General features: G+C 62.9%; 104 protein-coding genes and 2 tRNA genes (1 of these 106 running past the window's edge). 44 read left to right on the top strand and 62 right to left on the bottom strand.

What is annotated here, in order from left to right; genetic code table 11:
* Positions 1-277: 277 nt before the first annotated feature.
* Positions 278-1,786 carry a malate dehydrogenase (quinone) gene (gene mqo, locus QQL85_RS00825; protein ID WP_284356257.1) on the top strand — a complete coding sequence of 503 codons (1,509 nt, stop codon included), beginning with the start codon at positions 278-280 and terminating at the stop codon, positions 1,784-1,786.
* A 56-nt stretch (positions 1,787-1,842) separates the two neighbouring features.
* Here mqo and QQL85_RS00820 read toward each other — a convergent pair whose 3' ends face one another.
* The 4 genes from QQL85_RS00820 to QQL85_RS00805 all read right to left on the bottom strand — a co-directional run bounded on the left by QQL85_RS00820 (position 1,843) and on the right by QQL85_RS00805 (position 3,848).
* A complete protein-coding gene (locus QQL85_RS00820; RefSeq protein ID WP_086978175.1) occupies positions 1,843-2,133 on the bottom strand; it encodes a PA4642 family protein in 291 nt (96 codons plus the stop codon).
* A gap of 68 nt (positions 2,134-2,201) precedes the next feature.
* Positions 2,202-2,672 (bottom strand): hypothetical protein, encoded by a 471-nt coding sequence (locus tag QQL85_RS00815; protein WP_284356258.1) that lies wholly within the window; start codon positions 2,670-2,672, stop codon positions 2,202-2,204.
* 142 nt (positions 2,673-2,814) lie between these two features.
* Positions 2,815-3,288, bottom strand: a complete 474-nt coding sequence (locus QQL85_RS00810) for a WbuC family cupin fold metalloprotein (RefSeq protein ID WP_284356259.1) — start codon at positions 3,286-3,288, stop codon at positions 2,815-2,817.
* Between the two features lie 2 nt (positions 3,289-3,290).
* A complete protein-coding gene (locus QQL85_RS00805) occupies positions 3,291-3,848 on the bottom strand; it encodes a hypoxanthine-guanine phosphoribosyltransferase (RefSeq protein WP_019099801.1) in 558 nt (185 codons plus the stop codon).
* A gap of 161 nt (positions 3,849-4,009) precedes the next feature.
* Here QQL85_RS00805 and upp point away from each other — a divergent pair, with 161 nt between their 5' ends.
* A complete protein-coding gene (gene upp / locus QQL85_RS00800) occupies positions 4,010-4,648 on the top strand; it encodes a uracil phosphoribosyltransferase (protein ID WP_110994785.1) in 639 nt (212 codons plus the stop codon).
* Between the two features lie 2 nt (positions 4,649-4,650).
* Entirely contained in the window at positions 4,651-5,925 is a 1,275-nt protein-coding gene (locus QQL85_RS00795; protein ID WP_284356260.1) for a uracil-xanthine permease family protein, read from the top strand.
* Positions 5,926-6,004: 79 nt separating this feature from the next.
* On the opposite strand, the gene hemH is transcribed toward QQL85_RS00795, so the two are convergent.
* Positions 6,005-7,018 (bottom strand): ferrochelatase, encoded by a 1,014-nt coding sequence (gene hemH / locus QQL85_RS00790; protein ID WP_284356261.1) that lies wholly within the window; start codon positions 7,016-7,018, stop codon positions 6,005-6,007.
* 13 nt (positions 7,019-7,031) lie between these two features.
* The gene (locus QQL85_RS00785; RefSeq protein WP_284356262.1) at positions 7,032-7,937 is read right to left on the bottom strand and encodes a TIGR01777 family oxidoreductase; all 906 of its coding nucleotides are present in this window, start codon (positions 7,935-7,937) and stop codon (positions 7,032-7,034) included.
* A gap of 187 nt (positions 7,938-8,124) precedes the next feature.
* Here QQL85_RS00785 and QQL85_RS00780 point away from each other — a divergent pair, with 187 nt between their 5' ends.
* The 5 genes from QQL85_RS00780 to QQL85_RS00760 all read left to right on the top strand — a co-directional run bounded on the left by QQL85_RS00780 (position 8,125) and on the right by QQL85_RS00760 (position 13,202).
* Positions 8,125-9,111 carry an NAD(P)/FAD-dependent oxidoreductase gene (locus tag QQL85_RS00780; RefSeq protein ID WP_284356263.1) on the top strand — a complete coding sequence of 329 codons (987 nt, stop codon included), beginning with the start codon at positions 8,125-8,127 and terminating at the stop codon, positions 9,109-9,111.
* 100 nt (positions 9,112-9,211) lie between these two features.
* Positions 9,212-10,180 (top strand): YbgA family protein, encoded by a 969-nt coding sequence (locus QQL85_RS00775; protein WP_284356264.1) that lies wholly within the window; start codon positions 9,212-9,214, stop codon positions 10,178-10,180.
* On the top strand, positions 10,170-11,069 hold the full coding sequence (locus QQL85_RS00770; RefSeq protein WP_284356265.1) for a MerR family transcriptional regulator: 900 nt from the start codon (positions 10,170-10,172) through the stop codon (positions 11,067-11,069). Before QQL85_RS00775 ends, QQL85_RS00770 begins: the two co-directional genes overlap by 11 nt.
* Positions 11,060-12,487, top strand: coding sequence for a deoxyribodipyrimidine photo-lyase (gene phrB / locus QQL85_RS00765; RefSeq protein ID WP_284356266.1), 1,428 nt, complete (start codon positions 11,060-11,062; stop codon positions 12,485-12,487). Before QQL85_RS00770 ends, phrB begins: the two co-directional genes overlap by 10 nt.
* Before the next feature lie 13 nt (positions 12,488-12,500).
* A complete protein-coding gene (locus QQL85_RS00760) occupies positions 12,501-13,202 on the top strand; it encodes an SDR family oxidoreductase (protein WP_284356267.1) in 702 nt (233 codons plus the stop codon).
* Positions 13,203-13,219: 17 nt separating this feature from the next.
* On the opposite strand, the gene QQL85_RS00755 is transcribed toward QQL85_RS00760, so the two are convergent.
* The 6 genes from QQL85_RS00755 to hemA all read right to left on the bottom strand — a co-directional run bounded on the left by QQL85_RS00755 (position 13,220) and on the right by hemA (position 18,565).
* A complete protein-coding gene (locus tag QQL85_RS00755; protein WP_284356268.1) occupies positions 13,220-13,738 on the bottom strand; it encodes an acyloxyacyl hydrolase in 519 nt (172 codons plus the stop codon).
* 101 nt (positions 13,739-13,839) lie between these two features.
* Positions 13,840-14,637, bottom strand: a complete 798-nt coding sequence (murI, locus tag QQL85_RS00750; protein WP_105945624.1) for a glutamate racemase — start codon at positions 14,635-14,637, stop codon at positions 13,840-13,842.
* The gene (locus QQL85_RS00745; RefSeq protein WP_284356269.1) at positions 14,630-15,385 is read right to left on the bottom strand and encodes a molybdopterin-synthase adenylyltransferase MoeB; all 756 of its coding nucleotides are present in this window, start codon (positions 15,383-15,385) and stop codon (positions 14,630-14,632) included. The genes murI and QQL85_RS00745 overlap by 8 nt, the downstream gene beginning before the upstream one ends.
* Positions 15,379-16,209 carry a peptide chain release factor N(5)-glutamine methyltransferase gene (gene prmC, locus QQL85_RS00740; RefSeq protein WP_284356270.1) on the bottom strand — a complete coding sequence of 277 codons (831 nt, stop codon included), beginning with the start codon at positions 16,207-16,209 and terminating at the stop codon, positions 15,379-15,381. The genes QQL85_RS00745 and prmC overlap by 7 nt, the downstream gene beginning before the upstream one ends.
* Entirely contained in the window at positions 16,209-17,291 is a 1,083-nt protein-coding gene (gene prfA, locus QQL85_RS00735; protein ID WP_284356271.1) for a peptide chain release factor 1, read from the bottom strand. Before prfA ends, prmC begins: the two co-directional genes overlap by 1 nt.
* Positions 17,288-18,565 (bottom strand): glutamyl-tRNA reductase, encoded by a 1,278-nt coding sequence (hemA, locus tag QQL85_RS00730; protein WP_284356272.1) that lies wholly within the window; start codon positions 18,563-18,565, stop codon positions 17,288-17,290. Before hemA ends, prfA begins: the two co-directional genes overlap by 4 nt.
* Positions 18,566-18,779: 214 nt before the next feature.
* Here hemA and QQL85_RS00725 point away from each other — a divergent pair, with 214 nt between their 5' ends.
* The 10 genes from QQL85_RS00725 to QQL85_RS00680 all read left to right on the top strand — a co-directional run bounded on the left by QQL85_RS00725 (position 18,780) and on the right by QQL85_RS00680 (position 27,316).
* Positions 18,780-20,501, top strand: a complete 1,722-nt coding sequence (locus QQL85_RS00725; RefSeq protein ID WP_284356273.1) for a tetratricopeptide repeat protein — start codon at positions 18,780-18,782, stop codon at positions 20,499-20,501.
* A gap of 4 nt (positions 20,502-20,505) precedes the next feature.
* Positions 20,506-21,123 carry a lipoprotein insertase outer membrane protein LolB gene (gene lolB, locus QQL85_RS00720; RefSeq protein WP_016713311.1) on the top strand — a complete coding sequence of 206 codons (618 nt, stop codon included), beginning with the start codon at positions 20,506-20,508 and terminating at the stop codon, positions 21,121-21,123.
* A 4-nt stretch (positions 21,124-21,127) separates the two neighbouring features.
* Positions 21,128-21,988, top strand: coding sequence for a 4-(cytidine 5'-diphospho)-2-C-methyl-D-erythritol kinase (gene ispE / locus QQL85_RS00715; protein WP_284356274.1), 861 nt, complete (start codon positions 21,128-21,130; stop codon positions 21,986-21,988).
* Between the two features lie 20 nt (positions 21,989-22,008).
* Positions 22,009-22,083, top strand: a tRNA-Gln gene (locus QQL85_RS00710).
* A gap of 48 nt (positions 22,084-22,131) precedes the next feature.
* Positions 22,132-23,073: a ribose-phosphate pyrophosphokinase gene (locus QQL85_RS00705; protein ID WP_003247410.1), complete on the top strand. Its 942-nt coding sequence runs from the start codon at positions 22,132-22,134 to the stop codon at positions 23,071-23,073.
* Between the two features lie 118 nt (positions 23,074-23,191).
* The gene (locus QQL85_RS00700) at positions 23,192-23,785 is read left to right on the top strand and encodes a 50S ribosomal protein L25/general stress protein Ctc (protein ID WP_284356275.1); all 594 of its coding nucleotides are present in this window, start codon (positions 23,192-23,194) and stop codon (positions 23,783-23,785) included.
* Between the two features lie 79 nt (positions 23,786-23,864).
* On the top strand, positions 23,865-24,449 hold the full coding sequence (pth, locus tag QQL85_RS00695) for an aminoacyl-tRNA hydrolase (RefSeq protein WP_028631692.1): 585 nt from the start codon (positions 23,865-23,867) through the stop codon (positions 24,447-24,449).
* Between the two features lie 24 nt (positions 24,450-24,473).
* Positions 24,474-25,574 (top strand): redox-regulated ATPase YchF, encoded by a 1,101-nt coding sequence (gene ychF, locus QQL85_RS00690; protein ID WP_145191716.1) that lies wholly within the window; start codon positions 24,474-24,476, stop codon positions 25,572-25,574.
* A 168-nt stretch (positions 25,575-25,742) separates the two neighbouring features.
* A complete protein-coding gene (locus QQL85_RS00685) occupies positions 25,743-26,849 on the top strand; it encodes a saccharopine dehydrogenase NADP-binding domain-containing protein (RefSeq protein ID WP_284356276.1) in 1,107 nt (368 codons plus the stop codon).
* Entirely contained in the window at positions 26,846-27,316 is a 471-nt protein-coding gene (locus QQL85_RS00680; protein WP_284356277.1) for a DUF2269 family protein, read from the top strand. The genes QQL85_RS00685 and QQL85_RS00680 overlap by 4 nt, the downstream gene beginning before the upstream one ends.
* Positions 27,317-27,386: 70 nt before the next feature.
* On the opposite strand, the gene QQL85_RS00675 is transcribed toward QQL85_RS00680, so the two are convergent.
* The 3 genes from QQL85_RS00675 to QQL85_RS00665 all read right to left on the bottom strand — a co-directional run bounded on the left by QQL85_RS00675 (position 27,387) and on the right by QQL85_RS00665 (position 31,359).
* Positions 27,387-29,789, bottom strand: coding sequence for a TonB-dependent siderophore receptor (locus QQL85_RS00675; protein ID WP_284356278.1), 2,403 nt, complete (start codon positions 29,787-29,789; stop codon positions 27,387-27,389).
* Positions 29,790-29,908: 119 nt separating this feature from the next.
* Entirely contained in the window at positions 29,909-30,856 is a 948-nt protein-coding gene (locus tag QQL85_RS00670) for a FecR domain-containing protein (protein WP_284356279.1), read from the bottom strand.
* Positions 30,853-31,359, bottom strand: a complete 507-nt coding sequence (locus QQL85_RS00665; RefSeq protein WP_284356280.1) for a sigma-70 family RNA polymerase sigma factor — start codon at positions 31,357-31,359, stop codon at positions 30,853-30,855. Before QQL85_RS00665 ends, QQL85_RS00670 begins: the two co-directional genes overlap by 4 nt.
* Positions 31,360-31,466: 107 nt before the next feature.
* Here QQL85_RS00665 and QQL85_RS00660 point away from each other — a divergent pair, with 107 nt between their 5' ends.
* Both QQL85_RS00660 and QQL85_RS00655 read left to right on the top strand, forming a co-directional pair.
* Positions 31,467-31,934: an OsmC family protein gene (locus tag QQL85_RS00660; protein WP_284356281.1), complete on the top strand. Its 468-nt coding sequence runs from the start codon at positions 31,467-31,469 to the stop codon at positions 31,932-31,934.
* Between the two features lie 168 nt (positions 31,935-32,102).
* A complete protein-coding gene (locus tag QQL85_RS00655; RefSeq protein ID WP_284356282.1) occupies positions 32,103-33,815 on the top strand; it encodes a SulP family inorganic anion transporter in 1,713 nt (570 codons plus the stop codon).
* Here QQL85_RS00655 and QQL85_RS00650 read toward each other — a convergent pair.
* The 8 genes from QQL85_RS00650 to QQL85_RS00615 all read right to left on the bottom strand — a co-directional run bounded on the left by QQL85_RS00650 (position 33,812) and on the right by QQL85_RS00615 (position 42,458).
* On the bottom strand, positions 33,812-34,822 hold the full coding sequence (locus tag QQL85_RS00650; protein WP_284356283.1) for a DUF2955 domain-containing protein: 1,011 nt from the start codon (positions 34,820-34,822) through the stop codon (positions 33,812-33,814). The two genes, QQL85_RS00655 and QQL85_RS00650, sit on opposite strands and share 4 nt — an antisense overlap.
* Positions 34,812-35,909: an HlyD family secretion protein gene (locus QQL85_RS00645; protein ID WP_284356284.1), complete on the bottom strand. Its 1,098-nt coding sequence runs from the start codon at positions 35,907-35,909 to the stop codon at positions 34,812-34,814. The genes QQL85_RS00650 and QQL85_RS00645 overlap by 11 nt, the downstream gene beginning before the upstream one ends.
* Positions 35,906-37,426, bottom strand: coding sequence for an efflux transporter outer membrane subunit (locus tag QQL85_RS00640; protein WP_284356285.1), 1,521 nt, complete (start codon positions 37,424-37,426; stop codon positions 35,906-35,908). Before QQL85_RS00640 ends, QQL85_RS00645 begins: the two co-directional genes overlap by 4 nt.
* 13 nt (positions 37,427-37,439) lie before the next feature.
* Complete coding sequence (locus QQL85_RS00635; RefSeq protein WP_284356286.1) at positions 37,440-38,537, bottom strand: AI-2E family transporter; 1,098 nt, start codon at positions 38,535-38,537, stop codon at positions 37,440-37,442.
* A gap of 39 nt (positions 38,538-38,576) precedes the next feature.
* Positions 38,577-39,773, bottom strand: coding sequence for a monovalent cation:proton antiporter-2 (CPA2) family protein (locus QQL85_RS00630; RefSeq protein ID WP_284356287.1), 1,197 nt, complete (start codon positions 39,771-39,773; stop codon positions 38,577-38,579).
* Between the two features lie 36 nt (positions 39,774-39,809).
* Positions 39,810-40,628, bottom strand: coding sequence for a polyphosphate kinase 2 (gene ppk2, locus QQL85_RS00625; protein WP_284356288.1), 819 nt, complete (start codon positions 40,626-40,628; stop codon positions 39,810-39,812).
* A 102-nt stretch (positions 40,629-40,730) separates the two neighbouring features.
* Positions 40,731-41,351 carry an isochorismate family cysteine hydrolase YcaC gene (ycaC, locus tag QQL85_RS00620; protein ID WP_010951959.1) on the bottom strand — a complete coding sequence of 207 codons (621 nt, stop codon included), beginning with the start codon at positions 41,349-41,351 and terminating at the stop codon, positions 40,731-40,733.
* Positions 41,352-41,438: 87 nt separating this feature from the next.
* Positions 41,439-42,458 (bottom strand): transporter, encoded by a 1,020-nt coding sequence (locus QQL85_RS00615; protein ID WP_284356289.1) that lies wholly within the window; start codon positions 42,456-42,458, stop codon positions 41,439-41,441.
* Positions 42,459-42,746: 288 nt separating this feature from the next.
* On the opposite strand from QQL85_RS00615, the gene QQL85_RS00610 reads away from it, so the two are divergent.
* From QQL85_RS00610 to QQL85_RS00595, 4 genes are all read left to right on the top strand, one after another.
* Positions 42,747-43,136: a YybH family protein gene (locus QQL85_RS00610; protein ID WP_284356290.1), complete on the top strand. Its 390-nt coding sequence runs from the start codon at positions 42,747-42,749 to the stop codon at positions 43,134-43,136.
* Between the two features lie 95 nt (positions 43,137-43,231).
* The gene (locus QQL85_RS00605) at positions 43,232-44,731 is read left to right on the top strand and encodes a purine-cytosine permease family protein (RefSeq protein ID WP_284356291.1); all 1,500 of its coding nucleotides are present in this window, start codon (positions 43,232-43,234) and stop codon (positions 44,729-44,731) included.
* 13 nt (positions 44,732-44,744) lie between these two features.
* The gene (locus tag QQL85_RS00600) at positions 44,745-46,175 is read left to right on the top strand and encodes an aldehyde dehydrogenase family protein (RefSeq protein WP_284356292.1); all 1,431 of its coding nucleotides are present in this window, start codon (positions 44,745-44,747) and stop codon (positions 46,173-46,175) included.
* Positions 46,176-46,328: 153 nt separating this feature from the next.
* Entirely contained in the window at positions 46,329-47,546 is a 1,218-nt protein-coding gene (locus tag QQL85_RS00595) for a DUF3422 domain-containing protein (RefSeq protein ID WP_284356293.1), read from the top strand.
* A gap of 30 nt (positions 47,547-47,576) precedes the next feature.
* Here QQL85_RS00595 and QQL85_RS00590 read toward each other — a convergent pair whose 3' ends face one another.
* The 3 genes from QQL85_RS00590 to QQL85_RS00580 form a co-directional block, all read right to left on the bottom strand.
* Positions 47,577-49,988, bottom strand: coding sequence for a DUF3772 domain-containing protein (locus QQL85_RS00590; protein WP_284356294.1), 2,412 nt, complete (start codon positions 49,986-49,988; stop codon positions 47,577-47,579).
* A gap of 56 nt (positions 49,989-50,044) precedes the next feature.
* Positions 50,045-51,097 carry a bifunctional DNA-binding transcriptional regulator/O6-methylguanine-DNA methyltransferase Ada gene (gene ada / locus QQL85_RS00585; RefSeq protein WP_284356295.1) on the bottom strand — a complete coding sequence of 351 codons (1,053 nt, stop codon included), beginning with the start codon at positions 51,095-51,097 and terminating at the stop codon, positions 50,045-50,047.
* Positions 51,098-51,243: 146 nt separating this feature from the next.
* Positions 51,244-51,870 (bottom strand): DNA-3-methyladenine glycosylase family protein, encoded by a 627-nt coding sequence (locus tag QQL85_RS00580; RefSeq protein ID WP_284356296.1) that lies wholly within the window; start codon positions 51,868-51,870, stop codon positions 51,244-51,246.
* A 171-nt stretch (positions 51,871-52,041) separates the two neighbouring features.
* Here QQL85_RS00580 and QQL85_RS00575 point away from each other — a divergent pair, with 171 nt between their 5' ends.
* Positions 52,042-52,557: a sigma-70 family RNA polymerase sigma factor gene (locus tag QQL85_RS00575; RefSeq protein ID WP_284356297.1), complete on the top strand. Its 516-nt coding sequence runs from the start codon at positions 52,042-52,044 to the stop codon at positions 52,555-52,557.
* Complete coding sequence (locus tag QQL85_RS00570) at positions 52,544-53,500, top strand: FecR domain-containing protein (protein ID WP_284356298.1); 957 nt, start codon at positions 52,544-52,546, stop codon at positions 53,498-53,500. Before QQL85_RS00575 ends, QQL85_RS00570 begins: the two co-directional genes overlap by 14 nt.
* A 7-nt stretch (positions 53,501-53,507) precedes the next feature.
* On the opposite strand, the gene QQL85_RS00565 is transcribed toward QQL85_RS00570, so the two are convergent.
* From QQL85_RS00565 to QQL85_RS00555, 3 genes are all read right to left on the bottom strand, one after another.
* A complete protein-coding gene (locus QQL85_RS00565) occupies positions 53,508-54,665 on the bottom strand; it encodes an MFS transporter (RefSeq protein ID WP_284356299.1) in 1,158 nt (385 codons plus the stop codon).
* Between the two features lie 83 nt (positions 54,666-54,748).
* Complete coding sequence (locus QQL85_RS00560; RefSeq protein WP_284356300.1) at positions 54,749-54,886, bottom strand: hypothetical protein; 138 nt, start codon at positions 54,884-54,886, stop codon at positions 54,749-54,751.
* Between the two features lie 100 nt (positions 54,887-54,986).
* Positions 54,987-56,201 carry an MFS transporter gene (locus QQL85_RS00555; RefSeq protein ID WP_284356301.1) on the bottom strand — a complete coding sequence of 405 codons (1,215 nt, stop codon included), beginning with the start codon at positions 56,199-56,201 and terminating at the stop codon, positions 54,987-54,989.
* 192 nt (positions 56,202-56,393) lie between these two features.
* Here QQL85_RS00555 and QQL85_RS00550 point away from each other — a divergent pair, with 192 nt between their 5' ends.
* On the top strand, positions 56,394-57,317 hold the full coding sequence (locus QQL85_RS00550; protein WP_284356379.1) for a FecR family protein: 924 nt from the start codon (positions 56,394-56,396) through the stop codon (positions 57,315-57,317).
* Between the two features lie 95 nt (positions 57,318-57,412).
* Positions 57,413-57,489, top strand: a tRNA-Met gene (locus tag QQL85_RS00545).
* Between the two features lie 218 nt (positions 57,490-57,707).
* On the opposite strand, the gene QQL85_RS00540 is transcribed toward QQL85_RS00545, so the two are convergent.
* The 4 genes from QQL85_RS00540 to QQL85_RS00525 form a co-directional block, all read right to left on the bottom strand.
* Positions 57,708-60,215 (bottom strand): TonB-dependent siderophore receptor, encoded by a 2,508-nt coding sequence (locus QQL85_RS00540; RefSeq protein WP_284356302.1) that lies wholly within the window; start codon positions 60,213-60,215, stop codon positions 57,708-57,710.
* A 77-nt stretch (positions 60,216-60,292) separates the two neighbouring features.
* On the bottom strand, positions 60,293-61,243 hold the full coding sequence (locus tag QQL85_RS00535; protein ID WP_284356303.1) for a FecR family protein: 951 nt from the start codon (positions 61,241-61,243) through the stop codon (positions 60,293-60,295).
* On the bottom strand, positions 61,240-61,761 hold the full coding sequence (locus QQL85_RS00530) for a sigma-70 family RNA polymerase sigma factor (protein WP_284356304.1): 522 nt from the start codon (positions 61,759-61,761) through the stop codon (positions 61,240-61,242). The genes QQL85_RS00535 and QQL85_RS00530 overlap by 4 nt, the downstream gene beginning before the upstream one ends.
* A gap of 67 nt (positions 61,762-61,828) precedes the next feature.
* Positions 61,829-62,443 carry a LysE family translocator gene (locus QQL85_RS00525; protein ID WP_284356305.1) on the bottom strand — a complete coding sequence of 205 codons (615 nt, stop codon included), beginning with the start codon at positions 62,441-62,443 and terminating at the stop codon, positions 61,829-61,831.
* Between the two features lie 246 nt (positions 62,444-62,689).
* Between QQL85_RS00525 and QQL85_RS00520 the strand changes: the two genes are divergently transcribed.
* Complete coding sequence (locus QQL85_RS00520; RefSeq protein WP_284356306.1) at positions 62,690-63,607, top strand: LysR substrate-binding domain-containing protein; 918 nt, start codon at positions 62,690-62,692, stop codon at positions 63,605-63,607.
* Here the strand turns inward: QQL85_RS00520 and QQL85_RS00515 are convergent.
* The 3 genes from QQL85_RS00515 to QQL85_RS00505 form a co-directional block, all read right to left on the bottom strand.
* Positions 63,547-64,122 carry a D-Ala-D-Ala carboxypeptidase family metallohydrolase gene (locus tag QQL85_RS00515; RefSeq protein WP_284356307.1) on the bottom strand — a complete coding sequence of 192 codons (576 nt, stop codon included), beginning with the start codon at positions 64,120-64,122 and terminating at the stop codon, positions 63,547-63,549. The two genes, QQL85_RS00520 and QQL85_RS00515, sit on opposite strands and share 61 nt — an antisense overlap.
* Positions 64,123-64,189: 67 nt before the next feature.
* The gene (gene rimI / locus QQL85_RS00510; protein ID WP_016484839.1) at positions 64,190-64,645 is read right to left on the bottom strand and encodes a ribosomal protein S18-alanine N-acetyltransferase; all 456 of its coding nucleotides are present in this window, start codon (positions 64,643-64,645) and stop codon (positions 64,190-64,192) included.
* Entirely contained in the window at positions 64,642-65,427 is a 786-nt protein-coding gene (locus QQL85_RS00505; protein WP_284356308.1) for an energy transducer TonB, read from the bottom strand. Before QQL85_RS00505 ends, rimI begins: the two co-directional genes overlap by 4 nt.
* Positions 65,428-65,670: 243 nt before the next feature.
* Between QQL85_RS00505 and mksB the strand changes: the two genes are divergently transcribed.
* From mksB to mksF, 3 genes are read left to right on the top strand one after another with little or no spacing between them, the layout of a single operon-like run.
* A complete protein-coding gene (gene mksB, locus QQL85_RS00500) occupies positions 65,671-66,960 on the top strand; it encodes an Mks condensin complex protein MksB (RefSeq protein ID WP_284356309.1) in 1,290 nt (429 codons plus the stop codon).
* The gene (gene mksE, locus QQL85_RS00495) at positions 66,950-67,657 is read left to right on the top strand and encodes an Mks condensin complex protein MksE (RefSeq protein ID WP_105945587.1); all 708 of its coding nucleotides are present in this window, start codon (positions 66,950-66,952) and stop codon (positions 67,655-67,657) included. Before mksB ends, mksE begins: the two co-directional genes overlap by 11 nt.
* The gene (mksF, locus tag QQL85_RS00490) at positions 67,654-70,485 is read left to right on the top strand and encodes an Mks condensin complex protein MksF (RefSeq protein WP_284356310.1); all 2,832 of its coding nucleotides are present in this window, start codon (positions 67,654-67,656) and stop codon (positions 70,483-70,485) included. Before mksE ends, mksF begins: the two co-directional genes overlap by 4 nt.
* An 83-nt stretch (positions 70,486-70,568) precedes the next feature.
* Here mksF and QQL85_RS00485 read toward each other — a convergent pair whose 3' ends face one another.
* The 5 genes from QQL85_RS00485 to rplU all read right to left on the bottom strand — a co-directional run bounded on the left by QQL85_RS00485 (position 70,569) and on the right by rplU (position 74,256).
* Positions 70,569-71,030, bottom strand: a complete 462-nt coding sequence (locus tag QQL85_RS00485; RefSeq protein WP_284356311.1) for a CreA family protein — start codon at positions 71,028-71,030, stop codon at positions 70,569-70,571.
* Positions 71,027-72,145, bottom strand: coding sequence for a glutamate 5-kinase (proB, locus tag QQL85_RS00480; protein WP_284356312.1), 1,119 nt, complete (start codon positions 72,143-72,145; stop codon positions 71,027-71,029). Before proB ends, QQL85_RS00485 begins: the two co-directional genes overlap by 4 nt.
* An 85-nt stretch (positions 72,146-72,230) precedes the next feature.
* Complete coding sequence (gene cgtA, locus QQL85_RS00475; protein ID WP_284356313.1) at positions 72,231-73,457, bottom strand: Obg family GTPase CgtA; 1,227 nt, start codon at positions 73,455-73,457, stop codon at positions 72,231-72,233.
* A gap of 188 nt (positions 73,458-73,645) precedes the next feature.
* Positions 73,646-73,903 carry a 50S ribosomal protein L27 gene (gene rpmA, locus QQL85_RS00470; RefSeq protein WP_003247464.1) on the bottom strand — a complete coding sequence of 86 codons (258 nt, stop codon included), beginning with the start codon at positions 73,901-73,903 and terminating at the stop codon, positions 73,646-73,648.
* A 38-nt stretch (positions 73,904-73,941) separates the two neighbouring features.
* Positions 73,942-74,256, bottom strand: a complete 315-nt coding sequence (gene rplU, locus QQL85_RS00465; RefSeq protein ID WP_003247466.1) for a 50S ribosomal protein L21 — start codon at positions 74,254-74,256, stop codon at positions 73,942-73,944.
* Positions 74,257-74,500: 244 nt separating this feature from the next.
* Here rplU and QQL85_RS00460 point away from each other — a divergent pair, with 244 nt between their 5' ends.
* The 3 genes from QQL85_RS00460 (at position 74,501) to QQL85_RS00450 (ending at position 76,307) form a co-directional block, all read left to right on the top strand.
* Complete coding sequence (locus tag QQL85_RS00460; RefSeq protein WP_284356314.1) at positions 74,501-75,469, top strand: polyprenyl synthetase family protein; 969 nt, start codon at positions 74,501-74,503, stop codon at positions 75,467-75,469.
* Positions 75,470-75,635: 166 nt separating this feature from the next.
* Complete coding sequence (locus QQL85_RS00455; protein WP_284356315.1) at positions 75,636-75,977, top strand: zinc ribbon domain-containing protein YjdM; 342 nt, start codon at positions 75,636-75,638, stop codon at positions 75,975-75,977.
* Positions 75,978-76,061: 84 nt separating this feature from the next.
* Positions 76,062-76,307 carry a PA4570 family protein gene (locus tag QQL85_RS00450; protein WP_016713350.1) on the top strand — a complete coding sequence of 82 codons (246 nt, stop codon included), beginning with the start codon at positions 76,062-76,064 and terminating at the stop codon, positions 76,305-76,307.
* Between the two features lie 127 nt (positions 76,308-76,434).
* Here QQL85_RS00450 and QQL85_RS00445 read toward each other — a convergent pair whose 3' ends face one another.
* The 5 genes from QQL85_RS00445 to QQL85_RS00425 all read right to left on the bottom strand — a co-directional run bounded on the left by QQL85_RS00445 (position 76,435) and on the right by QQL85_RS00425 (position 81,198).
* Positions 76,435-77,052 (bottom strand): FKBP-type peptidyl-prolyl cis-trans isomerase, encoded by a 618-nt coding sequence (locus QQL85_RS00445; RefSeq protein ID WP_284356316.1) that lies wholly within the window; start codon positions 77,050-77,052, stop codon positions 76,435-76,437.
* Positions 77,053-77,137: 85 nt separating this feature from the next.
* The gene (locus tag QQL85_RS00440) at positions 77,138-77,443 is read right to left on the bottom strand and encodes a DUF6482 family protein (RefSeq protein ID WP_016713352.1); all 306 of its coding nucleotides are present in this window, start codon (positions 77,441-77,443) and stop codon (positions 77,138-77,140) included.
* Between the two features lie 128 nt (positions 77,444-77,571).
* Positions 77,572-78,060 (bottom strand): TIGR00645 family protein, encoded by a 489-nt coding sequence (locus tag QQL85_RS00435; RefSeq protein ID WP_003247486.1) that lies wholly within the window; start codon positions 78,058-78,060, stop codon positions 77,572-77,574.
* Positions 78,061-78,259: 199 nt separating this feature from the next.
* Complete coding sequence (locus QQL85_RS00430) at positions 78,260-78,598, bottom strand: hypothetical protein (protein WP_003247487.1); 339 nt, start codon at positions 78,596-78,598, stop codon at positions 78,260-78,262.
* A 161-nt stretch (positions 78,599-78,759) separates the two neighbouring features.
* On the bottom strand, positions 78,760-81,198 hold the full coding sequence (locus QQL85_RS00425; protein ID WP_284356317.1) for a Lon protease family protein: 2,439 nt from the start codon (positions 81,196-81,198) through the stop codon (positions 78,760-78,762).
* Positions 81,199-81,449: 251 nt separating this feature from the next.
* Between QQL85_RS00425 and QQL85_RS00420 the strand changes: the two genes are divergently transcribed.
* The 4 genes from QQL85_RS00420 to QQL85_RS00405 all read left to right on the top strand — a co-directional run bounded on the left by QQL85_RS00420 (position 81,450) and on the right by QQL85_RS00405 (position 84,880).
* Positions 81,450-81,938, top strand: coding sequence for a DUF3015 domain-containing protein (locus QQL85_RS00420; RefSeq protein WP_264361713.1), 489 nt, complete (start codon positions 81,450-81,452; stop codon positions 81,936-81,938).
* 71 nt (positions 81,939-82,009) lie between these two features.
* A complete protein-coding gene (locus QQL85_RS00415) occupies positions 82,010-83,863 on the top strand; it encodes an Lnb N-terminal periplasmic domain-containing protein (protein ID WP_284356318.1) in 1,854 nt (617 codons plus the stop codon).
* Between the two features lie 91 nt (positions 83,864-83,954).
* Complete coding sequence (locus tag QQL85_RS00410) at positions 83,955-84,311, top strand: hypothetical protein (RefSeq protein ID WP_284356319.1); 357 nt, start codon at positions 83,955-83,957, stop codon at positions 84,309-84,311.
* Between the two features lie 71 nt (positions 84,312-84,382).
* A complete protein-coding gene (locus QQL85_RS00405; protein ID WP_284356320.1) occupies positions 84,383-84,880 on the top strand; it encodes a GreA/GreB family elongation factor in 498 nt (165 codons plus the stop codon).
* Positions 84,881-85,022: 142 nt separating this feature from the next.
* Here the strand turns inward: QQL85_RS00405 and gdhA are convergent, their stop codons facing one another.
* The 3 genes from gdhA to QQL85_RS00390 all read right to left on the bottom strand — a co-directional run bounded on the left by gdhA (position 85,023) and on the right by QQL85_RS00390 (position 88,952).
* Complete coding sequence (gene gdhA / locus QQL85_RS00400; RefSeq protein WP_086978236.1) at positions 85,023-86,363, bottom strand: NADP-specific glutamate dehydrogenase; 1,341 nt, start codon at positions 86,361-86,363, stop codon at positions 85,023-85,025.
* Between the two features lie 220 nt (positions 86,364-86,583).
* Complete coding sequence (gene ettA / locus QQL85_RS00395; RefSeq protein WP_043203612.1) at positions 86,584-88,251, bottom strand: energy-dependent translational throttle protein EttA; 1,668 nt, start codon at positions 88,249-88,251, stop codon at positions 86,584-86,586.
* Positions 88,252-88,553: 302 nt separating this feature from the next.
* Positions 88,554-88,952, bottom strand: coding sequence for a hypothetical protein (locus QQL85_RS00390; RefSeq protein WP_284356321.1), 399 nt, complete (start codon positions 88,950-88,952; stop codon positions 88,554-88,556).
* Between the two features lie 248 nt (positions 88,953-89,200).
* Here QQL85_RS00390 and QQL85_RS00385 point away from each other — a divergent pair, with 248 nt between their 5' ends.
* The 3 genes from QQL85_RS00385 (at position 89,201) to QQL85_RS00375 (ending at position 95,534) form a co-directional block, all read left to right on the top strand.
* On the top strand, positions 89,201-93,031 hold the full coding sequence (locus QQL85_RS00385) for a sensor domain-containing protein (protein WP_284356322.1): 3,831 nt from the start codon (positions 89,201-89,203) through the stop codon (positions 93,029-93,031).
* A gap of 181 nt (positions 93,032-93,212) precedes the next feature.
* Positions 93,213-94,466, top strand: a complete 1,254-nt coding sequence (glyA, locus tag QQL85_RS00380; RefSeq protein WP_003247505.1) for a serine hydroxymethyltransferase — start codon at positions 93,213-93,215, stop codon at positions 94,464-94,466.
* Between the two features lie 114 nt (positions 94,467-94,580).
* Positions 94,581-95,534: an arsenic resistance protein gene (locus tag QQL85_RS00375; protein ID WP_284356323.1), complete on the top strand. Its 954-nt coding sequence runs from the start codon at positions 94,581-94,583 to the stop codon at positions 95,532-95,534.
* 32 nt (positions 95,535-95,566) lie between these two features.
* Here the strand turns inward: QQL85_RS00375 and QQL85_RS00370 are convergent, their stop codons facing one another.
* The 9 genes from QQL85_RS00370 to QQL85_RS00330 all read right to left on the bottom strand — a co-directional run bounded on the left by QQL85_RS00370 (position 95,567) and on the right by QQL85_RS00330 (position 105,296).
* Positions 95,567-95,911, bottom strand: coding sequence for a RidA family protein (locus QQL85_RS00370; RefSeq protein ID WP_349816507.1), 345 nt, complete (start codon positions 95,909-95,911; stop codon positions 95,567-95,569).
* Entirely contained in the window at positions 95,908-97,344 is a 1,437-nt protein-coding gene (locus QQL85_RS00365; RefSeq protein ID WP_284356324.1) for an aldehyde dehydrogenase family protein, read from the bottom strand. Before QQL85_RS00365 ends, QQL85_RS00370 begins: the two co-directional genes overlap by 4 nt.
* Positions 97,345-97,356: 12 nt before the next feature.
* Positions 97,357-98,400 carry a homoserine dehydrogenase gene (locus QQL85_RS00360; protein ID WP_284356325.1) on the bottom strand — a complete coding sequence of 348 codons (1,044 nt, stop codon included), beginning with the start codon at positions 98,398-98,400 and terminating at the stop codon, positions 97,357-97,359.
* Between the two features lie 208 nt (positions 98,401-98,608).
* Positions 98,609-99,046, bottom strand: a complete 438-nt coding sequence (locus tag QQL85_RS00355) for an Lrp/AsnC family transcriptional regulator (RefSeq protein ID WP_016713368.1) — start codon at positions 99,044-99,046, stop codon at positions 98,609-98,611.
* On the bottom strand, positions 99,043-100,431 hold the full coding sequence (locus tag QQL85_RS00350; protein ID WP_284356326.1) for a threonine synthase: 1,389 nt from the start codon (positions 100,429-100,431) through the stop codon (positions 99,043-99,045). Before QQL85_RS00350 ends, QQL85_RS00355 begins: the two co-directional genes overlap by 4 nt.
* Positions 100,432-100,455: 24 nt before the next feature.
* A complete protein-coding gene (locus QQL85_RS00345; protein ID WP_284356327.1) occupies positions 100,456-101,340 on the bottom strand; it encodes a LysR substrate-binding domain-containing protein in 885 nt (294 codons plus the stop codon).
* A gap of 46 nt (positions 101,341-101,386) precedes the next feature.
* Positions 101,387-102,826 (bottom strand): amino acid permease, encoded by a 1,440-nt coding sequence (locus QQL85_RS00340; RefSeq protein WP_284356328.1) that lies wholly within the window; start codon positions 102,824-102,826, stop codon positions 101,387-101,389.
* 143 nt (positions 102,827-102,969) lie between these two features.
* A complete protein-coding gene (locus QQL85_RS00335; RefSeq protein ID WP_284356329.1) occupies positions 102,970-104,241 on the bottom strand; it encodes a cystathionine gamma-synthase family protein in 1,272 nt (423 codons plus the stop codon).
* Between the two features lie 170 nt (positions 104,242-104,411).
* A complete protein-coding gene (locus QQL85_RS00330; RefSeq protein WP_284356381.1) occupies positions 104,412-105,296 on the bottom strand; it encodes a homocysteine S-methyltransferase family protein in 885 nt (294 codons plus the stop codon).
* A gap of 118 nt (positions 105,297-105,414) precedes the next feature.
* Between QQL85_RS00330 and QQL85_RS00325 the strand changes: the two genes are divergently transcribed.
* Positions 105,415-106,236 carry an ABC transporter substrate-binding protein gene (locus tag QQL85_RS00325; RefSeq protein WP_284356330.1) on the top strand — a complete coding sequence of 274 codons (822 nt, stop codon included), beginning with the start codon at positions 105,415-105,417 and terminating at the stop codon, positions 106,234-106,236.
* Positions 106,233-107,054 (top strand): amino acid ABC transporter permease, encoded by an 822-nt coding sequence (locus QQL85_RS00320; protein ID WP_060500277.1) that lies wholly within the window; start codon positions 106,233-106,235, stop codon positions 107,052-107,054. The genes QQL85_RS00325 and QQL85_RS00320 overlap by 4 nt, the downstream gene beginning before the upstream one ends.
* Positions 107,055-107,105: 51 nt before the next feature.
* Here the strand turns inward: QQL85_RS00320 and QQL85_RS00315 are convergent, their stop codons facing one another.
* The 4 genes from QQL85_RS00315 to QQL85_RS00300 all read right to left on the bottom strand — a co-directional run.
* Positions 107,106-109,529, bottom strand: a complete 2,424-nt coding sequence (locus QQL85_RS00315; protein WP_284356331.1) for a TonB-dependent siderophore receptor — start codon at positions 109,527-109,529, stop codon at positions 107,106-107,108.
* A gap of 91 nt (positions 109,530-109,620) precedes the next feature.
* Positions 109,621-110,544, bottom strand: coding sequence for a FecR family protein (locus QQL85_RS00310; RefSeq protein WP_284356332.1), 924 nt, complete (start codon positions 110,542-110,544; stop codon positions 109,621-109,623).
* Positions 110,541-111,062, bottom strand: coding sequence for an RNA polymerase sigma factor (locus tag QQL85_RS00305; protein WP_198748936.1), 522 nt, complete (start codon positions 111,060-111,062; stop codon positions 110,541-110,543). The genes QQL85_RS00310 and QQL85_RS00305 overlap by 4 nt, the downstream gene beginning before the upstream one ends.
* A gap of 111 nt (positions 111,063-111,173) precedes the next feature.
* Positions 111,174-111,561, bottom strand: partial view of a TonB-dependent siderophore receptor gene (locus tag QQL85_RS00300; protein WP_284356333.1) — the 3' portion only. It continues 2,048 nt past the right edge of the window; the window shows 388 of its 2,436 coding nt (coding positions 2,049-2,436); its start codon lies off the right edge, out of view; it ends in the stop codon at positions 111,174-111,176.

Raw genomic sequence — 111,561 nt, 5'->3', positions numbered from 1 at the left:
GCAAAAGCGGCAGATGTGTCCCGAACAGCCCTGAACAGGCGGCAAATGCGCTCATCCCGTATGAGTGTCTGAACCGTTCCATAACGCACGCACGACACCTTGACCATAAGTCGAATTGCCGCACCTGTGGCAAACGGCGTTCAATACCCGAACCCGAAGACTGATTGGCGGTGTCCGCGGAAGTTGCAAGAACTGCGAAAAGTCGGACATGGCGACCCTGGCGAACCCAGGTCCTATGCTGTCAATTAGGTAGCTGTAGATTGTGGAGACGCGTTAAATGGCGCAGAACGAATCGGTTGATGTGGTACTGGTAGGCGCGGGCATCATGAGTGCCACCCTGGCCGTACTGCTGAAGGAGCTTGACCCGACCCTGAAACTTGAGGTCGTCGAGGCGATGGACTCCGGAGCCGCGGAAAGCTCCAACCCCTGGAACAACGCAGGCACCGGCCACGCGGGTCTGTGCGAGCTTAACTACACGCCCCAGGCCGCCGATGGCAGCATCGACATCAAGAAGGCCGTGCACATCAACACCCAGTTCGAGGTTTCGCGCCAGTTCTGGGCCTACCTGAGCAAGAAGGGCAACTTCGGCTCGGCGCGTGCGTTCATCAACCCTGTCCCGCACCTGAGCTATGTCGAGGGTGACAAGGGTGTTTCCTTCCTCAAGAAGCGCTTCGAGCTGCTCAAGCAGCACCATGCCTTCGCTGACATGGAATACACCGAAGACAAGGCGGTCATGAGCGACTGGATGCCGCTGATGATGCCAGGCCGCCCGGCGGACCAGCACATCGCTGCTACCCGTGTGGCCAAAGGCACCGACGTCAACTTCGGCGCCCTGACCAACAAGCTGCTCAAGCTGCTGGGCGACTCGCCAGACGCACAGGTCAAGTACAGCAAGAAGGTCGTCGGCCTGCGCCGTAACGGCAGCGGCTGGACCGTGAGCATCAAGGATGTCAACAGCGGCGGCAGCCGCGAAGTCGACGCTCGCTTTGTCTTCCTCGGCGCCGGTGGCGCGGCCCTGCCGCTGCTGCAACTTTCCGGCATCCCGGAAAGCAAAGGCTTTGGCGGCTTCCCGGTCAGCGGCCAGTGGCTGCGCTGCGACAACCCGGAAATCGTCAAGCAGCACCAGGCCAAGGTCTACAGCCAAGCCGCTGTGGGCGCCCCGCCGATGTCGGTGCCGCACCTGGACACCCGCGTTGTGGACGGCAAGACTTCGCTGCTGTTCGGCCCGTACGCCGGCTTCACCACCAAGTTCCTCAAGCACGGTTCGCTGATGGACCTGCCGCTGTCGGTGCGCATGGGCAACATCGGCCCGATGCTGGCCGTGGCCCGCGACAACATGGACCTGACCAAGTACCTGGTCAGTGAAGTGATGCAGTCGATGGAACAGCGCCTGGAAGCCCTGCGTCGCTTCTATCCGCAGGCCAAGGCCGAAGACTGGCGCCTGGAAGTGGCGGGTCAGCGCGTGCAAATCATCAAGAAAGACCCGAAAAAAGGCGGCGTGCTGCAGTTCGGTACCGAGCTGGTCTCGGCCCAGGACGGCAGCCTGGCCGCACTGCTCGGCGCCTCGCCGGGTGCTTCGGTGACCGTGTCGATCATGCTGGAACTGATCGAGCGCTGCTTCCCCGAGCAGGCCAAAGGTGCCTGGGCTGCCAAGCTCAAGGAAATCTTCCCGGCGCGCGAGAAGACCCTGGCCACCGATGCCGCCCTGTACCACAAGATCAGTGCCGACAACGACGTGGCGCTGGACCTGGTGGAAAGCAGCCCAGCGGCCAAGCATTACGCCTGAACCGCCTGGTAACGAAAAAACGCCCCTCGGGGCGTTTTTTTATACCTGAAGCCTTATCAGCCGCGGGCGTTATCGATGATCTCGATGTACTCAGGGGCATTTCGCTGGTCGGCAATCTGCTCGACAAAGGTCTTGCCATGCTCGTCCTTGCCATCCAGGTCCAGGCCAGCTTCGACGAAGAAGCCGACAAAGCGCTCGAAGTCGTCGACGCGCAGGCCACGGTAGGCCTTGACCAGCTTGTGCAGCGATGGCGAGGTCACGCCATCCGCCGGCTCGAACTGAAGATACGACTTGATGTAGTCGTCGCTGATTTCGTCGCCGATTACCTGTTTCTTGTCTTTACGCATTGCCGACTCCAACTGGGCCATCACGGAATTTCGAAGGCCGGCAGTTTACCCCCCGCAGGGCGCGCGTCTCAACGCGTACGTACGGTACCGGTGTGCAGGTCGGCCCAGATGTGGCCGTTGGCGTAGGTAAGAAACTGCACATACAGCGTTTCATTGCGCAGCAGGTCCATGATCACCCGGTAGTCGCTGACCGGGTAATTCAGGCTCAGGGTACGGGTTTTCTCGTCATACACGGGCTTCTTCAGGCTCTTGGCCGCCTCACCATCGAACGTCAGCAGCACCTGGGCGATGGTCGCGCCCTTGCTCAGCGGCTTGCCCTTGAGGCGCACCTGCAACGACGAGGTGATCGGGATCGGCTGCTGGTCGGACTGGCGCTGGGCGCCAACCACCACGGAGTAATCGGTCACTTGCAGCAATTGCTGGCTGGTAGGCGCTTCCTGGCGCACGGACAGGTCGTCAGGCGGCAGGAACTGGCTGTGCAACGGTGCGGCGGCGAGTGGCAGGCTGACTGCCAGCAGGAGGGGAAGAATCGCACGCATGTGAGGCTCCTTGTATGAAGGCGCACTCTAGCATGCTGTATCTGGGCTGTACCGGCCCTAACGCCGGCAAGCCAGCGCCCACCAGTACGGCGCTATCCCTGTGGGCGCTGGCTTGCCGGCGATAGGGCCAGTACAGGCGGCATCAATCGAACTGTGCGAGCATCCAGGCGTGGTACTCGGCTACGCCTTCTTCGCCTTCACGCGGCGCCCAGTGCGCATGCTCGCCCTCGCCCACCGGTCGGTATGGCCCGGCCTTGCACTCGAACAGAATGCTGTCCGGCTCCAGCACCACGAGCCCATGGTAGGTGCCCGGTGCCAGGTCCACACCCAGGCAGTCTCCACCTGCTTGCAATACCCGCTTGGCGGTCACTGCACCTTGCTCATCGAAGATCAGCAAGCCGAGGCGGCCTTTGAGCACGATCAGGGCCTCGGCCTTGTCGTCGCTCAGGTGGCGGTGCGGCGGAATGTAGGTATTCGGCTGTAGCCCGACCGCCATGCGGTGGCAGGGCTCGTCCATCTCGTGGAAGTTGTGATGCTGCCGCCCGCGCGGGTTGGCGACAGCCTTCTCGGCCAGCCCGGCGAACAGCGATTGGTCGATGAACGCAGGCTGGCGCATGGTCACAGCCCCTTGACGGCGAAGATGCCGTTGGCGTTGCGCCAGTAGCCTTTGTAGTCCATGCCGTAGCCGAAGATGTAGCGGTCGACGCATGGCAGGCCTACATAGTTGGCCTTGAGGTCCGGGCTGGCTTTGCGGTCGTGGTCTTTGTCGATCAGGACCGCGGTATGCACCGAGCGCGCGCCGGCATGCTTGCAGAACTCGATGATGGCGCTGAGGGTGTGGCCCTCGTCGAGGATGTCGTCGACGATCAGCACGTCACGGTCGATGAACGACACTTCCGGCTTGGCCTTCCAGAACAGCTCGCCGCCGCTGGTCTGGTTGCGGTAACGGGTGGCGTGCAGGTACGAGGCTTCCAGCGGGAACTGCAGGTGAGTCAGCAGTTTGCCGGCGAAGATCAGACCGCCGTTCATCACGCAGAACACCACCGGGTTCTTGTCGTGCAGGTCCTTGCAGATCTGCTCGCCGACGTTGGCGATGGCCGCTTCGACTTCGGCTTCGTTGTACAGGCAGTCTGCTTCACGCATGACTTGACGGATGTGCTCGAGATCGGCGGACATGGCGCTCTCCGGGGGGTGCATTTTGGAAAAGCGGGCAAAGGTACGCATCCGCTCGTCCCAGATCAAGCATTTATGGACTAACGTCCAGAATGACCAGACGACAGCACAGGCTGAATAGATTAATCTAGCGCGGTTTTTTTGCCCGCCTTTCGGAGCCCCCTATGCCCACTCGTGAGATCCGCCATCCGCTGATCCGCCACAAGCTCGGCCTGATGCGCCGTGCTGACATCAGCACCAAGAATTTTCGCGAACTCGCCCAGGAAGTCGGCGCGCTTCTGACGTATGAAGCCACCCAGGACCTGCCACTCGAAACCTACGAGATCGACGGCTGGTGTGGCAAGGTACAGGTTGAAAAAATCGCCGGCAAAAAGATTACCGTGGTGCCAATCCTGCGCGCCGGCATCGGCATGCTCGACGGCGTACTCAGCCTGATCCCGGGTGCCAAGGTCAGCGCCGTCGGCGTTGCCCGCAACGAAGAAACCCTGGAAGCCCACACCTACCTGGAAAAGCTCGCGCCGGACATCAACCAGCGCCTGGCCCTGATCATCGACCCGATGCTGGCCACCGGTGGCTCGATGGTCGCCACCATCGACCTGCTGAAAAAAGCCGGCTGCAAAGAGATCCGGGCCATGGTCCTGGTTGCCGCGCCAGAAGGTATCGAAGTGGTGGAAAAAGCCCACCCGGACGTGAAGATCTACACCGCCTCGATCGACCAGCGCCTGAACGAGCACGGTTACATCGTGCCAGGCCTGGGCGATGCCGGTGACAAGATCTTCGGCACCAAGCAAAAGGACGCCTGACCATGCAGGACGGCTTCAACGACCCGCTCTGGCGCCAGGTCGTTTCGGGCGCGCAGATGCTCTTCGTGGCATTCGGCGCGCTGGTGCTGATGCCATTGATCACCGGCCTCGACCCGAACGTTGCGCTGTTCACCGCCGGCATCGGCACCCTGCTGTTCCAGTTGGTGACCGGCCGCCAGGTACCGGTTTTCCTGGCGTCGAGCTTCGCCTTCATTACCCCGATCATCCTCGCCAAGGGCCAGTTCGGCCTGGCCGAGACCATGGGCGGTGTGATGGCCGCAGGCTTCGTGTATACCTTCATGGGCCTGATGGTGAAAATCAAAGGCACCGGTTTCATCGACCGCATGCTGCCACCCGTGGTGATCGGCCCGGTGATTATCTCCATTGGCCTGGCCATGGCGCCGATTGCCGCCAACATGGCGATGGGCAAGGGTGGGGACGGCGCTGCGCTGATGCCGTACAAGACCGCCATGATGATCTCCATGCCGGCCCTGCTGACGACATTGATCGTCGCCGTATTCGGCAAGGGCATTTTCCGCCTGGTACCGATCATCTCCGGCGTGCTGGTGGGCTTCGCCCTGTCATTCGCCTTTGGCGTGGTCGACACCGCCAAGATTGCCGCTGCACCGTGGCTGGAAATCCCCAACTTCACTGCACCCGCGTTCAACTGGCAGGCCATCCTGTTCATCGTCCCTGTTGCCCTGGCACCGGCGATCGAGCATATCGGCGGGGTAATCGCGGTCGGCAGCGTGACTGGCCGTGACTACCTGAAAAAGCCCGGCCTGCACCGCACGCTGCTGGGAGATGGCCTGGCCACCACCGCAGCCGGCCTGTTCGGCGGCCCGCCCAACACCACCTACGCCGAAGTCACTGGCGCGGTGATGCTGACCAAGAACTACAACCCGAAGATCATGACCTGGGCGGCTGTCTTCGCCATCACCCTGGCGTTCATCGGCAAGTTCGGCGCGCTGCTGCAAAGCATCCCGGTACCGGTGATGGGCGGTATTCTGTGCTTGCTGTTCGGCTCGATCGCGGCGGTGGGCATGAACACCATGATCCGCCACAAGATCGACCTGGCCGAAGCGCGCAACCTGGTGATCGTGTCGGTAACCTTGGTGTTCGGTATCGGCGGCGTGCTGATCGGCAGCGGTGACGGCCCGGATGACTGGGGCCTGAAGGGCATCGCCCTGTGCGCTATCGTGGCGATTGCCCTGAACCTGATCTTGCCGGGCAATGATGGCTGGAAGCACAAGAAGCTGGATGATCAGTTGCCTTGATCCCTTGATCCGGCAGTAACCTGATCTGGCCTCTTCGCGGGACAAGCCCGCGAAGAGGCCAGTACAGAAGACCTCTAAGTCAGGCCTTTTCGCACATCCCCGCCAACACCCTCACCCACTCGGGGTGATCATTCAGGCACGGCACCAGCACCAGCTCCCGCCCGCCGGCCTCGACAAACTGTTCGCTGCCGCGCATGCCGATCTCTTCCAGCGTCTCGATGCAATCAGCCACGAATGCCGGGCACATCACCAACAACTTCTTCACCCCTGCCTTGGCCAGCTCGTCCAACCGCGCCTCGGTATAGGGCTCGATCCACTTGGCCCGCCCCAGCCGCGACTGGAACGACACCGACCATTTGCCATCCGGTATGCCCATTTTTTGCGCAAAAGCCTTGGCCGTGGCCAGGCACTGCCCGCGATAGCACACCGCTCGCATCTCGGCGCTGGCATCCTTGCAGCAGTCGGCTGCCTGGAAGTCGTGTTTGCCGGTTGGGTCCAGCTTTTTCAGGTGCCGCTCTGGTAAACCGTGGAAGCTCAGCAGCAGGTGGTCGTAATCCTGCTCAAGATACGGCCGGGCGCTGGCAGCCAGTGCCTCGATGTAGTCCGGGTGCTCGTAGAACGGTTGCAGCACGCGCATCTGCAACGGCAGCTGACGCTCGCTGACAGTCTGCTTTGCCAACTCGACTACGGTAGTCACCGTGCTGTCGGCGAACTGTGGATAAAGCGGTGCCAAGGTCACCTTGCGTACACCCTGGGCCGCCAGACGCTCCAGCACGTCAGGCAGGGCCGGCTGGCCATAGCGCATGGCAACTTCCACCTGGCCATGCGGCCAGTGCTCGACCATGGCGGCCTGCAGACGACGGGTCAGCACCACCAGCGGCGAGCCCTCCTCCCACCAGATCGAACCATAGGCATGCGCCGACTGCTCCGGGCGCTTGACCAGGATCAGCGACACCAACAAGCGCCGCACCGGCCAGGGCAGGTCGATCACATACGGGTCCATGAGGAACTGGTTGAGGTAGCGGCGCACATCGGCCACCGAGGTGGAGGCCGGGGAACCCAGGTTGACCAGCAGCAGGGCGTGATCGGTCATGCAGCGTCCTATGTCAGAGGCGGCTGGACAGGTTGTCCAGGGCCGATTGCAGATCGTTGAAGCGGAAGGTGAAGCCTGCCGCGAGCAAGCGTACCGGGCGTGCCCGCTGGCCGCCCAGCAGCAAGGTCGACATCTCGCCCAGGCCAGCCTTGAGCAGCAATGCCGGCACCGGCAGCAGCGCCGGCCGATGCAGCGTGCGCCCCAGCCGCCTGGCGAACTCGCGGTTACGCACCGGCTCCGGGGCGCAGGCATTATAAGGACCGCTGGCATCCTTGTGCTGCAAGAGAAAATCAATCAGGGCGACCTGGTCGTCTATATGGACCCACGGCATCCACTGCCGCCCATCGCCCAAAGGCCCACCCAGCCCCAGTTTGAAGGGCACGCGAAGGCGCGACAAAAAGCCGCCGTCGCTGGCCAGCACCAGCCCGGTGCGCACCAGCACCACACGGATGCCTTGGGCTCGGGAGCGCTGGGCCGTTTCCTCCCAGGCAATGCACAACTGGCTGGCAAAATCTTCACGCACTGGCGGTGATGCCTCGGTCAGCTCACGCTCACCACCATCACCGTACCAACCGACCGCAGAGCCGGAGATCAGCACTTCTGGTCGCTGCTCGCGGGTACCCAGCCAACTCAACAATTGCTCGGTCAGGGTAACGCGGCTGGCCCACAGCAGGTTGCGCCGGGCCGCCGTCCAGGGCCGGTCGGCAATCGGTGCGCCGGCCAGGTTGACCACCGCATCCAGGTGATCGTTCGCTTCCAGCTGCTCCAGACGGGCAATGCCACGCACACCACTGCCACACATTTTCGGCACTTGCTCAGGTCGCCGGCTCCACACCGTCAGGCGATGGCCCTGGCCTAGCCAGTGCTGGCAGAGATGCCTGCCTATCAACCCGGTGCCGCCTGTCAGCAATATATGCATGGCTGTGTCCTCGCAGAATGCGGCGGTGGTCTATTTTTAACATCAAGGCACTTTTTTGACCCGACGCTCTCGGATAAACATAGGCCAACCTGCCCGCCAAAGCGGAATAACCTTATACAAAATTTCTGGATTGTACAGGTTTGCCTGACAGCGTAGTCTGCTTACAGCAAGGTTTGAAGAGGCCATCATGACAGTACCTATTGCCATCATCGGAGCCGGTATCGCCGGCTTGTCAGCGGCCCAAGCCTTGCAGAAGGCCGGGCAATCCGTGCATTTGTTCGACAAAGGCCACGGCAGCGGCGGGCGCATGGCCAGCAAGCGCAGCGAAGCCGGTGCACTCGACCTCGGCGCCCAGTACTTCACGGCCCGTGACCGGCGTTTCGTCGAGCAGGTGCAGCATTGGGTTGCTGCAGGCTGGGCCGAGCAGTGGAAGCCGCAGCTTTACAACTACCGCGATGGCGAACTTACGCCCTCACCCGACGAGCAGACGCGCTGGGTGGGCGTTCCGCGCATGAGCGCAATCACCCGCGGCCTGCTCAAGGATGTGACGGTGAACTTTGGCTGCCGCATCGCCGAAGTGTTCCGCGGTAAGCAGTATTGGCACCTGCAAGATACCGAAGGTTGCAGCCATGGTCCCTACAGCCGCGTGGTAATCGCCGTGCCTGCACCGCAGGCCACACCACTGCTCGCTGCCACACCGAAACTGGCCGCCGTGGCTGCGGGCGTGCAGATGGAGCCCACCTGGGCCGTCGCCCTGGCCTTCCAGACACCGCTGGACACGCCAATGCAAGGCTGCTTCGTGCAGGACAACCCGCTCGACTGGCTGGCGCGCAACCGCAGCAAGCCTGGCCGTGACGAACAACTCGACACCTGGGTGCTGCACGCCACATCGGATTGGAGCCGGCAGCACATCGACCTGTCCAAGGAAGAGGTGATCGAACAGTTGTGGGGGGAGTTTGCCGAGCTGGTCGGCTGCGTGGTGCCAGCGCCCACCTTTGCCCTCGCCCACCGCTGGCTGTATGCGCGTCCTAGCATCAACCATGAATGGGGCGCGCTGGCCGATGCTGACCAAGGCTTGTACGCGTGCGGCGACTGGTGCCTTTCCGGGCGCGTCGAGGGTGCCTGGCTCAGCGGCCAGGAAGCGGCGCGGCGACTGCTCGAACACCTTGAGTGATGTAGAACTATACAAAAATACTAGTTTGCATAACTTCAGCGCTGTGCTGGAATAAACCTGTACAAGTTTTTTGCTATGTACAGGTTTACCGGAGACAGCCATGCACGACCCTTCCGTCCACAGCAAGCCGCGTATCGCCATCAGCGCCTGCCTGACGGGCCAAAGCGTGCGCTATAACGGCGGCCACAAGGCCTCCGACCTGTGCCGTACACAGCTGGAACAGCACTTCGACTGGCTGCCGGTATGCCCGGAAGTGGCGATCGGCCTCGGCATTCCGCGCGACCCGATTCGCCTGGTAGGCAACCCCGAACACCCTGAAGTGGTCGGCACCCGTAACCCCGGCATGGACCTGACTGGCCCGCTGCGCGCCTACGGCGAACAAATGGCCGACGCGCTCGACGACATCTGCGGCTACATCTTCATGCAGAAATCACCTTCTTGCGGCCTGGAGCGGGTCAAGGTGTACCAGGACAACGGTCATCCGGCCTTCCCGGGTGGACGCGGTGTCTATGCCCAGGCCTTCTGCACGCAACGCCCAGACCTGCCGGTGGAAGAGGAAGGCCGCCTGCATGACCCCGTGCTGCGAGAAAACTTCATCAGCCGTGTGTATGCCTACGCCGACTGGCAGCGCCTGCTGGCCGAAGGCCTTAGCCGTGGTGCGCTGGTGCACTTCCACTCGCGTTACAAATACCTGGTGATGGCCAACAACCCCCAGGCCTACCGCACCTTGGGGCGCCTGCTGGGTAGCATGAGCCGGGATGACGACCCACAAACCATCGGCCCGCGCTACTTCAGCCAACTGATGCAAGCGCTGCGTCGCTGCGCCAGCCGCGGGACCCATTGCAACGTGCTGCAGCACCTCAGCGGCTATTTCAAGGACAGCCTGACGCAACAGGACAAAGCCGAGCTGCAGACGATCATTGGCCAGTACCAGCAAGGCGTGGTGCCGCTGGTGGTGCCACTGACCCTGCTCAAACACCATTTACGCAAGCACCCCGATCCCTACCTGCAACAGCAAGCCTACCTGCAGCCGCACCCCGAAAGCCTGGGCTTGCGCAATGCGGTCTGAGGGCTTGCTGCCCATCGGCGAACTGGCCCGCCGCACCGGCGTCAACCCGGTCACCCTGCGCGCTTGGGAACGCCGATATGGCCTGCTCAAGCCACAGCGCACCGCGAAAGGGCATCGCCTGTATCCGCTGGAACAGGTCGACCGGGTCGAGGCCATTCTTGGCTGGCTGCAGCGTGGTGCATCGGTCGGGCAAGTGCGCGAGCTGCTCGACAAACCCTCCAGCACTGCGCCCAAAGGAGACTGGCAGGCCCGGCAGCTTCAGCTGATCGAGGCTATCGCCAACCTGTCGCAGCGCGCCCTTGACCACCAGCTCAACCAGGCAATGGCGCTGTACCCCGCCGTTACCCTGTGCGAGCAATTGCTGCTGCCACTGCTCGACCTGCTCGACCTGCGCTGGCGTAGCTACTTCAATGCTCAGCTGGAACAGGTGTTTTTCCACAGCTGGCTACGCAGCAAACTGGGCGCCCGCGTCTACCATGACAACCAGTTGCTGCAGGGCCCTGCAGTGTTGCTGGTGGAAGACAGTGAACGTGCGTTCAGCCCCGGCTTATGGCTATGCGCCTGGCTGTTCACCAGCAACGGTTTCCCGGTAGAGGTGCTGGAACACCCTGTCACCGGCCCGCACCTGCAACGCGCGGTAAGCACGCTTGAGCCGCGTGTTGTGCTTCTGCACCTGGGGCCACGCATCGATGCCAAGGCACTGCAACGCACCCTGCACAACCTGCCCGTGACAACCTTGGCTGGTGGCCCAACGCTGGCACTGCATCAAGCGCAGCTACATGCCCTCGAACTGCCCAACCTCGCCCTGTTCGACACCCCTCAGGCGGCATTGCGTTTGCTTCAAGCCCATGACCGCCAGCCTGCAGAGACCATTGCACCATGCACTTGACCTGGCTGCGCAGCGACCTGCGCATCAATGACAACACCGCGCTCAGCGCCGCCAGTGAACGCGGCCCTACCATCGCCCTCTGGCTGATAAGCCCCGGGCAGTGGCAGGCCCACGACGACGCTGCCTGCAAAGTCGACTTCTGGCTGCGCAACCTGCACGACCTGCGCCAGTCGCTGGAAGGCCTGAATATCCCCCTGCTGATCCGTGCCATCGATAACTGGGACCAGGCACCACAAGCCATACTTGAGGTATGCCGCCAGCATCAGGTGGCAAGTGTTCACTGGAATGACGAGTACGGCATCAACGAGCAGCGCCGCGACGATGCCACCCGCGCCCTGCTGGAGAAGGCGGGCATTCAGGCACACGGCCACCTCGACCAGCTGTTCTTCCGCCCGGGCACCATCCTCACCCGCAGTGGTGACTACTTCCAGGTCTTCAGCCAGTTCAAGAAAACCTGCCTGGAACACCTGCACCGCAGCCTGCCGGCCATGGCTCATCGGGTTAAAGCTCAAGCGCCCCTGCCAGTCCAGAGCGACCCGATACCGCCGCTCGTGGAGGGTTTTGAAAAGCCCGAGCGCGCCTTGCGAGAACATTGGCCGGCGGGTGAGACCGAAGCGCAGGGCCGATTGTCTCGCTTTCTCGACGAAACCATCGATGACTACCAGCAACTGCGTGACCTGCCAGCCAAACCCGGTACCAGCCAGCTTTCGGCCTACCTGGCCGCTGGCGTAATCTCGCCGCGCCAATGCCTGCACGGTGCACTGGCCAGCAACCGGGGCGAGTTCGACAGCGGCAGCGCCGGCGTGCAAACCTGGATCAACGAGCTGCTCTGGCGCGAGTTTTACAAGCACATCCTGACCGGTTACCCACAGGTCTCACGCCACCGCGCCTTCCGCGCCCAAACCGAAGCCCTGCCATGGCGCGATGCGCCGGCAGACCTCGAAGCCTGGGAACAGGGCCGTACCGGCTTCCCGATCATCGACGCTGCCATGCGCCAGTTGCTGCACACAGGGTGGATGCACAACCGCCTGCGCATGGTTGTGGCCATGTTTCTTAGCAAAAACCTGCTGATCGACTGGCGCAAGGGCGAGCGACACTTCATGCGCCACCTGATAGACGGTGACCTGGCGGCGAACAACGGCGGCTGGCAGTGGAGCGCGTCCACCGGTACCGACGCAGTGCCCTATTTCCGCCTCTTCAACCCGATTTCGCAGTCGCAGCGTTTCGACCCGCAGGGGCGGTTCATTCGGCACTGGCTGCCGGAATTACGAGACTTGGATGATAAAACCATCCATGAGCCCGTGAAATTTCGAGATCTTTTTGATAATAATTTGTATCACTGTCCCATGGTGAATCTCAGCAGCAGTCGCCAGCGTGCACTGGAAGCCTTCAAGGGGCTACCACGTCGGCAGAATTAGAGGGCACAACGTCTTGACTAACTCACGCAGTTATTGGGTTACAGGCGCCAGCAACGGATTAGGTCTGGCGTTGGTGGAACGCTTGCTTGAACAGGGCCATCGCGTTGCCGCCAGTGGAAAGGAAAGCGATGAACTGAACACCGTGGCTGCGCGGCATGGTCGGCGCTTCTTGCACCTGCCTTGGCAGTTGCATGCCGATGGACAAGCGGCGGATGCGTGCCAGCAAATATGCCATGCCTGGTGCTCGCTGGATGGCCTGATCCTCAACGCCGGTACCAGCGACTACCTGGATGACAAACAGCCGGTCAGCGATGTGTTCGAGGCGATTGTCACCCGCAACCAGGTGGCGGGTGAGCATTGCCTCGCCAATGCGCTGCCTTTGCTGTTGAAAGGTGAATCACCGCAAATGATGGCCATTTTCAACCGTTACTCGGCGCTGCAGCTGTATGCCCCAACCCAACGGAGCGCTGGCTGGAACAACATGCCGCAGTGGGTGCGAGAACAGCGCACAACGCTGAAAGGCCAAGGGGTAGACCTTACGGTGGTGAGCCCACAGTCGCTGAAGACGCCAGTGACTGCGGCGCAAGCGATACCGGAGGCGTGGACACCGCAGAGCGCGGCAGAAGAGCTGCTGCGGCGATGGCCGCAGCGGGAGCCAGAGCTGGTGCTGGAGACACTCGACCTGAGCAGTCTGTGGCCGCTACCACACAGCTAGCCGGTTGATGTGTGCGCCTACAGCGCCATCCGGTAATGCAGGCTGTAACTCTCTACTCCATCGTTGGGCTCTTTGATACCCGCGTTGGAGTAGTGAATCGCCCGCACCCCGATCTCATGCCCGCCGGCAAAGCGCAAGCCAAAGCCGATGCGGTCTTCGAACTGGAATGCCGAGCCCAGCTCGTTGCTTTCCAGCTCGGTGCTGGAGAACGCCGCCACACCGATCCCGGCTTCGATGTAGGGCTTCACCGACTCCCCGGCAAACTCATAAACGAACACCGGTGCAAACGACAGGCTGTGGTTGCTCGCCGTCTTGTCACCATCCCAGTAGGTGTAGGCCCCATCCCAATAGCCGGTCAGGCGACCGACACGGGTTTGCCACCAGCTTGTATCCCAGTTCGATTGCAGCCCCAGCCGGTAGACCATGGTCGAATCGCCGGTCTGCCCCACCGAAAAAGAAACGTCCGCAGCTTGCGCCGCCAGTACTTGCCCCAGGGTAAAGGCAGCAGTCGCCACCAAGCCGAGCAGCTTTTTCATGAGCAACATCCTTCTTTGCTGTTATTAGTGTCCGCCTCATGTCAGGCAAAGCGGTAGAAAGCGGCAGTGGAACGATAGTTCAGCTGGTTTTCACGTTTTTTTCACAACGCAAAGCTTTGCACACTGCCGGACTTATGCCACAGCAAAGGTAGGATTTTTCTGAGAGATTGCGGATCGGCACTGGTCCAGAAGCGGGTATCCCGGGCCGGCCCATCGGCCAGCAGGTCATTCGCGCCCAGCAGCCGCTGCAACTGGCGCGCCACCGCGGCGCCGGTGTCGATGATGGCCACATCGGCTGGCACCATGCCGGCCAGCAACGGGCGCAGGAAGGGGTAATGGGTGCAGCCCAGGATCAGCGTGTCGCAGCCAGCGGCCAGCAACGGCTGCACATAACCTTGCAACAACTGGCGCATTGCCGGGCTGGCCAGGTCGCCGGCCTCGATCAACTCGACCAGCCCCGGGCAAGGTTGGGTGATGACCTGTACGTCATTGGCAAAACGGTCGAGCAAGGCGGCGAACTTGGCGCTTTGCAGGGTGCCGGTAGTGGCCAGCACACCGACCACGCCCGAGCGCGTGGCGGCGGCAGCGGGCTTCACCGCCGGCTCCATGCCCACCAGCGGCCAGGTCGGGTACAACTCGCGCAGGTCGGCCACCGCCGCCACCGTGGCGGTATTGCAGGCCAGTACCATGGCCTTGGCGCCCTGTTCATGGAAGAACGCAGCAATGCGCCGGAGACGCTCCCGGATATAATCTGGCGACTTCTCGCCGTAGGGTATGTGGCCGCAATCGCCCACATACAGCAGCGTCTCATTGGGCAGCAACCGCTGGATCTCGGCGAGCACCGACAAGCCGCCAACCCCGGAGTCCATTACGCCGATCGGCGCCGAACGCTCAGCCATCGCGCTTGCCGCAGACTGCACAGGCCGGGTCGCGCTTGACCCGCAATTCGCGGATGCGCGTGCCGAGAGCATCGATCAACAGCAGGCGGCCGACCAGCGGCTCGCCGAACCCGGCCAGCAGCTTCATCGCTTCCAGCGCCTGCAAGCTGCCTACCAACCCCACCAACGGGCCGATCACACCGGCTTCGCTGCAAGTGAGCTCGGCTTCGCTGCCATGCCCATACAGGCAGTGGTAGCAAGGGCTGTAGTCACGCCGAGGGTCGAACACCGACAGCTGCCCTTCCAGGCGGATCGCCGCACCGCTCACCAGCGGCTTCCCAGCCGCGACACACGCGGCGTTTACCGCCTCGCGGGTACCGAAGTTGTCGGAGCAATCCAGCACCAGGTCGACCGCCGCCACGGCGGCAGCCAGCGAGTCCTCGTCCAGGGCCTGGCGGTGGGCAACCAGGCTGATTTCCGGGTTGATCGCCTCCAGGCGCTGCAAGGCCGAGTCGACCTTGCTCATGCCAACGCTGGCACTGTCGTGGATCACCTGGCGCTGCAAGTTGGTCAGGTCGACGGTGTCGAAGTCGGCCAGGTGCAACTCCCCCACCCCGGCAGCCGCCAGGTAAAGGGCAACCGGCGAACCCAGGCCACCGAGCCCGACGATCAGCGCCTTGCTCCGCTTGAGCCGCAGTTGGCCGTCGATGTCGATCTGGGCCAGCAGTACCTGCCGGCTGTAACGCAACAGTTCCTCATCACTCAGCATGGCAGGCGCCCCAGCGTAATCCGTTCATGGCCGCCCAGGTCGGTGCGGCTGGCGACCTCGATAAAGCCCTGTTCAGCCAGCAAGGCACGTACCGCTGCGGCCTGATCGTAGCCATGCTCCAGCAGCAACCAGCCACCCGGCGACAGGTGCGAAGGGGCCTGGGCGGCGATCACGCGCAGGTCGTCCAGGCCATCGGCGCCGGCGACCAGCGCACTGCTGGGCTCGAAGCGCACGTCACCGGCCACCAGGTGCGGATCTGCAGCCGCGATGTAGGGCGGGTTACTGACAATCAGGTCGAAACGCTCGCCGACCAGGCTGTCGAACCAGTGGCTTACCCGCACCTGGGCGTTCGCCAGGCCCAGGCGCTGTCGGTTACGCTCAGCCAGGGCAGCGGCTTCTTCTACCCGATCAACCGCAGTCACCTGCCAGGCCGGGCGATCGCTGGCCAGGGCCAGGGCAATCGCGCCGGTACCGGTGCCCAGGTCGAGGACCTTGGCTGGCGAGGCAGGTTGCAGTTCGAGGGCAGTTTCGACCAACAACTCGGTATCCGGGCGCGGGATCAAGGTATGCGGCGCCACTTCCAGGTCGATCGTCCAGAAACCCTGCTGCCCGAGGATGTAGGCCACCGGCTCGCCGCCACGTCGGCGCTGCAGGTAGCCGGCGTAGGTCTCGGCATCTTCGCTGCTGACGATACGCTCGGGCCAGGTGTGCAGGTAGCTGCGCGACTTGCCGATGGCAGCGGCCAGCAGCAGCTCGGCATCCAGCCGCTCGGTGGGCGATTCGGGCAGCTGCGCGTTGCGCAGCAAGCTGGCGATGATGGTCATCAGTCCCCCAGGGCGGCCAGTTGATCGGCCTGGTATTCGGCCAGCAGCGGTTCGATCACTGCGTCCACGCCACCGCTGAGGATGTCGTCCAGCGAATACAAGGTCAGGTTGATGCGGTGATCGGTCACCCGGCCCTGTGGATAATTGTAGGTGCGGATGCGCTCGGAGCGATCACCAGAGCCGACCAGCAGCTTGCGCTCGCTGGCAATGGCATTCTGTGCTGCGCTGGTCTGCATGTCGTTGAGCTTGGCCGACAGCCAGGACATGGCGCGAGCCCGGTTCTTGTGCTGCGAGCGCTCTTCCTGGCATTCGACCACGATGCCGGTGGGCAAGTGAGTGATGCGGATTGCCGAGTCGGTCTTGTTCACATGCTGGCCACCGGCGCCGGATGCACGGTAGGTGTCTACGCGCAGGTCGGCCGGGTTGATTTCGATGGCTGCCTGTTCGTCCGGCTCGGGCAGCACCGCCACCGTGCACGCGGAGGTATGCACGCGGCCTTGGGACTCGGTCTCGGGCACGCGCTGGACGCGGTGTGCGCCAGACTCGAACTTGAGCTTGCCGTAAACGTTCTCGCCCTCGACACGGGCGATGATTTCCTTGTAGCCGCCGTGCTCGCCTTCGTTCTCGGACAAGATTTCCAGGCGCCAGCCGCGTTTTTCAGCGTAACGCGAATACATGCGGAACAGGTCGCCGGAGAAGATCGCCGCCTCGTCGCCACCTGTACCCGCACGGATTTCGAGGAACACGTTGCGGCCGTCGTTGGGGTCTTTGGGCAACAGCATGCGTTGCAGCTGCGCCTCTAGCACCAGCAGTTGCTCCTTGGCTTCACGCACTTCTTCCACGGCCATTTCGCGCAGGTCCGGGTCGCTGTCCTTGAGCAGCGCCTGGGCGCCTTCGAGGTCGTCCTGCACTTTGCGCCACTCTTTATAAGCAGCGTAGACCGGCTCGACCTCGGCGTATTCACGCGAATAGGCGCGAAAGCGTGTCTGGTCGGAAATGACCTCGGCATCACCGAGCAGGGCGGTGAGTTCTTCGAAGCGGTCCTGGAGGATTTCCAGTTTGTTCAGCAGCGACGCTTTCATTGCGGGGATTTGTCCGTGGAGCCCTCGTTGAGGGCAAAGAGTTCCTGGGCCATGGCCAGCGCATCGAGGCGGCCCTCGGCCGAGAGCTTTTTCAGCTGCACGCTGGGCGCATGCAGGAGTTTGTTGGTCAGGCCCCGGGCCAGTTGGGCAAGCACGTCTTCGGGGTTGCCGCCGTTAGCCAGCAGGCGCTGGGCCTTTTGCAGTTCTTCGTCGCGCAGGCGCTCGCTTTGCTGGCGGTAGGCCTTGAGCACATCGACTGCGGCCAACTCGCGCAGGCGCAGCATGAAGTCTTCGGCGCCCACCGACACCAGCTCTTCGGCGGCCTGGGCTGCGCCCTGGCGGCTCTTGAGGTTTTCCGCCACCACGTCATGCAGGTCATCGACAGTGTACAGGTAGACGTCGTCCAGTTCGCCGACTTCAGGTTCGATGTCTCGCGGCACGGCGATATCGACCATGAAGATCGGCTTGTGCCGACGCTGTTTCAGTGCACTCTCGACCGCGCCCTTGCCCAGGATCGGCAGCTGGCTGGCGGTGGAGCTGATGACGATGTCGCTGTTGGCCAGCTCCTGAGGGATGTCGGCCAGCAGCACGGCATGCGCACCGAACTGTTCAGCCAGGATACTGGCCCGTTCCAGGGTGCGGTTGGCCACGACAATACGGCGTACGCCCTGCTCGTGCAGGTGGCGTGCAACCAGGGTGATGGTTTCGCCGGCGCCGATCAACAAGGCCTGGCTGCGGCCCAGGTCGGCGAAGATCTGCTTGGCCAGGCTGACCGCGGCAAACGCCACCGAAACCGGGTTTTCGCCGATGGCGGTGTCGGTGCGCACCTGCTTGGCAGCGCTGAAGGTGGCCTGGAACAAGCGCCCGAGCAGCGGGCCGACGGTGCCGGCCTCACGCGCCACGGCGTAGGCGGACTTCATCTGGCCCAGGATCTGCGGCTCACCGAGCACCAGCGAGTCCAGGCCCGAAGCCACCCGCATCATGTGCTTCACGGCGTCATGCTCTTCGTGCACATAGGCGCTGGCGCGCAGCTCGTCCAGACTGAGGCGGTGATAGTCGGCCAGCCATTGCAGCACGGCATCGGCGGACAGGTGGTCCTGCTCTATATAGAGCTCGCTGCGGTTGCAGGTCGACAGGATCGCCGCTTCGCGGCTGGATGTCAGTCGGCAGAGCTGCTGCAGGGCGTCTACCAGCTGCTCTGGGGTAAACGCCACGCGCTCGCGTACGTCTACCGAGGCAGTCTTATGGTTGATACCAAGTGCAAGAAAGGCCATGCAAGGTCGCTGGTTGTGACGGGAAGCCGATAATTGTCCTCTTTCGCAGGTTTTTGGACAACCACCGTTCGCTATTGTCGTGATGGCCATGCCTGATTGGAACCCGCACTGCCCTGCCATGGTCGCAGTTAACCAAATGCTTCGCAGGTGGGTTTGCCACCGCGCTTGTGTCATCATGCTCCGACCGCCGGTGAGTCCTCCAATAAGCCTTTCTATGAACAAACCATACGCACTGCTGCTTGCCTTCGCCCTGCTCCAGGGCTGCCAGAGCCTGGCCCCGCAAAAGGCCGAGCCTCCCGTCGCCGAAGCGGGCAAAGACGAGGCCCAAAAGCCCGTGGTGTATGGCTCGTTCAAGCAAGACACGCTGTACAGCCTGTTGGTGGCGGAGCTGGCCGGCCAGCGCAACCGCTTCGACATCGCCCTGGCCAACTACACCGACCAGGCAGCAAAAACCCAGGACCCCGCGGTTTCCGAGCGCGCCTACCGCATCGCCGAATACCTCGGCGCCGACGAGCCGTCACTGGACAACGCGCTGGTCTGGGCCCGCAACGACCCGCAAAACCTCGACGCCCAGCGCGCCGCCGCCATCCAGCTGGCCCGGGCCGGCCGCTATGACGACTCCATGGTCTACATGGAAAAGGTGCTGCAGGGCCAGGGTGACACCCACTTCGACTTCCTTGCCCTATCCGCTGCCGAAACCGACCAGAGCACCCGCGACGGCCTGCTGCAAAGCTTCGAGCGCCTACTGGTGAAATACCCGAACAACGGGCAACTGGTGTTCGGCAAGGCGCTGTTGCTGAACCAGGACGGTAAGGCCGAAGAAGCTCTGGAACTGCTCGAGTCGCACCCGCCACAAGACGGCGAAGTCGCCCCGATCTTGCTGCGCGCCCGCCTGCTGCAGGCCCTGGACCGTGGCCCGGAGGCACTGCCACTGCTGCGCGGCGCAATCCGCGACAACCCGGATGACAAGCGCCTGCGCCTGACCTACGCCCGCACCCTGGTAGAACAGGACCGCATCGCCGATGCCAAGGGCGAGTTCCTCAGCCTGGTCCAGCAATACCCGGATGATGACGAGCTGCGTTACTCCCTGGCACTGGTGTGCCTGGAGAACAAGGACTGGGATGAAGCCGAAGGCTACCTGCAGGAGTTGGTCGAGCGTGACAGCAACGTCGACGCCGCGCACCTGAACCTGGGCCGCATCCGTGAAGAGCGCCACGACCCCGCAGGCGCCCTGCGGGAATACGCCCTGGTCGGGCCCGGCCCCGACTACCTGCCAGCGCAACTGCGCCAGGCCGATATCCTGATTGCCAACGGCCGCGGCACCGAGGCCTCGCGCCTGCTCGCCGATGCCCGCGAAGCCCAGCCGGACCTCGCCATCCAGCTGTACCTGATCGAATCGGAAAGCTACAGCAACAACAACAAGGACGCCCAGGCCAACCAGGTGCTGCAACAAGCCATCCAGCGTTACCCCGACGACCTCAACCTGCTGTACACCCGCGCCATGCTGGCCGAAAAACGCGACGACCTGGCGCAGATGGAAAAGGACCTGCGCGCCATCATCGCCCGCGAACCAGAAAACGCCATGGCCCTGAACGCCCTGGGCTACACCCTGGCCGACCGCACTACCCGCTACAGCGAAGCCAAGGCACTGATCGACAAGGCGCACCAGCTGACTCCGGACGATCCGGCGGTACTCGACAGCCTGGGTTGGGTCAGTTATCGCCTGGGCAACCTCGACGAGGCTGAAACCTACCTGCGCCAGGCCTTTGCCAGCTTCCCAGACCACGAAGTGGCCGCCCACCTGGGCGAAGTGCTGTGGGCCAACGGCAAGCGCCGCGAAGCCCGCCAGGTGTGGGCCAAGGGCTTCGAAGCCCAGGCCGACAGCCCCATCCTGCGCAAGACCGTCCTGCGCCTGACCGGATCCGAGACCCTTTAACGCCATGTTCCTGCGCCATTGCATCACCTTCACCCTCATCGCCCTGCTGGCCGGTTGTGCCGGTTTCGGTAGCCGCGAGGCCCTGCAGGGCCACGGCAACCCGCAACAGTGGCGCGCCCATAAAGAGCAACTGAGCAGCCTCGATGGCTGGCAGATCAACGGCAAAGTCGGCATCCGCGCCCCGCGCGACTCCGGCAGCGGCACGCTGTTCTGGCTGCAACGCCAGGACTACTACGACATTCGCCTGGCCGGCCCGCTGGGCCGTGGCGCCGCACGCCTGACTGGCCGCCCGGGTGGCGTGGTACTGGAAGTAGCCAACCAGGGCCGCTACGAAGCCACCAGCCCCGAAGCCCTGCTGGAAGAACAGCTTGGCTGGCAACTGCCAGTGTCGCACTTGGTGTGGTGGGTGCGCGGCCTGCCCGCCCCCGACAGCAAGAGCAAGCTGACCCTCGACGGTGACAGCCGCCTGGCCAGCCTCGACCAGGATGGCTGGCAGGTGCAGTACCTGAGCTATACCGAACAGAACGGCTACTGGTTGCCCGAGCGCCTGAAACTGCACGGCAAGGACCTGGACGTGACCTTGGTGGTCAAGGACTGGCAGCCACGCCAGCTGGGGCACTGATCACATGCAAAAGCTCACCCTGCCCGCCCCGGCCAAGCTCAACCTGTGGCTGCACATCATCGGCCGCCGCCCAGATGGTTACCACGAGCTGGAAACCGTGTTCCAGTTTCTCGAGCATGGCGACGAACTGAGTTTCGCCCTGCGTGACGATGGCGTAATCCGCCTGCACACCGAGATAGAAGCCGTACCGCACGACAGCAACCTGATCGTGCGCGCCGCCCGCAAGTTGCAGGAGCAATCCGGCACCCCGCTCGGCGCCGACATCTGGCTGACCAAAGTGCTGCCCATGGGTGGCGGCATCGGTGGTGGCAGCTCGGACGCCGCCACCACCCTGCTGGCCCTGGCCCACCTCTGGCAGCTGGACTGGGACGAAGACCGCCTGGCCGCACTGGGCCTGAGCCTGGGCGCCGATGTGCCGGTATTCGTGCGTGGCCATGCAGCGTTCGCCCAGGGTGTGGGTGAGCAGTTGACCCCCGTTGACCCGGAAGAGCCGTGGTATGTCGTGCTGGTGCCGCAAGTGTCTGTCAGCACAGTAGAAATTTTTTCACATCCACAGTTGACACGTGATTCACTCCCCCTTAAGATGCGCCCCGTTCCCAAGGGAAACAGTCGAAATGACTGCCAACCGGTGGTAGAGCAGAATTACCCAGAAGTTCGCAATGCGTTGAATTCGCTGGGGAAATTCACTGAGGCTCGACTAACCGGCACTGGAAGTTGTGTGTTTGGGGCCTTCCCAAGCAAAGCCGAAGCTGATAAAGTTCTGGCCCTTCTTTCAGCGACCCAAACAGGGTTTGTGGCGAAAGGAAGCAATGTTTCGATGTTGCATCGCAAGCTGCAAAGTCTGGTCAAGAAGTCGAGCGCATAAGCGTTCGCAGCAACAGATACAGGGGCGTCGCCAAGCGGTAAGGCAGCAGGTTTTGATCCTGCCATGCGTTGGTTCGAATCCAGCCGCCCCTGCCATTTTCCTTATACTCATCCAGGTATACCCTCAGCCTTCAGGTACTGCGCGTGTCCAAGATGATGGTCTTTACGGGGAACGCTAACCCCGATCTGGCTCGGCGTGTCGTACGTCAGCTGCATATCCCTCTCGGTGACGTCTCTGTCGGTAAATTCTCCGACGGTGAAATCAGCACTGAGATCAATGAAAATGTTCGCGGTAAAGACGTTTTCATTATTCAGCCGACCTGTGCCCCGACCAACGATAACCTGATGGAACTGGTAGTGATGGCCGACGCCTTCCGCCGCTCCTCAGCATCCCGAATCACCGCCGTGATTCCATACTTCGGATATGCCCGCCAGGACCGCCGTCCGCGTTCGGCACGTGTAGCCATCAGCGCCAAAGTCGTCGCTGACATGCTCACTGTCGTGGGTATCGACCGTGTTCTCACCGTCGACCTGCACGCTGACCAGATCCAAGGCTTCTTCGATATCCCGGTCGACAACATCTACGGCTCGCCCGTTCTTGTCGATGACATCGAAGACCAGCGTTTCGAGAACCTGATGATCGTCTCCCCGGACATTGGTGGTGTCGTGCGCGCACGTGCCGTTGCCAAGTCCCTGGGCGTCGATCTGGGTATCATCGACAAACGCCGTGAAAAGGCTAACCACTCCGAGGTTATGCACATCATCGGCGACGTCGAAGGGCGCACTTGCATCCTGGTAGACGACATGGTCGACACCGCCGGCACCCTGTGCCATGCGGCCAAAGCCCTGAAAGAGCACGGCGCTGCCAAGGTTTATGCCTACTGCACGCACCCTGTCCTGTCGGGCCGCGCGATCGAGAACATCGAGAAGTCGGTACTGGACGAGCTGGTGGTGACCAACACCGTTCCACTGTCCGCCGCTGCTCAAGCCTGTGACCGTATCCGCCAGCTGGATATCGCACCGGTTGTCGCTGAAGCGGTACGCCGCATCAGCAATGAAGAATCGATCAGCGCGATGTTCCGCTAAGCGGAACATGTGTTGATGTGAAGCGCCCCGCCCCAGCATGTGTTGGGGCGGGGCTTTTTTGCCATCCCCGTTGGCGCTGGTCGCAAACGCCCTCGGGGGGCTATTTTGGAGAAACAAAATGACTGATTTCATTCTGAACGCCCAAGCGCGTACTGACCTGGGGAAAGGTGCGAGCCGCCGCCTGCGTCACGCCGCCAGCATCCCTGCCGTAGTTTACGGTGGCGATAAAGAAGCCCAATCCCTGACCATCGTGGCCAAGGAAATCACCAAGCTGTTCGAAAACGAAGCTGCCTTCAGCCACGTTATCGAGCTGAACGTTGACGGCGTTAAACAAAACGTCATCATCAAGGCCATGCAGCGCCACCCAGCCAAGCAGTTCATCATGCACGCCGACTTCGTTCGCGTTGTTGCTGGCCAGAAACTGACCGCTGTTGTTCCAGTGCACTTCATCAACGAAGAAGCACCGGTCAAGAAAGGCGGCGAGATCTCCCACGTTATTTCCGAGATCGAAGTTTCCTGCGAAGCCAAAGACCTGCCTGAGTTCATCGAAGTTGACCTGGCCAACGCCGAAGTCGGCACCATCATCCACCTGTCGGACCTGAAAGCTCCGAAAGGCGTAGAGTTCGTCGCTCTGGCCCACGGTGATGACAAAGCTGTTGCCAACGTTCACGCTCCACGCGTTGCTCCAGAAGCAGAAGGCGCTGCCGAGTAATCCACTCGCACGCCGGCGTTGATCGGGTTACAGTGCCGCGCGCACTGTAACCCACCAACACCAAGGAAGAGCCCCTGACGTGACCGCCATCCAGTTGATCGTTGGCCTGGGTAACCCCGGCCCCGAATACGAACAGACCCGGCATAACGCAGGGGCTCTTTTCGTTGAACGCATTGCCAGCGCCCAGCGTGTTTCGCTCGCCGCTGACAAAAAGTATTTTGGCCTGACGGCTAAGTTCAGCCATCAGGGCAACGACGTTCGTTTGTTGATCCCCACCACCTACATGAACCGTAGCGGCCAGTCCGTGGCGGCCTTGGCCAATTTCTTCCGCATCAAGCCGGAAGCGATCCTGGTGGCACACGACGAACTCGACCTGCCTCCCGGCGTTGCCAAGCTCAAGCGCGGCGGCGGCCATGGTGGGCACAACGGCCTGCGCGACATCATCGCGCAGCTCGGCAATCAGAACGACTTCCACCGCCTGCGGCTTGGCATCGGCCACCCGGGCGACGCCAAACTGGTCTCCAACTTCGTCCTGGGCCGCGCGCCGCGCGCCGAGCAGGAGAAGCTCGACGCCAGCATCGATTTTGCCCTCGGCGTGCTGCCAGATGTACTTGCCGGCGACTTCGCCAAGGCGATGCGCGAGCTGCACAGCCAGAAGGCCTGATTTCCTTTAGAGAGGGGAATACCCATGGGTTTCAATTGCGGCATCGTCGGCCTGCCCAACGTCGGCAAGTCCACCCTGTTCAACGCCCTGACCAAGTCTGGCATCGCGGCGGAGAACTTCCCTTTCTGCACCATCGAGCCAAACAGCGGCATCGTGCCGATGCCCGACGCTCGTCTGGCTGCGCTGGCTGAAATCGTCAAGCCAAACCGCATCCTGCCGACCACCATGGAATTCGTCGATATCGCCGGCCTGGTTGCCGGTGCTTCGAAAGGCGAAGGCCTGGGCAACAAGTTCCTCGCCAACATCCGCGAGACCGACGCCATTGCCCATGTGGTGCGCTGCTTCGAAGACGAGAACGTGATCCACGTTTCCAACAGCGTCGACCCCAAGCGTGACATCGAGATCATCGACCTCGAACTGATCTTCGCCGACCTCGACAGCTGCGAAAAGCAGTTGCAGAAAGTAGCCCGCAACGCCAAGGGCGGCGACAAGGATGCCTTGGCGCAAAAGGCCATTCTGGAAAAGCTGATCCCGCACTTCACCGAAGGCAAGCCTGCACGCAGCCTGATGAAGCACATGGCTGACGACGAAAAAGCCGTCATCCGTGGCTTCCACCTGCTGACCAGCAAGCCGGTGATGTACATCGCCAACGTCGCCGAAGACGGCTTCGACAACAACCCGCACCTGGACGTGGTCAAGGCCATCGCCGAGGAAGAAGGCGCGGTGGTAGTGCCGGTGTGCAACAAGATCGAAGCAGAAATCGCCGAGCTGGACGACGGTGAAGAGAAGGACATGTTCCTCGAGGCCCTGGGCCTGGAAGAGCCTGGCCTGAACCGCGTGATCCGCGCCGGTTACGAGCTGCTGAACCTGCAGACCTACTTCACTGCCGGCGTGCAGGAAGTACGCGCCTGGACCGTACGCGTCGGTGCCACCGCACCACAGGCTGCGGGCGTGATCCACACCGACTTCGAAAAAGGCTTCATCCGCGCTGAAGTGGTGGCCTATGACGACTTCATCCAGTTCAAGGGTGAGAGCGGTGCCAAGGAAGCGGGTAAATGGCGTTTGGAAGGCAAGGATTACATCGTCAAGGACGGTGACGTGATGCACTTCCGCTTCAACGTCTAAGCGCTAGCCTGTTGTAACCACAAACCCCTTGAGGCTTGCGCTTCAAGGGGTTTTGTTTTCTGGGCCTCGCAGCTGCTGCAGTGTGAGTTCAGGCTGCAGCCGGCACCGATACTTGCTCAGTTTGCCCGCCCCTCCCTAGAATCCCCCTTCATTGAAAAGGGATGAGCAATGTCATTCAGGGTTCTGGTAGTCGGTGGCTACGGCAATTTTGGCTCGATCATCTGCCGGCACCTCGCCGGGGCCGCCGGTATCGAAGTGATCGCTACAGGTCGTGATCGCACACGCCTTGATGCCCTGGCCGAGCATCTGCCACTGCAAACCGTATGCACAGATGCACAAGGTGCGGGCTTTGCCGACACCTTGCGAGAACTGCAGGTGGACTTGCTGATACACACGGGCGGGCCTTTCCAGGGCCAACCCTACCAGGTTGCCGAACACTGCATCGCAGCAGGTGTGCATTACTGCGATCTTGCCGACTGCCGCACCTTCGTCAACGGCATTCATGTGCTCGACCAAGCAGCCAAAACGGCTGGCGTGGCGGTGCTCAGCGGTTGTAGCTCGGTGCCCAGCCTCGCGGCAGCGCTACTCGACGAAAACCGCGCGCCCTTCAAACGCATTGATCGTATCGAACACGGCATCTCGTCTTCGGCGAAAATGCCTGGTCTGGCGACCGTGGAAGGCGTGCTGGCCTATGCCGGCAAACCGATCCTGCAACGGCGCAATGGCAAGCCATACGCAGTGGCGGGCTGGCTCGGCCTGCAACGGCGCAACCTGCCGGGCCTGGGCTGGCGCTGGCTAGCCAATGTCGATGTACCAGACATGGACCTGTTCGGCGAGCGCTACGGCGCCACCGACCTGGTGTTCAAGGCCGGCCCGGGCCTGATGCCCGGTGCCCTGGCGAATGCAGCCCTGGCCTTGGCGCGCCGCGTCGGCCTGATCGGCGACCCAACGCCTTGGGCCAAGCGCTTGCACCGTCTGGGCAGCGCCTGCGAGCGCTTTGGTGACGGCCTCAGCGCGCTGTACATCGAGGCAAGTGGTGTCGACCACAACGACCAGCCACGGCACTTGAACATCCAGCTTACCGCTCGACGCAACAAGGGCCCGGAAATCCCCAGCTGTGCCTCGGTAGCCTTGGCCCTGAAGATGATGAACGGCTACCGACCGGCAGCCGGGGCGCGCCCTTGCGTTGGCGAGATCAGCGTGGACGAGTACCTGGCCGCGATTGACGCGCCACAGGACATACACCTGGACGTGCGCCATCAGGGCCAGCCGTGAGCTATTTCTACCTCAAGTACCTGCACATCATCGCGGCGGTGTTCCTGTTCGGCTTCGGCATGGGCTCGTACCTGTACCTGATCGCAGCCCAACGTACCCGCCACCCGGCCGTAATCGCCCAAGTGGCCAGGCAAGTGGTGCGTTTCGACACCTGGATCACCACCCCGGCCGGTGTGCTGCAGCTGGCCAGCGGCCTGGGCATGCTGCACTTGACGGGTATGCCTCCTACCCTGCCCTGGCTACATGATGCACTCATCATATTTGTTGCCGTGGGCCTGTTGTGGCTGCCTGTGCTGGTCCTGCAAAAACGCATGCAACGCCTTGCCGAACAAGCCGCCGCCAGCAACATGGCATTACCTGCGAACTGGCACAGGTATTACCGTCCCTGGCTGTGGATGGGGGTGGCAGGTTTTGCCGGGATGTTCGTGATCGTGTGGCTGATGGTGTCCAAACAAGGTCTGTTTTGACGCTACGCGGCAAAGGCCCCTACAGACAGACTGTGCCCACAAGAGCAACGAATGGCTGTGGGGCCAGGCCTTAGAAGTCCCCGCGCAAGCTCAGCATGTAGCTGCGCGGCATGCCGTAGGTGGTCCCGCGCGTCCAATAGCCGGTCGAGTCGAAGTACTTGCGGTCCAGCAGGTTCTCCACATCCACACCCACCGTCCAGTGCTGGTCCAGCTTGTACGCCGCCCGCGCATCGAACACGGCCCGGCCGCTGTTGCTGACGCCATTGTAAGCATCGTAATAGTGGGACTGGGCCGACACACCACCGCCGACACTGAAGCGATTCCACTCCCCCGGCAGGGTGTAGTGGGTATTCACCCGCAACAGGTGCTTGGGCGTTTGCGCCGAGATCGGCCCACCCGTCTCCGACTGCGTAGTGTTGAAGGTGTAACCTGCTGCCACTTGCAGGCCTGGCAGCAACTCACCGCTGGCCTCCGCCTCGAAGCCCTTGCTACGGCTGATGCCATCGCTGTTCACATAGCAACGGCCGGCAACGTCGGTCGGGCAGTTGCCGTCGTTCTCGTAGTCACGCGCGGCAACGTCCTTCTGCTCGATGTAGAACAACGCAAAGGACAGGTTCAGACGCTTGTCGAACAATTCGCCTTTGATGCCGGTTTCGTAGTTGGAACCGATGGCGGGGTCGAGCATCTTGCCGCCGGCACTGCGGTAGCTGGCCTGTGGCATGAAGATGTCGGCGTAGCTGGCGTACAGCGACCAGTTGTTGTCCAGGTCGTATAGGGCACCGACAAAAGGCGTGAACTCATGCGTCTGTTCGTTGGTGCTTTTCAGCCCGCCGCTCCAGGCCTCGGTCTTGTACCAGCTCAGGCGCCCACCCAGCACCAGGCTCAGGTCCTCGGTCATGTGCAGACGGGCATTGAGGTAGGTGCCGTAACGGGTATCGAAGGTATCTTCCTTGTAGTCCCAGCCTTGCCGCGAAGGCTCGGGGACAATGCTGTGGTCCGGGTCGAATACATTGAGCGGGATGGGGCTGTCGAGCTTTACCGTGGCGTCCTTGTCATTCATCTTGCGCCTGGACCAGTTGGCCCCCAGCGACAGCTGATGGCTCAGGCCAAAGGCTTCGAACTCGCCGTCCAGGTGGCCGTCCACCGCGTTGGCGGTGACATCGAACTTGTGAAAGCTGGTGTCGTTGATCATCGGGCCGGTGGGGCTGCCGTATTCCAGCGTGTCCTCTGCACTCCACTCGATGGCACTGCGGTTGTAACGGCTTTCGGAGTGCGACAGCGCCAGTTTGCCACTCCAGTTATCGTTGAAGCGGTGGTTCAGGTCGGCGAACACCTCATCGGTGCGGGTTTGCAGCGTGGCCCAGTCCTGGCCCAGAAAGGTGGAACGCTTGAGGTGCGGGTTGCTGCCATCAGGGTTGTTCGGCAGGCCCAGCACACTGTAGCCATCGATCCGAGAGGTTTGCCGGCGCAGGCCCAAGGCCACGGTGGTGGCATCGCTCAGGTCGCCCTCGACAATGCCGTACAGCAAAGGCCGCTTGGACTTGCTGACATCGGTGAAGTAACCACGGTCCTCGTAAGACGCCACCACGCGGCCGCGCAAGGAACCTTGCGGGTTCAGCCTGCCGCTGGCATCCAGGTCGAGCCGATAGTTGTCCCAGGAGCCCGCGCGGGTGGTCACGGACAAACGTGGTTCAACAGTCGGGCGCTTACGCACCAGGTTCACCGCGCCCCCGGGGTTGCCGGCCCCCACCAGCAGGCCCGATGCACCACGCAGCACTTCGACGCGGTCGAACACCGCCATGTCGGGGATCATCCAGCCGGTGTAGGCATAAGCCTGCCCGGCCACACCGTCGACCATGTAACTGTCGTCGGTGATGTCGAAGCCTCGGGAGCTGAAGTGGTGGTTGCCATAACCACGGTTGGCGCGGGTGATACCTGTGGTCTGGGCCATCACTTGGTCCAGTGACACCAGGTTCTTGTCGTCCATCAGTTTACGCGTGACCACGGTCACAGACTGAGGGGTGCGTCGCAGCGACTGAGGGGTTTTGCCGATGGTCACGGCGCCAGTGGTGTACGAGCCTGAACCCTCGGTGGTTTCGCCCAGGCCCACGCTGTTGATATTGGTGGCCCCCAGCTCCAGCGCACCTTTGGCGTCGACCGCCGGCACCACACTGAAGGTGCCACTGCCGGTGACGATCAGCTGCAGACCACTGCCCGCCAGCGCCTGTTGCACGGCCTGCAAAGCGCTCATCTCCCCCTCGATGGCCGGTGCCTGTTTGCCGACGACCAGGGCGGGGTCCAGCGACATTACCTGCCCACCCTGGCGGGCGATGGCATTGAGGGTTTGCGCCAGGCTGGCGACTGGCAGGTCGAAACGCAGCAGCTGTTGCTGCGTGGAACCTTCCGCCCGGACGAGGGCCGTGGGTGTGGTGGCCAGGGCAATGGCGAGGGCAAGGGGCCAGGGTTTGAACACGTGGATACTCCTGAATTTTTGCTGTTGTCAGGAGAGAGGTGGGACGAGCGAAAAAAACCGGACACGAATGATAAAAATTTTCATTCAAAAGTAAACCCTGCGTCTAATGCAAACCCTCATCAGCGCGCTTCGATCAGGGTCATCCAGGGGCCATAGCGCTCGACGCGTATCGGCATGGTCTCTTCAAGGGCAGCCAAGGTGCGCTCGCTGTCATCCAGCGGGAACACGCCCTGCACGCGTAAATGGCGCACTTGCGGGCTGACGCGAATAAACCCCGACCGATAGGGGCGCAAGGCTTCTATAACCGAAGCCAAGGGCTCGTCCAGCACGCTGAGATGGCCCTGCACCCAGTCGGCACGGTAGGCCTGGCCGGCGGCCAGCGGCTCGATGCGCTGCGCATGCAGCAATGCCGCCTGGCCCTCCCCCAGGTCCAGTTTGGCACCCCTGGGCAACGAGACACGCACGGCATGCTCCAGCACCACCACGCGGGTGGCATCCCCCAGTTGCTCGACCAGAAAACGCGTGCCCAAGGCGCGTACATCACCTTGGTCACTGCGCACGATAAACGGCCGGGCAGGGTCTGCCGCCACCTGCACCACCAGCCCTCCCCTGTGAACGCGTAACAAACGACGACTGCCTGAGAAGGCGAGGTCGACAGCACTGCCAGCGTTCAGCGTCAGCTGGCTCCCGTCAGCCAGCGTGAAACTGCGGCGCTCACCAGTGCCGGTACGCAAGTCGGCAGTCAATGCCTGGCCGGTGTCGCTACGCGCAGCGAACCACAGGCCGCCACCCAGCAGAGCAAACCCGGCCAGTGCGCGTAGCACATCGCGACGGCCCACCTCCGGTTGCAGCAAGGTATCACGCAAGCTGCCGGGGGCTCGGCGCACCACCTCGAAGTGCCCACCCAGGCCGCGCTGCAATTGCTCCCAGGCATGGGCGTTGGCCGGGTCATGCCCCAACCACTGCTGGAACAGTACCTGTTGCCGGGCATCGTCACGCCCGGAGCGCAGGCGCACCATCCAGGCAATGGCCTGTTCGGCGGCTGGGCTCAGTGCATGGCGACTCATGATTGCGCCCCACTCAGGTAGCACTGGCGCAAGGCCTGAGTCATATAGCGGCCGACCGTTCGTTCGGACACATCCAGGCGTCGGCCGATGTCCGCGTAGGTCAGGCCGTCGAGCTGGCTCATGAGAAAAGCCTTTTTCACCACCAGTGGCAACCCTGCCAGGCTACGGTCGATGGCGTGCAGGGCTTCCAGCAGCAGGTGGGTGTCTTCCGGCGAGGGCGCCAGCGCCTCGGGCAGCAGCATCAGCCGCTCCAGATAGGCCTGCTCCAGGCGTCGGCGGCGGAGGCGGTCGGAGATCAGCCGTCGGGCAATGGTCGAGAGGTAGGCTCGCGGCTGCTCGATGGACGCCGGGTCGACCCGGGCGGCAAGTAGCTGGCAAAACGTTTCGGCAGCCGTGTCTTCGGCGTCTGGGCGGTTGCTCAGGTGCCGTTGCACATGCCGCAGTAACCAGCGGTGGTGATCGCTGAAAAACAGACCCAGCTTGCTGGTGTGGGATGCGGGCACGGGCGGGACCAGAAGTTAATGAGAATTTATCGCATCTTATAGGCAGGACGCAGGAAGCGCTATAGTCGGCGTTACCCGCAATGGGCTCATGCGTTCAAGGAGGACAGATGAAAGAACACCAGTACGAAGTGCAAGTGACCTGGACCGGCAACAAGGGCGATGGCACTTCCAGCTATACCGCCTATGCACGCGACTTCAACGTTGAAGCCCCCGGCAAGCCTGCCCTGGCCGGATCGGCAGACCCGGCCTTCCGCGGTGACCCGCAACGCTGGAACCCGGAAGACATGTTGGTGGCATCGTTGTCGGCCTGCCACAAGCTCTGGTACCTGCACCTGTGTGCGGTGAACGGGGTGAATGTGCTGGCGTACGTCGACAGGCCACTGGGGCGTATGGTGGAGGGCGATGCACAGGGCAAGGGGCGCTTCACTCAAGTACTGCTGCGCCCGCAGGTGACCATCAGTGCGGGCTCGGACCGGGAGGTTGCCTTGCGTTTGCATGAGGATGCGCACCATGAGTGCTTTATTGCCAACTCGGTGAATTTCCTGGTTGGGTGCGAGGCGGTGGTGACTGTCTAGATGGCTCGAGATTGCCGGGGCTGCATTGCCAGCCCATCGCGACACAAGGCCCCACACAGGGAAACGCGCACGCCTGTGTCAGTACATTCCAGTTGATGGATCGCAAGGCGGCCCCCGGCGCCAGCACCTATTCTGTGATTGAGCACCCTCCTCCCCAGAGCCTGCACCATGTCTGAACCCACTCGCTTCGACTGGCAACGTTGGTTACCCGGCCTGGTCACCCTGCTCCACTACAAACCAGCCTGGCTAGCCAAGGACATCGCCGCCGGCCTGGTGCTCACCACCATGCTGGTACCCGTGGGCATTGCCTACGCCGAAGCGTCCGGCGTACCCGGCATCTATGGCCTGTATGCCACCATCATCCCATTGCTGGCCTATGCCCTGTTCGGCCCCAGCCGTATCCTCGTGCTGGGGCCGGACTCGGCACTGGCTGCGCCGATCCTGGCGGTGGTGGTGCAGTACGCGGCCAGCGATCCACAGCGGGCAATCGCTATCGCCAGCATGATGGCGCTGGTCGCCGGGGCGTTCTGTGTCATTGCCGGGCTCCTGCGCCTGGGCTTCATCACCGAGTTGCTCTCCAAGCCGATCCGCTATGGGTACATGAACGGCATCGCCCTCACGGTATTGATCAGCCAATTGCCCAAGCTGTTCGGCCTGTCGGTGGACAGCCAAGGCCCGCTGCGCGATATCTGGAACCTGATCCAGGCCTTGCTTGCCGGCCAAGGGCATTGGCCAAGCTTCATGGTCGGTGGTGGCAGCCTGGCGCTGATCCTTTTGCTCAAGCCCTTCAAGCGCGTACCGGGCATTCTCATTGCGGTGGTGCTGGCCACGCTGGCGGTGAGCCTGCTGGGGCTCGACCAGCAAGGCGTGAAAGTGCTCGGCGAGTTACCCCAAGGGCTGCCCGGTTTTGTCTTCCCCTGGGTCAGCGACATCGACCTGGTGGAGGTGCTGCTCGGTGGCATCGCGGTAGCGCTGGTGTCGTTCGCCGATACCAGTGTGCTGTCCCGCTCCTATGCCGCGCGCCTGAAAATGCCGGTCAACCCGAACCAGGAAATGTTCGGCCTGGGCGTGGCCAACCTGGCCTCGGGGCTGTTCCAGGGCATACCCATCAGCAGCAGTTCATCGCGCACGCCGGTAGCCGAGGCTGCCGGCTCACAAACCCAGCTCACCGGCATTATCGGCGCACTGGCGGTAACCCTGTTGCTGCTGGTGGCGCCCAACCTGCTGCAGTACCTGCCCAACAGTGCCCTGGCGGCGGTGGTGATTGCCGCAGCACTGGGGCTGTTCGAGTTCGCCGACCTCAAGCGTATATTCCGCATGCAGCAGTGGGAATTCTGGTTGTCGTTCACCTGCTTCGTCGGAGTGGCGGTGTTTGGGGCTATTCCTGGTATCTGCATTGCCGTGGCCATCGCGGTGATCGAGTTTCTATGGGACGGTTGGCGGCCACACCATGCGGTACTGGGCAGGGTGGATGGCACCCGGGGCTACCATGATGTGCAGCGTTATCCACAGGCTCGACGCATTCCGGGGTTGGTGTTGCTGCGCTGGGACGCGCCGCTGTTCTTCGCCAACGCCGAGCAGTTCCAGAGCACAGTGATGGCGGCGGTGGATGCGTCGCCTACACCGGCACAGCGGTTGATCATAGCGGCGGAGCCGGTGACCAGTATCGACATCACTTCGGCTGACATGCTGGCCGAGCTGGACCGGGCACTGGAGGCGCGGGGGGTGGAGTTGCAGTTTGCCGAAATGAAGGACCCGGTGAAGGACAAGATGCGGCGGTTCGGGTTGTTCGAGCATATGGGGGAGAAAGCCTTTCATCCGACGGTAGGCGCGGCGGTGGATGCCTATCTGGATGAGAGCGGGGTTGATTGGCAACCCTAGGCAGCCCGAACCCGGCGCCGGTCGATCCAGATCAGCATGGCACTGGCATACACCGACACCGCCAGAAACAGTGCCATGCGCACCGCAAACGCCTTGTACACATCCTGCCCGCCAGCGCTGTCCTGCACCGACTGCCCCAGCAGGATCAACATTGTCGTCAGGCAACTCACCCAGTACGCCGGGCTCTGCCGGCTCTGCACCACCTGGTACAGCTGCCGCGCCTGCCAGAGCGCGAACAGCAGCACCCACAGAAAAAACATCCACAGGTGCACGAACAGGCTCAGCGCGCCCCACATCAGTATCGCCAGCAACCCGGCGAGCAAGGTTGAGCCGACCAGCTCACGGCTGGCGTGCCGTGCGCGGGTTTCGCCGGCCTGTTGTCCCACGCTCACGGCCTTCATGATCAGCGGCATGTACTGGTCCGGGGCAATCAGCGCCAGCAGGAAGGCCGGCATCACAATCAACGTAGCGCGCAACGCTACCCAGCTGGCATGCTCGCGGCCCAGCGGCGGTGCTACCGGTTGTGCCGGCGCATCGGCAGGTTCGGGAAACAGCACATGTGCCAAGGCCGTGCCCAGCACCGCCAGCAACATGCCTTTGGCCAGCGCTTCGACCACCGACAGCGCCAAGGTGAAGTCGCTGGTGCCCGCAGCAGCAATCATCGTCAGGCCGACTATCAGCAAGTTGGCCAGCAGGCCGTTGCCGCCCCTCAGCGTATAGCGCAACGTAAGGAAAACGCCCACGCCCACCAGCAATACCCCGCTCACCGGGGCGTGGCGCAACAGTGGAATCAGCAATAGTCCGCTGCCACACGCGAGCAGCACCAGAACCGCCAAGGCAGGTGCCGCGCGCAACGGCAACGGCTGGCTGCGCATGGCCAGCAACAACACTGCGAACACGGGTGCCAGGATCGGCACGGGCAGGCCGATGCCGAAGCTGACCGCCAGGCATAACGCCACGCCCCAGGCCAGGCGCAGGGCCCGCAGGCTGCGCAACTCAATAGGCATACGACAGCCAGCTCATCAGCCACATGAACAACCGGCCCAGCAGGTTCAGCGGGTTGCCTTCACTGGGCAACGCCATGACTTCGGCCTGGCCGCCGACCCGCAACCCTGACTTGTCCAGCAACTGGTCGCGTTCCAGCTCGACAACCACGGGAAACCGCTGTGCCGAACGCAGCCATTCTCGGCTGTTCTGCACCGTTGGCAGCGTACCCGGCGGGTTACTCTGGCCCACGCTCACGCCGTAGCCGATGCTGCGAATACGCCCCTTCAACACGGTGCCGGGCAACGCATCGAGCACCACCAGTACTGGGGTATCAGGGCGCAGCCGGCCAAGGTTGTTCTCGGTCATGTCGGCACTTATCCACACGTCATGGATAGTGATCAGGGTCATCATCGGGCTGCCGGCCCCGACATAATGACCAACGTCGGTGCGTAAATCAGTGATAAGCCCATTGGCGTCGGCGCGCACCACAGTTCGGGCCAGGTCCAGGCGGGCCTTTTCGACATTGGCCGCAGCACTGCGCAATTGCGCGTTGTCGTCCAGCGCCCCGCCCTGCTGCTCCCGTGCCCGCTCCACCTCCGCACGGGCCGCCGCCACCTGGCTGATGGCCTGGTCGCGGGTAGCCTGGGCGCCTTCAAGCCGGCGCACCGAAACCGTGCCCGGGTCCTCATCGATCAGGCGCTTGAGCCGTTCGGCGTCCTGCCGCGCTTTGCGCGCGTTGGCCTGGGCCGCCACCAGCGCGGCCTGGGCCGAGTCGATGCCGGCGGTACTGGCGCCGATCTGTCGGCGCACGGTTTCGAGGTCGGCTTCCGCGCGGGCCAAGGCAATGCGGTACTGTTCCTGATCGAGCTCGAACAGCACATCGCCCTGGCGCACCTCCTGGTTGTTGCCTACTGCGACGCGCTTGATCTGCCCTGCCACTTCGGCGGCCACCGGGACCACATAGGCCTGCAGGCGGGCCTGCTGGGTGTATGGCGTGAAACGGTCGGCCAGCAGGTACCAGAGCAGGCTCACGGCAATCAGCAGCAGCACCCAGTGCATGCCGCGGTCCGGGGCTGACGGTGGCGGCGTTGGCGTAGCGTCGCTCATTCGGTTTCACCTTGTGCATGTGCGGTGGGGGCTGGTTCGTCGAGCAGCTCGCCCCAGTCGGTACGTTGCTGCATAAGCTGGCGGGTGGCCCGGTCGACCGGCGCGCGGCTGGTGTCCCAACCACCACCCAGAGCCTTGTACAAGGTCACCAGGCTGCTGACCGCGTTGCCACGGCTGACCAGGTAACCGTCCTGTTGCTGCAACAGCAGTTGCTGAGCATCGAGCACGCGCTGGAAATCAGCGAAGCCTTCGCGGTACTGCGAGCTGGCCAGGTTCAGCGAGCGCTGCGCAGCCTGCGAGGCCTGCTCGCGAATGGTTGCGCTCTGCAGCGAGCGAACAAGCCCGCTGGCGGCATCGTCGGCTTCGCGGGCCGCTTCGCGCACGCCTTGGTGGTACAGCTCGATCAGTTGCTGCAAGCGGGCGTCCTCTATGCGCACGGCGTTCTTGCGCCGGCCATAGTCGAACGGGTTCCAGATCAGGCTCGGGCCTGCAGCCAGGTCGAAGGTGTTGGGCAGGTGGTTGGCTGATAAAAAGGTCCAGCCGATGCTGCCCAGCAGGCTCAGCTGTGGATAAAGATCGGCCTCGGCTACCCCCACCAGCGCCGACTGCGCCGCCACGGCCTGCTCGGCAGCGCGGATGTCCGGACGGCGCTGCAGCAGGTTGGCCGGTACGTCCTGAAGCACTGCGCGGTCTGGCAATGGCAGCTGGCCATGGCCGGCCCCCAACTGCGGCAGCGGCCCAGGCGGGCGGCCCAGCAGCGAGCACAGCACGTTACGCAGGGCGTTGAGCTGGTTCTCGAATTCAGGGATGGTGGCCAGGGTGGCCAGGTATTGGGTGCGTGCCTGCTGCCAGTCGAGTTCGTCATTATTGCCGTGGCGGAACAGCCGCTCGGTGATTTCCAGGCTACGCGCCTGGCGCTTGGCGTTCTCTTGCGCGATATCCAGCCGCGCCTCGGCGGTACGCAGGGCAAAGTAGGTGTCGGCCACCTGGGCGCGCAACAGCAGCATCGCATCAGCGTAATTGGCCTGGGTGGCGAAGTAAGCGGCATCGGCACTTTCGATGGCGCGGCTGAAGCGCCCCCAGAAGTCGATTTCCCAGCCGATGTCGAAGCCCACGCTGGACTGCCAGAACACCGAGTCGCGCGCAGTGGCAGTGCCGGACTGGTCCTGCTTCAGGTACAGGCTTTGCGCCCGCAGTTGCTGCAACTGTGGATAACGCCCGGTCTGCACGATGGCCAACTGTGCGCGGGCTTCAGCGATGCGCAGGCCCGCCACGCGCAGGCTGGTGTTGTTGGCGTCGGCTTCGGCAATCAAGGCATCCAGGGCCGGGTCGGCGAACACCGCCCACCACTCGCGCAAGTCCGGTGCGGCGGCCTGCTGCCCGGCCTGTTCCAGCAGCGGCGTATTCCAGTTGTGTAGCCACGGGTCCTGTAGCGGCTGGAAATCCGGGCCGACCTGGGTACAGCCAGCCAATGCAGCAGCCAGGCTCAGTATGCAGCCACAAGCACGTCCAGACATGACGGGCCTTGGCTCACGCCGCAGGCTGGACGGGGTTTTCCGGTACCTGCAACGCCACCCATTGCCAGAACAGTACATAAGTAACGCCCAAAATCACCGGGCCAATGAACAGGCCGATGATGCCTTTGACCACCATGCCGCCCAATGCACCGATCAGCACCACCGGCATTGGCACATCCACGCCTCGCCCCAGCAGCAACGGTTTGAGCACGTTGTCGGCCAGCCCGGCGACAAAGGTGTAGATGGCAAACACGATGGTCGCGGCAGTAAAACCTTCAACGTTGAACACATAGATGATCACCGGCACCGTGACGAGGGTGGCGGGTGCCTGGGCAATCCCCAGCATCAGGATGACGATGGCCAGCATGCCGGCCCCAGGCACCCCTTTGACCACAAAGCCAACGCCGATCAACAGCATCTGGATGAAGGCAATACCGATCACGCCCTGCGCCACCGCACGAATGGTCGCGGTGCACAACTTGGCCAATGGTTTGCCCCGCTCCTCGCCCGATACCCGCATGGCGATACGCTGTGCCGCGACTTCACCACGGTCGCCGAAGGCCATGATCACCCCAGAGATGATGATCGCACCGATGAACAGCAAGAAAGCCGCACCCGCGCTGGCTGCAGCGCCCAGCACCGTAACCCCTGCGCCCTTGATCTGGGGCATCCACTGGTTCAGCACACTGGCCATGTTCTCCGAGGCCGCAAGCCAAAGCGCATGCACCTTCGGCCCGATCAATGGCCAGGCCGCCACGGCGTCAGGTGGGGTCGGCACGCTCCACGCCCCACTCTTGAGCAACGTCACCAGGCTGTCCACCGATTCACCGATGGACATCACCACCAGGTAGATCGGCACCAGCAGCACCACCAGTACCAGCACCACCACCAGCGTTGCCGCATACCCCTGCTTGAGGCCGGTACGGCGCTGGAGGCGGCAATGCAACGGGAACAAGGTCACCGCCAGAATCACCGCCCACAACATCAATTCCAGAAATGGCTGAAACACCTGGAAGGCGAAAATCACCAAGGCAGCCACCAGGCCGGCCTTGATCAGCACATCCAGCAAGCCCCGCGACAGGGCACTGTCCAGCTTGAAACTCGGCTGCATGCTTATTCTCCGAACATTAAGTGCGCCCTGAGGCACGTTTCAGTGGCTCGATTCGGGGCTTGCTTGTGCTGGGCTGTCGTCACGCAACCGCCGCGCCAGGGCCATCATGACCAAGGGCACCACCGCCATCGACAAGGTGATGGCCAGCACCAGCAGGTCATGCACCTGCTGGCCCAGCACCTGATGGTCGAGCGCAAGCTTGAACACCACGAAGGCAAACTCCCCACCTGATGCCAGCACCACGCCCAGGCACAGTGCCTGAGCCTGATTCAGCCCACCTGCCGTGCGCCCCAGGCCATACAGCAACGGCAGCTTGACGACGACCAACAGCAGCGTCAGCCCCAGCACCGCCAGCGGCATGCTGAACAGCAGGCGCAGGTCGGCGCTCATCCCCACGCCAACGAAGAACAACCCCAACAGCAGGCCCTTGATAGGTTCGATCTGGGTTTCCAGTTCGTGGCGAAACGGCGATTCGGCCATCAGCACGCCCGCCAGGAATGCCCCCAGTGCCATCGACACGCCTACATGCTCCATGACCCATGCAGTGCCCAGCACAACCAGCAAGGCTGTGGCGGTGGACAGCTCAGGCAACCCGGAGCCTACCGTCCACTTGAATACCGGGGTCAGCAGGTAGCGGCCAAAGACAATCAGCACCCCGATGCCAGCTGCCACCGCCAGCAATGGCCAGGCCCCGTCATCGGCCGTACTGACATCACCACCCAGCAGCGGCACCACGGCAATCAGAGGAATGGCAGCAATGTCCTGGAACAGCAGGATGGCCACAGCCAGGCGACCGTGGGGCTTGCCCAGGTCCTTGCGTTCGGCCAGCACCTGCAGGCCAAACGCAGTGGATGACAGCGCCAGGCCAAGGCCCAGCACGATCGCCGCTGGCCTGGACTGGTCGAACAGCCAATACGCCAGCAGGCCAAGCAGCACGGCGGTCAACCCCACCTGCAAGGTGCCTACGCCAAACAGCGCCCGGCGCATGGTCCACAAGCGCCGTGGCGATAGCTCCAGGCCAATGACGAACAGCAACATCACCACGCCCATCTCCGACAGGCGCGCCACGTTGTCCGGGTTGTTCAGCAGGCCGAACACCGACGGGCCGATAAGCATGCCGGCCAGCAGGTACCCAGGCACGGCGCCCATCCGCAAACGCTGCGCCAGCGGTACCAGAAGCACCACGGCCAGCAGGAACACCACCGTCGCCTGCAACAGGCTGCCGTCATGTGGCATGAGCTCGTACCTTCGCAGCTCCCCGCAGGGAGGGGGTCAGAAGCGTTCTTCGACGACCTTGAACGGATAAGCCACGGCCTTGTACTTGCCGATCTTGCCGCGTTTGGGCAACTTGACCAGTTGGTCGCGGGTGATGTCCTTGTAGGGAATGCGGCTGAGCAGATGGCTGATGATGTTCAGCCGGGCGCGCCGCTTGTCGTTGGAATGGGCCATGAACCACGGCGCCCAGGCTGTGTCCGACGCCTGGAACATATCGTCACGCGCCTGGGTGTAATCATCCCAGCGGGTGTACGACTTGAGGTCCATCGGCGACAGTTTCCACAGCTTGCGGCCGTCATTGATGCGGTCCTGCAGGCGCCGGGTCTGCTCTTCGGCGCTGACTTCAAGCCAATACTTGATGAGAATGATCCCCGACTCGACCATGACCTTTTCGAACACAGGCACACCGGTCAGGAATTTGTCCACTTGCTCGCCCGAGCAGAAGCCCATGACCCGCTCGACCCCCGCGCGGTTGTACCAGCTGCGATCGAAGATCACCACTTCGCCCGCCGCCGGCAGATGGCCCAGGTAGCGCTGCAGGTACATCTGGGTCTTTTCCCGATCGGTAGGTGCGGGCAGCGCCACCACGCGAAACACCCGTGGGCTGACGCGTTCGGTAATGGCCTTGATGGTGCCACCCTTGCCGGCACCGTCACGGCCTTCGAAAACAATGCACACCTTCAGGCCCTTGGCCACCACCCACTCCTGCAGCTTCACCAGCTCTACATGCAGGTTCTTGAGCGCTTTTTCGTAGGCCTTGCCGCCCAGTTTCTCTGGCACTTCCTGGGTGGGTTTCTTCCTGGACGGCTTCGACATGACACTCTCCTGAAGGCGAATGAAGAGTCAGTATGGTCGATTCATGACAGTTTGCCGCTTCGCTTACCGATTGAGAGGGGCCGCCGCGCAGCCCCAAAACCACTACTTGGCCAACTTGTTGTAGCTGGTCATGAGGTTGCGGTAGTCCGGGATATGGTTGGAGAACAAGGTCCCCAGCCCTTCAATGTCATTGCGCCAGTCACGGTGCAGCTCACAGGCCACGCCGAACCAGGTCATCAACTGTGCACCGGCAGCCTCCATGCGCCGCCAGGCGGAGTCACGGGTGAGTTCGTTGAAGGTGCCGGAGGCATCGGTGACGACGAACACCTCGAAGCCCTCCTCCAGTGCCGACAGTGCCGGGAACGCCACGCACACTTCAGTCACTACACCCGCAATCAACAGCTGCTTCTTGCCGGTGGCTTTTACCGCCTTGACGAAGTCTTCGTTGTCCCAGGCGTTGATGTTGCCGGGGCGGGCAATGTAGGGGGCGTCCGGGAACTGCTCTTTCAGCTCTGGCACCAGCGGGCCGTTGGGGCCGGTCTCGAAGCTGGTGGTGAGGATGGTCGGCAGCTTGAAGTACTTGGCCAGGTCCGACAGGGCCAGGACATTGTTCTTGAAGCGGTCGGGGTCGATGTCCCTTACCAGCGAGAGCAGGCCGGTCTGGTGGTCGACCAGCAGTACGGCGGCGTTGTTCTTGTCCAGACGCTTGTATTGGAAGGCCATGGCAGATCTCCTTGCTTCAGCGGGTTGGGAGTATCAGCGTAGGCAAGGATGCAGGGGGCTGGAGGCCGTCGGTCGGGTTCCGTCGGGTCAGTATTCCCGCCGTTTGCGAAACGCCCAGCGCCCTACCAGCACGGTGAAGGTCGCCACCAGGGCCACCAGCACCCAGAAGCCATGGGGGTTTTCTGCCAGCGGCACACCGCCGACGTTCATGCCGAAGAAGCCTGCAATGATGTTGATCGGCAGCGCCAGTACGGTGACCACGGTCAGGGTGAACAGGGTGCGGTTGGTCTGCTCGTTGACCTTGGCGGCGATTTCTTCCTGGAGCAGCTTGATCCGCTCGCCCAGGGCGGTGAGGTCGCTGATCACCAGGGTGAACTCTTCGGTGGCCGCGCGCAGCTGGCGTATGTCCTGCTCCTGCAGCCACTCGGGCGGGCGGTTGAGCAGGCGCAGCAGCGCTCCCGGCTCCAGCGCGAGCAGACGCTGCAAGCGCACCAGCACCCGGCGCATGCTGCCCAGTTCGGCGCGGTTGTCGCTCAGGCGCTGGGACAGCAACTGGTCTTCGATACGGTCGACGCTGGTAGTGGTTTCGCGCACGATCTGGGTCAGTACATCACCCTGGTCGCGCAGCAGGTGCACCAGCAACTCGATGGGCGAATGAAAGCGCTCGCCATGCTTGACCGACGAGCGCAGCTTGTCCACCGAGTGCAATGGCTGTAGTCGCGCACTCACCAGCAATTGACTGCTGGCGCATGCCCACAAGGTGGAAATGTCCGACGACACCAGGCCGAAGTTGAACACCACGTCGTTCACCACTGCCAGCAGTGCGGAGTCGGCGTGCTCGATACGGGTTGAGCGGGAACCTTCACGCAGGGTTTCAAAGAACGCGTCGGGCAACTGCAAATGGGTGCGCAACCAGCGCTCACAGGCGGCGTGGGCCAGGTTCAGGTGCACCCACAGGAACTCACCAGGCTCCAGCGGCTGGCCGAGCATGCGCAGCAACTGCGCCGAGTCGATTTCACGCCCGGGCTGGCCGGGGCGGAAGGCGAAGGCATAGAGCAGGCCGAACAGGTCGTGGTCCTGTGGCAGGTGCAGCGCGGGATGGCCCATTCGAACTCGCAATGAGGCACGGGGAGATGGCAGAAATGTTGCTGAATCAACGTTGCAGGCAGATGACAGCCCTTTGCGGGAGCCGGATGCGCCAAGACTTGAAAACTTGAGTGAAGCCTTTGATCACGCGGAGCTTCGTCGAATCGACCCACGATGCCCCCTGCTACTTGGTCGGTACCATCACTTCACAAATTCCTGAACTGATTATTTGCCTTCAGCGATTTGTCCCCTCGCTAACCACCACCAGAATCGCTTCACCATAATCACAAAAACCGTGAGGCCACTCGCGTGGACCAGACACTCCAGGTACGGCAAGCCGCCACCGACCTCGTTGCCGCGTTCGCCAGCAACGACACCGCCCGCTATTTCGCCTGTTTCAGCGAAGACGCCACTTTCCTTTTCCACACCTTGCCGCAACCGTTGCTGTCGCGCCGCGCCTACGAAGACCTCTGGGCCCAATGGCAGGCCGAAGGTTTTGCCGTGCTTGCCTGCGAGTCGGGCAATGCTCAGGTGAGCTTGCAAGGTGAAGTCGCGATCTTCATGCACGATGTGGCCACCCATATCCGCATTGCCGGTGAAGAGCACCAACTGAGCGAGCGCGAGACCATTGTCTTCCGCCGCCACGGCGAGCAGTGGCTGGCCTGCCACGAGCACCTGTCGGTCGTATCGCCGGCCTGATCACCTTTTTCACGCGGCCTTGCCGCCCTGCCATCGCACCCACAAGAAGGCCCGCGCACTGCGCTGGCCCACAACAACCGCGCTGGAGCATCACCATGAGCCACTCGACCGGTATCGAGACCAACGGCGTCGAACAGATCCCCGCTGATCAACGCAACGCCTCCCCGCTGGACCTGTTCCGCTTGATCTTCGGCGGCGCCAATACCTTCGCCACCGCCGTGCTTGGCAGCTTCCCCGTGCTGTTCGGGCTGTCGTTCCAGGCAGGCGTGTGGGCGATTCTGCTCGGCGTCGGCGTCGGCGCGCTGATTCTTGCGCCGATGGGCCTGTTCGGGTCACTCAACGGTACCAACAACGCGGTGTCGTCTGGCGCGCACTTTGGCGTGCACGGGCGTATCGTCGGCTCGTTCCTGTCGCTGCTCACGGCGGTGGCGTTCTTCTCGCTGTCGGTGTGGAGCTCGGGCGATGCTCTGGTCGGCGGCGCCAAGCGCCTGGCCGGCCTGCCGGAAACCGACCTCACCCTGGGCCTGGCCTACGGCCTGTTCGCAGTGCTGGTGCTGGTGGTGTGTATTTTCGGCTTCCGCTTCATGCTGTGGGTCAACAAGATTGCCGTGTGGGCTTCGAGCCTGCTGTTCCTGCTGGGCATCGTCGCCTTTGCCGGGCCGTTCGATGCCGGTTACGCAGGTAGCGTCAACGTTGGCCAGGCGGGGTTCTGGGCGGCGTTCGTTGGTGCAGCGATCTTGGCCATGAGCAACCCGGTTTCGTTCGGCGCCTTCCTGGGTGACTGGTCGCGCTACATCCCGCGCGAAACACCCAAGGCACGCATCATGCTGGCAGTGATCGCCGCCCAGGGCGCCACGCTGATTCCTTTCCTGTTCGGCCTTTGCACCGCCACCTTGGTAGCCACCCAGGCACCGGACTACATCGCCGCCAACAACTATGTGGGCGGCCTGCTGGCGGTAGCGCCAAGCTGGTTCTTCCTGCCGGTGTGCCTGATTGCGGTGATCGGCGGCATGTCCACCGGCACCACAGCGCTTTATGGCACCGGCCTGGACATGTCCAGCGTATTCCCGCGCTTGCTCAGCCGCGCCGGCGCCACGCTGTTGATCGGTGTGCTGGCGATTGGCTTCATCTTCATCGGCCGCTTCACCTTCAACCTGGTGCAGAGCGTGTCGACCTTTGCCGTGCTCATCATCACCTGCACCAGCCCGTGGATGGTGATCATGATCCTCGGCCTGATTACCCGCCGCGGCTTCTACCACGCCGATGACCTGCAGGTGTTCACCCGCGGCCAGCGTGGTGGCCACTACTGGTTCCTGCACGGCTGGAACTGGCGCGGCATGGGGGCGTGGATCCCCAGCGCAGCAGTCGGCCTGTGCTTCGTCAACCTGCCGGGGCAGTTCGTCGGCCCGCTGGGCGACCTGGCCGGCGGCATCGACCTGAGCCTGCCGGTCACCCTGGGGCTGGCTGGCGTGTTGTACCTGCTGTTGCTCAACCTGTTCCCCGAACCTGCTGGCGTGTATGGCCCCCAGGGCCCGCGTTGGGTGCGATGCAAAAGCACCACGCACACGCCGGTAACCACTGCCGAAATGGCCTGACTGGAAACCGACCATGACCACTTCCCACTATATCGCCGGCCGCTGGGTCGAAGGCCAGGGCAGCGACTGCATCAGCGTCAACGACCCTGCGCTCGGGCAACCGTTCGCTGAATTCATGGCTGCCAGCGTCGACCAGGTCGACCAGGCCGTGGCCGCTGCCCGCAGCGCCCTGCCCGCCTGGAAAACCACCAGCGCCAGCGAGCGCGCCGCCTACCTGCGCGGCTTTGCCGAACAGCTCGGGCAGCGCCGCGAAGCGTTGATCACGCTGCAGATGCGTAACAACGGCAAGCCGCGTCATGAGGCCGAAATCGACCTGGACGACGCCATCGCCACCTTCACCTACTACGCCGAGCTGGCAGAACAGCTGCCTTCGAAAAATCGCGATGTGCCGCTGGCCGTGCCAGGCTTCAGTGCCCGTACCCGCCTTGAACCTGTAGGCGTGGTGGGCCTGATCGTACCGTGGAACTTCCCGCTGGTGACCAGCGCCTGGAAGCTCGCCCCGGCCCTGGCCGCTGGCTGCACCGTTGTGCTCAAGCCGTCGGAAGTCACCCCGCTGATCGAGCAGGCCTACGGCCAGATCGCCGATGCCCTGCGTCTGCCAGCTGGCGTGCTGAACATCGTCAACGGCAAGGCCGAGACCGGTGCCGCGTTGAGCAGCCACAACGGCCTGGACAAGCTGTCGTTCACCGGCAGCAACAGTGTCGGTAGCCAGGTGATGCGCAGCGCGTCGGCACAGTGCCGGCCGGTGACGCTGGAGCTGGGTGGCAAGTCGGCGATCGTGGTGTTCGATGATTGCGATGTGGACCAGGCCGTGGAATGGATCGTCGCTGGCATCACCTGGAACGCCGGGCAGATGTGCTCGGCCACTTCGCGGCTGCTGGTGCAGGATGGCATTGCCGATGCCCTGCTGCCACGTTTGCAGGCGGCACTGAATAACCTGCGGGTCGGTAACCCGCTGACCGAAGAAATCGACATGGGCCCGCTGACCAGCCAGGCCCAGTGGCTGAAGGTGGCCAGTTACTTTGCCACCGCGCGCGAGGAAGGTTTGCAGTGTCTGGTCGGTGGCAAGGCCCTGGACCGGGACGGCTGGTTCGTCAGCCCGACGCTGTATGCCGATGTACCGAAAGGCAGCCGCCTGTGGACCGAGGAAATCTTTGGCCCGGTGCTGTGCGCCCGACGCTTTGCCAGCGAGGAACAGGCGATTGCCGAGGCCAACGACAGCCGCTTCGGGCTGGTAGCCACCGTCTGCTCCGCTGACCTGGAGCGTGCCGAGCGCGTCGCCGATGCGCTGGAGGTTGGCCATGTGTGGATCAACTCGGTGCAGGCGGTGTTCGTCGAAACCTCGTGGGGCGGCACCAAAGGCAGCGGGATCGGGCGTGAACTGGGGCCTCGGGGGTTGTCGGCGTACCAGTCGGTCAAGCATGTGACGCGGTGCCTCGGCTGATACCGTAGGGGCCGCTTTGCGGCCTCTTCGCGGGCTAGCCCGCGAAGAGGCCGGTACTGGTAACACAAATCTCTCCCCGCGTGACTTTCCCCTCCCCCCGCAAAGTCCCACTTCCTGGTACCCCCACAATCACAACACCAGGCCGGACCACCCATGCACCCTCAACGCACCGCCTTGCACAACGAACTGCACGCCCGCCCGTCGCTGTACTTCGACGGCCCGGCGCATGTCTTCCACCTGGCCCTGCTCGGCGGCGATGCTGCCTGTACGGCCCTGCTGCAACGCTGCTGCCCGGATGCCCTGGACACTGCGGCCGCCCAAGGGATCACCCGCCTGGGCGGCCATCCGTTCAAATGGGAGCGACACACCGAGTTCTTCACCCTGACACTGGTAGTGCCCTGCACGGCTGCCGACACCGAGTGGCAAGCCCTGCCACCCATACTGGCCGAAGCCATCGCCCCTCAGTCGGCACAGGTGATCAACGCCGTGCAGGTGCTGGTACGCGAGGAACAGGGCCTGGACCTGCCCCACTACCGTTTCAAGGACCCCTGCGGCTCGTGTGTCGGTGGTGGCGATGCAGTGGTGTGGAGCGACTTCCGCCTGACCGAGGACGGCACCAACCGCTTCCTGTTCATCAACCGCCGCCTCAATGCCTACCGCCAGGGCCGCATGATCCGTCGCCTGCTGGAGATCGAGACGTACCGCATGATGGCCTCGCTGACCCTGACCACGGCCAAGCAACTGGGCCAGGAACTGGATGCCTTCGACAAGACCCTGGTCAGTCTTTCCGAGCGCAGTGCCGGGGGCGATGGCCATGATTCCAAGGGGCTGCTGGAAGCCATTGCCCACCTGTCACGCCAGGTAGTCAGCTGCACGGTGAAAACCCGCCACCGCTTCGGCGCCACGCAGGCCTATGCGCAACTGGTGTTCGAACGCCTGGGCGAACTGCGGGAAAGCCATGTAGGCGACTGCCAGCGCCTGGGGGTGTTCATCGAGCGCCGGTTCAAGCCGACCGTGCGCTACTGCGCAGCCACCGAACAGCGGCTGGAGCAACTGGCGAAGAACGTGGCAAACCTGGGCGACCTGTTGCAGGCGCGGGTGCAGGTGGAGATGGAAGAGCAGAACGCAGGCATCCTGCGTAGCCTCAATGCCCGGGCCGACGCCCAGGTGAAGATCCAGCGGGCAGTAGAGGGACTGTCGATCATCGCCATCACCTACTACCTGCTGAACCTTTTCAAGCTGCTGTATGGCGGGCTGAATGTGCTGGGGTTGGGGCTGACGGCGCGGGATGGGTTATTGGCCATGGCGCCGCCTGTACTGTTTGTGTTGTTGGTGATTCTGCTGCGGATCAGGCAGGCCAAACAGCATTGAACTGGGGGGGCGCTTTGCGCCCCCCACTCTTTACACCGACTCGTCAGCGGGGCGAGTGCCCTCTTGCACCAGCACCATGCTCTGCGGCGATGACAGGGGAATGCCTTCATCGCGCAACCGCCCGAGAATGGTGAACAACAAGTCGCTACGCGTACCCGATACTTGCCGCGGGCTCCCCACATAACCACTGACGCCAATCACCATCCCGCTGCTGGTCAGGTCCTTGAACGACACCGACGTAGCCGGTGCATCCAGAATCGCTTCATGCTCGTGGTACGCCGCCAACAGCAGTTCACGCACATGGTTGGCATCGGTCTCCAGGGGCAAGGTCAGGGTAATACCGACCACGCCCAGCGCATTGCCCATGGTCACGTTGCGCACGTTCTGCGAGATGAACTGCGAGTTAGGCACGATCACCGTCGAACGGTCAGACATCTGGATTTCGGTGGCGCGTACATTGATGCGGCGGATGTCACCTTCAACACCTGCCAGGCTGACCCAGTCGCCCACCTTCACCGGGCGCTCGGTCAGCAAGATCAAGCCGGAGATGAAGTTCTGCACGATCTGCTGCAAGCCGAAACCGATACCTACCGAGAGCGCACTGACCACCCAAGTCAGGCTGGTGAGGTTGATACGCAAGGTCGACATCACCAGCATGGCCAGGAACAGGAAGCCCAGGTAACCCACCAGGGTCACCAGTGAGGCGCGCATGCCGGCGTCCATGTCGGTTTCTGGCAGCAGCCGATCGCTCAGCCAGCGCTTGACCACGCGGATGGCAAACAGGCCGCCGAAGAAGATCGCCAGCGCCAGCAGGATGTCCTGCGGCACGATGTTCAGGTTGCCGAGCAGCTTGCCGCCAGTGCCGTCCCAGTCGCCCAGGCTCAGCAGCAGCTCGCTGGGGCTGGTGCCCGATGGCATCAACACCAGCAACAGCGCCAGGAACAGCACGATGGTGCGGCCGATGCCGGCCAGGATAGTGCTGGCCTGTGCCTGATGGCGCGGCGCCAGGCCCAGGGTCGAGGCCAGCGCCAGGCCACCCGGCTGGCGTGGCGACAGCAGGGTTTCGCACAGGTCGCCGAAGAAGGTGGTCAGCAAGTAGGCACAGGTGACCACCAGGCTGACCCACAGCAGCTTGGCGGTGAGGAAGTAGGCAAGCGTCAGGTAGCCAGCGAGCAGCGCCAGCAGAATCAACGACAACCAGATGACCATCACGAACGGAATCAGTCCGGCGAGGCCCGTCGGGCGCTCCAGGTCGTGCTTGCGCAGGGTGCGGCGGTAACGCAGCAACGCGCCGGCAAAGATGAACGCCACTACCAGCGCGGTCAGCCCGTTGACGGCCACCGTCAGCGCCAGGCTGGCGCCGATCACGCTGTTCATGCGCTCCATGGTCATCATCACCATCAGCGCCAACGCCAATACCTTGGGGAACCAGCCCAACGCGCTGGCCACTTCGTCGTGAATCGGCGGCAACCGCCAGGACGGGCGCTGCAGCATCAACATCGCGCGACCCAGGCCAGTGATGAAGGCACTGAACACCACCAGGGCGAGAATGTGATTGGTCAGGCTGGCGATGTCGCTGCCCAGCTCGGCGCTGCTCTCCAGCCCCCAGCGCAACAACGAAACTGAACCGGCAATGGTACCCAGCGTTGCCAGGCTGACGCCCAGGGCCAAGGCACTACGACGCAGGCGGCCCTCGGGTAACCAGCCAACCATGGCACTGGCCAGCAAACGCTCAAGTACACCCCGCACCAAGGTCCAGACCAGAATCGCCGCTATCAGGCTGGTAATGAACAGCCAGCGGTTTTCGGCGCTGAAGGCACTGCCGATGGCATCGGCCGCCTCGCCGCGCAGGTCACGCAGGCGCGCCACGTCGTCCTGGGTGGGGCGGATGATGCTCTGCCAGAACGCCGGGCTCAGTGGCGAGGCCGCACGGCTGGTGATCTGCGAGTTGAACTGGCTGCGGCGCAGGTTGACGATTTGCGTGGAAAGGTCGCGGGCCGACTGAGTCAGCTTGGTGGCCTGGTCCTGCTGGGCTACCAGCGCCTTTTTTTCAGCCTCCAGGGCTTTGCGCTGCTGGGTCAGGGTGGCGGCCTCGTCCGGCTGCACCGGGCCAATCACCTTCAGCTTGTCATCGAGCTTTTCCACATCGGTGGTGCGCTGTGCACTCAAGGCATCCGCCTGGCGCTGGACCTGCATCGCTGCCAGGCGCAGTTGCGACAGCAGGTCGTCGTTCGCCTCGCTGGTGACGCCCTGGCGGACCTGGTCCAGCCGATCACTCAGCTGCTCGATGCTGGCGTTTTCATCCAGTGCTGGCGCTTCGGCAGCTGCCAGGTTGGACAACGGCGTGGCCGGGGCCGACCAGGCCGGGCTGGCAAGCACCAACATCAGGGCCATCAGGAGCATAAGGCCAGGGCAGTAACGGGCAAGGCTGACACGCCTCATCGAATATTCCTCTTTACAATTCGATTTGGCGGGGGATTCTACGCGGCTTCGGGCAATCAGGAGAGTGCCGTCTCTCGCCTGAGCAACTGCTGCTTTCGCTCCACACCCCAGCGGTAGCCGCTGATGTCGCCATCCCGGCGCACTACCCGGTGGCAAGGGATGGCCACGGCGATGTGATTGGCCGCGCACGCCATGGCAACCGCACGCACGGCCTTGGGGGCACCGATACGCTCGGCGATGTCGGTGTAACTGACACGGCTGCCGGCTGGCACCTCGCGCAAAGCCTGCCACACCCGTTCCTGAAATGCCGTGCCCTGTACATCGAGTGGCAAAGCCAAGCCCAGCGCCGGGGCCTCGACGAAACCCACCACTTCGGCAACCCGCTGTTCGTAAGCGCTGTCGCCGCCAATCAGGTGGGCTTTGGGGAACTGGTCTTGCAGGTCGTGCAGCAGGGTCTCGGGGTCGTCGCCCAGCAAAATTGCACAGATGCCCTTCTCGCTCTGGGCCACCAGGATCGCGCCTAGCGAACACTGGCCGACAGCGAAGCGGAGGGTTGCCCCTGTGCCACCCGCTCGGTACTGCCGGGGGCGCATGCCCAGCCGCTGGTCAGCGCTTTCATAGAAGCGACTGTTGGAGTTGTAGCCCGCATCGTAGATGGCGTCAGTGACTGAACGTTCACCGTCTTCCAGGTGCGCACGCACACGACGGGCGCGGAAGGCGGTGGCGTAGGCCTTGGGGGTGACGCCGGTTTCAGCCTTGAACAAACGGTGCAGGTGGAAGGGGCTGACGGCCAGTTGCGCACTGAGCTGGTCGAGGCTGGGGGCAGGGTCGCAGGTTTCGATCAGGCGACAGGCGCGGGTGACCAACTGGCTGTGGCGGCTGGTGCTAGCTTTGCTGATGCAACGTTTGCAGGCGCGGTAACCGGCCGCTTCGGCGGCAACGGGGGTATCGTAGAACTCGACGTTGCTGCGCTTGGCCATGCGCGATTTACAGCCGGGGTGGCAGTAGATGCCGGTGGTGCGCACGGCGTAGACGAAGTGGCCGGTGGCGTTGGAGTCACGGGACTCGACGGCTTGCCAGCGTTGGTCGGGGGTGGTGTAGGCGCTCATCTTTGATTTCCGAGTATGTTGTTGCTTGTACCGGCCTCCTCGCGGGTAAACCCGCTCCCACAGGGACCGCGCAATGCTCGCGCTGTGAAGAAACCTGTGGGAGCGGGTTTACCCGCGAAAGGGCCGGCACAGGCAGTGCAAAAGCCTCAGGCCCGCCACAGGTACCAGGCCGCCACGGTACGGTATGGGCGCCAGCCGCCACCCAGCGAGCGCATCTGCGCAGGCGATGGCGCCTTCTCCAGCCCCTTGAGCCGTCGATAGCCCTCGCGCACACCAAAATCGTCCACTGGCAGAATGTCCGACCGCTCCAGGCAGTAGATCAGCAGCATCTCCACCGTCCACCGCCCTACCCCGCGCAATGCCACGAGGCGCTCGATCAGGGCTTCATCAGCCATGGCCAATGCCTCTTCCCGCGTCGGCACCAGGCCTTCCAGCCGGGCCTGGGCAATGCCCTGCACCGTGGCCATCTTGCTTGCCGAAAACCCACAGGCACGCAGGGTGTCCGGGCTGACAGCCAACAGTTGCTCCGGTGCCGGGAACGCAACCTGCGGGAACAGCGCCAGCAACCGGCCAAGGATCGCCTCTGCGGCACGGGCATGCAGCTGCTGGTAGGCAATCGCCCGCACCAGTGCCTCATAAGGCTCGCGCCCCGGTGTGGCCTGGTGCAGGCACGGCCCGGTCGCCGCGACGTGCCGCGACCAGTCCGGATCGAGCGCGGCAAGGTAATTAGTGGCCTCGCGCAAGGCCTGCGGCGAAACGTCGGCCAGAATCATGGCACCTCCATCAAGTCGATTGCAGGTCCAGCTTAGCGCAGCCGTTCATCGGGCAAACGCCGGTTCTTGCTCGGCTAATTCCTGGCATACCATTGCTCCACGCCTTCATCCCCGCATAGAATTGAGAACAATTCACAATCGCACACATCAAGGGACCGGGCCTTCGCTACGATGCAGATCAACGACACGCTCAAACCGGCCGAGGTCGCTCTGCTGTACCAGTCCCACCATGCCTGGCTGCGCGGCTGGTTGCGTAGCCGGGTCGGTTGCGGCGAGCATGCCGCCGACCTGGCTCAGGATACCTTCGTGCGGCTGTTGCGGGCCCGTCAGGTTTCGCCGCTGAAAGAGCCACGCGCCTACCTCAGCAGCATCGCGCGTGGCCTGATGATCGACCAGTTCCGCCGTCGCGCACTGGAACAGGCCTACCAGCAAAGCCTGGCCCACCTGCCCGAAGCCGAGGTACCCAGCGAAGAACACCGGCTGGTCATTCTCGATGCGCTGGATCGCCTCGACCGTGCCCTGCACCAGCTGAAACCGCGTGTGCGCCAAGCGTTTCTGCTGGCTCAACTGGACGGCTTGAGCATCGTGCAGATTGCCCAGCAGCTGGCGGTGTCCCGGGCCACCGTCGAGCGCGACCTGGCCAAAGCCTTGAGCGCCTGCTACCGGTTACGTTATGCCGATGCATGACAGCGCGCCAGCGCAGGCGCAAGTCGACCAGGCCATCGATTGGCTGGTGAAGCTGCGCTTCGACCGCCCCAGCCCGCGTACCGAGCAGCAGTTCCAGCACTGGCTGGCCAGCCACCCGCACAACCCGCTGGCCTGGCAACGGGTCAGCCACCTCGGCGACGAACTGGCCGGGCTGCCCAAGGACCTGAGCCGCCGTACCCTGGACGGCAGCCAGCGCCAACGCAGCCGCCGCCGTGAACACCTCAAGCTACTGGGATTGCTGGCCGTAGGCGGCAGCCTGGGCTGGGCCTCGCGCGAACCGCTGGGCCTGCCGCAGCTTTTGGCCGACAGCCGCACCTCCACGGGTGAACGGCGCCAATGGCAAAGCCGTGACGGCAGCCGTATTCAGCTCAACACTGCCAGTGCCATAGACCTGCACTACACCGCCGAGCAACGCCAACTGGAACTGGTACATGGCGAGGTCAGTCTGGACAGCAACCCCAACGATACCCGCCCTTTCCACATCGACACCCGCGTCGGCCCGCTGACCACCCTCAACGGCCAGCTGCTGCTGCGCGAAAACAACCAGGGCCTATTGCTGGCGGTGCGTCGTGGTGAAGTGACGCTGTTCCCCGACTCCGCCTCGGCGCGGCTAATAGAGCAAGGTGAAACCTTGCAGGTCGGGGCCAATGGCAGTGTCCAGCCGGTGACGCTGCACAGTGACCCCTGGGGCTGGACCGACGGCGTGCTCAGCGTGCAGCAGATGCCACTGGCCGAGTTTGTCGCTGAACTCGCCCGCTACCGCCCGGGCCTGTTGCGCTGTGCTCCTGAGGTGGCGAACTTGAAAGTGTCGGGCACCTTCCAGTTGGCCGACACTGGGCAGATCCTGCAATTGCTCACCCGCAGCCTGCCCGTGCGCGTCGATTACAGGACGCGCTATTGGGTCAACATCGGCGCAGCCTGAAACATCATCACTCCGCCACGGCGCGCATGCGCCCCGCACGCCGGTACGACTGCCGGGCAAAACACACGAACAGCCCGGCCATCAATGCCAGCGCCATGGGCAAGCCATGTGGTGCAACATCCATCGCCGCACCGCTAAGCAGCGGCCCGATCAGGCTACCCACCCCCCACAGCAGTCCCACACTGGCGTTGGCGGTGACCAGGTCCTGACCTTTGAAGCGCTGCCCGATCAGCACCAGCGCCAAGGTGTAGATACCCCCTGCCACCGCCCCCAGTACCACCAGCAGCGGCCACAGCAGCCAGGTCATGTTCAGCAACCACGGCATGCCGATGCCAATCGCCATCGCCACCAGCCCGCACACCAGGTGCAGCCCCGTGCGCTCCACCCGGTCGGCCAGCCAGCCCAGCGGCAGCTGGAACAGCATGTCGCCGGCAAACACCACGGTCACCATCAGCGCCGCCACGCCGACGGCAAAGCCATGACTGGTGGCATACACCGGCAACAGCGACAGCACCACGGCATCGAAGAACGAGAAGAACAGCACCGCCACGCACAACGCCGGTGCCACACGGAAGAACCCGGCCAGGCCGAAGCTTTTTTCGCCCTCTTCATGTTCGACATGGTCGTTGGGTACGGTCAGCACGATGCACAGCAGCGCCAGGCCATAGCAGGCGGTGACCACCCCGGTGATCCACGGGCTGTCGGCGCCCAGCACCGCCAACATGGCTGGGCCGAGCACCTGGAAGCCGGTGAAGCTGGTGGCATACAGGGCCATGATCTTGCCGCGGTTGTGCTCCGGGCACAGCTCGTTGACCCACGACTCGCCGAGGATGATGGCGATCCCCATGCCAAGGCCAAGGCCCAAACGCAGCAACGCCAGCAGCCACAGCGAGCCGAACGCCGACTCGAGCAAGGCAATGCTGACCGTGCACAGGCTGAAGCACAGCAGGTAGATGGTGCGTCGGGTGAGGTGGCGACAGCAGGCATCGACCAGAAACGCCGAGAGCATCATGCCGGCGGCCGGGATGGCCGAAATGATGCCGATTTCCAGGGTGCCGGCCCCGGCCTCATGCAGGCGCAACGACACCAGCGGCAGGCTGGCCCCCAAACTGAAACCCACAACCGAAACAGCGAACAACAGGCCCGCCAGCAAACGCATGTTCATGTACCACTCCTTGCAAACCGAAAAGACGTGCAGACACAGGCGCGCACGCCGGGATGGCGAGCGACGCAAAAGCGCAGATCAGTTCAGGCGAGGTGTGGCGAGAAGGTGAAGGCAAACAGCACGCTGCGGCGGCGCTTGAGCACCGTGTCGCTCGGCCACGCACGACGCAAGGCCTGGAGGGCAGGCTGGCGGGCGTATGGCAGGGACTGGGTACGGCGCATTGCTTTGACTACTACGCAGGTGGTTGGAAAAAGAGGCGGCACTCTAGGCTAAGGGTGTCAGGTCGTCAATCGTCGGGGCTGCAGCGCAGCCCCAGTGATATCAGCGTTTACGCGTAGATGGCAAGAACACCGCCAACAGCCCGAACAGCGGCAGGAACGAGCACAGCCCATACACATACTCGATACCGCGCAGGTCCGCCACATACCCCAACAGCGCCGCGCCAATGCCGCCAAAGCCGAACATCAGCCCGAAGAAGATCCCGGCGATCATGCCCACGCTGCCCGGTACCAGCTCCTGCGCATACACCACGATCGCGGAAAACGCCGAAGCCAGGATAAAGCCGATCACCACACTCAACACCGTGGTCCAGAACAGGTCGGCATACGGCAGCGCCAAGGTGAACGGCGTCACGCCCAGGATCGAGAACCAGATCACCGCCTTGCGCCCGATGCGGTCACCGATCGGCCCGCCAAAGAAGGTACCTGCCGCCACCGCCCCCAAGAACAGGAACAGGTGCAACTGCGAGCTGGCCACCGACACATCGAACTTCTCGATCAGGTAGAAGGTGAAGTAGCTGGTGAAGCTGGCCATGTAGAAGTACTTGGAGAACACCAGCAGGCCCAGCACGATCAGCGCCGCGATCACCCGGTTGCGTGAGATGCCGTGGGTGGCTTGCACCACCTTGCGCGCCTTGGCCTGGTTGAGGTGCTCCTTGTACCAGCCGCGCAACATCAGGGTTACACCGAGGAAGAACAGCGCGGCCAGGCCGAACCAGGCCACATGGGTCTGGCCGAACGGAATGACGATGGCCGCCGCCAGCAGCGGGCCCAGGGCCGAGCCGGTATTGCCGCCCACCTGGAACGTTGACTGGGCCAGCCCGAAGCGACCACCCGAGGCCAGGCGCGCAATACGCGAGGTTTCCGGGTGGAACGTCGATGAGCCGATGCCTACCAGCGCCGAGGCCAGCAGAATCATCGGGAAGCTACCGACGAACGCCAGCATCACGATCCCGACCAGCGTGCACAGGGTGCCCAGCGGCAGCAGATTGGGCGTTGGGCGGCGGTCGGTGAAAAAGCCGACCCAGGGTTGCAACAGCGAAGCGGTGATCTGGAACGTCAGTGTGATCAGGCCGATCTGGGCGAAGCTCAGGTCGTAGTTGGCCTTGAGCATCGGGTAGATCGCTGGCAGCACCGACTGGATCAGGTCGTTGATCAGGTGCGCCAGGGCGCAGAAACCGATGATGCGCATCACCAGCGGCGTGGCTTGGCTTGCCGCTGCGTGGGTGGACGCCGTGGAGGCGCTACTGGTGGCCATTTGCCTAAATCTCCGTCCTCAGGTTTGGGATCCGATTATCGGGAAACAAATAGATACATAGCTACCTTTTTTATCCCTCCGTCGCAACGTACTTGAAAATGGTTCTCAATATAATTAGCATCCTTGGCTCATACCCCTGTCATCGTTGGGCGAAACGGCCCCTATCGTGAGCAGACCGACCCCATGAGCCCGATGCCCGCCATGCAACTGCAGCCCGACCCACAGCAGGAAGCGCTGGAGTGGTTTTCGCTATTGCGCCAACCCGGCTGTGACGACGCCCAGCGCCAGGCATTCGCGGCCTGGTGCCAGGCACCCGAAAACGCCCACGCCTATGCCGAGCTGGAATCCTTCTGGCAGCAGTTGCAACCACCACCCGCCCGGCCTAGACCACGGCAGGTAACCGTGCGCCGCAGCCACCTGGGTAAAGGGTTGGCGCTTGTGTTCTTGCTCGGGTTAGGCGCCGCAGCCTATCTGTACTGGCCGCTGATGCAGCGCCTGGCCAGCGAGCTGCACACCGACGTGGGCGAACGCCGCAGCACTCGCCTGGCAGATGGCACCACGCTGAACATGGACAGCGCCAGCGCAATGAACGTCGACCTGCGCGGCCGCACGCGCCAACTGCACCTGGTGCAGGGCCAGGTGTACCTGGAAGTCGTGCTCGACGGGCGGGCCATGGAAGTGGAAGTGGGCAACGCACGCATCCAGGTGTTCGGCACCCGCCTGCAGATCGCCCGCCATGCACATCATGATGAACTCGTGGTGCTCAGTGGCAAGGCCATGGTCACCCAGGGGGGTGACCAGCGCATGGTCTCGGCGGGTGAGCGTGTCACCTTCGATGACGCGCGTATCGACCCGGTGCAAAAGGCCGACCTGAAAAACGCCGACAGCTGGCGCAACGGTCGCCTGAAGGCCACCGACATGCCGTTGGGGCAAGTGCTGGAACGCCTTGCCGGCTACCAGGGGCAGCGTTTGTGGATGATGGATGAACAAATGGCCCACCGGCGCATAAGCGGTGACTTCAACCTCGACCGGCCCGAGGAAAGCCTGCAATCCCTGGCTGCGGCCCAGCATCTGCAGCTTCAGGGCGTACTCGGACACTGGCTTGTGGTGCGCTGAAACCGCACCCGGCCGCTAAGTTTTTGAAAGCGTGCAAATTTTTTTTGAAATGAGTGTTGACAGGGGGGCCGTTCAAGAGAATAATGCGCGCCATCGGCTACATAGCTCAGTTGGTTAGAGCATAGCATTCATAATGCTGGGGTCCGGGGTTCAAGTCCCTGTGTAGCCACCAAACAAGACGAAGGGCTTACCGCAAGGTAAGCCCTTTTTCTTTGCCTGCGAAAAAGGGCTCGCCCGCCAGCAACTGTCTTTTACAAAGTCCAAAACTGGCGCTATCCCTGTAGGAGCGGCTTTAGCCGCGAACACCGGCGAAGCCGGTGCCATATACCGCGTTGCGTTCTTCGCGGGCACGCCCGCTCCCACAGGGTGTGGCGGAGGTCCGCTAAGTATTCAGAACTCCCACTTCGAACTCACCATGAAATTACGCGGCTCGCCATACGACGCGCTGTTGAAGTTGTCATCGAATGAACTGAAGTACTTTTCATCAAACAAGTTGTTCACTGTGGCGGTCGCCGACCACTGCGGCGTGAGTTGATAGCGAGCCATCAGGCCAACCGTGGCATAGTCCCCCTGCTTGATCTTCACCGGGTTACCGACCTGCCACGGCGTGGCCGTGAAGTGCATGCCGCTCTGCCAGTTCACACCACCACCAACGGTCAGACGCTCCAGTTCACCAGACAGCTGGTAAGTGCTCCACAGCTTGAACATGTCCATCGGGATGGTGGTCTTGACCCGCTCGCCGTCATTGTCCTTCACCCTGGAATGGGTATAGCTGGCTGCCAGGTTCCAGCCCGGCGCCAGCTCCCCGCTTACCTCCATGTCGATACCGCGGGTGGTGGTCTTTTCTGCGCGATACGCGGTGATCAGGCCATCACTGCCGGCCACGGTCCCGTCGGCCACGGCATCGTTGTCCAGCTTGACTTCATACAGCGCAAAGGCCGTGTTCAGGCGGCCACCGAAATACTCGCTCTTCAGGCCAAGTTCGCAGTTGTCCCCTTCACGCGGCTCCAGCAGCTTTCCTGCCTGGTTACGGTAGGGCTGCGGCTTGAAGATACTGGTGTAGCTGGCGTAGACCGAGTGCACATCGTTCAGGTCGTAAACCACGCCTGCATAGGGCGTCACCTCCCCCGTGGCCTTGACCGAGTCATCGGTGTCATAGGGCTGCAGGCTGGCAACGTGGTAATGGAACAAGGCGTCGTACTGGTAATTGCTGACCCGCGCACCCAGGATCACCGACAGATCATCCGTCGGTTTGAGGCGCGTCGCCAGGTAGGCCCCGGTTTGGCGCTGGTCGATATCATCGTCTTCACGGTTGAAGTTGTAGGACGGTGTCGGGCCTTGGTTGTCCCAGGTCCAGATGTTCACCGGCACACCGCTGACGCCATTGTTACTGCTGCCGTTCGCCAGCAGGTTGCCAAAGCCGTTGCGGCGGTTCTCATAGCTTTGGTAATTGAAGCCCATCACCAGCTCGTGTTCACGCCCCAGCAACTGGAACGGGCCACTGAGCATCACATCGATACCGCGTTGCTTCTGCGTGTTGTCACCCTTGGTGGCGGTGTAACGCAAACCGTCGCCCGTGGTCGGGTTGACCACGCCCGTGGTGGTGCCGACGATGACCGAGTCGTAATCGCGCGTGCCGTACAGATAGTTGGCGGCGAGCTTGAGCGACCAGCCTTCGCCCAAGCGCTGCTCAAGCGAGGTGAAGGTGTTCACCGACTCCTGATGGTTGCTGCTATCGCGGCTGGCACCGTTGTACGAGCGCGGCATGCGGTACTGGAAACCACGCCCCGAGCCATCGGTGGCTACAACCGGCAAGCCGGTGGTAGAGAAGCCACGCGGGTCGCTGTCCAGGTACTCCACGCCCAGGGTAAACAGGGTATCCGGCGTCAGGTCCATCTCGCTGACGCCATATACGATGGTCTTCTGCTGCTGCAGGTGGTCGGTGAAGCTGTTGGCCTGCTGGTACGCCGCCACGGCACGGCCGCGCACCGCGCCGTTGTCGGTCAGCGGGCCGGACACATCCACTTCGGTGCGATACAGGTCCCAGGAACCGAGCCCGCCACTGATGTAGCCCTTGAAGTGGTCCGTTGGCTTCTTGCGCACCAGGTTTACCGTGCCGGACGGGTCGCCCGCCCCGGTCAACAACCCGGTGGCGCCCCGCACCACTTCGACCCGGTCGTAGATGGCCATGTCCGACAGCGCCTGGGGCAGCGCCTGGCTGAAGGCGAACGTGGTGGTGGGCATGCCGTCGTATTGGTAGCTGTCGATCGCCAACCCACGAGAGAACACATACAGGCGGTCACTGCCAGGGCTCTGCACGTTGACCCCTGGCGTTTGCTCAAGCACTTGCCCGATGCTGCGCAGGTTCTGGTCTTCCATCCGCTGGCGGGTCATCACGCTGACCGACTGCGGCGTCTCGCGCAGGCTGAGGTTGAGCTTGGTGGCGGCGTTCGTGATACCCGTGGTGTACGAACCCGTGCCCTCGGTGGTGCTACCCGGCAACTGACTATTGATGGTGGTGGCGCCCAACTCCAGCGCCCCGTCATTGCCCGGCACGCTGACCAGCACAAAGCCATCGGCACCCCCTTGCGCCTGCAGCCCCTGCCCGCCCAGCAGCACGGCAAACCCTTCATTCACGCCGTAACTGCCCTGCAAACCGGTGCTGCGCCGCCCTGCCACCTGGCTGGCGTCGAACGAAATTGCCACGCCGGCCTGGCGAGCGAAGCTGCTGAGCACATCCCCCAACTGCCCTGCCGGGATGTCATAGCGCTGCACCTGCTGCTGGGCTGCGGCCACAGGCGCCAGCAGCAGCGGCAGGCTGCCCAGCCCCAGGTGAAGCCCCAGGGCCAGCGCATTGCGAGGCGTGAAAGGGATGCGCGCGCGCAAGTTCGAAAGCATGTTCCCGATACTCCGTTATGTTGGCTTACGACAAGGACGCACGGAAATCGAGAACTGGAAGCAGACAGGAATGTTTTTTATCTGAGCTCGGATTCAGGCAGGTAGCGCACCCGCGTGATCCAGGGCGTGTAGTGATCGATACCCAGCGGCAGACTACGTGCCAACAGGCGCAATGCCCGCTCACTGTCGTCGGCCGGCAAGACAGCGGTCACGCGAATGTTCGCCAGCGCCTTGCGATCGAACAGCAGGTAGCCCGAATGGTTACGGCTCAGCTGTTCGAGCACCTCGACCAGCGGCCGCTCGCGTACCACCAGCTGGTGCCGGGCCCAGGCCTGCTCCACGCCCCTGCCGTCGACAGGCTGTACTTCACCTGGCCCCGTCGCGTCGAAATGCAGTTCCTGGCCTGCCGATACCACCCGGCGCTGGCCATGGCTGTCGACTTCGGTAGTGGATTCGATCATTGCCAGGCGTGAGCCTTCGGCCAACTGCTCCACGACAAAACGCGTGCCCAACGCCCGCACACTGCCATGTTCGGTCACCACCTTGAACGGACGCCCGGCGTCCTTGGCCACATCCACCAGGATTTCCCCGCGCAGCAGGCGAACCGTCCGCGTCCGGTCATCGAAGTCCAGGTCGACGGCGGACCCACCGTCCAGCCGAAGCAGGCTGCCATCAGGCAACTGCCGCGTGGCCCATTCACCGCTGCCGGTGCGAATATCGGCCAACAGGTACACCGGCCCCTGCTGCACGAGCATCCCTAACGGCAGAGCCAGCACGGCGACCAGAGCGAGCGCCTTCAGAGCCTGCGCTGAACGCCGTTGCTGCTTGAACGCCCGCAGCGCAGTGCGGGCTGGCGCATGCTTGAGCACCTGCAAGGGGGCCAAGGTTTCCTGCATACGCTGGAAGGCTTCGAGGTGCTCGCTGTCCTGCTCCAGCCAGGCACGAAACGCCTCACGGTCGCGACCGCTGGGCTGGTCGTCCAGGCGCACGAACCACTCGGCGGCCTCATGAAGAACTTCCGGGCTCACAGGCAGGCCTCTGCGGCGGCGTGACAGGCCAGCAGCGCTTGCACCAGATAGCCTTGCACACTCTTGGTGGACACCTGCAAATGCTCGGCGATTTCGCTGTGGCTCAGGCCTTCGAGATGGCGCAGCACAAACGCCTGGCGTGCACGCGGCGGCATGCGCGACAAGGCACGGTCGATCTGCTCCAGGGCTTGTATTGCCGTGTGAATCTGCTCGGGAGAAGGCGCTTGCTCCATCTGTTCCACATGCAGCGCCAACGCTTCGCGATAGGCCTGCTCCAGCTTGTGCCGACGGCCACGGTCGATCAGCAGGCGCCGCGCCACCGTCGCCAGCAAGGCCCGAGGCTCGCGTGGGGCGACGTAGCTGCCAGCACTGAGCAAACGAACGAACGTGTCCTGGGCCATGTCTGCGGCATGCTGCGGGCAGTTCAGGCGCTGGCGCAACCACACCAGCAACCAGCCGTGATAGCCCTTGTACAAGGCATCCAGGGTGTCTACGGCGGCGGGAGGGATTGATTTCATCGCGAAGCTTCGCAAATGGGAATGATTCTATTCTAAGTGGCCATCACCCCAACTTGCAATCGCAGCCTCAACGCATCCCCGTCACCGCCACTGCCAAACCAAGCCCGATCAACGCCAGCCCGATCACTCGGTCCACCAGCACTTGCCGGTCGATCATCGCCTTGCGCAATGCCGTGCTGGAGAAGAACACCGCCACCAAGCTGAACCACAGCCAGTGGGCAAAGGACATGAACGCCCCGTAGGCGAAGTCCAGCACCAACGGGCTACCAGGCTGGACGACCTGGGTAAAAGCACTGATGACAAACAACATGGTCTTGGGGTTGAGGGCATTGGTCAGAAAGCCCATTCGCAGGGCTTGCAGCACGCCACCAGCGGTTTGCCCTAAACCATCCAGGCTGATGCGCCGGGTATTGGTCAATGACTGGTAGCCCAGATAGATCAGGTAGCCCGCACCCAGCACTTTCATGGTGAAGAACAAAGCCGGGCTCTGGCTGATGAGCACTGCAATGCCCAACACCGTGTACAGCACGTGCACCTGCACGCCCAGCGCAATGCCCACGGCAGCGGCCAGCCCGGCCCTTCGGCCCTGTGCATAACTGCTGCGGGTGACCATGGCGAAATCGGCGCCAGGGCTGATGACGGCGAGCAAGGTAAACAGGGCGACGGCGATGAGTTCGGTCATGCGGGTGGCTCTCGATAGGCGATGGAAATGCACAGACCGGGGGATTATTGATCGCTTATGGACACGGAAAAATCGATTTATAGTGGGGCATATCTGATAGTTTTACTCACAGATATATTGAACCTGCACCGGCCTCTTCGCGGGTAAACCCGCTCCCACAGGGATCTCACCGAACCTGGGGAAAGCGCTTTACCTGTGGGAGCGGGTTCACCCGCGAAGAGGCCGGCACAGGCCAAAAGGAATGCCATGAAACTGCCACCGCTCAACGCCTTCCGCTACTTCGACATCGCCGCCCAGACCGAGAGCTTCGTGCGCGCCGCCGAGCACTTGCACGTCACCCACGGCGCGGTCAGCCGCCAAATACGCCTGCTTGAAGAAAACCTTGGCGTGGCGCTGTTCGAACGCCGTAACCGGGCCATCTTCCTCACCTCCGCCGGCCGTGCCCTGCAAGGCACCACCCAGGCGATCTTCGAACAGCTCGAAGGCGCCGTGCAGCGCTTGCAACAACAGGCCCGCGACAATGTGCTGGTGCTGTCCTGTGAACCGACCATCGCCATGCGCTGGCTGATCCCGCGCCTGCCCCGCTTCCATGCCGACCACCCCGACCTGCAGTTGCACCTGGTGGCCGCCGGCGGGCCGCTGGACTTCGCCCGCAGCGGTGTCGACCTGGCCATCCGCCGCGACGACTTCCACTGGGACAACCAGCTGTTCAATCAAAAAATCTGCGACGAATGGATCGGCCCGGTGTGCCACCCCTCCTCCTCCACCCGGCTCGACGGCCAACGCCTGCTGCACAGCACCACTCGCCCCGCTGCCTGGCCCACCTGGCTGCGCCTCAGCGGCCAACAGGCGCGGCACAACGAACGCAGCGACTACGAGCACTTCTACCTGACGATCCAGGCCGCCAGCGCCGGCCTGGGCCTGGCCATGGCGTCAGCCCTGATGGTGCGCGACGAACTCGACAGCGGGCAGTTGCAGGCGCCGTTCGGTTTTGTGCGCGATGGCTCGGCTTATCACTTGCTTAGCCCACAGCCCCTGGACGACAGCGGCAAGCGTCAGCGCTTCGCAGAGTGGGTAATGGGCGAGTGCCAGCGCTGCCTGGTTCACTTGGGTTTGACGCAGAACGATGACCCCGCGCTGCCATCGCCGCCCCAGGTGCGATAGCCAGCGGTATCCAGATGGATGCGCCCCGACGGGTAACGCCCCAGGCCCATGCTCCACGCCTGGCCATGCAGCTGCCAGAAACGGCACAGCGGGTTGGGGTCGGCCCAGGCCGGCAGCAAGATATCGACGGCAAAGGCGCGGGTATGGGCACTGTTGGCAGCACCGCCTGCGCATGTATTCAGACGAGGCTCGCGATAGGCAGAAACCACCTCGAACTGGCGAAGGATGCCTTGGCCGTCGAGCACCTTGATCAGCGAGAGGGTCGAGCGTACAGCCGGCCAGTTGCTGACAGGCGGCACGGCGAAAGGAGACGCGCGGCACAGCTTCCAGTCCGAGGCCGAACGCAGCAGTTGGTGGATAGGCACTACCCCGTAAAGGCGGGCATCCACCAGCATTTCACGGAAGGGACGGGTTTGATGGTCGCCGGCCCACTGGGCGAACATCCACAGGTCGCGTTCGTCGGCGTGGGCAGTGCCCGCTATCAGCAGGCCTGCCGCCAGAAGCAGTTTTTTCATTCTTTATCCATCCCTGCATAAAGAGAACAAAGCAAGCTACGCGGTGGATGGCGCCGACTATGCGAGGTCAGTCCTCAAGCAGGGTGCATGCCATCACCAAGGCGTCTTCCCGACCGCCGGCAATCGGATAATAGTCGCGCCGCCGACCGATTTCGTTGAAACCGTAGCGTTCGTACAACCGGTAGGCCGACTGGTTGCTGGCGCGCACCTCCAGGAAGCATTCGCGGCCATTGAGCTGGTAGGCCCGGGCCATCAGGTGCTCCAGCAGGCGCAGGCCCAGCCCACGGCCCTGGTTTTCAGGCTTGACGGTGATGTTGAGCAGGTGCGCCTCGTCGATGATCACGTTGATCACCCCATGGCCGACCTGCTGCTGGCCATCGAACATCAGCCAGACTTCGTACGACTTGAGCGCATCCTGAAAGATCCCGCGAGTCCAGGGGTGACTGAACGCGGCATATTCGATCTTAAGTACGGCTTCCAGATCCGCCTCGGTCATCGGGCGGAAACTGATCGATTCACTCATTCAACGCTCTTCCAGCGCGCCATCAGCTGGCGCATGGCTTTCCAGACGTCCGCCTTGCGCTGCGGTTCGTCCATCAACAGTTCAAGGCCCGGCAGCGCCCAGGCGTCGCCCAGGCCGTCGAGCGTCAGGGTTTGGTAATAGGCTTCGGCCTCGGCATTGGCGGCAAAGCGCAGTGCCGGCAAGCCGATCAGCCACAGGCAGGTGCTTGGGGCATCTTCCAGGCGCGCCTGGACAAAGCCCCGGACAAAATCACGCGCGGCTTCCGGACCTTGGTCCATGTTGCCGCGCACCAGCAGCGGCCAGCGTACCGGCTCGCCGATGATCTGCGGGGCGTCAGGCAGGCCGGCGGCGCGCAGCATGTCCTTGAGCAGCAGGTAGGACGGGTCGCGGCTCTGGAACGGCTGGCTGGTGGCCAGTTCGACCAGCAGCAGGCAGCTGCCGGCGCGCAGCAGTTGCAGCGAGAAGCGCGGTGGCGGCACGGGGACCGGGCGTGGCGGCGTGGGCAGCTCATCGGCCTCGACGGCCTTGGCGGCAGGCTTGGGCACACTGGCCGGGCGCGGGATCTCGATTTTCGGCCGCTCACCGGAGCGGACCTGAGGGCTGGCGGGTGCTTCGTTTGCAGCCGGTGCCGGCCTGGTCTCGAAATCGATGTCCTCGGCCGGTGCCACCGGCAACAGCAGCTCGGGCCGCGACGGTGCGGCGAACGGCAGCTCGGCACGCGGCAGCCAATGCACCACTTGCATGGCGGAAAGGTAGGCGCGACGACGGGGTTCGGTCAGCAAGGGGCGGGTATCCGAGGGGTTAAAACAATTGGGCATTCTAACGCCGTTGGCATTCGAGTGCCGCAACTGGTCGGCGGTTTTTTATTGCCTGTGCAGTCTCTGTGGGGGTGGACTCACCCGCGAAGAGGCCAGTGAATCCCCTACAAGGCTCATGGTTATCCTTCATTACAGACCAAGGGGTGAAAACCTCCCCCCCGGATGCAGTACAATCGCCCCCTTTTTCTTGGCAACGAGTCGAAGCCAATGATCGAACCCAAGCGCGTCCTGCGCGCCCTAGCCGAACACTGGGCCCTGATCGAGCCGCTGTGCGAGCGTTTCGACCAGGGCACCCTGAGCCTGATCGAACTGCGCCAGCATGTGGGCCGCCAGCAGCTCGAAAGCACCCCGCAGGACATCACCCAGCTGCTTGACGTATGGATCCGCCTGGATATCCTGGTCCCGGTGGCCAAAAGCCCGAACCGCTTCGAGCTGAATGCGCAGATCCACGACTTCCTCGCTTACCTGCGCCGCGAACACCGGCTGGGCCTGTGCCTGGAGATCGAAGCCTACCTGCGACACCTGGAACGCCTGGCCGGGCATATCCAGGACGCCTTCGACAACCGCGACAGCGACGACCTGGCACGCCAGCTGCGCCTGCTCGACATGCGCGTACGCGATGTGCTTAAAAAGCTCGACAACGACGAGCAGGCACTGGTGGCCGTGGCCGAGCGGGCCAAGACCAGCAACCGCCAGATCCCACTGCGCCAGCGTTATGCCGAAGTCCTGGCCACCTGGGACGAATACGTCGAACCGATGATCCAGCTGGTGAACGCCGACGGCGCGTTCGAACAAGGCGTGCGCAAGGTCGAGACCGTGCTGTTGAAGCTGCTGGGCGAACAGGCACGCCTGGGTCACCTGGTCGACGACGACATGCTGCTGCGCACCCACGCACGCATCCTGGAAATGCAGACCAGCGCCCAGCTCACCCTGCGCCACGCCCGCGAACTGCTGTTGCCGCTGCGTGAAGAAGCCCGCCGGCACAACGCCGTGACCCGCGGCGCTGCACTGGCCCTGTCGGTCATCCGGCGCAAAGGCATTGATGCCGTGCCGCAGGCGGCCATGCCGATGTTCACCCGCCCGCAAAGCACCTTCCTGGGCAGTGCCAGCCAGGTCGAGGCCTACGTTTACGCCCTGGCCCGCTTCGAGCCCAAGCCGGCGCGCTTCCCCAAGGCCCACAAGCCCCAGTCCGGCGCCCTGCCCCGCGCACCGCGCACGGTCAAGGAAATGGCCGAACGCTGCGAAAAGGCCCTGCCATTGCCCGACCTGATGGTCTGGCTGCTGGAGCAGGAGCCCGAAGGCGCCACCGACGAGCTGCTGTACTGGTTCTCACGCCTGTCGCGGGAAAAACGCTTCAAGCGCGAACGCCTCGACCGTCGCGAATACACCACCCAGGAACACCTGGTCAGCCTGCGCTCGTTTGCCCTGACCTCCAGCCGCGAAGACGCCACCAGCGCGCCTACCGAACCCAACGCGAGCCCAGCCCATGCATCTTGATCTTTCCGAACTGTCCCAGCTCGCGCCGATCTTCCGCGAGCTGTTCAAAGGCTTCCACGTCAGCCGCCGCGACCCCGAGCTGTACGCGCAACTGTCGAATTTCCAGGACCAGTACCGCACCCTGTTCAAGGCCCTGGGCTTCGAGCTGGTGTGCGACACGCGTGGTTTCTACTACTTCGTGCCGGACATGACCGCCGCGCAGGTGAACAAGACCGCGCAGCGCCTGTCGCTGTTCACTTTCATCCTGGTCGAGCACCTGGCCGACCAAGGCCGTGACCCGATGGCCGTGCTCGACGGCGGCAGCATCGGCCGCGACGAACTGCCCTCGCTGCTGGACAAGTACCGCGACCTGTTCCTGCAGGCCGAAGTGCAGACCGTGGACGAGCTGGAAGAAAAAATCCTGCGCCGCATGACCCAGCTCGGCTTCGCCCATGAAGAAGGCGGCATCTACCGCTTCCTGCCGCCGATGCACCGATTCCTCGATGTGTGCCTCTCGGTGCAGCAAGACCGCGACCTGGCCGCCACCCTGCACAGCGACCTGCCCCTGCCGACCCCGGTACTGGTCGAGGAAGAAAGCCCCGAAGAACTCAACCGCACCGACGACCCGCTGGACCTCAGCCCGTTCGACGGCGAGGAAAGCGAAGAGGAAGCCCTGGCCCGGGCCATCCGCGAAGAGCAACAGGAGATTGACGCATGAGCCAGGAACGCTACGGCATCCGCCGCTTTGCACTGCTCAACACCGCCGGCTACAGCCTTGGCCTGTTCCCGCTGGAGCACCCGCTGTCGGTCTACGGCGCCAACAACCTGGGTAAATCGGCGTCGATCAACGCCCTGCAGTTCCCGATCCTGGCACGCATGTCGGACATGAGCTTCGGCAAGTACAGCCTCGAGCAGTCGCGCCGCTTCTACTTTGCCAGCGACACCTCGTACATTCTCTGCGAACTGAGCCTGCCCCACGGCCCACATGTGATCGGCGTGGTCGGCCGCGGCCCGGGCGGCGGTTTCGGCCACCAGTTCTTCGCCTACAAGGGCGAGCTGGACCTGGCCCACTACCAGAAGAACGACACCTGCCTGCGCCAGAAAGAGCTGTTCACCAACCTTGAACGGCTGGGGATCAAGGCCTACGAGCTGAAGCCGGACGAACTGCGCCGCCTGCTGGTTGGCGGCCACACTTCGGTGCCGCTGGACCTGACCATGATCCCGCTGCGCTCCACCAGCGAGCAAAGCCTGAAAACCTTCCGTGCGCTGTTCATCAACCTGCTGCACATGCGCGAAATCACGGCAGCCAAGCTCAAGCAGCTGTTCCTCGATGCCTTCGAGCACAGCCTGCGTTCCGGCAGCGTCGACTACATCGCCGCATGCGAGGAAGCCTTCCGCGACGTGCGCCGCATGGAGCAGGACTACAACGCCCTGGTCGCTGCCGGCCCACTGGTCGAGGCACTGGCGGGTGGCGTAGCCCAGCGCGACATCCTGCGCGGCAAGCTGCACCGCATTTCACCCGTACTCGACACCCTGCTGGGCACCTGGCAGGAATACGCCATGGCGCGCAAGGAAGAGCTGGTCATCCAGTCCGAGCACTACCGTGGCGAGCAGGACCGCCTGCAGAACGACCAGCGCGGTGGCACCCAGGAGCTGATGCGCCTGGAGCGTGAAATCACCGGTATCCAGCGCTGGCTGGGCGAACTGTCGGTGCTCAAGCACCGCTTTGCCCTGGTCGATGACGTCAAAGTACTGGAGCAGCAGCTGCTGGCGGCCAAGGATGCCCACGACGAACTGGCCGGTGCCCTGGCGCAGTCGCGTCAGTTCAGCGCCGAAGACCTGGACGAGCGCGTACGCGACCTGGAAAAACGCCTGAAGCAGGTCAAGCAGCAGCTGGACCATGCTGACAACAACAGCTACGCCCGCCTGCGCGAAGAATTCTCGCAGCAGGACGTCGACCGCCTGATGCGCCTGTTCAACGGTGCACTGTTCAGCCTGCCACTGGGCGACCGTGGCATCGAACTGGACGACAGCGCCCTGTGGGTAAAATCGCTGGAAGCGGTGCTGGACGGTTTCAAGGGCGAGCGCTTCGAAGCCCCAGGCCTGTCCATCGACCTCACCCACATCGACCCACCGGCGCTGCAGGCCCTGGCCGACCGCGCCGCCCTGCGCGACCAGAAAGAGCGCCTGGAAAAAGAGCTGAAACAGCTCAAGACCCAGCAGGCTGTTACCGCCGACCGCACCGCTTCCAAGGCGCAGACCGAAACCCTGTATCAGCAGGTACTGGACGCGCAGAAGGCGCTGGAAGACTTCCGCCGCAGCGAAACCCTGGCTGCCGAAGAGCCCGAGAAGCTGGAACAGCTGTCGCAACTGGAAGCCGCCCAGGACGAACTCAAGCGCTCCAGTGATGCCTTCACCGAGCGCGTCCAGCAGCTGTCGGCCAAGCTGCAACTGGTCGGCCGCCAGATCGGCGACCTCGAGTCCAAGCAGCGCACCCTGGAAGACGCCCTGCGCCGTCGCCAGCTGCTGCCGGCCGACCTGCCCTACGGCACGCCGTTCATGGAAGCCATCGACGACTCGATGGATAACCTGCTGCCCCTGCTCAACGACTACCAGGACAGCTGGCAAGGCCTGCAACGGGTAGACAACCAGATCGAGGCGCTGTACGCCCAGGTGCGCCTGAAGGGCGTAGCCAAGTTCGACAGCGAAGACGACATGGAGCGCCGCCTGCAGCTGCTGGTGAACGCCTATGCGCACCGCACCGAAGAAGCCCTGACCCTGGCCAAGGCACGCCGCGCCGCCGTCACCGACATCGCCCGTACCCTACGCAACATTCGCAGCGACTACGACAGCCTCGAACACCAGCTGGCCCTGTTCAACCGCGAGATCAACAAGCGCCAGGTTTCCAACCTGGAGAGCTTCCGCGTGGTGCTGGCGCCGAACAAGGAAGCGCTCAAGCACATCGACCAGATCATCCACAGCGCCGGCCAGTACGAAGAAGGCGAAACCCTGTCGGTGTTCGACCTGACCAAGAGTGCCGAGCAGGACAACAAGAACGAAGAGGCCAAGGAATACCTGGCACGCCTGGTGGCCGCCAATCACAACCAGCTGGGCCTGAAGGACCTGTTCGAGCTGGCGTTCGAGATCACCAAGGTCAATGGCCAGCCGATCATCCACGCCGACATCGACGGCGCGGCGTCCAACGGCACCACCATGACCATCAAGGCGCTGACCAACATGTACCTGTTGCTGCACCTGATGGACCGTGACCTGGCCGGGCGCATTCGCCTGCCGTACTACCTGGACGAAGCAGCCGACATCGATGAACGCAACCAGGCGGCACTGCTGGAGACCAGTTTGCAACTGGGCTTCGTACCGATTCTGGCGAGTGTGAAGCCACAGGTATCGGCACATGTGGCGATCGACCTGGAAGGCGGCAGCGGGCCGAATGGCATCTACATCGACGAGGCGGACTGGAAGTTCATCAGCCGGCTGGATGAGGTGAGGAAGGTTGTGCGTGAGGATCAGGCTGAGGAGCTGGCCTGATATAGCTGTATGGGGCCGCTTTGCGGCCCATCGCCGGCAAGCCAGCGATGGAGGCCGAAGGCCTCCCAGGATCTACCCGGCTATCAATGCGCCCAAGGCAAGATCGGGATCGCAGTTACCGCATTCTGCGGGCTGCCTTCGATCATGCGGTCGCTGTACACCAGGTACACCAGCGTATTGCGCTTCTTGTCGAGGAAGCGCACCACCTGCATGGTCTTGAATACCAGCGAGGTGCGCTCCTTGAACACTTCCTCGCCATCTTTCAACTCACCCTTGAAGTTGATCGGCCCGACCTGACGGCAGGCGATCGACGCCTCCGCACGGTCCTCCGCCAGCCCCAGCCCCCCCTTCATGCCGCCAGTCTTGGCCCGCGACAGGTAGCAGGTCACGCCCTCGACCTTGGGATCATCAAACGCTTCGACCACGATGCGGTCGTTCGGCCCGAGGAACTTGAACACGGTGGACACCTGGCCGACTTCCTCGGCCCCGGCAAGCATTGGCAGCGTCAACGCTGCCACGGCAATCACCCGCTTGAGCAGGCTCATACCAGCACCAGATTGTCGCGATGCACCAGCTCCGGCTCGGCGATATAGCCCAACACGCCTTCGATGGCATCGGAGGGTTGGCCGATAATCTTCTGCGCTTCCAGCGCGCTGTAGTTGGCCAGGCCACGGGCCACTTCAACACCGTCCGGACCAACGCACACCACCATCTCGCCACGGCGGAAACTGCCCTGCACGGTCTTCACACCAACCGGCAGCAGGCTCTTGTTGGCCTGACGCAACGCCTGCACGGCACCGGCATCCAGCACCAGGGTGCCACGCGTCTGCAGGTGGCCCGCCAGCCACTGCTTGCGTGCTGCGAGCATGCCGCGCTCGGGCGACAACAGGGTACCCAGGCGCTCGCCTGTCTTGAGGCGGTCCAGCACACGCTCGATGCGGCCACCGATGATGATGGTGTGGGCACCGGAGCGGGCGGCAAGGCGCGCGGCGCGCAGCTTGGTCTGCATGCCGCCACGGCCCAGGGCACCACCGGTACCACCGGCCACGGCGTCCAGCGACGGGTCGTCGGCACGGGCTTCGTAGATCAGCTGGGCTTCGGGGTTGTTGCGCGGGTCGGCATCGAACATGCCATCGCGGTCGGTGAGGATCACCAGCAGGTCGGCCTCGACCAGGTTGGCCACCAGCGCCGCCAGGGTGTCGTTGTCGCCGAAGCGGATCTCGTCGGTGACCACGGTGTCGTTTTCGTTGATCACCGGCACCACGCCAAGGTCGACCAAGGTGCGCAGGGTGCTGCGGGCGTTCAGGTAACGCTTGCGGTCGGACAGGTCGTCATGGGTCAGCAGGATCTGCGCGGTGTGCTTGCCGTGCTCGCCGAAGCTCGACTCCCAAGCCTGTACCAAACGCATCTGGCCGATCGATGCAGCCGCCTGCAGCTCGTTCATCGCGCTCGGTCGCGACGTCCAGCCCAACTGGCTCATGCCGGCAGCCACGGCCCCGGAGGAGACCAGAACCAACTCAACGCCCGCCTCACGCAGCGCGACCATCTGCTCGACCCAAACGGCCATGGCATCGCGGTCGAGGCCCTTGCCATCGGCGGTCAGCAGAGCACTGCCAATCTTCACGACCCAGCGCTTGGCGCCCGTCACCTTGCTTCGCATCTTCTTCCAACCTATGTCGAATCTATAGATACCGTGGATACAAAAACGCCGCTCCAGAGAGCGGCGTTTAGTGTACTGCAACCGATCAGTCGCGCACGTAAATGATTTCCGGGCCGTCTTCGTCGTCCTCGAAATCATCGTCCCAACCGTCATCGTCGCCGATGTCGTGCACGCTCTTGACGCCGGTACGGCGCAGGGTACGCGCGTCATCCAGCGCCTGCAGCTGGGCACGGGCTTCGTCTTCGATGCGCTGGTCGAGGTCGGCCAGCTCTTCGGCGTAGGCCGGGTCGTTGGCCAAGCGGTCGGCGCGGTCTTCGAGGTAGCGCATCAGGTCGTGGCTGAGCTTGTCGGTACCCTGCTTGGAGATAGCCGAGATCACATAGACCGGGCCTTCCCACTGCAGGCGATCAATCACCTCCTGAACACGCTCGTCACGCTCGTCGTCCATGACCATGTCCGACTTGTTCAGAACCAGCCAACGCTCACGCTCGGCCAGCGACGGGCTGAAGCGGGTCAGTTCGTTGACGATCACTTCGGCGGCGTCGGCCGGGCTGCTTTCGTCCAGCGGCGCGATATCCACCAGGTGCAGCAGCACGCGGGTACGCGCCAGGTGCTTGAGGAAGCGGATACCCAGGCCAGCACCGTCGGAGGCGCCTTCGATCAGGCCGGGGATGTCGGCGATGACGAAGCTCTTCCAGCGGTCGACGCTGACCACGCCCAGGTTAGGTACCAGGGTAGTGAACGGGTAGTCGGCCACTTTCGGCTTGGCGGCCGAGACCGAGCGGATGAAGGTACTCTTGCCAGCATTCGGCAGGCCCAGCAGGCCAACGTCAGCCAACACCTTCATTTCCATTTTCAGGTCGCGCTGGTCACCCGGCTTGCCTGGGGTGGTCTGACGCGGCGCGCGGTTGGTGCTGGACTTGAAACGGGTGTTGCCCAGGCCGTGCCAACCGCCTTGGGCGACCATCAGCTTCTGGCCAGGGGTAACCAGGTCACCGATCACTTCCTGAGTGGAAGCATCAATCACGGTGGTACCGACCGGCACGCGCAGGAACAGGTCTTCACCCTTCTTGCCGGTGCAGTCGGTGCTGCCACCATTGGAGCCGCGCTGGGCTTCGTGGTGACGGGTGTAGCGGTAGTCGACCAGGGTGTTCAGGTTTTCATCGGCAACCATGTACACCGAGCCGCCGTCACCGCCGTCACCGCCGTTGGGGCCACCGTTCTCGATGAACTTCTCGCGACGGAAGCTCATGCAACCGTTGCCGCCGTCACCGGCCTTGACCCGAATCGATACTTCGTCAACAAACTTCATTAAAACCGCCTCTCGTCGACAGACGAGCTGAATGACTCAAAAACATGAGGCTCTTGCAAAAATGAGCGCGGCGGCCCCGTACGACCGTAGAAACCAACGCCGGCAACCCAGACAAACAGCTTTGCAAGAGGCTCACCACAAACGAAAAAGCCCCGTCGCATGACGGGGCTTCTGGAGCGACGTCGCGATTAAGCGGCGACGATGCTCACATAACGGCGCATGAACTCGCCTTTCTTCTCGAACTTGATCACGCCTTCGATCTTGGCGAACAAGGTGTGATCCTTGCCCATGCCAACGCCGTAGCCAGCGTGGAATTCGGTGCCGCGCTGACGGACGATGATGTTGCCTGGCTTGATAACCTGGCCGCCATACATCTTCACGCCAAGGCGTTTAGATTCTGAGTCGCGACCGTTACGAGTACTACCACCAGCCTTCTTGTGAGCCATGGTTCAATTCTCCAAATAAATTCAGGGGATCTAGGGGATTAAGCCTGGATGCCGGTGATTTTGATCTCGGTGAACCACTGGCGGTGGCCCATACGCTTCATGTGGTGCTTACGACGACGGAACTTGATGATGCGAACCTTGTCGTGGCGGCCTTGCGAAACGACTTCGGCCACTACTTTAGCGCCAGCAACAACTGGAGCACCGATGGTGACTTCTTCACCGTTGGCGACCAGCAGAACGCGATCGAAGGTCACGGATTCGCCAGTGGCGACTTCCAGTTTTTCGATCTTGAGGAATTCACCTTCAGCGACTTTGTACTGCTTGCCGCCGGTAACGATTACTGCGTAAGACATGGTATTTCTCCGATAATCCTGCTCACCCAGCGCTTTATATGATGAGTATTGGCTGGCATGGCTGCATAGGGCTGGAACGGCCCGGTGCAATTGCGTAAGGCAGGTGCTGCCCAGGAAGTTAGGGTGCGCGATTGTACGCAACCCCGGTTTTGCTTGCAAGTACCGCCCCCGGCCAGCGGGTACCGCGCCTTGACACACCGGGACCTGCGACCTAGCATGCCGCGCAACCTCACTGGAGCAGCCGATGCAACCCCAAACCTTCTACCGTGCGGTGGCTGATGATTTCAGCGCCGTCGACGAGATCATCAAGAAGCAGCTGACCTCGCGCGTGCCGCTGGTATCGAAGATCGGCGACTATATCACGTCCGCCGGTGGCAAGCGCCTGCGCCCCCTGCTGGTACTGCTGTGCGGCAAGGCCCTGGGCCGCGAAGGCGACGACCTGCGCCTGCTGGCCGCCACCATCGAATTCCTGCACACCGCCACCCTGCTGCACGACGATGTGGTCGACATGTCCGGCATGCGCCGTGGCCGATCCACCGCCAATGCCCTGTGGGGCAACGCGCCAAGCGTGCTGGTGGGCGACTTCCTTTATTCGCGCTCGTTCGAAATGATGGTCGAACTGGGCTCGATGCCGGTCATGCAGATCCTGTCCAAGGCCACGCGTGTGATTGCCGAGGGTGAAGTGCTGCAGCTGTCGCGGGTACGCGATGCCAGCACCACCGAGGAAATCTACATGGAGGTCATCCGCGGCAAGACCGCGATGCTGTTCGAAGCCTCAACCCACAGCGCCGCCGCGCTGGCCGAAGCGACCGACGAGCAGCGCGAAGCCCTGCGCACCTTCGGTGACCACCTGGGCGTAGCCTTCCAACTGGTCGACGACCTGCTGGACTACAAGGGTGACTCGCAAACCCTGGGCAAGAACGTCGGTGACGACCTGGCCGAGGGCAAGCCTACCCTGCCGCTGATCTACACCATGCGCGAAGGCACTGCCGAGCAGGCTGCGCTGGTACGCCAGGCCATTCAGAAAGGTGGCCTTGAGGATCTGGAGCAGATCCGCGTGGCGGTCGAAGAGTCGGGCGCGCTGAAGTACACCGCCGAGCTGGCGCGTGACTATGTGAAGCGTGCCATTCAGTGCCTCGAAGTACTGCCGGCCAGCGAGTATCGGGATGCGCTGGTTGAATTGAGCGAGTTTGCGGTCGCGCGTACTCACTGACAAATCGAGTCGCCTTCTTCGCGGGCAAGCCCGCTCCTACAGGGATCGCATCGCCTGTAGGAGTGGGCTTGCCCGCGATGCTTTTGTCCGGACATAATCACTTCTGGGAAAATACCTTTTACAATGCGGGTTTTTAACCGCCCGTCTGTTTGTTTGAGGAACCGAAGTGAGCACTCTGCCAGCCTGCCCAAAATGCAACTCCGAATACACCTATGAGGATGGCACTCAGCTGATCTGCCCTGAATGCGCCCACGAGTGGTCGGCCAGTGGCGACACCGAAGCGGCCAGCGACGAGGCGGTGAAGAAAGACTCGGTCGGCAACATCCTGCAAGACGGCGACACCGTCACCGTGATCAAGGACCTTAAGGTCAAGGGTTCTTCCCTGGTGGTCAAAGTCGGCACCAAGGTCAAGAACATCCGCCTGTGCGACGGTGATCACGACATCGACTGCAAAATCGACGGCATCGGCGCCATGAAACTGAAGTCCGAGTTCGTGCGCAAAGTCTGATTACACAAAAATCTGCCAATTGGCGCTTGCTATTTTGATAATAAGAATTATTCTCATTGGAATTGCTATCCAAGGAGAATAGCCATGACTTATCTGATCGACGCCTGGCTGGACCGCCCTCACCCCTATCTGCGCATTCTTCATCGTGAAACCGGTGAAGTGTGCGCGGTGCTTGAAGAAGAAGCGCTCGACGAGCTGCGTGACCAGGGTGACCTGGACATGAGCGGGTTGAATTCGAGTGAGCCGGGGGTGCTCAAGGAACTGGTGCGGAACCTGTTTCTGTTTTGCTATGCGAGGGCATTGCGCCCGGCGGGGACGGATTGGAACTGAGGCTCGCAGGGCCGGCCTCTTCGCGGGTGAACCCGCTCCCACAGGAACCGTACAAGGCTTGAATGTTGCGCAGTACCTGTGGGAGCTGGCTTGCCGGCGATTGGGCCGCAAAGCGGCCCCGAGGGCATTACAGAACGTCGAGCAGCTCGACGTCGAACACCAGTACGCTGTGTGGCGGGATGCTGCCAACGCCTTGGGCGCCGTAGGCCAGCTCGCTCGGCACATACAGGCGCCATTTGCTGCCAGCATTCATCAGCTGCAGGGCTTCGGTCCAGCCGGCGATCACACCACCCACCGGGAATTCAGCCGGCTGACCACGGTCGTAGGAGCTGTCGAAGACAGTGCCGTCGATCAGGGTGCCGTGGTAGTGCGTGCGCACGTTGTCTTCGCGGGTCGGCTTGGCGCCTTCGCCTGCGGTCAGCACTTCGAACTGCAGGCCCGAAGCCAGGGTGGTGATGCCATCACGCTTGGCGTTCTCGGCCAGGAATTCCTTACCTGCGCCAGCAGCGGCTTCGGCCTTGGCAGCAGCTTCGGCTTGCATGATGTCGCGGATCACTTTGAAGCTGGCCGACAGGTCGGCTTCGCTGACGCGGCTGTCAGCGCCGTTGAAGGCGTCGGTCAGGCCAGCCAGGATGGCTTCCAGGCTAACGCCTGGTGGCGGGTTGTCGCGCAGTTGGCCGCCCAGCTGGCGGCCGATGCCGTAGCTTACGCGCGTTTCGTCGGTGGACAGGTTCAGTTCGGACATTGTCGTGCTCCACTGCAGGGCGCAGTGCAGCCGCGCCCTTGATGAAAAGGGCGAGCAGCCTAGCACACTGGGGCGCTGCGAGCAGCTACCAGGCCGAACGCTGGGAAATCGGCACCTTCAGGTCTTCTTCCGGGTGCGTGCCCATGCCGCACATTTCATCCTGCACCGACCAGTGCACCAGGTTCATCGAAACCATGGGGATGGTTTGCAGCAACTTGCGCGCGTCCTCCACCGAGTGCACGCGCAAGCGTTCACCACGGGTGTCGGACAAGGGATGAGCGCGGCCTTTGACCCGAGCCTCAAGCAGGTAGTCACCGCCTTCGATGGCGATCAGGTTCAGTTCATCGACATGGCCGGCCCTGGCCTCGGTATTGAGCTGATGCAGGTTCATGAGAACACCTCGCGATGGGAACCACGCATGAGAGCTCATTTTTTGTACAGACAGGCTTAAAGCACAAGCCAGAAACAACACCGCCCGTCCGTTTTGCAACGGACGGGCGGTGCAAACAGCAACCTGGCTCAGTGCTTGGTCAGCTTGTCCAGATAGCCCATGCAGAACGCCGAAACCACGAAGGTCATGTGAATGATCACATACCACATCAGGTAATCGGTGGAGATGTTCTGCGCATCCATGAACACCCGCAACAGGTGAATGGAAGAAATTGCCACGATTGACGCGGCAACCTTCATCTTCAGCGACGAAGAGTCCATCTTGCCCAGCCAGTTGAGCTTTTCCTTGCTTTCGTCGATATCCAGCTGCGAAACGAAGTTCTCGTAGCCGGAAATCATCACCATCACCAACAGGCCGCCCACCAGCGACATATCGATCAGCGACAGGATCACCAGAATCAGGTCGGCCTCGCTCAGGGCAAAGACGTTGGGCAGGACGTGGACCACTTCCTGGAAGAATTTCAGCGCCAGGGCCAGCAAGCCGAGGGACAGGCCAAAGTAGATGGGTGCGAGCAGCCAGCGCGAGGCATACATCGCGTTTTCGAGGATACGTTCCATGAAGTTTGAGGACTCGTCAGGTGACTTGAAAAACGACGGCGAGTATAGCCAGCCACCTGTTACAGCAAAAGCCCGGTGATTGGGGCTGCTTTGCGGCCCATCGCCGGCACGCCAGCTCCCACAGGTATAGCGCAAGCCTCAGGTACTGCGCTGTACCTGTGGGAGCTGGCGTGCCGGCGATGAGGCCGGTGAGGGTGATTCAGGTTTCAGGGTGAAATTGGTAATCCCCCAGGTTCCGGCACCGCTCGCCATTGATCCGCCGCAACTGCGCTTGCAGGTGCAAGCACCAGATCTGCGGGTCTTCGGCCACCTGGTAACCATGCAAGGTCAGGCTGTCGACAATGGCATTTAACACAGACTCAGCCACCAGCGGCCCATGGAACGGCCCTTGGGCCTTGATCGCAGAGGGTTGTTCACCGGCCATGCCGGCGGCGAACAGCAATGTCCACATGCCGTTGTCCCCGGCCAGTGGGCGAATGCTGCATTCGATGCGGGTCACCAGGCCCAGGCACTGGCGTGTGAGGCTGAGGTTGCGCATGGCCGCGTCCCCTCCAATAAGCCTTGTTCAGCCTGTACCTCAGGCTGTTTCCATCCTGAACGCTGATACTGTCCTTAAGTTCCATCATAGAAGAACAGTGCAAAAAGATGGAAAACCGGCGCTGAACGGTAGCACATCGCCGCCAGCGCCGGTTTATTGACTCAGGCCGGTTTAGCCTGGGCAATTACCTCTTCCAGGCGTTCCTTTTCTGCCTTCTCGATTTCTTCCTCGCTGATCATTTCAGCGATTTCACGCAGGCGCTCCACCACCCGGGCATTGACGCTGCCTTCGGTGAACAGGCCCTTGTCATCGAGCTCACCGGCCTCCTCGCCCACCAGCAGGCTCAGCGCCTCGTCGGCCTGGCTGACCGCGTAAACGTGGAACATACCGTTCTCCACCGCCTGCAACACACGCTCGTCGAGCATCAGGGTGGCAACGTTGGCACGCGGGATGATCACACCCTGCTCGCCGGTCAGGCCACGCGCCTCACAGAGGCGGAAGAAGCCCTCGATCTTCTCGTTCACCCCACCCACTGCCTGCACTTCACCAAACTGGTTGATCGAGCCGGTGATGGCGAAGCACTGCTTGAGCGGCGTGCGCGACAAGGCCGAGATCAGCGTACAGGCTTCGCCCAGCGAGGCGCTGTCACCGTCCACATAACCATAGGACTGCTCCAGGGCGATGCTGGCGGAAATCGCCAGCGGGAATTCCTGGGCATAGCGGCTGCCCAGGTAACCGGTGAGGATCATCACCCCTTTGGAGTGAATCGGCTGGCCCAGGTTGACCTCGCGCTCGATGTCGACAATGCCGCTGCCGCCCGGGTACACGGTGGCCGAAATACGCGCTGGCATCCCGAACGCCGAGTCACCCACTTCCAGTACGGTCAGCCCGTTGCACTTGCCGATGGCCGCACCTTCGGTGTCGATCAGGATGATGCCGGCCAGCATGTCGTCCAGCACACGCTGGGATACACGCCCGGTGCGGGTGGCCTTGGCCTTCAGGGCACGTTCGATGTGCCCGGCGTCGGTCATTTCATCACTGGCCAGCTGGCGAATGAAATCGGCTTCGCTGACCAGCTGGAACAGGTCACCGATGCGTGCCGACAGGCGCGACTGGTTCTCTGCAAGGCGGGCGCTGTAGGTGGCCAGGCGTGCCACCGCATCGCTGGTCAGCGGCGCCATGCCCTCCTCGTTGGTGCGGGTGCGCAAGAGCTGGGCGAACTGCTCCAGGTTCTCGTCGACCATGGGCATGTCTTCGTCGAAGTCCACCAGCACCCGGAACATTTCCTGAAAGTCCGAGTCGTGGTCCTGCAATGCGTAGTACAACTGGCGCGAGCCGATAATCACCAGCTTGACGTTGAGCGGTATCATCTGCGGCTGCAGACTGACAGTGGCAACGCGGCCCAACTCACCGATCGGCGACTCCATCTTCAGCTTGCGCGATTGCAGGGAACGCTTGAGCGCATCCCACACGAACGGCTCGCCCAGCATCTTCTCGGCTTCAAGAATCAGGAAGCCGCCGTTGGCACGGTGCAGCGCGCCCGGGCGCAGCTGGCGGTACGAGGTGTACAGCGCGCCCTGATCGGTGCTGTATTCGATACGGCCGAACAGGTTGTCGTAAGTCGGGTGCGGCTCGAACACAACCGGCGCGCCACCGGCGGCGTGGTGGCCGACCACCAGGCTTGGGGCGTACTGCTCTTCGAGCAGCTTGCGCGCGGCGGCGTCAGTCTTGCTGTCATCAACCAGTTGCTCGACCACGGTGCGCAACAGGTTCAGCTGTACCGACTGCAGGTAGGCGCACACCGCGGCGTTCTCGGCGTACTTTTCTGACAACGGTGCCAGCAAAGGCTGCAAGGCCAAGGTAATGGTTTCTTCGTTGAGCTGACGCAGCTGGTTGTTCGACTCGCGCTTCCATTGCGGCAAGCTGGCCAGCTCCTCGTTCAGCTGCTCTTCAAGCAGGGCGATGTCCTCGTGGAACTGCTCGCGCACCTCTTCCGGCAACTGGGCGAATTCGGCTTCATCCAGCGCTTTGCCGTCTGCCATCGGGGTGAAGGCAACGTTGCTGGCATCGCGGTACAGGGCGACATCCTTCTCCAGCGAGGCGCGCTCGATCACGTCCAGGGCGCGGTCATAACGCTGGTTGAAGGCGCGGTCGATAGCGCCTTTCTTCTGCTGATAGGACGGGTGCTCGAACACCGCCGGGAAGGTTGCCAACAGGTTGTCGATCAGCCCGCCCATGTCGGCGATGAACGCCCCGGCGCTGCCGGAAGGCAATTCCAGCGCACGCGGTTCGCGGGTGTCGTCGAAGTGGTTGACGTAGACCCAGTCGGCCGGGGTCTGCTGACGCTTGCCTTCGGCTTTGAGGTAGCGCTTGACGAACGAGAAGCGCCCGGTACCGGGCTCGCCCATCACATATACGTTGTAACCCGGGCGTGGCATGGCCACGCCGAACTGCAGGGCCTCGACAGCACGTTCCTGGCCCAGAACTCCGCGAAACGGCTCCAGATCGTCGGTATGGGTAAAGGCAAACTGCTCGGGTGAGAAACGCCGGGTCAGGGCTTCAGGCGCGAGACGCAGGCGCGCAGCGACAGGATCGGGCATTGGGTTTCCTTACTTCGGCGGGGCAGATACGGAGCATTCTGGCGCTGCCCGCGCGCGCCTTGCAAGGCTCTGCGGGACTTTATGTCGCAGCCGGTGCAGGTCATGTAACAGCAAATTTTTCGCAATCAACAACGCAACCTTTAGATCGTGCCTAAACTCCAAGCTGCGCGGGTGGGTGAAATGCTTTCCCGACCTGGCAACCGAGTTGCCAGAAACCCTGACCCTTGGTTAAGACAAAGAGAACAAATGCTATGAAACGGATTCTTCTGGGTACTCTGTTCACCGTGGTCTCGCTGAACGCCATGGCTGAAGCGCCAGGCGGCCCGAACTGCGGCTGGGGCAACATGCTGTTCGAAGGCCAGCGCGGCACTCCGGCACACTTCCTGGCTTCCACTACCAACGGCACCTCCGGTAACGCCACGTTCGGCATGACTTCCGGCACCAACGGCTGCTCGACCAAGGCTTCGCTGACCTACGGCGGCAAGTCGTGGTTCGCCATGAACGGCATGATGAACGAGCTGTCCGAAGACATGGCCATGGGCCAGGGCGAAGCACTGACCACCTATGCCGTCGTACTGGGCGTCGCGCCGGAAGACCGTGGTTACTTCGAGTCGGTCGCTCACCAGCACTTCAACCAGATTTTCACCAGCGCCGACGTCACGGCCGAAACTGTCCACAGCAACACCCTGGCCGTTCTGAAGAACGACCCTCGCCTGGCCAAATACGCTACCGAGGCGTAAGCGCAGCTGCTCCCGCCCCCCCGGGGCGGGTTTCGCCTTTTTTCGGCATCGTCAAGAAGTAGTTGCCCGATATGCTCAAACGCCTCGCTTCCCTGGCGCTGTGTGCCTGCGCCCCTGTTCATGCCACACCCCTGTTGGACCAAAGCCGCCTCCAGCAACTGGCCAATACCCCTTACTGGCTCGCCATTGGTCACTACGAAACCGCCAAGCTCGGCGGCTGGCGCAGCTATGTGGACGACGATGCGTTCTTCCTCGCCGAGGACGGTGCGCACCACCCGGACCAAGAGCTGCAAGCCACGGTCCAGGCGCTGTATGCCCCGGCCAGCCTCGGCGACAAGCACGCCCAGTGTGTATTCCCTGCACGCACCCGCTGGCTACGTGAACAGCTCGGTTTGCAAGGCCTGCCGCAACCGGACTGCCAGGAATTCAAGACCTGGTACCAGTCGATCGACCCGCACAGCGCCGCGTTGATCTTCCCGGCGGCCTACCTGAACAGCCCCTCATCGATGTTCGGACACACCCTGTTGCGCATTGACCAGTCCAACACCCGCAGCGATGAGACGACACTGCTGAGCTACGCGATCAACTTCGGTGCCTATATCGAAGGCAGCGACAACAGCATCCTGTACGCCTGGAAGGGCCTGATGGGCGGTTACCCAGGGCTTTTCGCGCTGATGCCCTACCAGGAAAAACTCTCCGAATACCGCAGCCTGGAAAACCGCGACCTGTGGGAATACCAGCTGGACCTCACCCCCGAAGAAACCGGGCGCATGGTCGAGCATGTGTGGGAGCTGAAGCAGGTCCAGTTCGACTACTTCTTCTTCGACGAAAACTGCTCGTATCGCCTGCTGGAGCTGCTGCAAGTAGCCCGGCCGAGCCTGGACCTGACCTCGCAGTTCCCGTTGACCGCCATCCCGACCGACACCGTGAAGGCCGTGAAGCAGTCCGGCCTGGTCGCCAGCGAGACATACCGCCCTTCTCGCGAACGTGAATTGCTGGCCCGCGCCGAGCCACTGGACCACGGCGAAAAGCGTCAGGTGCTGGCCGTAAGTGCCGACACCACACAATTGCAGAGCCCCGAATTCAAGGCCTTGCCCCGGGAACGGCAAGCACTCGTGCAAGACGCCGCGTACCGCCTGGAGCGTTACCGGGCCAATGGCCAGGAGCGCGACCCCGGGCAGGCGAAGCGCAGCTTCGAGCTGCTGCGGGCGATCAACAGCAACCCACCGCCACCCCTGCAAATCGAGCGCCCCGGCCTGCCCGAAGATGGCCATGACTCGCGCACCTGGCAACTCGGCATGGGTACGCGTGAAGACCGCGCCTATGCCGAGTACGGCCTGCGCATGGCCTATCACGACCTCAACGACAACGCCTACGGCTTCCCCCTGGGTGCCCAAATCGAGATCCTGCAGCTGAAAGTGCGCCAGTACGAAGGCAATGACTGGCAGGTGCAACGCCTGGACCTGGCCACCATCCGCTCGCTGACACCGCGTAACGAGCTGCTCAAACCCTGGTCGTGGCAAGTGGCGGGCGGGCTGGAGCGTGTACCCGGCAAGCATGACGACGAGGTGCTGGTCAGCCATGTGAACGGCGGCGCCGGTGGTACCTGGCAACTGGCCGACGGGGTGCTGGGCTTCGCCCTGGGTACGGTGCGGGTGGAGCATCACAACGACTTTGCCCAGTTCATCGCGCCCGCTGCGGGGTTCAATGGCGGCCTGCTCTGGCGTAACGGCTTGGGCAACATGACGCTGGAGGCCAAGGGTGACTACTTCACCAATGGCGAAGTGCGCCGCAGTGTCAGCCTGAACCAGCAGTGGGAAATCAGCCAGAACCTGGGGGTGCGGTTGAGTGCTTCGCGGGAGTTCAGCCACCTGGCCACCGCGCAGAATGAGGTCATGCTCGAATTGAAGTGGTACCACTACTGAGTGATTCAATCGACTCTTTGACACTGTTTTGACGCCTCCCCGACAAATCGCCACCTAGACTCCCCCCTATCAACTGGAGGGCTGGGTGGTTATGTCGCGGTACTGGTTCGGCGTGTGCATGGCGTTGCTGCTGGCAGGTTGCGAAACCACTCACGAGCAGATGGTCAATCACGGCTACCCCCCCGCCTATGCCGATGGCTTCCAGGACGGCTGCAGCAGCGGCCGCCAAGCCGCAGGGCTGATGGTGGGCAACTTCCGCAAGGACGTACCGCGCTACCTGCACGAGCGCCAGTACGAAACCGGCTGGGACGACGGTTTTCGCCAGTGCCACGCCATGCAGAACAGCGAAGAACAGCGCCAGTACCACGAGCGCTTCTGGGACGAGCGCGATCGAGCGTGGCAACAGGAGAAGGACCGCGGTGCGGCAAAAGCCTATCGCCACAACTAAGTATGTCGCAAACGGACATCCCTCGAAACCGGCGGCCTGCCATGCTGGTCTTCAGTACAAGGAGGCCCTGCATGAGCCGAGCATTCGTCAACGAAGACCAGGCTGCCGACCAGGCCGACCAACCCGTCGAGCGCCTCGTCAGCGAACAACCCAACTACGTCACCGCCAATGGCCTGCGCCTTTTGCAGGCGCGCGTGGCCGAACTGAATGCCCTGCGTAGCGAACTGCAGGCGCAGGGGGAGCGTGGCGACAAACAGCGGCTGGCCGAGGTCGAGCGAGACCTGCGCTACTTCAGCGCACGGGCGCAGAGTGCCCAGGTGGTGCCGGCAGCGAATTCGCGCAGCAAGGTGCAGATTGGTAGCCGGGTGCGGTTTGTGGATGCGCAGGATCAGGAACAGGTGGTGCAGCTGGTGGGCGAGGATGAAGCGGATGCGGGCCGGGGCTTGATTAACTGGGACTCGCCGTTGGGGCGGGCGTTGCTGGGCGCAGGGCCTGGGGATGAGGTAGTTTGGCGGCGGCCGGTGGGGGATCAGGTGATCGAAGTGGTCGAGATCGAGGTAGAAGATTGAGGGCCCTGGGGGCTGCTTTGCAGCCCATCGCGACGCAAGGCCGCTCCTACAGGGATATCACTGAGCCTGAGGCTTGCGCTGTCCCTGTAGGAGCGGCCTTGTGTCGCGATAGGGCCGCAAAGCGGCCCCCTGCGGCCTAAGATCAGACCACGCCCTGTGCCAGCATCGCATCAGCCACTTTCACGAAGCCTGCGATATTCGCCCCTTTGACATAGTTGATACGGCCATCCGCCTCTTCACCGTAGTGCACGCACGCATGGTGAATCGACTGCATGATGTTGTGCAGCTTGCTGTCCACTTCACCGGCAGTCCACAGCAGGCGCATGGCGTTCTGCGACATTTCCAGGCCCGACACGGCCACGCCGCCGGCGTTGGAGGCTTTGCCCGGGGCATACAGGATGCCGGCGTCCAGGAAGATATCCACCGCTTCGAGAGTGGTCGGCATGTTGGCGCCTTCGGCCACGCAGATGCAGCCATTGCGCAACAGGGTTCGGGCATCTTCGGCGCCCAGTTCGTTCTGCGTGGCGCACGGCAGGGCGATGTCGCACGGCAGGCTCCACGGGGTCTGGCCCTTGCGGAACTCCAGGCCGTACTGCCCGGCCAACTCGCTGAGGCGGCCACGCTTGACGTTCTTCAGCTCCATCAACGCGTCCCACTGGGCATCGGTCAGGCCGGCTTCGGCGTACAGAGTGCCTTCGGAATCGGACAGCGAGATCACCTTGCCGCCCAGGTCCATCACTTTACGCGCCGCATACTGGGCCACGTTGCCCGAGCCGGAAACCGCCACGCGGCGGCCGTCGATACGCTTGTCCTGGCGCTTGAGCATTTCTTCGGCGAAGTACACGCAGCCGAAACCAGTGGCTTCCGGACGGATCAGGCTGCCGCCGTAAGTCATGCCTTTACCAGTCAGCACCGACGTGAACTGGTTGGCCAGGCGCTTGTACTGGCCAAACATGAAGCCGATTTCGCGGGCGCCCACGCCGATGTCACCGGCCGGTACGTCGCAGTCGGCGCCGATGTGGCGGTACAGTTCGCTCATGAACGCCTGGCAGAAGCGCATCACTTCGGCGTCGCTCTTGCCTTTCGGGTCGAAGTCCGAGCCCCCCTTGCCGCCGCCCATGGGCAGCGAGGTCAGCGAGTTCTTGAACACCTGCTCGAAGGCCAGGAACTTGAGCACGCTGAGGTTGACCGACGGGTGGAAGCGCAGGCCGCCCTTGTACGGGCCGATGGCGCTGCTCATCTGGATGCGGTAGCCGCGGTTGACCTGCACCTTGCCCTGGTCATCGACCCAGGAGACGCGGAACAGCACAGCACGCTCCGGCTCGACCATGCGCTCGAGGATGCCGGACTGCAGGTAGTGAGGGTTGGCTTCAAGGAATGGCCACAGGGTGCGCAGCACCTCTTCCACCGCTTGGTGGAATTCCGGTTGGCCAGGGTCACGCTGCTGGAGGCGTGCAAGGAAATTGTCGACAGATTCGATCATGGTAGACATCTCACCGAAGGGTTTGGACTTATTGGTTTTTTCAGGAATGTACCAAGAAGCAATCGCACGGGAATAGGGCGAAATGTCGTTTTTTTGAATTTTTTTGGTGCGTTTTATATAAATGTATACAAAGTGACCGCTGAAAAGGCCGTTTTCATGGTTTGCGCAGGCACAAAAATGGGGCTCCCAGGAGCCCCATTCTTGTGCATCTCAAACCGGCTTACTGGGCCAGTTTTTTGTGCCGTACACGGTGCGGCTGGGCAGCAGCATCGCCCAGGCGCTTTTTGCGGTCGGCTTCGTACTCGGTGTAGTTGCCTTCGAAGAACATGACGTTCGAGTCGTCTTCGTACGCCAGGATGTGGGTAGCCACACGGTCCAGGAACCAACGGTCGTGGGAAATCACGATCGCGGCGCCCGGGAAGTCCAGCAGGGCTTCTTCCAGCGAACGCAGGGTTTCGACGTCGAGGTCGTTGGACGGTTCGTCGAGCAGCAGGACGTTGCCGCCCTCCTTCAGGGTCAGGGCCAGGTGCAGGCGGCCACGCTCACCACCAGACAGGTCCTTGACGAACTTCTGCTGGTCGCCACCCTTGAAGTTGAAGCGGCCAACGTAGGTACGCGACGGGATCTCGTAGTTGCCGATGCGGATCTGGTCGGAACCGTCGGAAATCTGCTGGAACACGGTCTTGGCGCCATCCAGGTCTTCGCGGCTCTGGTCCACGCAGGCCAGTTGCACGGTTTCACCGATCTCGATGCTGCCCGAGTCCGGCTGTTCCTTGCCCATCAGCATGCGGAACAGGGTCGACTTACCGGCACCGTTACCACCGATCACGCCGACGATGGCGCCTTTTGGCATGGCGAACGACAGGTTGTCGATCAGCACGCGGTCGCCGTAGCCTTTGGAGACGTTCTTGAACTCGATGACCTTGTCACCCAGGCGCGGGCCGGCCGGGATGTAGATCTCGTTGGTTTCGCTGCGCTTCTGGAATTCCTGCGATTGCATTTCTTCGAAGCGCTGCAGACGGGCCTTGGATTTGGACTGGCGAGCCTTGGCGCCTTTGCGCACCCACTCCAGTTCCTCTTTCATGGCCTTTTCGTGGGCGCTCTGCTGCTTGGATTCCTGCGCCAGACGGTCCGACTTGGCTTCCAGCCAGCCCGAGTAGTTGCCTTCGTACGGGATACCGGCGCCGCGGTCCAGTTCCAGGATCCAGCCAGCGACGTTGTCGAGGAAGTAACGGTCGTGGGTAATGGCTACCACGGTGCCTGGGAAGTCGTGCAGGAAGCGCTCAAGCCACGCCACCGAGTCGGCATCCAGGTGGTTGGTCGGTTCGTCGAGCAGCAACATGTCGGGGGCCGACAGCAGCAGGCGGCACAGGGCCACACGGCGCTTCTCACCACCAGACAGGTGTTCGATTTTTGCGTCCCAGGCCGGCAGGCGCAGGGCGTCAGCGGCGACGTCCAGCTGGCGCTCCAGGTTGTGGCCATCGGCGGCCTGCAGGATGGCTTCCAGCTTGGCCTGCTCGGCGGCCAGCTTGTCGAAGTCGGCATCCGGGTCGGCGTAGGCGGCGTAGACCTCGTCCAGGCGCGCCTGGGCGTCCTTGATCACGCTGACCGCTTCCTCGACCACTTCGCGCACGGTCTTGGTCGGGTCCAGTTGCGGTTCCTGTGGCAGGTAACCCACGTTGATGTCGGGCATCGGACGGGCTTCGCCGTCGAATTCCTTGTCGACGCCCGCCATGATCCGCAGCAGGGTCGATTTACCGGCGCCGTTCAGGCCGAGCACGCCAATCTTGGCGCCCGGGAAAAACGACAGGGAAATGTTCTTGAGAATTTCCCGCTTCGGCGGCACGACCTTGCTCAGCCGATGCATGGTGTAGACGTATTGAGCCAAAACCAAGCCCTCTAATCAGATAGGTAAAGACATCGACGATCGCCCCGGCGCGCTGGCCAGGGGGATGTGTGTTTGGGTGTCGTTGAACAAAGTCGACCATTCTACGCCAACGCACGGCGTTGCATAGGAGGGGGCGATGGTGGGCTGGGATCGGAGTGATCCCTGGGAGAAATGTATTGCCTATGCTGGCCCCTTCGCGGCTAAAGCCGCTCCCACAGAGATATCGCCGCCCTCAAGGGCAACGCAGTACCTGTGGGAGCGGCTTTAGCCGCGAAAGGGCCGGCACAGCAGCCGAAAATGGCTCAGACGTGACGCTGCCTGGCCTTGCCACGCGGCAACCGGCAACGGTCACCCTGCTCGGCCAGGCGCGCAGCCCAGGCAGACTTCACGCTGAAGCCACCGCAGCGGGCAGGCTGCTGCTCGGCAACCTTGGCGGGTTTGTCGGCCGCAGGCGCAGTGCTGACCACCTTGGCCGCAGGCGTGTTGACCTCAGCCACTGCAACTGCCGCCGCCTTGGCGGTCTTGCGCAGCTCAGCCAGCGATGGGGTTTTGCTCTTGGCGCTGGCGGCAGCGTCAGGTTTGACCAGCGAACGCTGGCAAGACTTGCAGGATACGTCCTCGGTCACGGCAGTGCTGACAAGGGTCTGACTGCTGCGCCCACAGGCGGAATCGAGGCCATTGGAGGAAAAATGAGTAACCAAAACCGAACATCTCCGATGCGTTGTCATGTGAAGCAGGCGCTATTCTCGCACAGGTTGCAGGGGCTTGCTGAGCCACCCGGCAGGCACCATCGGTCAACATGGCTGGCACTTTGCCATAATCCTAGGCATGCTAGCCGGTTTCAGGTGTCCGGCCTTATAGTGCGCCACCGCGTTGCGGCAGCCAGGTACCGGCACACACCGTGCATGATCCTTCCCTGCCATCGCCAGCCCAATCGCAGGATCAACGCTTGACCAACCTAACTCATCCGTCGTCATTGCGTTCCGCGCCACAAGCGCCCGCCGCTACCCTGCGCGGGTCGATCAAGGGTGCGCTGGCGCTGTTGGCCCTGATCCTGCTGGGCCTGCTGCTGTGGCAGCTGTTCGCCCAGTTCAACCACACCCAGGCCGACCTGCGCAAACAGAGCCTGGACGCCACTGCGGAACTGGCCGACCACCTGAGCCTGAACATGGCGTTCAAGGCGCAGCAGGCCGTGAACGTGGTGCAGCCCTACGTCAATGCGCCGACGCCTGCCGCCCTGCCCAGCCTGCTGGATACCCTGCGCGAGCGCCTGCCCGCCCTGCAGAGCATGGCCTGGCTGGATAGCGCCGGGCAGTCGCACAGCGACAGCCTGCCAGGCAGCCCAGACCGCCAGTTGCTTGACGAGCTGCTCACGCTGAGCCAGGGGCGCCCGTACTTCTTCACCAATTCGGCCGACAACCGCACCCTGTACCTGCTGCTGCGCCAGGCGGCCGAACAGGATCGTGGCTACTGGTTGCTGCGCCTGTCACCAGACTACTACCGCGAACTCACCACCCACCTCGATGGTGGCGGGCACCCACTGTGGCAGCTGGAAAACAGCCGCAGCGGCGAAGTGCTGCAGCAGCATGCCCCAACCGACACCAGCCACGAGCCGCTGCAAAGCGTGATGCTGGCCTTCATCGACAACAGCACCTGGCAGCTGCGCGGCCTGTTCGACGCCAAGCTGACGCAGCAAAAATTGCTGCCTGCGCTGATCGGCAAATGCCTGCTGGTGCTGTTCTGCGCCCTGCTGCCGGTGTTGGCGCTGATCAACATGCGCCGCCGCCAGCGCGCGCTGCAGGAAGACCGCCGGCGCTACCAGGAAATCTTCGAAGGCACCGGCGTGGCCCTGTGCGTGCTCGACCTGTCCAGCCTGCCCGGCCAGCTCGACCGCTACCACCTGCGCAACCACGCCGCACTCAAGCACAGCCTGGCACTGGACCCGAACCTGCGACGCTCGCTGCTGCTGGAACTGAAGATTACCGAGGTCAACCAGGTGGCGCGCCAACTGTTGAACATCGAATGCCACGAAGGGGCCTGGCAGCGGCTGATCGACGGCAGCGGCGATGGCCGCGACAGCGTCGGCATGCAACTGATCGATGCGCTGATCGAACAACGCCAGGTGCTGGAGCTGGAAGTGCGACTGCCGGCTCCGCTGGGCGGCGAGTTGCACCTGTGGCTGATGGCGCGCCTGCCGCAGCAGCGCCGCGACTACCAGGCCGTGATCCTCAGCATCAGTGACATCACCAGCCGCAAGCAGGTGGAGTTGTCATTGCTGGAGCGCGAAAGCTTCTGGTCGGACGTGGTGCGCACCGTGCCCGATCAGCTGTACGTCCAGGACGTAGTCAGTCAGCGGATGATCTTCAGCAACCGCCACCTCGGCCAGACCCTGGGTTACGACCGTACCGAGCTTGCGCAGATGGGCGACCGTTTCTGGGAGCTGCTGCTGCACCCCGAAGATGCCGCGCACTACCAGGCGTTGCGCCAGCAACAGCGTGACAGCGGCCACGATCAACCGCTGCACTGCCAGCTGCGCTTCCGCCACCGTGATGACGGCTGGCGCTGCTACGACATCCGCGAACAGGTGCTGACCCGTGACGCCGATGGCCTGGTAACGCGCATCATCGGCGTAGGCAAGGACGTGACGGTGCAGATCGAAGCCAGCCAGTCACTGCGCGACAGCGAACAGCGCTACCGCATGCTCGCCGAAAGCATCAGCGATGTGATCTTCTCCACCGACAGCCTGCTGCAGCTCAACTATGTCAGCCCTTCGGTGAAAAGCGTGCTGGGCTACCAGGCCGACTGGATCTTCGCCAACGGCTGGCAATCGATCATCGCCAACCCGGCCCAGCTCACCGGCATCTACAGCCTGATGGAGCGCGTCAGCAACGCCATGGGCGACCCGGCGCAACTGGCCCAGCTGCGCAGCCAACTGCCGACCCAGCTGTTCCTGTTCGACTGCCTGCGCGCCGATGGCCGCAAGATTCCGATCGAGCTGCGCCTGGTGCTGGTGTGGGACGATGACCAACGCTTTGAAGGCGTGCTTGGCGTGGGCCGTGACATCAGCCAGCAACGCCGCGCCGAAAAAGACCTGCGCATGGCCGCGACGGTATTCGAGCACTCCACGTCGGCGATCCTCATCACCGACCCGGCCGGCTACATCGTTCAGGCCAACGAGGCGTTCAGCCGCGTCAGCGGTTACGCCGTCAGTGAAGTGCTCGACCAGCTACCCGGCATGCTCACCGTCGACGAACAACAGGAAGGCCACCTGCGCTATGTGGTCAAGCAACTGCACCAGCGCGGCAGCTGGGAGGGCGAGGTATGGCTCAAGCGCCGCGACGGCGACCACTACCCGGCCTGGGTCGGCATTACCGCCGTACTGGATGACGAGGGCGACCTGGCCAGCTATGTGTGCTTCTTCACCGACATCAGCGAGCGCAAGGCCAGCGAGCAGCGCATCCACCGCCTGGCCTACTACGACGCCCTCACCCACCTGCCCAACCGCACACTGTTCCAGGACCGCCTGTACAACGCCCTGCAGCAGGCCGAGCGGCAGAAGGCGTGGGTGGTGCTGATGTTCCTCGACCTCGACCGCTTCAAGCCGATCAACGACTCCCTCGGCCATGCCGCCGGCGACCGCATGCTCAAGGACATGGCCCTGCGCCTGCTGGCCTGCGTGGATGACGACGACACCGTGGCGCGCATGGGCGGCGACGAGTTCACCCTGTTGCTGCAACCACGCCCCACCCGCGAGATGGCCCTTAACCGCGCCATCCATGTGGCCGAGAACATCCTTGGCAGCCTGGTGCGGCCGTTCGTGCTGGAAAACCGCGAGTTCTTCGTCACCGCCAGTATCGGCATCGCCCTCAGCCCGCAAGATGGCGGCGAGCTGAGCCAGTTGATGAAAAACGCCGATACCGCCATGTACCACGCCAAGGAACGCGGCAAGAACAACTTCCAGTTCTACCAGGCCGAAATGAACGCCAGTGCCCTGGAACGCCTGGAGCTGGAAAGCGACCTGCGCCATGCCATGGAGCAGAACGAGTTCATCCTCTACTACCAGCCGCAGTTCAGCGGCGACGGCAAGCGCCTGACCGGCGCCGAAGCCTTGCTGCGCTGGCGCCACCCGACGCGTGGCCTGGTGCCGCCAGGCGACTTTATCCCGGTGATCGAGGAGCTGGGCCTGGTGGTGGACGTGGGCGACTGGGTGCTGCGCGAGGCCAGCCGCCAGCTCAAGGCCTGGCACAAGGCCAAGGTGCGAGTACCCAAGGTGTCGGTGAACATTTCAGCGCGGCAGTTCTCCGACGGCCAGTTGGGCACGCGTATTGCCAACATCCTTGAAGAAAGCGGCCTGCCGCCGGCCTGCCTGGAGCTGGAGCTGACTGAAAGCATCCTGATGCGCGAGGTGAACGAAGCCTTGCAGATTCTCGCCAGCCTGAAGAACCTCGGCCTGAGCATTGCGGTCGACGATTTCGGCACCGGCTACTCGTCGCTCAACTACCTCAAGCAGTTCCCCATCGACGTGCTGAAGATCGACCGCACCTTCGTCGACGGCCTGCCCGAAGGCGAGCAGGATGCGCAGATTGCCCGGGCGATCATCGCCATGGCCCACAGCCTCAACCTGGCGGTGATCGCCGAGGGCGTGGAAACCCACGAACAGCTCGAGTTCCTGCGCGAGCATGGCTGCGACGAAGTACAGGGCTACCTGTTCGGGCGGCCGATGCCGGCGCATCAGTTCGAGGCGCAGTTCTCCAACGAGACCCTGTTCATGTTTCATTGAGGGGGTGCAGAGCCCCCAAAAAGCGGACTTACAAGTCAACTACTGCGCCCGCGCAGCCCAGACACGGCGCGGGATGCAACATGAAGCCCATTGGTCCGCGACTTGATGCCACTTCATATGCCAGCCGCGAATCAATCGGTTAGAATGCCCCCCCAAACTACCCCGATCCTTGAGGACCGCCATGTTCAGCCGTGATTTGACCATTGCCAAGTACGACGCCGAGCTCTTCGAAGCCATGCAGCAAGAAGCTCTGCGCCAGGAAGAGCATATCGAGCTGATCGCTTCGGAAAACTACACCAGCCCGGCAGTCATGGAAGCTCAGGGCTCGGTCCTGACCAACAAGTACGCCGAAGGCTACCCAGGCAAGCGCTACTACGGTGGTTGCGAGTACGTCGACGTCGTCGAGCAACTGGCCATCGACCGTGCCAAGGAACTGTTCGGCGCCGACTACGCCAACGTCCAGCCGCACGCCGGCTCCCAGGCCAACGCTGCCGTCTACCTGGCCCTGCTGTCGGCCGGTGACACCATCCTGGGCATGAGCCTGGCCCACGGTGGCCACCTGACCCACGGTGCTTCCGTCAGCTCTTCGGGCAAGCTGTACAACGCCATCCAGTACGGCATCGACGGCAACGGCCTGATCGACTACGACGAAGTCGAGCGCCTGGCTGTCGAGCACAAGCCGAAGATGATCGTTGCCGGCTTCTCGGCCTACTCGCAGGTTCTGGACTTCGCCCGCTTCCGCGCCATCGCCGACAAGGTCGGTGCCTACCTGTTCGTCGACATGGCCCACGTTGCCGGCCTGGTTGCCGCTGGCGTGTACCCGAACCCTGTTCCGTTCGCCGACGTGGTGACCACCACCACCCACAAGACCCTGCGCGGCCCGCGCGGCGGCCTGATCCTGGCCCGTGCCAACGCCGACATCGAGAAGAAGCTGAACTCCGCTGTCTTCCCGGGCGCCCAAGGTGGCCCGCTGGAGCACGTCATCGCCGCCAAGGCCATCTGCTTCAAGGAAGCCCTGCAGCCTGAGTTCAAGGCTTACCAGCAGCAAGTGGTGAAGAACGCCCAGGCCATGGCCAGCGTGTTCATCGAGCGTGGTTTCGACGTGGTGTCCGGTGGCACCCAGAACCACCTGTTCCTGCTGTCGCTGATCAAGCAGGAAATCTCCGGTAAGGACGCTGACGCCGCCCTGGGCAAAGCCTTCATCACCGTGAACAAGAACTCGGTACCGAACGACCCGCGCTCGCCGTTCGTCACTTCGGGCCTGCGTTTCGGCACCCCAGCCGTTACCACCCGTGGTTTCAAGGAAGCCGAGTGCAAAGAGCTGGCCGGCTGGATCTGCGACATCCTGGCAGACCTGAACAACGAAGCCGTGATCGACGCTGTACGTGAGAAGGTCAAGGCCATCTGCAAGAAGCTGCCGGTTTACGGCAACTGATTGGCGATTGCCTGACAGGAAAAAGCCCGGCCTAGTGCCGGGCTTTTTCGTTTGCGGCAACGCCATCTCGTATTACCCTGTGCCCCCACTCACGCATCGAGCACAGGCCGTACCTTGACCAGGGAACAACTCGAAACCCACCAGATCCCTATCTACTTCGTTGCCGTGCTCGCAGCCGTCGCCTTCGGCTTGATGGCCAGCGACAGCGCGCGCCAGCTGGAAGCCTTGGTCACGCCCGCCATCGCCGTGCTGATGTATGCGATGTTTCTGCAGATCCCTTTCCTCGACCTGCGCCAAGGTTTGGGCAACCGTCGCTTCATCATCGCGCTACTGCTCGCCAACTTCATCCTCGTGCCGCTACTGGTCTGGGCCATTACGCGTGGGCTGGTCGCGCACCCGGCGATCCTCGTCGGCGCCTTGCTGGTGCTGCTTACGCCGTGCATCGACTATGTGGTGGTGTTCACCCACATTGGCAAAGGCGACTCGCGCCTTACCCTGGCCGCTACACCTGTGCTGCTGCTGCTGCAACTGGTGCTACTGCCGGTGTACCTGGCCTGGATGCTGGGTGACAGCAGCACCGTGGCAATCTCCATCACCCCGTTCGTGGAAGCCTTCGTGCTGCTGATCGTGTTGCCGATGATACTTGCCGTGCTCACCAGTGCCGGCGCTCGTCGTTCAGGTGCGGTATCGGCGTGGAACGATGGCTGGGCGTGGTTGCCGGTACCGGCGATGGCCCTGGTGCTGGTGGTTGTGATCGCCTCGCAGATTGCCGTGGTGCGGCGTGATTTCGACCGCTTGCTGCCGGTCATTCCGGTGTACATCGGCTTCATGTTGCTAGCGCCCGTGCTCGGGTTCATTTCGGCGCGGCTGCTGCGCCTGCCTGCCGCCGAAGCACGCTCGGTCACCTTCAGCGCCGCCACGCGCAACTCGCTGGTGGTACTGCCGCTGGCATTGGCATTACCCGAAGCGATTCGCGGGTTGGCGGCTGCAGCGGTGATTACGCAGACATTGGTGGAGTTGGTGAGCGAGCTTGTTTATGTGAGAGCCGTGCCACGCGCCATACGCTGACCCGTGGGTAAGGATCGCGCCAGTCACGCGCGCTAAGGGTATACGGCAAACACCTGCACCTCGACCAGGTACCCCTCGCCCAGGTCTGCGCCTACACACGCCCGTGGCGGTTTAGGAAAACCCTGCAACCAGGCGTCGTACACCTCATTGACCAAGTCGAAATGGCGGTAGTCGGCAAGCCACAACTGAACCCTGGTCAGTTGCGCCTTGCCAAGATCAGCCTCTGCCATCAGACCGTCGATCGTGCTCAGCGCCTGACGCAACTGCCCCTGCACATCCTCCTGCAGGTCGCCCGCCACTATGCCCGCCGTTTCGAACAGCCCCCTGTAGCTGACCGCCAGGGACATCCGATCGCCTGCCCGAAAACGAGTGATCATGGCGCTACCTCCCCACAGCCCATCTGGTTGAGGCAGACGACTTTGGGCTGGGTCATGTCTTCATAGGCGAACCGCACCCCTTCGCGCCCAAGGCTTCCATACTTGGAGCCACCAAATGGCATGGCATCGAAGCGGTAATCGGACGAATCGTTGATCATCACCCCGCCTGCCTCAATGCGCCGGGCCAGGCTCAACGCCAGCGACAGGTCGCGGGTAAACACGCCGGCATGCAGGCTGTATTCCGGGGCGTTGGCCAGCGCTACCGCCTGCTCGATGCACTCGAACGGCGCCAGCATCACCACCGGTGCGAACACCTCTTCAAGCCACAGCCTGCTGGCGTGGTCAACGCCTTCCAGCACTGTCGGGGCATAGGCGGCACCCTGACGCTGATGGCCGGAGAGCAGGCGAGCACCACCCTGAAGGGCCTGGTTGACGCGTTCTTCGATCTGCCGTGCAGCGGCTTCGGTGATCATCGGCCCCATGTCGGTTGCGCGCTGTCCCGGGTCACCCAGCACCATTGCCTGGGTCAGGGCGACGAAGCGCTGGCGAAACGCCTCATAGATCGAGGCGTCCACCAGGATGCGCTGAGTGCCGATGCAGTTCTGGCCCGCAGCCCAGAACGCACCCGATACGCACGACTCGACAGTCGCCTCAAGGTCGCAGTCCTTCAGCACCAGCACCGGCGCATTGCCGCCCAGGTCCATCGCCAGCTTTTTCAGGCCAGCCCCCCGCGCAATCTGTTCGCCGGTAGCGAAGCCGCCAGTAAAGGAAATCATGCGTACTTCACGTATGGCCACCAGGGCCTTGCCCAGCTCGGCGCCCCCCGTGGCGACCGTGACGACGGCCTCCGGCAGCCCTGCATCGATCAGGTACTGCACCAGCTTCAGGGCAGACAGCGGGGCCAGCTCCGAGGGTTTCAGAATGACGGCATTGCCGCCTGCAATGGCTGGCCCCAACTTGTGCGCGACCAGGTTAAGCGGGTCGTTGTACGGGGTAATGGCCAGGATCAACCCCAGCGGCTCGCGGGTGAACCAGCCCTGGCGCGATTCAGAGCCTTCGTAGGCATCGAAAGGCACCACTTCTCCGGCATTGCGCCGCGCCTCTTCTGCAGACAGCTTGAGCGTATTGATGCAGCGTTTCACCTCCTTCTCGGCCTGGCGCAGGGTCTTGCCCGCTTCATCGACGATCAGGCCGGCAAAATCTGCAGCGTCGCGTTCGATGAGGCGAGCAGCCTGCTCCAGAATGCTGGCGCGTCGATGCCGGGGTAGCGCGGCACTTTCGCGCACGCCGCCGCGCGCACGGACGAGCAGGCCTGGTACCGCAGCGGCGGAAAGATTGGCAACGCTACCCACCAGGCTGCCATCGTAGGGGCTGAACACATCGATCAAGTCGGGTTGGCAATCGGCTACCCGGGACACGGAAGTCAGGCTCATGAACGCTGCTCCTCAGGCCGAATGGCCAGCGGTGTGAATGGCGACGATATCCGACAGCAGGGCAAATGCCGTTTCGACACGCCCCGCACCTGGGCCAGACACAGTCACAGCGCCCAGCAACTCGGTGTTGAACGCAACCGCATTGGTTGCACCGGAAATACCCGCCAGCGGGTGCTGAGCAGGCAACAGGCGCGCCTCGACACAGGCACTGACCGAACCATCGGCTTGCCGGCTGGCGCTGCCAATCAGCTTCCAACGCTGACCCTGGGCCTGCGCCTGCTGGATAGCCGCACTGTCGATGGCACTGATACCGCTGCAGGCGACATCACTCACCTGCAGGCAGGCGCCGAGCAACTCATTGGCAAGAATGACCACCTTCAGGCGTACGTCATGGCCTTCCACATCGGCGGTCGGGTCTGCCTCGGCATACCCAAGTGCTTGTGCCTGGGCCACCGCCTCGGCAAAACCAAGCCCCTCCTCCATACGCGTGAGCACATAGTTCGAGGTGCCGTTGAGGATGCCCTCGAACCCCACCAGGCCTGCCCCTGCCAAGGTCTGGCGCGCCATGCGCAGCACCGGCGTACCGCTCATCACCGCGCCTTCGTATTCGAACGACACGCCATTGGCCTTGGCCAATGCCTTGAGCGCCTGGGCATGCAAGGCGATCGGCCCCTTGTTGGTGGTGACCACATGCTTGCCCGCTTCCAGCGCCCAGCGGCAGAAGGTTGCCGCTGGCTCACCGTCCGTAGGGTTGGTGAATGTGGCCTCGGCGATGATGTCGGCGCCAGACTGCTTGATCACCGCCTCATTGAAGGCTTCAGCCGAACCTTGAGGGATCTGCGCCAGCACCCCCTTCTGAGCCGGCAGCGCGGCCAGCGTGGCGGCGTCCAGGCCATCGCGGTCGATTGCTGAACCCAGGAACAGGTCGGTGACGCCCACGATCTTCAAGCCAAAGCCCAGCTCTTGCTGCCAGCGCGCATTGCGTTCGGCAATCAGTTGGGCCAGGGCACGGTTCACGCCACCAAAGCCAACGAGTGCAATTTTGTATTCGGTCATGGTTTGCTGTCCTTTCCAGGCGGTTGGTCGATGGGGACAAGCGTAAGCACCGTGCAATGCCAGTTGAATATGGCAATCCGCTGTATTTATTGGCCAATCTGGCCAGTGCCCGTGCACGCCTGAGCGCCCCGCCGGAATGCAAAACGCCGCCAGGGTGCAAGCCCGGCGGCGTGGGTGTAACGATGGCCATCCATCACAACGGCGCGGTTCAGATCACCGTGGCCAGGACGAACGATGTCACGGTATTTTCGACCCCGGGCATGGCGGCGATTTCCTTCCACACATGGTGCACCCGCTCCGGGCTTGAGGCCTCGACGCGCAGCAGCAGGTCGAACTCGCCGCTGAGCACTTCACACTGGATCACTTCGGGGATCTGGCGCAGCGCATCAAGCACCGCGTCACCGCGCATGCGGTCATAGCGGTAGACGAATATCACCGCGTTAATCAGCGATGTCGGCCGTCGGCCCTCACCGATGCGCAAGGTATAGCCCTGGATGGCCCCGTCGCGCTCCAGGCGCTCGATGCGCTGGCGCACCGCATTGCGCGACAGGTTCACCTTCAGCCCCAGCTCGGCATGGGCGATACGCGCATTGGCGGTGAGCTCGGCGAGAATGCGCTCGTCCAGGGGGTCGAGGATGCGCTTCATCGCCCGGCCTGCAACCGTGCCAATAACGCATGAACCCCCGCCAGGTCCTCTGGCTCCAGCAGTGGCCCGGCGCCTGCAATGCCAACGACGTCGACCGGCACCTCACCGTGCCAGGCCCCAAGCTCCGCCAACAGCCCGGCAGACTTTTCCGGGGCAAACTGCCCCAGCGTGACGATGGGCGCGCCAATGTTGCGCCGGTGCAGACGCCCGGCGAATACCCCTGTCGCGGCATGCGGGTCTACTGCGCTGCCGGTTTCGTGGAACAGCGTGATGATTTCCTCGCGAATCAACGCGTCGTCCACGGCATAGGAGTCAAACAGCATGCGCGCATGCAACCACTGCCGGTTGCCAATGCTCAGCTCGCCACACGCCTCGAAATGCTCCATCAGCGCCCGGGTCGCCCCGCCATCGCGGTCATACAGTTCCCAGACGAAGCGCTCCAGGTTGGAGAACAGCGAGAAATCCATGACCGGTGACAACGTCTGGCGGGTTGAACCACGGCTGTAGCGATTGCAGTGGATGAACCGATGCAAGGCATCGTTGCGGTTGGTGGAAACAATGATCTGGTTGATGGGCAGGCCCATCTTCTGGGCAATGAACCCTGCGTAGATTTCGGCAAAACTGGCCGTGGGGATGCTGAAGCCTACCGGCCGTGTCCCCCCTCCCAGCTGAAGCGCCGCATGGAAATAGAACACGATCTGCGCCAGCACGCCGACCCAGTTGGTCGAGTTGAAGCTCACCGGAATCAACCCGGGGCATGGCCAGGCACGCAGCAGCGCCGACACCAGCGACTGGCAGTCGTCAAAGCTGCCATCCACGGCCACGCAGCTTACGCTGTCGGACGCGGCAGCGCGCATCACCGCTGCCCGGTCAGCGGGTGTGCCTGCACAGGGATACAGCGCCAGCAAGCCCGCCGCCGGGCAATGCCGCAGGGCCTCGATCGCCGCCACCGCCGTATCGCCGTTGCTGGCCCCCACCAGCATGACCCGCTCGCAGTCGGCCCCCAGAAAGTGCCGGATGAGCCGCGCCTGCAACTGCGCGGCAAAGTCCTTGGAAGACCGGGTAGGCCCGTGAAACAGCTGCAGGATCCATTCGTTATGGCCCAGCTGCTGCAACGGCGCGATGCCACGGTGCTTGAACCCACGATAGCTGTCGCTGACCAGCGCCCTGAGGGTAGGTTCGTCGAGGGTATCGCCAACAAACGGTGCCATCACCCGCCAGGCCAGTTCGTCGAACGGCAACCACGACCAGCTGGCAATCTCCTGCGGGCTGAACACCGGCACCGAGGTGGGCACATAAAGCCCACCATCGTCGGCCAGGCCAGAAAGCAACGCCGTGCGGAAATCGACTCGTGTTTCGTTGCCGCGCGTGGATGTGTACTGCATCGGTGCTCCAGACAGGTACTTGAATTAACGGTGCGCCATGGCCACCAGCCAGTGGCTGAACGCCTGAGCATCCGGTGACAACGCTTCACCCAGGCCGCGTACCAGGTAAAACGACTCGCTCGCCTCGATGCGCGGGGTAAAGGGCGCTACCAGCCGCCCCGCCTGCAGCAACTCCTCTACCAGCGACGAGCGTGCCAGCGCCACACCCAGCCCCAACTCCGCCATGCGCAAGGTCGACACCAGCGTGTCGAATTGCAGGCCGCTCGAAGAGTCGACCTGATCGGCACCCACCCGCTCCAGCCAGTAGCCCCAGCCTTCCTCGTAACCCAGCACATGCAGCAATGGGGCGCGGGCCAGGTCACGCGGCTCGCGCAGCGGGCAATCGGCGGCCAGCGCGGGTGCGCAGACCGGCACCAGCACGTCGCGGGTCAGGCGTTGCGCCTCCACACCGGCCCACTGCCCGCTGCCCCAGCGGATTTCCAGGTCGTCCTCGGCATCCAGTTCCTTGACCCACAGGTTGCTGATGTAGCGGATGTCCACCTGGGGGTACGAACGCCGAAAATCGGCCAACCGGGGCGCCAGCCAGAAGTGCAGGAACGACAGGCTGCCGCGCACCTTCAAAGGCCGACGCTGGCGTTGCCCGAAGATTTCGTTGGTGCCTACCGCCAGCCGGCTTATCGCATCCTGTACCACCGGCAGGTAGGACTGCCCTTCTTCGGTCAGCCCCAGCCCGCGCGGCAGGCGCTTGAACAGCGCTACCCCCAACTGGCTCTCCAGGTGGCGAATCTGCTGGCTCACCGCCCCCTGGGTAAGGTGCAGCTCTTCTGCTGCATGGGTGAAGTTCAGGTAACGCGCCGACACTTCGAAGGCTCTGAGCCAGTTCAAGGGGGGCAAGGTTTTCTGGGTCATCGGCGGTTTCTCGTGGCAACGTTCAGGTGGCCTAGTATCCCCCTGCTCAAGCGGCCTCGGAACCGGTCGCCACGGTTTCCAGCGGTAGCGGACGGCGCTGGCGGTATTTGCAGGTCAGCCAGAACGCCAGGTAACACCAGGCGATGAAGGGCAAACCAAAGTACAGGGCCACGCGCTGGGCCGGGTCGAAAGCGATACCCACGCAGGCCAGCACGCAGCAGAAGATGGCTGCCAGCGGCACGAACGGGTAACCCCGCACGCGGCACTTGATGTCTTCGAGTTTGCCGCCATTGGCGATGTAGTGACGGCGGAAAGCAATCTGGCTGGCGGCGATGCTGATCCACACCACCACCACCGCCAGCCCGGAAATGGACACCAGCGCCAGGTAGATGGTATCGGGCGCAAACACGCTGCTAAGCAGTGAAGCCATACCGCCCGCCATGCTCAGCACGATGGCATTGAAGGGCGTGCCGCGACGGGACAGCGAGGCATACCGGCGTGGCATGTTGCCTTGGTCGCTGAGGGTCCAGAGCATGCGCGCGGCTGCGTACAACCCGGAATTGGCCGCCGACAACAGCGCAGTGATGATGACGAAGTTCATGATGTCCGCCGCGTAGGGGATACCCATCATTTCAAAGACCATCACGAACGGGCTTTCGACCACGCCGGCCTGTTCGCGCGGCAACAAGGTGGCGAGCACGAAGATGGTGCCGACGAAGAACAACGCCAGGCGAAGCACGGTGGTACGGATGGCTTTGGGCACGTTCTTTTCAGGGTCTTGGGTTTCGCCGGCAGCAATGCCGATCAGCTCGGTGCCGGAGAAGGCGAAGGCCACTGCCAGCAAGGTCATGGCAATCGACCAGAACCCCGTGGGGAACAGCCCCTCGCGGGTGAAGTTACCCAGCCCCACACTCTGCACATGGGCAACCTCGAAGCCACCCAGGATCGCGCCACCGCCCACTACCAGGAAAGCGATCACCGCCAGCACCTTGACCAACGACAACCAGAATTCGGTCTCGGCGAACGAACGTACCGAAATGATGTTGCTGATGAATACCGCAAGCCCGAACAGCGCACTCCATATCCATACCGGCGTGTCCGGGAACCAGCGCACCATGAGAATGCCGGCGGCGGTGAACTCCGAGCCAATGGCTACCGTCCAGGTCAGCCAGTACATCCAGGCCACCATGTAACCGGTGCCTGGGCCGATGTAGCGGGTGGCGTAACTGCTGAACGAACCGACTTCCGGCATGTGTACCGCCAGCTCGCCCAGGCACATCATCACCAGGTACACCATGATCGCGCCGAGCACATAGGCGATGACCGCGCCCAGCGGCCCCGCCTGATTGACGGTGTAGCCCGACGTCAGAAACAGGCCGGTACCGATGACACCGCCCAGCGCCAGCATGACGATATGACGGGTTTGCATGTCCTGTTTGAAGCCATGTGCCGAAGCATTTCTCGTTGTCGTTGTTTGCAGGGACATTGTGGGTTTCTCATGAAAGTTGGCGGGCAAGGACGTTGCAACGACCTCGTCTTGGCAGAGCGAAGCGAATGGCCTTGCATATTGTTTTTGTTCGACTTCATGAAGTGGCACCCACCACAAAGGGTGAGTGCTACGCGCCAGCCTCAGGCCTGCATCTGGCCCAGGCCGGCATACGCGTCACCGTGCAATTCCTTTGCTGCGGCCAACTCCTGGCGCACCGATGCACAGGCCTGTGCAAGGTCTGCCAGCAGGTCTTCGGTGTCTTCGATACCCACCGAAATGCGCACCAGCCCTTCGGAAATACCCAGGGCCAGCCGTTCTTCGAGGGTGTTCTCCACATGGCTGGTGGTACGGGCCGGGCCGTAGATGGTTTCCACCGCGCCAAGGTTGCCGGCACGATGGGCATACTTGAGCCGTGGCAGCAAACGCGCAACGGTCGGCATACCGCCCTTGAGCACAAAACTGACGATGGCGCCGAAGCCGCGCATCTGCGCCTTGGCGATCGCATGGCCGGGGTGCTGAGGCAAACCGGGGTAGTTGACCGCCTCGACCAAGGGTTCGGTGCTCAGGTACTGCGCCAACACATGCGCACTGGCCTGCTGCTGGCGCAGCCGCAGGGCCAGGGTCTTGATGCCGCGGATGATCAGGTAGGCGGAAAACGGGTCCAGCGCCGCACCGTTGATTTCGCGGTAGTGGCGTACCTGCGCCATCAACGGCTCCGCACCGCAGACCATGCCGCCCAGCACGTCACCGTGCCCGGACAGGAACTTGGTGGCGCTGTGCACCACCACATCCACGCCCAGGGCCAGCGGGTTCTGGTTCAGCGGGGTGGCGAAGGTATTGTCGGCCACCACCACAGCCCCCGCCTGCCGAGCGGCAGCGCTCAAGCGCCGGATGTCCAGCACTTTCAAGGTAGGGTTGGTGGGGGTTTCGAGATACAGCAGGTCGCAGCCCGCAGCGATTTCGCGCTCCAGGGCCTCGGTGTCCAGCGTGTCGCACAGGCACACCTGCACGCCCATGCGGGGCAGGAACTCTTCAAAGATCTTGTTGGTGCCACCGTAGCTGTCTCGGGTCGACACCACGCGCTTGCCGCTGGAGAGGAAGGTATGCAGCACGGCACTGATGGCCGCCATGCCGCTACTGAACGCCACCGCCGACTCCGACTGCTCCAGCTCGCACAGCTTGGATTCCAGGGTGGCGACCGTAGGGTTGCTCATGCGGCTGTAGATGTAGCCCGGCAGTTTGCCTTGAGCCACGTCGTACCAGGCGTCGATGTCGTTGTAGCCGTAGGCGGCACTGACCACGATCGGGGTCTGGGTGGCATTGTACGGGTGCTGCACCTGCTCCCCGCCCCACACCACGCGCGTACCGACACCGGCCGCTGCATTGCCCTCGATTTTTTCGTTGTTGTTCATATCCGGTTCCCGCACGGCTGAGTTGTGTACACCGATTCAGGATCGGCCTTCAGCGGACTATAGGGACATGGCGGGAGACTGAAAAACGATGGAATCCGGGTCTGAGTGGCGTTTTTTTTAATGGCTGGGGACCGGGCGCTCGCAGAAGCCGCCCAGCCACCTGCCAGGCCTTACAGCAAATTGCGTTTCAGCTCGGCGATATGCTCCGGGCCAATACCACAGCAGCCACCGATCATGCTGGCGCCCCGTTTACGCCAGTCATTGGCCCAGGCCAGATAGCCCGGCGGGTCAAGGTCTTCGCGCAGCTCATCCAGGCCATCGTTGGCGGTGGCCTCCTTCGGCTGCGGCGGGAAGGCGTTGGCATAGGCACCGATCGCGATGTCGGCGTTGCGTTGCTCGATCAACGCGCTCGCTACATCGACCGCAGCGCCAATGACCTCGGGCTGGCTGCAGTTGAACAGCACCGCGGCGGCGCCCAGATCAACCACGGCGGCAATGGCATCTGCCACCGGCTCACCGGAACGCAGACGCGGAACGTCATCAACCTCTTCGTCCTGCAGGGTGAACGACACCCAGAACGGCTTGCCGTCTGCTGGCAAGTGGCCGTGGATAGCCCGCACCTCGGCTACCGAACTCTGGGTTTCTGCCAGCCACAAGTCGACATACGGGGCCAGGCCCTGCAGCAGCGGCGACAGCACGTCTGCAACGCGCTCGGGCTGGAACAGATCTGGGCGATAGGAGCCGAACAGCGGCGGCAGCGAACCGGCCACCCTGACCGGGTGCGGGCCGGCATCTGCCGCATGGCGCGCGAGTTGGCCTGCGGTATTGGCCAGTTGTCGCCCCTCGTTGGCAAAGCGCTCTTCGCCGATGTGGAACGGCACCACCGCATAGCTGTTGCTGGTGATGACGTGCGCACCGGCGGCGATGAACGCTGCATGCACCCCAACCACCGCCTCGGGCGCTTCGCTCAGCGCCAGTGCCGACCATTCGGGCTGGCGAAACGGCGCCCCACTGCGTTGCAGCTCACGGCCCATGCCGCCGTCGAGAATCACCATCGCTCGCTGTTTCATATAACTTCTCTGAAGGTTCTTATGAATTAAATTCATTAGTTCATGGACGTTTATAACTATTAAATACCCTATCACTCCTTTGCCCAACATATCAGGTATGTACATGCGATTTTCTACCGTGCTCGGTGCGGGCCTCGTGCTGCTCGCCACTGCTTCCCAGGCCTTTGCCGGCGCCACGCTCGAGCGGGTTGAATCGCGCAAGGAACTGGTCAACGTCCTGATGGAAAGCTACCCGCCGTTTTCTTTCCTCAACGACCAGAACCAGCTGGACGGTTTTGACGTGGACGTCGCCAAGGCCGTGGCAGACAAGCTCGGCGTCAAACTGCGCCTCGAAACCCCTTCCTGGGACGTGATCGCCGCAGGCCGCTGGAGCGGGCGCTACGACATCTGCATCTGCTCGATGACCCCAAGCAAGGCACGCAGCGAAGTGTTCGACTTCCCGGTGGAGTACTACGCCTCACCTGCAGTGATCGTGGTCAATGCCAAGGACGAGCGCATCCACACCGCCAAGGACCTGGATGGCCGCAAGGTGGGTTTGACCAGCGCATCGAGCTACGAAAGCTACCTGAACAAGAACCTGGTCATCGAAGGCGACGAAGACAAGAAGATCGAATACCCCTTCGACTTCGTGCAAATTGCGCCGTACGACACCGACAACGTCGCCTTCCAGGACCTGGGCCTGGGCGCCGGCGTGCGCCTGGACGCCATTCTCACCAACCTGGTAACCGCGCAACCGCGCCTGGACCAGGACAAGCGCTTCAAGCTGGCGGGCGCCGCGCTGTATGAAGAGCCGAACTCGGTGGCCATCGAAAAGGGCGACCCCGAGTGGGATGCCAAGGTGCGCCAGGTGTTTGCCGAGCTGAAGGCTGATGGCACCCTGGCCAAGCTCTCGCAGAAGTGGATTGGCGCCGATATCAGCAAATGAGCACCTTCCCCCCCTCCCCCAAGCCCGTGGTCAAGCCCACGGGCGCCGGCCTGTTCGGCTTTCGCACCCGGTTACTGCTGACCTGGCTGGCACTGTTCGGCCTGTTCGTTGCGTTTTTCCTCAGCTTCGATCTCAAGTTCTCGATCATTCTGGAGAAGTTTCCAAACCTGGCCGGCTTCCGGCTGGGGCCTAACGGCTTTCTGCAAGGCGCAGCGCTGACCCTGTTCCTGTGCCTGTGCTCGATGGTGGTATCGGTGCTGTTCGGCTTTGCCGCTGCACTGGCGCGGTTGTCGAACAGCGCGGTGCTGGTGGGCATCGCCAGCTTCTACACCTCGTTCTTCCGCGGCACCCCTCTGCTTATCCAGATTTTGCTGATCTACCTGGGGTTGCCCCAACTTGGCCTGGTACCTGGCGCCATCAGTGCCGGCATCATTGCGCTGTCGCTGAACTATGGCGCCTACCTGAGCGAGATCTTCCGCGCCGGCATCCTGGGCGTGGCGCGGGGCCAACGTGAAGCGGCACTGGCCCTGGGCATGCGCACGCCACAAATCTTCTGGCACATCACCTTGCCCCAGGCCATGCGGGTGATCATTCCGCCTACAGCCAACCAGTTCATCTCGATGCTGAAGGATTCATCGCTGATTTCGGTCATGGGGGTGTGGGAAGTGATGTTCCTTGCGCAATCGTATGGACGATCGAGCTATCGCTACCTGGAGATGCTGACGACGGCGGCGGTTATCTACTGGGTGCTGTCGATCCTGCTGGAGCTGGTGCAGGCGCGGCTGGAGCGGCATTTTGGCAAGGCTTATCAGCGCTAGCGGCCAGGCACAGCCAGCGATGGGGCGTAAAGCGCCCCATCGCTTCTTCTGTCAGAACCGGTATTCCATGCTGGTCATGAAATTGCGCGGTTCGCCGTACACGCCCCAACTGCCGGCAAACCCGTAGTACTTCTTGTCGAACACATTGTTGAGGTTGAGTTTCACGCTCAAGTCCCGGGTCACGTCGTAGCGCGTCATCAGGTTGACCACCGCGAAACTGCCTTGGGTGAAGGTGTGCAAGTCCTGGCCATACTTGCTCTGCCAGTTCACGCCGCCGCCCACGGTCAGCTTGTCCAACGCGCCCGGCAGGCGGTAGGTAGTGAAGGTCTTCACGCTGTGGCGCGGGATATTGGTGACGATGCGCTGGTCGTCCTGGTCGGTGCTGACGCTGTAGGCATAACCTGCCATGGCCTGCCAACCCTCTGCCAGTTCACCATCCAGCGACAGCTCCACGCCTTCAGTGGTAGTGCCCTGTTCAAGGGTGTAGATGTCCGGGTCACGCAGGTACACGGCCAGGTTGTCCTGCTCGATCTTGAACAGCGCCAGGCTGGCGTTGAGCTTGTCGTCGTTGAAGCTGCCCTTCACCCCCACCTCGTAGCCCACCCCTTCCTGCGGGTCCAGCGCCTTGTTATTGATGTCCTTCATGCCGTATTGCTGCGGGTTGAAGATTTTGGTGTAGCTGCCGTACAGCGACCAGGTGTCGCTCAGGTCGTAGACCAGGCCGGCGTAGGGCAGGAAGATGCCATGCCGATTCTGGCTGTCCTTGGTGCTGGTACCGCTGTCGCTGATGTTCTCGTTCTCGCGCTTCCAGTCGGTCACCCGGCTGCCGAGGATCAGGTGGGTGTTGTCGGTGATATGAAAGCGCGACGTCAGGTAGGCCGCGTACTGGTTTTCGTCGATCAGGCTTTTGCCCACCGGGGTGGTGTCTGGGCGTGGGCCGCTGCCATCCCAGGTGAAGAAGTTGTCGATGGTGCCGTCGTAGCCGGTCCATGGCCCGTACCAGCCGCCCCGCTCCGGGGTGTGCTCGCGGTAACGAGACAGGGTGGTACCCACGATCAGCTCATGCTCGCGGCCGAACAGGCTGAAGGGGCCGGTGACGTAGGCGTCCAGTGTGTTCTGCCGTGGGGTGCCGGACCAGCGGTTGGGGTACATGTAGGCACCGGCGCCGGTCTGCTGGTCGATGCTGCCGTTGAGGTAGTTGGTCAGTTGGTCGAAGGAATTTTGCGTGTGGCTGAGCTCGACCTTGGCGCTCCAGCCATTGTCGAACGTGTGCTCGATGGAGCCGAAAAGGTTGGTCACCTTGCGGTCGTAATAGGCCCAGTCTGGCGAGCTGTTGGTCGAGCGCGGGAAGTCGGTTTTCTGGCCATTGCTGAAATGCACCGGGAAGCCCGCACGCAGCGGCGAGTTGGTGTGGGTGTTGGCGTAGCTGAACCCCAGGGTGAGCAAGGTCGATTCCGCCAGGTCGAACTCGGTGATGCCATACACCAGCGCGGCATCCGACGACATGCGGTCAACCCAGTACTTCTGGTCCTTGTAATCCACCACCAGGCGCCCGCGCACATTGCCGGTTTCGGTCAATGGCCCCGAAGCATCGAAGCCCAGGCCATAGCGGTCCCAACTGCCGGCCTCGGCGGTGACGCTGAACTGCGGCTCGAAGGTCGGCCGTTTGCGGATCAGGTTGATGGTCGCCGAAGGCGTGCCGGTGCCGCTGATCAAGCCGGTGGCGCCCCTGACGATCTCGACCCGGTCGTACATGGCGGTGTACTGGGTGGAGTTGTCGATGCGCGACGAAGTCGGCACACCGTCGATTTCGAAGTTGTTGATCTGGAAGCCACGCGACCAGTAGGTGTTGTTCTCGGCGCCAATGCTGGTATGCGACGCAGTGATGCCTGGCGTCTGCTCCAGCACCTCGTTGAGGGTGGTGAGCTTCTGGTCATCCAGGCGCTGGCGGGTCATGACCGTCAGCGATTGCGGGGTTTCCTTCGGCGTCAGGTTCAGGCGCGTGGAGCTGCTGGAGGAATATGTGGTGTACAGCCCGGTGCCTTCGGTAGTCGACCCCGGCGCCTTGCCGGATATGCTCAAGGTCTCCAGCTGCACACTGTTACCCGCGCGGGCTGGCAAGGTGATGACGAAGCTGCTGGCGTTGGGCTGGCTGAGCTGCGCATTGCTGCCGGCCACCAGGGTGCGAATGGCATCGCCCGCGCTGAGCTGGCCCAGCACCGCGGCGGATGACTGGCCCATGACTTCGCTGGCGCTGTAAATCACCTGATAGCCGCTTTGCGCGCTGAACGCATCGAGCGCATCGGCCAGTGCCTGGGCGGGGATGTTGAAACTGAAACGCTGGCTCTGCGCCTGCGCAGCGTTTGCCTCGGCAGCCTGCAAGGGCAACCCGGGCCATACAGAGAAAAAGCTGGCCGCCAGCACGGCACTGGCCAATGGGCGGCGGTTGAAAACAGAATCGCGTGGGTGCTGCATGTGTACTCCCCGGAAAAATGCGAATGCAAATATTTCTTATGTGTGGGGTGTGACGCAGCAGAATCGGTAATCCCCGCGCGGGCGAAAAAAATTATCGAATGATCAGCCAGTGCCCCAGCAGCGCATGGGCCTGCAGCTGTTGACTGCTGATCAGGGCGTCCAGGGCGCTGTCGGCCTGGTCCAGGTTGAAGCTGCCACTTACCCGCCGCTGCCCGGCCTGCGCGTTCAGCAGCACCAGGCGCTTGCCTTGGTAACCGGCCAGTTGCTGCAGCACCTGTTGCAATGGCACCTCACGCACCCGCAACTGCCCGGTGCGCCAGGCCAGCAAGCGCTCGGCATCAACCGTTTCCGGCGCGCTCACCCGCTCGCCCTGTACCTCCAAGCGTTGCCCCGGCGCGAGCAATTGCTGTTGTGCCGGCGTGCTGACTTGCACCCGGCCGCTGAGCAACACCACCTCATCGCCTGCCGCTGCGCGGCTGACCGAAAAGCGCGTACCCAGCACTTCAACCTTGGCCTCGTCGACGTGCACCACGAATGGCCGACCGTCGTGCACCACATCCGCAAACAGCCGCCCTTGGCGCAGCCGCACGGTGCGCGTAGCGCCCTGCACGTCCACATCCACCTCGCTGGCGCTGTCCAGCCACAGGCGGGAGCCATCGTTCAGCAGCACCTCACGGCGCTCGCCCGCCACCGTGGCGTAATCGCTGCCCAGGCCCTGCAACGCCGGCACCGACAGCCAGACCGCACCAGCGGCCAGTAGCAGGCAGGCAGCGGCGGCGTAACGCGGCCAACGCCTGGCCTTGGCACGGTCGGCCTTGCGCACCCGGTGTGCGGGCAGCTCAAGGGTTTGCCACAGCTGCTCCACCTCGGCATATGCCCGTGCGTTTTGTGGTAGCAGCCGCCAGGTCTCGAAGGCCGCATGCGCCTCGCTGCCAAGGTTTTCGGCGCGCAGGCGGGTAAACCAGTCCAGGGCTTGCTGGTGCGCGATAGGGTCGTGGTCGGGAGAGACGGTCATGGCGATTCAGTCTTGATGCGGGCATCCAGCGCGGCGGCGGCGCAGTGGCTGAGGGCTTTGTTCAAATGCCGCTCGACGGCGCGCTCATTGATGCCAAGCCGCGTGGCGATGTCCTTGTAGCTCATTTGCTCCACCCGGGCCAGCAGAAACACCTCACGGGTGGGCGAAGGCAAGCCATCGATCAGCCGCTCCAGATGCGCCAGCGTGTTGCCCGCCACCGCACTGCGCTCGGGCGTGGTATCGGTCAGCAACTGGTCGAGCGCTTGCTCGTCATTCACCCCACGCACCTGGGTACGGCGGGCGTGGTCGATGCTCAGGTTGGTGGCGATGCGGTAAAGGAATGCACGCAGGTTGCCGACCTGGCCGTGCTCGCTGTGCAGCAGGCGCACGAAGGCGTCCTGCAGCAAGTCCCGGGCCGTTTCGCGGCAGCGCACCTTGCGGGTAAGGAAGGCCAGCAATTCGTTGCGGTGCCGTTGGTAGAGCAGCGACAGGCTGCGGGCTTCCTGCTCGTCGGACATGGGCTGGCGCGTGTGCTGGGGTGGCTGGAGCGGCGATGCTAGCGTTGTTGAGAATTGATCGCAAGTGTAAAACAGCGACGCGGCCGCTCCTGCACCGACCGCGTCAGCCGCTTAGAACCTGGCCCGCAGCGCCAGGTTGAAATTGCGCGGCTCGCCGTAGAAGTTCCAGTAGTTGGGGTTACCCAGGGTCTGGTAGTACTTCTTGTCGAACACGTTATCCAGGTTGTACTGCACTTCAAGGTTCTTGTTGATCTCGTAGATCGCATGCAGGTTGGTCAAGTGGTAGGCGTCCTGCTGGATCTTGTAGTCACTGTCCACTTCGGTCTGGGTCATCTTGCTTTGCGCATAGAAGCTGCCGCCTACACGCAGCGGGTTGAGCGCACCTGGCAGGCGGTAATCGGTCGCGACCTTGAACAGGTGGCGTGGCGAGGCGCCATTGAAGTCTTCGCCTTTCTGCTCACCCGCCATGTACTTGGACTGGGTATAGGTGTAGCCCGCC

This window comes from Pseudomonas putida (genome assembly GCF_030159595.1).
In the GTDB taxonomy this organism is placed as follows: domain Bacteria; phylum Pseudomonadota; class Gammaproteobacteria; order Pseudomonadales; family Pseudomonadaceae; genus Aquipseudomonas; species Aquipseudomonas putida_AC.
The sequence above is the reverse complement of the archived record's forward strand: the minus strand, read 5'-3'. Positions and strand labels throughout refer to the sequence as shown.

What these genes read in the sequence shown, in the direction of transcription:
- mqo (WP_284356257.1), top strand. Translation starts at nt 278, where the DNA reads ATGGCGCAGAACGAATCGGTTGATGTGGTACTGGTAGGCGCGGGCATC.
- QQL85_RS00820 (WP_086978175.1), bottom strand. Translation starts at nt 2,133, where the DNA reads ATGCGTAAAGACAAGAAACAGGTAATCGGCGACGAAATCAGCGACGAC.
- QQL85_RS00815 (WP_284356258.1), bottom strand. Translation starts at nt 2,672, where the DNA reads ATGCGTGCGATTCTTCCCCTCCTGCTGGCAGTCAGCCTGCCACTCGCC.
- QQL85_RS00810 (WP_284356259.1), bottom strand. Translation starts at nt 3,288, where the DNA reads ATGCGCCAGCCTGCGTTCATCGACCAATCGCTGTTCGCCGGGCTGGCC.
- QQL85_RS00805 (WP_019099801.1), bottom strand. Translation starts at nt 3,848, where the DNA reads ATGTCCGCCGATCTCGAGCACATCCGTCAAGTCATGCGTGAAGCAGAC.
- upp (WP_110994785.1), top strand. Translation starts at nt 4,010, where the DNA reads ATGCCCACTCGTGAGATCCGCCATCCGCTGATCCGCCACAAGCTCGGC.
- QQL85_RS00795 (WP_284356260.1), top strand. Translation starts at nt 4,651, where the DNA reads ATGCAGGACGGCTTCAACGACCCGCTCTGGCGCCAGGTCGTTTCGGGC.
- hemH (WP_284356261.1), bottom strand. Translation starts at nt 7,018, where the DNA reads ATGACCGATCACGCCCTGCTGCTGGTCAACCTGGGTTCCCCGGCCTCC.
- QQL85_RS00785 (WP_284356262.1), bottom strand. Translation starts at nt 7,937, where the DNA reads ATGCATATATTGCTGACAGGCGGCACCGGGTTGATAGGCAGGCATCTC.
- QQL85_RS00780 (WP_284356263.1), top strand. Translation starts at nt 8,125, where the DNA reads ATGACAGTACCTATTGCCATCATCGGAGCCGGTATCGCCGGCTTGTCA.
- QQL85_RS00775 (WP_284356264.1), top strand. Translation starts at nt 9,212, where the DNA reads ATGCACGACCCTTCCGTCCACAGCAAGCCGCGTATCGCCATCAGCGCC.
- QQL85_RS00770 (WP_284356265.1), top strand. Translation starts at nt 10,170, where the DNA reads ATGCGGTCTGAGGGCTTGCTGCCCATCGGCGAACTGGCCCGCCGCACC.
- phrB (WP_284356266.1), top strand. Translation starts at nt 11,060, where the DNA reads ATGCACTTGACCTGGCTGCGCAGCGACCTGCGCATCAATGACAACACC.
- QQL85_RS00755 (WP_284356268.1), bottom strand. Translation starts at nt 13,738, where the DNA reads ATGAAAAAGCTGCTCGGCTTGGTGGCGACTGCTGCCTTTACCCTGGGG.
- murI (WP_105945624.1), bottom strand. Translation starts at nt 14,637, where the DNA reads ATGGCTGAGCGTTCGGCGCCGATCGGCGTAATGGACTCCGGGGTTGGC.
- QQL85_RS00745 (WP_284356269.1), bottom strand. Translation starts at nt 15,385, where the DNA reads ATGCTGAGTGATGAGGAACTGTTGCGTTACAGCCGGCAGGTACTGCTG.
- prmC (WP_284356270.1), bottom strand. Translation starts at nt 16,209, where the DNA reads ATGACCATCATCGCCAGCTTGCTGCGCAACGCGCAGCTGCCCGAATCG.
- prfA (WP_284356271.1), bottom strand. Translation starts at nt 17,291, where the DNA reads ATGAAAGCGTCGCTGCTGAACAAACTGGAAATCCTCCAGGACCGCTTC.
- hemA (WP_284356272.1), bottom strand. Translation starts at nt 18,565, where the DNA reads ATGGCCTTTCTTGCACTTGGTATCAACCATAAGACTGCCTCGGTAGAC.
- QQL85_RS00725 (WP_284356273.1), top strand. Translation starts at nt 18,780, where the DNA reads ATGAACAAACCATACGCACTGCTGCTTGCCTTCGCCCTGCTCCAGGGC.
- lolB (WP_016713311.1), top strand. Translation starts at nt 20,506, where the DNA reads ATGTTCCTGCGCCATTGCATCACCTTCACCCTCATCGCCCTGCTGGCC.
- ispE (WP_284356274.1), top strand. Translation starts at nt 21,128, where the DNA reads ATGCAAAAGCTCACCCTGCCCGCCCCGGCCAAGCTCAACCTGTGGCTG.
- QQL85_RS00700 (WP_284356275.1), top strand. Translation starts at nt 23,192, where the DNA reads ATGACTGATTTCATTCTGAACGCCCAAGCGCGTACTGACCTGGGGAAA.
- ychF (WP_145191716.1), top strand. Translation starts at nt 24,474, where the DNA reads ATGGGTTTCAATTGCGGCATCGTCGGCCTGCCCAACGTCGGCAAGTCC.
- QQL85_RS00685 (WP_284356276.1), top strand. Translation starts at nt 25,743, where the DNA reads ATGTCATTCAGGGTTCTGGTAGTCGGTGGCTACGGCAATTTTGGCTCG.
- QQL85_RS00670 (WP_284356279.1), bottom strand. Translation starts at nt 30,856, where the DNA reads ATGAGTCGCCATGCACTGAGCCCAGCCGCCGAACAGGCCATTGCCTGG.
- QQL85_RS00660 (WP_284356281.1), top strand. Translation starts at nt 31,467, where the DNA reads ATGAAAGAACACCAGTACGAAGTGCAAGTGACCTGGACCGGCAACAAG.
- QQL85_RS00655 (WP_284356282.1), top strand. Translation starts at nt 32,103, where the DNA reads ATGTCTGAACCCACTCGCTTCGACTGGCAACGTTGGTTACCCGGCCTG.
- QQL85_RS00650 (WP_284356283.1), bottom strand. Translation starts at nt 34,822, where the DNA reads ATGCCTATTGAGTTGCGCAGCCTGCGGGCCCTGCGCCTGGCCTGGGGC.
- QQL85_RS00645 (WP_284356284.1), bottom strand. Translation starts at nt 35,909, where the DNA reads ATGAGCGACGCTACGCCAACGCCGCCACCGTCAGCCCCGGACCGCGGC.
- QQL85_RS00640 (WP_284356285.1), bottom strand. Translation starts at nt 37,426, where the DNA reads ATGTCTGGACGTGCTTGTGGCTGCATACTGAGCCTGGCTGCTGCATTG.
- QQL85_RS00635 (WP_284356286.1), bottom strand. Translation starts at nt 38,537, where the DNA reads ATGCAGCCGAGTTTCAAGCTGGACAGTGCCCTGTCGCGGGGCTTGCTG.
- QQL85_RS00630 (WP_284356287.1), bottom strand. Translation starts at nt 39,773, where the DNA reads ATGCCACATGACGGCAGCCTGTTGCAGGCGACGGTGGTGTTCCTGCTG.
- ppk2 (WP_284356288.1), bottom strand. Translation starts at nt 40,628, where the DNA reads ATGTCGAAGCCGTCCAGGAAGAAACCCACCCAGGAAGTGCCAGAGAAA.
- ycaC (WP_010951959.1), bottom strand. Translation starts at nt 41,351, where the DNA reads ATGGCCTTCCAATACAAGCGTCTGGACAAGAACAACGCCGCCGTACTG.
- QQL85_RS00615 (WP_284356289.1), bottom strand. Translation starts at nt 42,458, where the DNA reads ATGGGCCATCCCGCGCTGCACCTGCCACAGGACCACGACCTGTTCGGC.
- QQL85_RS00605 (WP_284356291.1), top strand. Translation starts at nt 43,232, where the DNA reads ATGAGCCACTCGACCGGTATCGAGACCAACGGCGTCGAACAGATCCCC.
- QQL85_RS00600 (WP_284356292.1), top strand. Translation starts at nt 44,745, where the DNA reads ATGACCACTTCCCACTATATCGCCGGCCGCTGGGTCGAAGGCCAGGGC.
- QQL85_RS00595 (WP_284356293.1), top strand. Translation starts at nt 46,329, where the DNA reads ATGCACCCTCAACGCACCGCCTTGCACAACGAACTGCACGCCCGCCCG.
- QQL85_RS00590 (WP_284356294.1), bottom strand. Translation starts at nt 49,988, where the DNA reads ATGAGGCGTGTCAGCCTTGCCCGTTACTGCCCTGGCCTTATGCTCCTG.
- ada (WP_284356295.1), bottom strand. Translation starts at nt 51,097, where the DNA reads ATGAGCGCCTACACCACCCCCGACCAACGCTGGCAAGCCGTCGAGTCC.
- QQL85_RS00580 (WP_284356296.1), bottom strand. Translation starts at nt 51,870, where the DNA reads ATGATTCTGGCCGACGTTTCGCCGCAGGCCTTGCGCGAGGCCACTAAT.
- QQL85_RS00575 (WP_284356297.1), top strand. Translation starts at nt 52,042, where the DNA reads ATGCAGATCAACGACACGCTCAAACCGGCCGAGGTCGCTCTGCTGTAC.
- QQL85_RS00570 (WP_284356298.1), top strand. Translation starts at nt 52,544, where the DNA reads ATGCCGATGCATGACAGCGCGCCAGCGCAGGCGCAAGTCGACCAGGCC.
- QQL85_RS00565 (WP_284356299.1), bottom strand. Translation starts at nt 54,665, where the DNA reads ATGAACATGCGTTTGCTGGCGGGCCTGTTGTTCGCTGTTTCGGTTGTG.
- QQL85_RS00560 (WP_284356300.1), bottom strand. Translation starts at nt 54,886, where the DNA reads ATGCGCCGTACCCAGTCCCTGCCATACGCCCGCCAGCCTGCCCTCCAG.
- QQL85_RS00555 (WP_284356301.1), bottom strand. Translation starts at nt 56,201, where the DNA reads ATGGCCACCAGTAGCGCCTCCACGGCGTCCACCCACGCAGCGGCAAGC.
- QQL85_RS00550 (WP_284356379.1), top strand. Translation starts at nt 56,394, where the DNA reads ATGCCCGCCATGCAACTGCAGCCCGACCCACAGCAGGAAGCGCTGGAG.
- QQL85_RS00540 (WP_284356302.1), bottom strand. Translation starts at nt 60,215, where the DNA reads ATGCTTTCGAACTTGCGCGCGCGCATCCCTTTCACGCCTCGCAATGCG.
- QQL85_RS00530 (WP_284356304.1), bottom strand. Translation starts at nt 61,761, where the DNA reads ATGAAATCAATCCCTCCCGCCGCCGTAGACACCCTGGATGCCTTGTAC.
- QQL85_RS00525 (WP_284356305.1), bottom strand. Translation starts at nt 62,443, where the DNA reads ATGACCGAACTCATCGCCGTCGCCCTGTTTACCTTGCTCGCCGTCATC.
- QQL85_RS00520 (WP_284356306.1), top strand. Translation starts at nt 62,690, where the DNA reads ATGAAACTGCCACCGCTCAACGCCTTCCGCTACTTCGACATCGCCGCC.
- QQL85_RS00515 (WP_284356307.1), bottom strand. Translation starts at nt 64,122, where the DNA reads ATGAAAAAACTGCTTCTGGCGGCAGGCCTGCTGATAGCGGGCACTGCC.
- rimI (WP_016484839.1), bottom strand. Translation starts at nt 64,645, where the DNA reads ATGAGTGAATCGATCAGTTTCCGCCCGATGACCGAGGCGGATCTGGAA.
- mksB (WP_284356309.1), top strand. Translation starts at nt 65,671, where the DNA reads ATGATCGAACCCAAGCGCGTCCTGCGCGCCCTAGCCGAACACTGGGCC.
- mksE (WP_105945587.1), top strand. Translation starts at nt 66,950, where the DNA reads ATGCATCTTGATCTTTCCGAACTGTCCCAGCTCGCGCCGATCTTCCGC.
- mksF (WP_284356310.1), top strand. Translation starts at nt 67,654, where the DNA reads ATGAGCCAGGAACGCTACGGCATCCGCCGCTTTGCACTGCTCAACACC.
- QQL85_RS00485 (WP_284356311.1), bottom strand. Translation starts at nt 71,030, where the DNA reads ATGAGCCTGCTCAAGCGGGTGATTGCCGTGGCAGCGTTGACGCTGCCA.
- proB (WP_284356312.1), bottom strand. Translation starts at nt 72,145, where the DNA reads ATGCGAAGCAAGGTGACGGGCGCCAAGCGCTGGGTCGTGAAGATTGGC.
- cgtA (WP_284356313.1), bottom strand. Translation starts at nt 73,457, where the DNA reads ATGAAGTTTGTTGACGAAGTATCGATTCGGGTCAAGGCCGGTGACGGC.
- rpmA (WP_003247464.1), bottom strand. Translation starts at nt 73,903, where the DNA reads ATGGCTCACAAGAAGGCTGGTGGTAGTACTCGTAACGGTCGCGACTCA.
- rplU (WP_003247466.1), bottom strand. Translation starts at nt 74,256, where the DNA reads ATGTCTTACGCAGTAATCGTTACCGGCGGCAAGCAGTACAAAGTCGCT.
- QQL85_RS00460 (WP_284356314.1), top strand. Translation starts at nt 74,501, where the DNA reads ATGCAACCCCAAACCTTCTACCGTGCGGTGGCTGATGATTTCAGCGCC.
- QQL85_RS00450 (WP_016713350.1), top strand. Translation starts at nt 76,062, where the DNA reads ATGACTTATCTGATCGACGCCTGGCTGGACCGCCCTCACCCCTATCTG.
- QQL85_RS00445 (WP_284356316.1), bottom strand. Translation starts at nt 77,052, where the DNA reads ATGTCCGAACTGAACCTGTCCACCGACGAAACGCGCGTAAGCTACGGC.
- QQL85_RS00440 (WP_016713352.1), bottom strand. Translation starts at nt 77,443, where the DNA reads ATGAACCTGCATCAGCTCAATACCGAGGCCAGGGCCGGCCATGTCGAT.
- QQL85_RS00435 (WP_003247486.1), bottom strand. Translation starts at nt 78,060, where the DNA reads ATGGAACGTATCCTCGAAAACGCGATGTATGCCTCGCGCTGGCTGCTC.
- QQL85_RS00430 (WP_003247487.1), bottom strand. Translation starts at nt 78,598, where the DNA reads ATGCGCAACCTCAGCCTCACACGCCAGTGCCTGGGCCTGGTGACCCGC.
- QQL85_RS00425 (WP_284356317.1), bottom strand. Translation starts at nt 81,198, where the DNA reads ATGCCCGATCCTGTCGCTGCGCGCCTGCGTCTCGCGCCTGAAGCCCTG.
- QQL85_RS00420 (WP_264361713.1), top strand. Translation starts at nt 81,450, where the DNA reads ATGAAACGGATTCTTCTGGGTACTCTGTTCACCGTGGTCTCGCTGAAC.
- QQL85_RS00415 (WP_284356318.1), top strand. Translation starts at nt 82,010, where the DNA reads ATGCTCAAACGCCTCGCTTCCCTGGCGCTGTGTGCCTGCGCCCCTGTT.
- QQL85_RS00410 (WP_284356319.1), top strand. Translation starts at nt 83,955, where the DNA reads ATGTCGCGGTACTGGTTCGGCGTGTGCATGGCGTTGCTGCTGGCAGGT.
- QQL85_RS00405 (WP_284356320.1), top strand. Translation starts at nt 84,383, where the DNA reads ATGAGCCGAGCATTCGTCAACGAAGACCAGGCTGCCGACCAGGCCGAC.
- gdhA (WP_086978236.1), bottom strand. Translation starts at nt 86,363, where the DNA reads ATGATCGAATCTGTCGACAATTTCCTTGCACGCCTCCAGCAGCGTGAC.
- glyA (WP_003247505.1), top strand. Translation starts at nt 93,213, where the DNA reads ATGTTCAGCCGTGATTTGACCATTGCCAAGTACGACGCCGAGCTCTTC.
- QQL85_RS00370 (WP_349816507.1), bottom strand. Translation starts at nt 95,911, where the DNA reads ATGATCACTCGTTTTCGGGCAGGCGATCGGATGTCCCTGGCGGTCAGC.
- QQL85_RS00365 (WP_284356324.1), bottom strand. Translation starts at nt 97,344, where the DNA reads ATGAGCCTGACTTCCGTGTCCCGGGTAGCCGATTGCCAACCCGACTTG.
- QQL85_RS00360 (WP_284356325.1), bottom strand. Translation starts at nt 98,400, where the DNA reads ATGACCGAATACAAAATTGCACTCGTTGGCTTTGGTGGCGTGAACCGT.
- QQL85_RS00355 (WP_016713368.1), bottom strand. Translation starts at nt 99,046, where the DNA reads ATGAAGCGCATCCTCGACCCCCTGGACGAGCGCATTCTCGCCGAGCTC.
- QQL85_RS00350 (WP_284356326.1), bottom strand. Translation starts at nt 100,431, where the DNA reads ATGCAGTACACATCCACGCGCGGCAACGAAACACGAGTCGATTTCCGC.
- QQL85_RS00345 (WP_284356327.1), bottom strand. Translation starts at nt 101,340, where the DNA reads ATGACCCAGAAAACCTTGCCCCCCTTGAACTGGCTCAGAGCCTTCGAA.
- QQL85_RS00340 (WP_284356328.1), bottom strand. Translation starts at nt 102,826, where the DNA reads ATGTCCCTGCAAACAACGACAACGAGAAATGCTTCGGCACATGGCTTC.
- QQL85_RS00335 (WP_284356329.1), bottom strand. Translation starts at nt 104,241, where the DNA reads ATGAACAACAACGAAAAAATCGAGGGCAATGCAGCGGCCGGTGTCGGT.
- QQL85_RS00330 (WP_284356381.1), bottom strand. Translation starts at nt 105,296, where the DNA reads ATGGTGATTCTCGACGGCGGCATGGGCCGTGAGCTGCAACGCAGTGGG.
- QQL85_RS00325 (WP_284356330.1), top strand. Translation starts at nt 105,415, where the DNA reads ATGCGATTTTCTACCGTGCTCGGTGCGGGCCTCGTGCTGCTCGCCACT.
- QQL85_RS00320 (WP_060500277.1), top strand. Translation starts at nt 106,233, where the DNA reads ATGAGCACCTTCCCCCCCTCCCCCAAGCCCGTGGTCAAGCCCACGGGC.
- QQL85_RS00315 (WP_284356331.1), bottom strand. Translation starts at nt 109,529, where the DNA reads ATGCAGCACCCACGCGATTCTGTTTTCAACCGCCGCCCATTGGCCAGT.
- QQL85_RS00310 (WP_284356332.1), bottom strand. Translation starts at nt 110,544, where the DNA reads ATGACCGTCTCTCCCGACCACGACCCTATCGCGCACCAGCAAGCCCTG.
- QQL85_RS00305 (WP_198748936.1), bottom strand. Translation starts at nt 111,062, where the DNA reads ATGTCCGACGAGCAGGAAGCCCGCAGCCTGTCGCTGCTCTACCAACGG.